The following is an 86,788-nucleotide window of genomic DNA, read 5'->3' on the forward strand; positions in this document are numbered from 1 at the left end:
TCGCAATCGCGGCCATATTAGAAACCGTTCCGCCTATCCGATGCTGGTGACCTTTGGCGATCTGTCTGATCCCACCAGCGTGGCGCAAGTGGACCCGGATGATCTGGCGGCCAGCTTTGGGACAGGCACCACCCTTAAACGCATCACCGTGCAGATGACCGATGATCCGGTCACGAGTGGTATTGAACAGAGATTGGGGTGGTTGGATCGACATAGGGGTTCGCTGGTAAAGCGCAAACCCGACCAAACTTTAGGCGAGATGCCTGCCGCTCACCGTATTGGTAGTACTGATTTTAGACGGAAGGTTGAGTTATGAACCGTGAAGTGTTTCTTTCGTTGCTCGCGTTGGACTCCTATAGTCGAGGATATGGCCAGAATGTCGGCGGCCTCTCAAATGTCGGAAAAATTGGGACAGCGGAAATTGTTACAGATGCTTTAGCCGAGTTAGATAAAGACGACGTACTTGCCGCCGGTTTTTACGCCATCGCCTATGAGTGGCAGGGCGAGACGATCATTTCCTATCGCGGGACGGATGTTCCGGCACAGCACCGGCTAGCAGCCTAAATCTCCCCTTCTCAAGGGGAGGGGAGATTTGATTGCCTACAGTATAGTGAAGCGAAAAAACTCAAGTCCTACTGCTCGCTGGCCATCACTTTGTCTTGATTGGCGCGGAAGATTACCCATTCGCGGATCGCGTCGATCTGATCGGGCGTGAGCGAGCCGGAGAAGCTGGCCATTCCGCGATCTTTCAGCAATCCATCATGCACCACGCTTTGCCAAGCGGCTTTGTTGTCTAGGGTTCCGCTGCGGCGCAGATCGGGTAAGACAGTCGAACCCACAGCGCCCGGTGCATGGCATACCGCGCAATAGCGGGCATAGCTTTTCCCGCCAGCCGCAATCACGTCTGCCGCGGCACGGCTTGGTGGTGGATCGAGCGGAATTTGGGCTACTTCGACTTCAGCAGGTAATTCTGCCGTTCCGCCGATTTTGAACACCAGCATCCGGCTGACATTGCGCACGGGTGCTTTGCGTTTCATCAGATCGCCATCAACAGACAAGGCATAGGCGCCGCCCCAACCGGCCAGAACCGCAATATATTGCTCGCCACCGACGGTGTACGTGATGGGCGGGGCAACAACGCCTGTTTGCGCGGCGAAGCTCCATAATTTGTCGCCTGTGGCGGCATTATAGGCGTTGAATTCGCTGCCTGCAGTGCCTTGGAATACAAGACCCCCGCCAGTGGCCAGCAGGCCGCCATTCCACGGGCCTTCATGCTCGACAGTCCAGCGCGGTTTTTGTGCAACCGGATCCCAGGCTATCAGCCGGCCAGTCAGCGTTCCGGCCACTTCACGGCGGAAGCCCTCATCAGGTGGTAAATCGCCTGCGGCCAGATCAAACCCGACATTGAAGCCGCGATTGGTATCAGGCTTCCAGTCGGCTTCCGGGGCATAGACCATCGCCGCTTCCATCGCTGGAATATAGACCAAGCCTTCATCGGGGTGGAATGCCATCGGGTGCCAGTTGTGACCACCCAATGCGCCCGGCGCGACCAGTGCAGGCTTGCCGGTTTTATCAATCCGTGTTTCGGGATTTTCAATCGGCCGGCCATTTTCATCAATGCCGGTTGCCCAGTTCACCGGCACATAGGGATCACCGCTGATGAACTCGCCTGTTTCGCGGTCGAGTACGTAGAAGAAGCCGTTTTTGGGCGCTTGCATCAGCACTTTACGCTGCGTGCCTTCAATTTCCAGATCGGCGAGCATGATGTGCTGTGTCGCCGTGAAGTCCCATGTTTCGCCCGGTGTAGTCTGGTAATGCCAGACATATTCACCGGTTTCAGGGCGGACTGCAACAATGCTGGACAGGTACAGATTATCCCCTTCGCCTGTGCCATCTTCGCCGGGGCTCCGATATGAACGGTTCCACGGGCTGCCATTGCCTACACCGATATAGAGCAGATCCAGTTCGGGGTCATAGGCCATCGCGTCCCACACGGTGCCGCCGCCGCCAATGCCGCTTTCACTGCCCAACACATCGCCGGACCATGTCTCTGCCGCTTTCTGAAGATATTCGGGAGAGCTTTCATCCTCGTCACCCGCTGGTACAGTGTAGAACCGCCATAATTCGTCACCGCTGCCGGCATCATAGGCGGCGAAATAACCGCGCACGCCAAATTCCGCGCCGCCATTGCCGATCAGCACTTTGCCGTCGATTACACGCGGCGCGCCGGTTACGGTGTAGCTCTTATCCTGATCAACAGTGACTTTTTCCCATACGACCGTGCCAGTGTCCCGCTCCAGCTTGACGAGGCGCCCATCAAGCGTTCCGAGGAACAAATGATCGCCCCATGTGGCAAGCCCGCGATTGACGACATCGCAGCACGCCTTAACCGCTGTTTCACCGGGAACTTCCGGATCATAGGTCCATAATTCTTCACCAGTCACGGCGTTATAGGCCTTCACTTTGCTCCATGCGGTGGTGAAATACATGATCCCGTCAATGACTAGCGGGGTCGCTTCCTGACCGCGCGCCGTATCCATATCAGCGGACCATGCCAGACCCAGTTCGCCGACATTGTCGGTATTGATATCGGACAACGGGCTGAAGCGTTGTTCTTCGTAATTGCGCCCGTATGTCAGCCAATTGGCATTATCGGTTTGCGCGCCAAGCAGACGTTCAGCATTGATGCCGCTTTCGCTCATGGCTTCTTTGCAGGATGTCAGTGTAGCGGTGGCAGTTAGCAGCGCCACTGCGGCCAGTGCGACTCTTTTCATCAGGTACCCTCTCCCAAGTACTTTACCGTCTCAGGCGCTGTATTCAGTCGCCCTTTGAAACCTGTGTGCCGAAGTTTTGTAGCCGAGTCTATGGGGTCATTTCGCCGTCACTTAAACACCGCCGGGCGTTTCTGCATTTTGGCTGCGACGCTTTCGGCAAAATCAGGCGACAGCAATTGCTCGCGGAAATATTGGCTTTCGGTGTGCATATGCGCGGTCACTGCTGCGCGGTTGTGACGGATCAGTTCTTTGGACCGTTTCATCGCAGACGGCGCTGAATTGGCGACGGCCAACGCCAACTCCTGGGTTTTTGTTTTGAATTCAGCTGCGGAAAATACCCGCGCCACCAAACCGAATTGCAACGCTTCCTCTGCGGTGAGAGCACGCCCAGTCAGGAACACATCATTGGCTACCGCCATGCCAACGGCAGCCGGAAGTAGCATTGATGATGCCGCCTCCGGAACCAAGCTTAGGCTAACGAATGGTGCCGCAAATGTGGCTGGCTGTGCGGCATAGACGAGATCGCAATGAAGCAACATGGTCAGCCCGACCCCGATGGCAGGGCCGTTGACCGCGCCTATTACCGGTTTTTCGCATGTTTGGATCGTATCCAGGAAGCGCGCAACGGGAGGCAATTCGTCGCTTTGACTGCCGGTCGAAAAATCCGCCAGATCATTTCCAGAAGTGAAGTAGTCGCCTGCACCCGTGATCACCAATGCGCGGATGCTATCATCGGTGCCGTATTCGATCAGTGCGTCGGCCATCGCGGCATACATGGCCTGGTTGATAGCGTTCTTTTTGTCGGGCCGATTGATCGTGACGGTGGTGACGCGGTTTGCGGTCTCTACGCGAATTTGATCAGTCATGGGCGAGCTTTCGATATAATTGGCAGGAATGTAGGTTTGGCGCTGCGTAACCAAGCAGAAGCCCGCGCGCAATCTTACGCTTAGCGCTTGCAGTCTGGATGCGGGGGCAGCATGATCACCAAATAGAGCATTGGAGAAAACAGATGTGTGATGAAGCTGCAATTACCCGCTGGGCCAAAGAGGGGTTGAACCGCCGGCAATTTGGCGTGTTGGGCGGGATGGCCGCGGTGGCAGCCTGTTCGCCCGTCGCGGAAGGGGCGGATGACGATACCACTTTACCCGCGATGAGTGAGAGCAGCGTTAGTTTTGAAACCGCTGACGGCACAATGGATGCTTTTTTCGTTGCTCCGGACAGTGGCCCTTATCCGGCAGTGATTTTGTGGCCTGACATTGCAGGTTTGCGCGAGGCGAAACGGAACATGGCGCGGCGTCTTGCCGGGCGGGGCTATGCCGTGTTGGTGCTCAATCCCTATTACCGTGATCAAGCGGGGCAAATCTGGGAAGATTTTGCCGATTTTGCGGGCAATGAAGGCTGGCCCAAAGCGCGCGAGATGCGCAAAAAACATACGCCTGAGGCGATCATGAATGATGCGCGGGCGGCCGTGAAATGGCTTGATGAACAGAGCGGAGTGGATAGCAGCAAAGGGATCGGCACCCAAGGTTACTGCATGGGCGGTCCGTTGGCGATGTGGACTGCCGCTGCCGTTCCAGGCCGGGTGAAAGCTGCCGCCAGTTTCCATGGCGGCGGGTTGGTTATCGCTGATGATCCCATGAGCCCGCACACATTGATTGACGGGACAGAAGGTCATTATCTCATTGCCATTGCCCAAAATGATGACGCAAAGGCACCAGAAGAAAAAGACATTCTGAGTGATGTAATCAGTCGGACCGGATCTGGCAGTAAAGTAGAAGTCTATGCTGGCGACCACGGTTGGACCGTGCCGGATTCTCCTGTCTATGCAGAAGCACCCGCCGAACAGGCATGGGCTGATCTGCTGGCTGTGTATCAAGGCGCGCTTTGAATTTTTAAAACGGGTGGCCCAGACCGGACCCGGCTGGATTGATTGGAAAATAGAATGACAATGAAAACTCTTTTTGATGTTGCTGGCAAAGTCGCAGTAGTAACCGGCGGTTCCAGCGGCATCGGCGCGATGATGGCGCGCGGTCTGCTGGAAAATGGTGCGAAAGTCTACATCACCGCCCGAAAAGCCGAACGCCTTCACGCGATGGCGGAAGAGCTGTCTGAATTTGGCGAATGTATAGGGATCCAAGGCGACATGGCTTCTGTCGAGGGGATTGAGGCCTTTGTCGCAGAGGTTAGCAAGCACGAAGACAAGATTGATATTCTTATCAACAATGCCGGCGCGAATTGGAGCGCGCCGATTGAAGACTTTCCTGAAGGCGGCTGGGATAAGGTGATGGATATCAACATCAAATCCATCTTCTTCGCTACCCAGAAATTTCTGCCTTTGCTGAAAGCTGCTGGCAGCAAAGACAATCCCGCGCGCGTGATTAACATTGCCTCCATCAATGGCATCCGCAATTCGGGAATGCCAACCTATGCCTATTCCGCGAGTAAATCTGCGGTCATCCATTTGACCGAGCATCTGGGCGCTGATCTCGCTAGCAGCGGGATCAATGTAAACGCCATCGCGCCGGGCCTGTTTCCCAGCAATATGACCAAGCAGATTGTCGAAAATGACGCGATGACGGAATTCACGCTGACCAAGATACCGCGCGGCCGGATGGGCAAACCGGAAGATATCGCCGGCACCGCAATTTTCCTATCCAGCGATGCATCATCATGGATGACCGGCCAAACGATTGTGCTCGATGGCGGGATGATCTCCACTGCCTAGATTGACCGCTTTGCAGTTTCGCCGCGCCGAGGTAGTACTGTCTACAGGGCTTAACGCCGAACCACCGCCGCGCCTATGTGCGGGGCGAAACACACGCTGAGGATACTATAATGGACGTCGTCATTCTGATTTTGTTGCTGGTTTTGCTGGTCGCGTTCCTGCTGATGGCGGTGCGTGTGGTAAAACAGGGCTTTGTGTATACCGTTGAACGGTTCGGCAAATACACCATGTCGGCAGAGCCTGGTTTGCATATCATTGTGCCTTTTATCGACCGGATTGGTCATAAGATTAACATGATGGAGCAAGTGCTCGACATTCCCGGTCAGGAAATCATCACGAAAGATAACGCCATGGTTGGCGTTGATGCTGTGGTGTTCTTCCAGGTGTTGGATGCTGGCAAGGCGGCGTATGAAGTCAGCAATCTCTATGGCGCTATCATGGCGCTCACGACAACCAACCTGCGGACCGTCATGGGCAGCATGGACCTTGATGAGACACTTTCCAAACGGGATGAAATTAACGCCCGTTTGCTGTCCGTAGTCGATCAGGCGACATCGCCTTGGGGAATCAAAATTACGCGGGTGGAGATCAAAGATATCCGCCCACCCATCGATATTTCCGAAGCAATGGCACGGCAAATGAAGGCCGAGCGCTTGAAACGTGCGGAGATTCTGGAAGCCGAAGGCGATCGGGCATCGAACATTCTTCGGGCAGAGGGCGACAAGCAATCTGCCATTTTGACGGCGGAAGGCGAGCGTGAGGCTGCTTTCCGGGATGCTGAAGCGCGTGAGCGGGCGGCCGAGGCAGAAGCGAAGGCGACCCAGATGGTTTCTGATGCTATCGCCAGTTCCGGCAGCCAAGCGATCAATTACTTTATCGCTCAGGAATACACCAAGGCAGTCGGAAAATTTGCTGAAAGCCCGAACGCTAAAACAATCCTATTCCCGGTTGAGGCGACACAGTTGATCGGATCGTTGGGCGGTATTGGCGAATTGGTGAAAGATGCGGTTGGCGATCAAGCGCGTGGTTCCGGCACCCCCATACCGCGCAGCAAACCGCGGGCGAGCGTCCCTCGTTCTTCGGATAAGAGCTAAAAGGGACAAAGCCGATGGATATTTTTGAAGGCCTGGATGCGGCATGGGTTTGGCTTGCAATAGGCCTTGCTTTGGCGGCGCTGGAGCTGGTTGTACCGGGCGTGTATCTTATTTGGCTGGCTGTGGCCGCTATTGCCACGGGTGCACTTACCTTTGTTTTTGACTGGGGTGTGCCGTTTCAAGTGGTCAATTTTGTCTCGCTTGCTCTGATCGCCGCATATTCTGCCAAACGGTTCTTGCGCGATAAGCCGATCGTCAGCGATGACCCCTTGCTCAACAACCGCGGTGGCCGAATGATTGGCGAGAGCGCAGTTGTCACCCAGGCAATTGATGGCGGGGAAGGCCGGGTTAAAGTTGGCGACAGCGAGTGGATTGGCCGCGGGCCCGACAGCCCTGTTGGAACGCGTATGTTGATCACTGCAACGAAGGGCCCGATCCTGACGGTTGAGCCTATCGTCGTCGATGTCACTCCAGCGTTGGGCGCTGAGGCAGACGGTAAAACAGCCTGAGCCTGTGTCTAGGCAGCTACTGTAAACCGGCCATATTTGCGGTAACGTTTCATCCATCGTTCCAAAAACAGGTCCAGCGGTTTGGGCTCTAGCCCCAGCTGTTTCATGCCTGGATACTCACCCGACGGTACATTTCCGGCTTTGAGCAAAATCCATTGATCGCGGCCCATCGGCGTTAATGGCATGGCTGCAAAAATCCCGGAAATCGGGTCAGGAACTTTAATAAAAGTACGGTCGCGCCCTTGCGCATCGGCGATTTTCTGGTGCAATTCCAGCATCGTGATCGGCTCAGGGCCGGCAATCTCGAAGATTTTTCCGCCATGTTTGGCCGGGTTTGCGAGCGCCGCAACCACCGCATCCGCCGCGTCATCCACCCACATCATCTGCAATGGTGCATCGGGTCCGAAAACCGGCAGTGCTGGTAACATCCGGACCATCCCGGCAAACATGTTAATGAATTCGTCTTCCTCACCGAACAGAATTGAAGGGCGCAAAATGACGGGCTTGGGGAAGGCATCATGAACCAGCTTCTCGCCCAGAGCCTTGGCCCGCGCATAGTCGGCCTCGGATTCTGCGTCAGCCCCAATAGCACTGACATGGACCATGGCCTTGGCACCCGCGGCCTTGGCCGCTTCCGCGACATTGCCCGCGCCTTTGCCGATCAGTTCCATCAGATCGCCGTCAAACGCACCGACCAAATTCACGACCAGGTCAGCCCCTTGCATAATGGCGGCCACACTTTCGGGCTTCGTGACATCGCAGCGCGCAAATTGCAGTTGGCCTAAATCGGCCAATGGCTTGATATTGAACCCTTTTTCCGGATTGCGGCTGGCTATGCGCAACCGCGCTCCGCGTGCCAATAAGTCCTGAGCGATATGACTGCCGAAATAGCCACTGCCTCCGACCATAACGACCAGTTTGCCGTCTAAATTGTTCATACTTGCCATGTCCGAAATCCGCTTCTCGATACACGCCATAGCCGGCGCAGAATTATTGGTAGCCCCATGCCGCAATGTGCGGCGGCTCGCAACAGTTCCCGAAAGCCCGAATGCGGTGAAACGCAGAATCGTAAATACATTGACAGGCCGCCTGCCTGCCCGCTATCGGCGCGCTCCTATCACAAGGACAGCTACATGGCTGCCTTGCTCCGGTGCCCAGATGGCGGAATTGGTAGACGCGCATGCTTCAGGTGCATGTATTCGCAAGGATGTGGAGGTTCGAGTCCTCTTCTGGGCACCATTGACTTAAGCTACTGAAATATAATGAGAAAATGACAATTTTTGAGGACTCACATTGGTTCTCCAAACTATTGTCTCGGCTCGTCTTTTCCGTTCTCTTTCAATGTCTATCGGTCTCCATCGTTCGAATCTCTGTTAGTCCCGGACCATCCCGGCCTTCAATTTTTGCGGGCCTTTCTGTGGGCTTCTGAGAAAGCCACATTCCGAGGCCCGCAAATGCTTTCTTCGGCGACCCATTTTTGAGTGTCGACCGGGTCCGATTCCAGCTGAAAGAATTCTGTCGTGCGTCGCGCGACGCTTGACAAAACAAAGCTTAATGGTTAGCACGACCCCATGGAAATCAAATCCATTAGGCACAAAGGCCTGCGCCGCTTCTTCGAAACTGGCAATGCTAAGGGCTTAGTGGGTGATGTCGCCAGGCTGCGCAAGATGCTTGCCTTTATCGATGCCGCTGAAAGTATGGATGAGCTGTTCGTACCACCAAACTTCGGCCTCCACGAACTTACTGCAGACCGGAAAGGCACTTGGTCTATGACTGTAATACGCAACTGGCGCTTGACCTTCAAAGTGAATGAAGAAGGCGCGCTGGTCGATATGGATCTGGAGGATTATCATGGCGCTTAAAACGCACTCGTCGCTTGCCATCCATGTCGGTGACTGGCTCAAGAGCGAAATTGTCGAGCCTGTCGGCGTCAGCGTGACTGATCTTGCGACACACTTCGGTGTCTCGCGGCAGGCGCTGAGCACGCTGCTTAATGGCAATGCCAGCCTCTCTGCTGATATGGCGATCCGCTTTGAGAAGGCCTTCGGGATCAAGGCCGATACTCTGCTGCGGATGCAGACAGCCTATGAGCTCGCACAAGCGCGGGCGCATGAGGACGATATCAAGGTCGGGAAGTTTGCAGAGGCAGCTTGACGGCTGCCGACCTGCGTCTGGAAACTGCCGACCGGAAAGCCACCGAACTTTAGAACCAGGTAGATACCCGCCCGTAAATTGCGCGGCAGAAACTGGGCCGGAAGCTGACAGTCCGGTATTGGCTCCAGCAGCATTGAAAGCCGCCCTTCGGCAACAGATGATTGACGATGTGGGCGCCGGCCCTTCATCTATAAAGAATCTGAAATTCCACTGCGCCAAGAGAGCCAAATATGCGATCACAATTGATTGCTTGTGATTGTTTATGCCCTATTGTAGCGCGATAGACATCATCGAGCATGTTCACGGGGGAGAAGGTCAGTGAACTTTGACATCGCAAATTGGAGCTTCGGTCTCAAAGCAGGATTTATCCAGCTCGCACTGGCGATTGCCGGCGCTACAGCCACTACAAACGCATTTGCGAACCCGTCGATCCAAGAGCTAAAAGCGGAGTTCCAGTCCCCTCCGCCCGATGCCCGTCCGTGGACATGGTTTCACGTGATGAGCGGCAATATGAGCCGCGAGGGCATTACCAAAGATCTAGAGGCAATGGCCGATGCAGGGGTCGGCGGCATCGTGCTGTTTCACGTTACTCAGGGCATTCCGCATGGGACGGTGCGTTTCAACTCGCCCGAGCATCTGGACCTGATCGCGCATGTCGCGGCAGAGTGTGAACGGCTGGGCCTGCTGTTTAATTTTCACAACGCGGACGGCTGGTCATCCAGCGGCGGGCCGTGGATTACACCCGAGCAATCTATGAAGCGGATTGTCTGGAGCGAAACGATCGTCGAGGGCGGTCCCGTGAATGTGCAGCTGCAGCAGCCAGTATCACGTGCAGGATTGTACGAAGATGTGGCGGTAATTGCCTATCCGGCCCTCGCAACTGAGAAGCTTGATGCAAAATTGAGCCCTACCATCTCTGCGTCTGATCCAGCATTTTCAGTCGATCTGGTCACTGACGGTAATCGCGAAACCCAAGCCATTCTGCCTGCCAGCGAAGAACAGCCGGGCTGGGTGAAATTCGCCTACGACAAAGCCGTCACAGTCCGAAGCCTGCTGCTGGAAAACTCCCCGAGCAGAGGGCTCGCGGCGAGCCTCGAAAAATCGGATGACGGAGTGACGTGGGAGAATGTGAAGGCTTTCAAAACGCGCCGTATCGGCAAGTTTGAATGGATGGTCGATGATGCATTTGCCCCTGCCACAGCGCGCTATTTCCGAGTCACCACCCCGGCGGAGATCGAGTTTGGCGAGCTTACATTGTCGGCGGTTCCGCGTATTCCCGATGTGACCTTGCACACCAGCATGGCGCAGGGTTCCGGCACGCAATTGCCCGACAAGCTGGATAGCGCGTCCGAAGCGCTTATCGATCCGGCGCAGATCATCGACCTTTCGGCTTCTCTGGATGATACGGGCAAGCTGAATGCCACTCTCCCCTCTGGCGATTGGACGGTCTTGCGCTTCGGTTACACCTCAACCGGCGCGACCAATGTCATTGCGTCCCCCGAAGGGACTGGTTTCGAAGTCGACAAATTCGCGCCTGCCGCTTTCAAAGCGCATTATGACGGCTTTATCGGGCCAGTGCTCGACCGCGCGAGAGCTGTCGCGCCCAACGCGACAAACGGTGTGATGATCGACAGCTACGAGGTCGGCGGCCAGAATTGGACTGCTGGGTACGAAGAGCTTTTTGCAGAAAAGTTCGGTCAATCAATTGTTCCATGGTTACCCATCTATACCGGGCGGCTTGTCTCCAGCGCGAAGGACACCCGGGACATGTTGGCTGAAATACGCTCCTTCAATGCTGATCTGATCCGCAACAATTATTACGGCGTGTTTGCCGACATGATGGAAAGCCAAGGCTTGGAAAGCTACGTCCAGCCCTATGGCATGGGGCCGTATGACGACGTTGATATCGGTTCCACCGCATCGGTCCCCACCGGCGAATTCTGGATGGGTCGCGAGGTCGCGCAGCTTAACGATGCAGTCTCTGCTGGCCGGCTTTACGGAAAGAAAATGATCGCCGCCGAAGCCTTCACGGCGTTCGAATCCATCAATTGGCATTTCTCGCCTGCGCTTGCGAAGAAATGGGGGGATAGGGCGTGGGTCAACGGGATCAACCAGTTCATGTTTCACCGCTTCGCGCATCAGGCCAACACCCATGTCATGCCGGGCATGACCATGAACCGCTATGGCTCGCATTTTGACCGCACCCAACCGTGGTGGGATCAGGGCGGCAAGGCGTGGTTCGAATATATGGCGCGGGGGCACTACTTGCTGCGTCAAGGCGTGCCGGTGGTCGATATTGCCCTTTATGTAGGCGCAGACAGCCCTGTTGGATGCCCTGAGAAGAACAGCATGACAGATCGTCTTCCCAAAGGCGTAGAATTCGATTGCCTCAACGAAGAGACGCTGCTGAAGCGCTCGCAATTTGTTGATGGCAAACTCGTTGTACCAACCGGACAAAGCTACGGGATGATCTGGTGGCCGCAAAATCGTTTCCCCAGCGACGCAGCGCTTGCCCGGATGGAGGAAGCCCGCGCAGCGGGGGTCGCAGTTGCGCTAGCCCATCAAGGTGATGACGCCAAACATGTCTTTGCTCAGCAAGGGCTGTCTCCTAGGATCACTTCCGATTATGCACTTCCCTTGTTCACTCAGCGGCGCGTGGGTGGAACGGATTTCTTCTTCCTTCTTAATTTGGGCGAGGAGGACCAGTATTACGACTTAGCCTTTGCTGCGCGCGGACATGCTCCCGAATTGTGGGACCCCGTGACGGGCACCACCCGTCCAATGGCCTCACAGTTGCAAACGAACGGCACGACTGCGGTGACCATCAGGCTTATGGCTGGCGAATCCGCCTTCCTCGCATTCGACCCCAAATACACCTTCAAGCAACCGGTGCCGGTAACGCGGTTCCGTGCGCAAGACCTTACCGGGCCATGGGCGATTGCATTCGATCCGCTCTACAGCGGAAAGGCCACGATCAAGACCGACACATTGTTCGATCTTCGCACGTCCGAGGATCCCGAGATCAAGCACTTTTCGGGCAAGGCGACATATCGCCACACATTCAACTGGTCAGGCAAAATGACCGAGGGCGAGCGCATCCTGCTCGATCTCGGACAGGTCGAGGTAACTGCCAGTGTTAAATTGAACGGCCGCGATATCGGCACCGTGTGGACGTCACCCAACCAGCTGGACATTACAGCGGCCGTCATGCGCGGCGAAAACACGCTTGAAATTGAGGTTGCCAATCTCTGGGTGAACCGCCTGATTGGGGATGAAATGCTCGAAGATACGAGTGGTTTTGTGAAGGCTGAACGCTGGCCTAAGAACACCATGGTCAAATGGTATAGCGACAATCAACCTCTGCCCCCCGGCTCGCGGAGAACCTTTACCACTCAGGACTTTTTTGCCGCAGATGATCCACTCGTGCCCTCGGGCTTGATCGGCCCGGTGCAATTGATCCGTGAAAGATCGCACGGGCAGTCAAATGCGAACGCCGCCGACGAGGCATTGGAAGCCCCTGTTCGTATTGCAGATTAGCCAATCCGGCGCGACCGCTTTCGGGCACTAAGAACTTGGGTGGGAAAGCGAGTTCCGGCTCGCAAAAGCGAGTAGTCGACGACGTGGTCTGAGCCCCTAGATTTCCTCCAATGATAAGTAGAGTCCGGCCCTGACAAGGAGACGGACGAATGAAGCGGAGCAGGTTCAGCGAAGAGCAGATCATCGCTGTGTTGAAGGAGCGAAGCATCGAGTGGCACTACCTCGCGCCGGGCATCAAAACGGCCCAAGGCGATACTCGTAGATGGTAGAAACTTCGGGCTTAGACGATTCCGTCAGGCCTGATAGGGCCGGTTCGGATCATCACCGAAGTTTCGCCCCGCGAGGGCAATACAGCCGGAGCCGAATAGTATTACTATCCCTGCATGATCAGATGGTTGCGGAGCGCTTCACGGGATCGCTGGTCTTTCAATTATGACGGGGCCTAGCAATCCGCCTGGGAGCAACGCAGAATTGGCGTCATAATGATCGAGCACGGTTACAGTTTGGCGCGGCTGCGAGGTATCGCGAAGGTCACCAATGATGCGGTTGGCCCATGTATTGATGACATCGATCTCCAGTTCATTGCGGCCAGACTTGATCGCAAAAGACAAGTCCACTTCCCAGGGATGAGACCACACAGTTGCCCCTGCTTCACCGTTCAGGCGAACAATGGCGAGGTCGCGCACCTTACCCAGTTTCAAGTAAACCTCGTCCCCATCCTTTCCGTCGTATTCGAACGAAATTTTGTAGGTCGCTTTCCCGCTATGGTAACGCACTGCGTCCTCAGAATGCGCTGCCCAATCGACAAGAGTTTCAAAGGTTTTCAACATCGGACCCGTTCGTTCGTTGTGGAATTCAACTGACCATGGCCCGTCAAGCGTGAGCAGCGTGGACCTCATCTGGGCCGCAACATAGTCTCGAAGGTCACTATTTCTGACATCGGTGAAAGCCACAAATACGGATTGGTGTTCGGCAAGGCTAATTTCACCGACAGAGCCATCCGTGCCCGGATCGGGCAAAGCAAAACGGCGTCCGGTGACTGGATCCCACAGTTCGGCATATTTGCGGATCGATCGAAATCGCGGGCTGATCGTAGCCGGCTCGTCAAGCTGGTTCGAAACGAAATATATATCCTCGCTAAGTGTGCGGCGATGGTTCCACATTATGTTTTTGCTATCGATGCCGGATATATCGGGTGTCCGCCCCAGGCTTCTCAAAGCGGCTTCGAGATCGTCTCCGCAAAAGATTTTGCCCCGGCCATACGAAACCATCCGAGACGCGCTGCCCTGACATTCACCCCACATGCTTTGAGCGAGTGATTGCACTTCTGCATCGGCAAGTCCGAAATCCTTCATGCTTGGCGATCGGACCGGGCGCTGGCCAAAGACAGCCGCTCCCGCTTTCACCATTTCCGAAAGACGACGGAGCAATTCGGGCCGCATCGTATTCTGCGGCGGAAGCACCAGCAAAGCGTATCGCCCGCCGTCGGCGCGAACCAAATCGCCACCACCAACGTCCAGCAAACTCTGGATCGCCTCACCGTTCACAAAATCATAGTCATAGCCGGGGGGCAGCGCCGGCTCGACGATACCGATCATCTTGGGCACATCTTCGCCAATGAAATAGGCAATATCAGCAACATTGTGGCCCTGCTGCAGAACACCGTGCTGGCGCTTCAAATAGTCAAACCACGATGCCGATTCCCCAAACCAGGTGTTGTTGCGATTGAATTCGGTCCCGAACCAGGCATTGACACCTGGCAACTCATCGCGCGGCTGATGGATATACACATGCATCACGAAGTGGTTGATGCCCTCCGCCGCGGCCCGGTCTCCCACTTTTCTGAGTGACCACGGCGCAAGCGACCAGGCAGCAGTGCGATTATTCGTGAATGCTTCGGCTGAAATCCGCTGCTTTCCGTAAACGTGTCCGGTAGAGGCTGCGGCCCGGATTTCTATATCGCCGCGTCCTTCGGGATTGACCCAGAATTCGGCCGCGACCTCATCGGATTGCCCGCCATATTGCATGAACTCGCCGGGAAAGCCCCAATGACCGTAATTTTCGATCCATAGTTTCAGACCATTTTCCCGCGCCTTTTTCTGTAGCCCGCCGACATATTCATAGGCAATCATGTCCGCGACCAAGCGGCGCATATCCCAGAGAAAGCGTTCCGATTTGTCGCGCGTTTCCACCACCCGCCCTGTCAGCACTGGAAGCCATGGCACCGGGTCATAGCCATACGCGTCGAGGAACCGTTTGCGATAGCCATCGGTCCAGTTCTGTGCGCCTTGCTCGTAGCTGTCAGCTACTACTGTCCTGAAGGATTTTCTGCGTTCCGGCGGCAAGCGCCGCAGTACTTCTCCGACATAGGCGTCAAAATGGCTTTCGACATGGTTCCTGTTCATCTTGTCGATTTCGAGGCCGGTCGCAGCCGGGGAGGACGGCCCGTTCTTGACGTTAGTGGGAGCCAGACCAAACTGGGCAATCACCCAGTTCCCTCTTGGCGCATCCCACGAAAGTGTCCCATCGCCTGCGACAAAAGCGCTTATGTCGCGGACTTCTCCAACCGAAACCGCAAGCGATGGATCGTCAAGTGGCACCGGATCGTCCCACATATATGCATCCCAAAGCGGCTTCGGAGTCTGCCACAGCTTGCCCAGCTGTTTTTCGTTCTGCCGTTCGACACGTCCGGCTCCGGTGAGCCGGATTTCTGCCAGAGGAACCGACGGTCGGCCCTGCAGAGACGTGATGGTCAATCGGAATTCCCGGGCAGTCGCCGGGGGAAATGTAATGGTGACCGGTCCGTCATTTCTGGGCCCAAGTTGCGGGCGGATCACCCTCCGATCAACCTCGAAGTCGGCAACTTTGCGGAATGTGCCCTCTTCGCCGGCCTCCAGCGATATTTGCGCGAACATGGTTTGTGCAGCTGGAAATATTTCGATCGCCCGGATCGTCTCCGGCTCATTGGTGCGCAAGACGATCTCTGCAGGGTCGCCGCCGGTTCCGTTCTCTGCGGGAATCGAAGTGACGCTATCAAGGTTGCCATCGAACAGAGATGACAGATCGCCACTTGAAAGATTCGAACGGATGGCATCCCAATCCAGGGCGATCGCGTGCCCGTCAAACGCCGGCGCAGGAAAAGCGAGTGTCGCAATGGGCTGAAATGATGTGGTCGGTTGCTCGAGAGTAGTCGTTATCCGCCTTCCGCCTTCAACATTCATCGACCGCGAAGTGACAAAGCGCATCGACTGCTCGGGCTTGACCCATGGCCCGCCAGACTGGCTCCAGCCGGGCGAATTGAACAAACCTACATCCACACCGATGCGTTGCCCCTCCTCAATGGCGAAAGTAACCATCTCCCACCAATCCGGGGAGAGGGACGCTATCGGCCCGCGGTTGCTCTTGTTTACGTCAACATTGCCGATCAACGCTTCTCCGATACCCACCCGCTTCATCGCTTCGAGATCTTTGGTGATCCCGTCGCGGGAGATGTCATCGCTTACCCAGTACCAATAGGTGGAGGGTTTGGCGGTGCCTGGCGGGTCTACAAAGGCCAAGGACGCAGGTCCCGCAGGCGCCTCGGCCAGCGGCGTTTCATAGGAGGGATTTAGTGATGCTGTACAACCACCAGCGATCGCAGCCGCAACGGTACAAAACGTCAATCCAAGTGTTCTACGATACGAAAAAAGTCTCATCATTATCCGAATGCCGCAATCGTTGATATATGCTTACATTCAGACAGTCTGGCAGACCAGCCTTAAACCTTGCCAGCCAGATTGGTTTCTTTTCTGACCCATTTTATCTTGGAGGTCTCAAGGCCGTCGCATTCCCGACCCCGACACCACAAATCTCAGTGACCTCCGCTCTAGTATCCGTTTCCACCCATCTCAGAGACGGGGTCGTCCCCTAAATACGGTCATTAGAGGCTCGAAGCTCCCTCAGTTCGCGCGCGGCAAAAATACTATTTTATATCAGATGGTTAAGAATTTGAGCCAAGGGCGAGCGGGCCTAATTGCGGGCCTTTTTACAAAGGCGCTCAGATTTACACTGTAGGAACAGGGGGTTACTTCACCAGTGCGATGCTTCTTCTGGGCACCATTTGTTTTCAAGATCTTTCTCCTTCAATATCTGGCTATGGTTGGTTCCTGAGAACACCGTACTGCGCGAGAGTTTTTGCAGGGTGCGTGGCACAGCGGTTTGGTGGTAGGGCGCAAGGCATGAAGATTGTTATCGCAGGTGCCGGAATTGGCGGATTGACTGCTGCACTGGCCTTTAGCCAGTTGGGGCACGCGGTGACCTTGCTTGAAAGCGCAGCAGAGATTGATGATGTCGGCGCGGGTATTCAGATCAGTCCCAATGCTTTGAAAGTGCTTGATGCGCTGGGCGTCGGCGAGGGCGTCAGGCGTGCCGCATTCCGGCCGCACGCTTTGGAAATGCGTATGGGACGTTCTGGCCGCGAGGTCTTCACTGTGTCCATCACTGATGCGGCAACAACTGATTGGGGTGCGGCATATTTGCATCTGCATCGGCCGGATTTGATTGCGGCCTTGCTGGAAAAGGCGCGGTCTGCCGCTGCAATCAGGATTGTTTTAGGCCAACGGGTGACTGGCTTTTCACAATCGCCCGAGTCTATCGCTGTTCGCTGCGCGGATGGCACAGTGATTGATGCAGATTTATTGGTTGGTGCGGACGGTATCCGGTCGGCCGTGCGCGAACAGATGTTGGGCAAACAGCAACCAAACTTTACCGGCAATGCAGCCTGGCGGCTTGTCGTACCCACCGAAAGCTTGGGTGATTATGCTCCGCCACCGACAGCCTGCGTGTGGGTAGGCGCTGGCCGTCATGCGGTGACATATCGCCTTCGCGGCGGGGCCCTATCTAACTTTGTGGGTGTAGTTGAACAATCCGATTGGACCCATGAGAGTTGGACGGATCGAGGCACGAAAGCGCAAGCGCTTGCCGATTTCGCTGGATGGCATCCCACAATTGAGACGATGATCACCAAGGCTCGGGAGCATTATCGCTGGGCATTGTTCGATAGAGAGCCGCTGCCGTACTGGAGTGAGGGACGGGCGGTCTTGCTGGGCGATGCGTGCCATCCGACCTTGCCATTTCTGGCGCAGGGGGCGGCGATGGCGATCGAGGATGGCTTTATATTGGCGCAGGAAGTTTCCGCCCGTGATGAAGCCGGGCTACCTGACGCGTTGAGTGCCTATTTCGATCGCCGCATTGCGCGGGTCAGCGCTGTCCAACGCGGGTCGCGGGCCAATATGGGCCGGTTTCACAGGAAGAACCGTTTGTCGCAATTGGCCACATATGGTCCAATGCACATTGCCGGACGGCTGATGCCCGGCGCCATTTTACACCAGATGAATTGGCTCTATCGGTACGATGCGACTGGCGCGACTGGCGCGACCGGCACCCCTGATGCTACTGGGCGATAATCTGGCAGAACGCAGGGTTTAAAGATGTACGAACCATTTGGCCGGCCGGGATAGCGGGTTCGACGGGCGCGCGGACATTCCAGCGCAGCGATGTCGGTGCTTCAATCGTCAGCGCTTGATTGGCCCCGAGAGTATGGGTTTCCTTGACAGTATTTTCTGCTGATGGATCTGCGGTGATGACAACGCCTTCTGGCCGCACAAGCAATTGCGCCGGTCCATCGGCCAGTTCCGCCGCATCGATCTGACCAAAAGGAGTGACGAAGGTGCCATCTTTCACAAAACCATCATATGCGTTCACATCGCCAAGCAAACCGGCGGCTGCGGCAGAAACAGGCCGAAGATAGAGTTCTGCTGGCGTCCCGCTTTGGACGATCCTGCCATCAATCATCAAGGCTAAAGTATCGGCCATATACATGGCCTCCTCCGCATCGTGGGTCACCATCAAGGCGGCTGCGCCCTGGGCGGCAATGGCCTGTAGAGCGATGTCGCGCAACTTCGCCCTAAGGCTTTTATCAAGGCCAGAGAACGCTTCGTCCAGCAGTACGGTTGACGGGGCCGGGGCAAGCGCGCGGGCCAAGGCAACGCGCTGTTGTTCCCCGCCCGACAGCATATGAGGGTAATCGTTTGCCCGGCTATCCAACTGGACCTGCGCCAGCATTTCTATGGCCCGATCTTTGCGTGATGCTGCCGAACCCGTCCGAAGGCCGAACATGACATTCTCGATAATGCTGAGATGCGGGAAGAGCGAAAAGTCCTGGAATACCATCCCGATATTGCGGTGCTCCGGCCGGACAAGCGCCCGACCGTTAGTCAATGCCTCGCCCGACACAGATATGGTCCCGGCGTCGCAATCTTCCAATCCTGCAATGGCCCGCAACAGGGTCGATTTGCCCGCTCCGGAAGGGCCAAGGATCGCAGTGACGCGCCCGGGCTGGAGTTCGAGATTGACGGCGTCCAGAACCCGCCGTGTGCCGCGTGTTTTGGTCAATCCTGATATCTGCATAACGGCGTGTGTCATGCTGTATTCCTTACTGAAAGCCAGCTGATTAGCATCATCACCGGCACGCCCAACCCGACCAATATAAGAGAGGGCAGGGCGGCCTGCGCCAAACGTTCGTCAGACGCGAAATGATGCGCACTTATTGCCAGCGTGTCAAAATCGAGTGGCCGCAAAATCATGGTTGCGGGCAATTCCTTCATCACCTCGATAAAGACCAGCGCGGCGGCTGTCATCAGCCCGCTTGAGGCCAGCGGCAAGTGTATCTTGCGGAGAATTTCAAATCGGCTGGCGCCAAGCGATTGGGCGGCTTGGTCCATGGTCGGGGTGATCCGCACCAATGCACTATCGCACGGGCCGATGGCTGCCGCAGCAAACCGGGCCTGATAGGCAAATAGCAGCGCGAATATGCCGCCGCCCGCGATTGCAACGCCGGTCAAACCGCCGACTGAACTGAGTGCGCTTTGCAAGCCGCCCAATATGGCAATCACGCCTAGCGCGGCAACGGCGCCGGGCACGGCATAACCGGCATGAGCAATGCGAACGGAGAGTTTTGCCAATGCCCCGCCACTGCGCGATGCATATGCCGCGCCAAGGCCGAACAGCGTGGCCAGCAATGCAGAGCTTGCAGCAAGCAGCACGGTTCCTTGCAATGCACCCCAAACCGGCGCGAGGCGCGGTGCCTCTAACGCCAGCACAGCCAGATGTGCGGCAGGCACGAACAGGCCGATCGTTGTGGGCAGCAGGCATATCGCCAAAGCCAACAAGCCTGCCGGCCTGCTGAGAGCGACCCGCGGATACGGTTTGTGACGGCCGCCAGCTTGGGCGACACTGCGTTTGCGGCGCATCCAGCGTTCAAAACCGAAAAACACCAGTGTCAGGATCACAAGCATCAACGCCATCCGCGCGGCTGCTTCGGGGTCACCGAATGAAATCCACGCGCGGATAATGCCGACCGTAAATGTGGGAGAGCCCAAGAAATCGACCGTGCCGTAATCGGCCAGCGTTTCCATCGCGACCAAAGCGACACCAGCCATAATGGCTGGCCGGGCAATTGGCAGAGCGACTGTCCAGAACGCCTGAAGCGGGCTGGCGCCCAGAATACGGGCCGCTTCGAAACTCTGGCTTCCTTCGCTGGCGAAGGCTTGCCGCGCGAGCAAGAAAACATAGGGGTAGAAGCAAATGGAAAAGACAAAGGCAGCCCCAGCCACGCCGCTTACGACCGGTATGTAATCACTCAAAACGCCGCCGCTCGTGGTCATTGAGAGCCAGGCATAGGCGGCGACGTAGCTCGGCATCGCCAGTGGCAGCGGCAACAATACCATCGCCGCTGTTCGGCCCGCAAATTCATAGCGGGCGATCAACCACGCGGTTGGAATGGCCAATAGGGTGGTTCCCATCATGGCGGACCCGACGAGAATGAGAGAATTGACGGAATAGGTGAACAAGACCGTGTCGATCAAATGATCGAAATGCCCACCTCCGTCAGACACAGCCATAGGTATCAGGGCCATGATCGGCAGCGTGCAGATCATGGCCCCAATGATACCGGCTATTTTCGGGTCAAAGCTCCAGCGCGGTGCGCCTGATTGTCCCGAATTTCGTGTGAGAGTGTTGCTCAGGGCCATCCTGCTTTATCGAAAATCTGCTGCGCTTTGGCCTGATTTTCACCAAGCTTGCCCAGCGCAATAGGGTCGATTGTCCGATTGTCCAAGCTCGGAAGCGCAGGATTGTCGTAAGCCACACCGGTCACTGGATATTCGCCGGTCAGTTCGGCAAAGAACCGTTGGGCTTTTTCCTGCATTGCAAATTCAATAAATTGCAGCGCAAGTTCCGGATGCGGCGCGTTTTTGGCAACGCCGATACCCGATACGTTCAAGTGCACTCCGGGTGCTTCTTCGGGCCAGAATATTTCAAGACCTTTCAGAGTTTCGGGCTCTTCCCGCATCAGTCGCGCGAAGTAATAGTGATTGACCAAGGCGACGTCACATTCGCCAGCGATCACCGCTTTGATCTGGTCAGTATCGCCGCCCAAGGGTGCGCGGGCGAAGTTGGATGCAACACCAGTGGCCCATGCTTCGGCTTTGTCTTCACCCCAACGATCTATCAAAGCGCCGAGCAGAGAGATGTTGTAAATGTTGCCTGAAGACCGCACGCACACACGGCCTTTGAACTTGGGGTCAGCCAAAGATTCGTACCCGGTCAGCTCGCCATCAGAAACGCGATCTGTCGCTTGGACGATAACACGCGCTCTGCTGGCCAAGCCATACCACAGGCCATCAGGGTGGCGCAGACCGGATGGGACCGCTTCTTCCAGCGCTGGCGACGTAACCGGCGCAAACAACCCTTCCTGTTCAGCTCTCCATAGACGGCCTGCATCAACCGTAATGATTACATCTGCAGGACTGTTCTCGCCGTCGGTTTTTACCCGTTCTACCAGTAAGTCCCCATCTGCTTCGATGGTTCGTACATCAACGCCTGTTTCTTTCTCAAAAGCTTCATAAAGCGCGTAATCGGAATCGTAATGGCGGGAAGAAAAGACGACGAGCGTATCGCCGTCACCGCCCGTATCACTGCCCATTTCACCGCACGCCGCCAAAGAGACGACAAGCGGAGCCAGTCCTAATAATTTCAAAAGCCGCATATTCTGTTTTCCGTATTGCTTAGTAATCGGTTTTCTCTGCTTTAGCTCGTAAACGAGCTGCAAGCGGTGGCAAGTCTGTCGTGGTTTCGCGTGCCATAACAGCCTTCGCTTTTTCCAAGGCCGCGTCAGCTGGTGTTTCCCCTTTGGCGACTGCGTCAGCCAGATTCATCAGCGGCATATAAAGCCGGTCGGGTTCACCTTTTTGGACCAGGCCGAAGGGGTTTCCGGACGCCTCCATCCCGCTCCAAAGGGCGCGGATACCAGCCCAGTACGATGATGTTTTGGCCCAATATTCGTCACCCACTTCGGTTGGAAAATCCTCGCTGTGTACATAGGTGTTGACGCCAACCTCGCGCACCAGAATGCGCGGCTCGCCATCCAGAGCAAGTTTGCCGTTGTCTTGTTCATGCACCCAGCCAGCTGGAGTAATCGCATGACGGTTCATGGCGATAACCGCGTGATAATCATCGCGCTTGGTCATGTCCCTGCGGGGGAGTGGGCGCCATTCTGCTGGCGGCACCCATTCAGATACGCCATTATCATGGCTCCATTTGCCAACCGCGCCGTAGCGGGGGGAATCGTCCACCTGGTACACGGTTTGAGACCAGGCTCCGTCACTGTCGGTGGTGTCGACATCCTTCATTTGCCAAGCATTGCCGCCGATAAAATTAAGCACTTCTGCGGGTTCATACCGCCAGTCTTGCCGCCAATGCTTTATTGGAAATTTCTGCTCACCGCCAACGACAAGGATATGTTGGAGGCTGATGAAGTCACCTGTATCTTCAATCACGCGGACAATCTCAAAACCGCCGGAAAGATAGGGATCTTTGGGCGTATATCCTTCGGTTAAAGCGACAGTTTCAGTGAATTTGAACTGCACCTGATAGTCGCCAGCCATTGCCAGAATGGCTTGGCGGTCTTCGGCAAACTTCTTTTGCTCATCCGCAGGCATGGCCGCCGCGGCGTTTGCGGAAGGTTGCGCGATGGCCGGCGAGGAGGAGATCGCACTCGCGAGCAATGCCGCGGCCAGCGCATTTTTCAAAAATGTCATGACTTTATCCCTTGGTTATTAGAATTGGAAACTGAGCGAAACGCTGGCGTTGCGGCCCGGCTGGGTGAACGCACCTGTAATGGTGGATGTGGCCGCCAATCCCCGGACATCGCTCCAGTAAGAATATTTCTTGTCAGCGATGTTGAAGATACCGGCCCGCAGGGTCAGCTGCTGCGCCACACGGACAAAGGCTGTGGCGTCGAAAATGAAGAATTCGTCTGGACGGAAACAGTCGCTTGTATTGCAAACGCCAACGGTTTCGCTGGCAGGCTTTTGCGCATTGTAAGTTGTGATAAATTCCGCACCGAAGCGGTCGCCGGGATCACGATACCCTATCCCCAAAACTGCATTCAGCGGGTCAATTGTCGATAGAGACGCATCGGCAGATCCGGGCGAGATGACATCGCCATCTGCAAGAGCCATTGCAAAGCGGGCGCGGAAGCCATTGTCCGCCTGATAAGAAGCCTTCGCCTCAATCCCGTTTACAGTCACGCTGTCCAGATTGATAAACTGGAACACAGAAGGATCTGCGGGTGTGCCGGTGCCGCTGATCACCTCTTGGCTAATGAAATTGTCATAGTCCGCGACAAAGCCGGTCAGCGTTAGGGTGATGTCATCTGAAGCATAACGAATGCCAAGCTCGAAGGATTCGCTTGTTTCCGGCGCCAGATCAGGATTGGGTGCGGAGGTGTAGCCGAAGGCGAGGTTCTCGAAGAAGTTGTTTACTTGTGTCGGTGTCGGGGCTCTGAAACCTTGTGCATAATTCCCGAAGATACGCACCTCACCGCCGAGCTTGAGTACGGCACCAACCTTGGGCGAAAGGCGCGATCCGTCTTGGCCGGTGGCTGTGAATGTTGGCAGCAATGGATCATCGGTCGGGTTCAGATCATAGAAATCAAACCGCAGCGCGGGGTAGAGCGTAAATGTCCCATCCCCCACTTCAATAGCATCACCGACAAAAAACCCGCCAAGTGTGAAATCGGTGACAGGGAACGCACGGGCGGGGAAGGTTTCGCCAAAGGGCGGTTCAACACCGTCGCGCAGACCTTCTTGTTTGGTCCAGCTGACATCACCGCCAAAGGTGAGCGTGTGCTGGATGCTGCCTGTATTGAAGCTGGATCGGAAATCTGCTGCCGCGCCATATACGCGGTTGTCAAACGTGTTCAGACGTTCACGATCCGGGCGGGGTCGGGCGCCTGTTGGGGAACGGTCTTCGTCGGCAAACTGGGTATCATTGCCATCCTGATAATATGCCGCGACATGAGCGTAATCGATCAGGCCGTCGCCTTCTGTGTCTGCTTGCCATGTCCAATCGGCTGAAGCTCTGGTGCGTTCCGTTGTGTCCGTCGCGGTAAGGCTATCGACAATCCAGCTAGGCGTGGGGCCGAACAGGAAGACGGGGCCGCGGCCTGAGAGAATGTCCGAAAACACCTCTCGCTCCAGATATTCGCCGGTTAGCCGAACGCGGTGATTGCCATTATTCCACACCAGCTTGCCAAGGAAAGCGTTGGACTCGCCATCTTGCGGATTGGGGGTTGTACGGGTGGGGCCTTCGGCATCAATTGATCCTGTATTGTCCAGTTCACTGAAATCGCGCCGCGAATATGCCAGCATTGCAGAGAAATTACCTGCCGCACCGGCGATAGCGATCGTTTCAGCAAACTCATCATCGGCGGAGCTGTATTGTGCGCGCGCCAGGCCGCCGTAATTTTCACCCGGCTGGATTAAATCGTCAGGGTCCGAAGTGGTGAAACTGATTGCCCCTGCCAGCCCGTCACTGCCGTAAAAGGCGGAAGCAGGTCCGCGCAGAATCTCGACCGATTTGATCAGGCTGACATCCGCCGCATTGCCGCGGCCGACATCTTGTGCCCCGAAGCTGAAACCTTGCGGAGCTCTGATACCATCGACTTGGATGAGGACCCGGTTTCCGCCAATCCCGCGAATGTTAAAGTCTTCATTTCCTGCCCGGCCAGTGGTGCCAAGTGCTGCGCCAAAGCGGGCGGGCGCGCGGCGAACGGTGACGCCGGGCTCAAAACGCACCAGATCGCGAATATCCGTGACCAGCCCATCAGCAATCGCTTCTGCATCAATCACAGTTACTGTCGCAGGAGCGTCTTCTATTTCAAGGGGAGCGCGGGTTGCGGTCACAGTAATGGAGGCCTCTCCCTCCTTGGCGGCTTGGGCGGTGTCATCGGCCGATGCGGCGCCAGACCAACAGATGGCAGCTAGGCTGGCAGCTGCGATCGCCAGATGAGAGATTTCTACTTTTTGCACGGAAGTACCCCTTCTTCGACTCGATACTAATGCGAGTCATTTGCATTAGCATTAGTGAAGTAGGGCGAGCTTTGTCAAAGGGGATGTGAAGAAATGCCCAAGCCAGCGTGATGCGCGCTGCCATCTGAGTGCTTGACTCCTCTCCGGTTGATCGGCTTCCTGTCGTATCAGGGCATTGGGGGGTGTTTTTGTCTGACGGGGTGAATAATAATTCTGAACCAAAGGGCCGTTTCCGCGCTTTCGTCAGCTATAGTCATGCCGATAAGGCAGCTGCCCAGCGGTTTCATCGTAAGCTTGAGACATACCGGCTGCCTGCACATTTGCGCGAGACAGCCGCAGCGATAGAGCCCGATGGCCGAGTGGGTGCAATCTTCCGTGACCGAGAGGATCTACCCGCCGCGCAAGACCTGACCGAAAGCGTGAAAGAGGCGCTGTCCCAATCAGCCGCATTGGTGGTCCTATGCTCCCCCGATGCGCAGCAATCCCCTTGGGTAGCGCGAGAAATCGAGCTGTTCCGGGAATTACATCCGGACAGGCCGATCTTGGCGGCTTTACTGCGCGGCGAACCGGAACAGGCATTTCCAGAGCCGCTCCGCCAAGGGCGCGAACCGCTTGCCGCCGATTTGCGCAAGCAGGGGGACGGCGCCCGACTGGGCTTTCTAAAGGTGGTGGCGGGCATCGCGGGGGTGCCGCTTGACGCACTGATCAATCGGGATGCGCAGCGCCGCGTCCGCCGTGTGACCGCGATCACAGTAACTGCTGTCGCGGCGATGGTAGTGATGGCCTTGATGACAACATTCGCCCTCCAATCCCGCAATGAAGCGCAGGTCCAAAGGCAGGAAGCTGAGGGCGTGATTGAATTCATGATGACGGACTTGCGGACCGATTTGCGGGCGGTTGGCCGGCTGGATGTGATGAAGGCCGTGAACGCGCGTGCCGCGCAGTTTTACAATAGCCAAGGCGATCTCGGTGATCTGCCAACCGACAGCGCTCTGCGCTGGGCCCGTATTCTGCATGCAGAAGGGGAGGATCAACTGAGCGTCGATGACCGACAAGGCGCTCTGGATTCTTTTGGGAACGCACACACGGTTACACAGGAAGCGTTGGACGCAAAACCCGCCAATCCAGAGGCTCTCTACACCCATGCCCAAAGCGAATATTGGCTGGGCGCAGTCTATTTTGAAATGGGGCAAGTTCCCAAAGCGATGCCGCATTTTCACGCGTATCGGGACGTGGCATATCGGCTTCTAAAGGTCGCACCAGAAGCCGATCGGAGCAAGCGTGAGGTGGGCTTTGCCGAGGGCAATGTGTGCGCAATGGCCTTGCAAGAGCCCGTCCGTCCGCAAGTCGCGCTGACCGCTTGCCGTAAGGCCACGCGCCAGATCGAAAGTCTGCACTCAGCGAATACGCCCAGCACTCAGCTCAAAAGCGAGCTGGCAAATAGATATGCGTGGGATGCAGATTCGTCTTATGCCGCGGGAGACAGCGAAAACGCCGTTTTGCTTCGGCAACGGCAGCTTGGTCTCATCCAAGAGGCTATCGCAATTGAACCGGATTCCGCAGAATTGAAGCAGAACCTGATGTTGGCCGAACTGAGCCTTGGTGAATTGTACCATAAATTGGAAGACCCCGGTGCCGCCAAGCAATTGGCTCTCCGCGCGCAAACAAGGGCAGCAAAGTTAAAAATCCTCGACCCTGACAACGCGAAATGGCGTGTCTGGAGTGACCGAATTCAGAGACTCATCGAAACCCTAGAAGGAGAATAGAATGCCCCGTGGAGGATATGAACAGCACCGGATTAATCACGATCGACCGACCCGTGAAACTCCGGAACACAGTGCGACTATCAAGTTAGATTTCGAAGCCGAAGCGTCACCGGGTAGAATTATTTTTACATCAGGTCTTACCACTGGACCCGAAAAACCCGTCACTTTGCTCGCTAAGAATAATGGCAAAGTTGCGAGTATCAACGTCCGCAAAAACTGTGTCATCAATCTGGTTTTGGACCATATCGACTGTGATGGTAACGAGAAATGGTGGCGGTTTTCGAACCAGTATGATGCCATTACCACGAAAGAAGAATTACGAGATTTCTATGGCAAATTAAAATATCTGCCTGACGAAGCTATTACTCACCCAGATAACGATGACATCATCCTTGGCTATCGAAAAGTGTCCTTCGTCATAAAGCACAATAGAGACGGTCGAATGGGATCATCACACGGATTCAGCATCAATATCGACCTCTTGCAGTCGGACCCTGATAGCAATCCAGATGATTGGGAGTGGCTACCCATAACAATTGATCCAGAGATTAAAAACCCACCTGGCGGCGGCAATGACACGCTGTTTGATGGGGGCGCACCAGACAAACAGGTACCCTTTATTTGATTCGCACAATGAACAACCCATACCCCCACATCATTCGCCTTGCGCGTTCGGGTTCGCCCGGACGTGCTTGGTCTATGATGGCGGAACACGGGCTGCTTGATTCCGACACAGACCAGCGCGCGCTGACATTGCAGGCGCGGCTGGTGAAGGATCAGGCGAAACGGGCTAACGGTGCTGAGCGGGTCCGGCTATTCAGCGAGTCTGCGGCGCTCTATGCCAAAGCCGGGGCGCTGGATGATGGCAGCTATCCCCTGATTAATGCGGCCTCGCTCTCCTTGCTGGCGGGCAAGCCTGCACAATCCCAAAAACTCGCCCGCGATGTGCTCGCGGCGCTGGATGCTAACCCTGATGAAGCGGAAACACCCTATTGGCTTGGCGCCACCCGTGCGGAGGCGCTGTTGCTGCTCGGCGATGAACTGGGCGCGCGGCGGGCGTTGCGGCAAGCTGTCGACAGGCAACCGGCAGCGTATCAGGATCATGCGGCCACGCTGGGCCAGTTTGAGCTGCTCTGTCAGGAGCTGAATATTGACAGCGCATGGCTTGATCAAATTCGTCCGCCTAAGGTCATTCAATTTTGCGGCCTCATGCACACAGATGCGCATGATGCCGCGGCACAGGATGAAATCGCGTCTTTTCTTGAGCGTGAGAATATCGGTTTCGGTTACGGAGCGTTGGCTGCGGGCGCGGATATCTGGATTGCCGAAGCCTTGCTGGAACGCGGCGGGGAACTCCACGCCGTCTTACCGTGCGAACCCGCAGCTTTTCGCGAGCATTCGGTCACGGCAGTCGATTTTTCATGGGGCGACAGGTTTGACCGACTGATGGATCAGGCAGATGGCTTCACCGCATTGAGCGACGCGGTCGTTCCAGGGGCTGCAGCTGTGCGGCGGGGAGATGAAACAGCCGTTGGTATGGCACTGCATCATGCCGCGTCCTTGCGGACGGAATTCAAGCGCTTGCGGGTTATGGGCAGCAGTGATGCGCAACCATTGTTAAGCGACGCCACCACTGTGTTGAAAGCGCGCCGGATAGGTGATGGGCATGGGCCAACCCGATTGCCTGACCATCCCGCCGTGCCCGTTATGGCTACGGGGCAGGGTATCGCCCAGTTTGGCACAATGGCGGAAGCTTATCGCGCATCGCAAGATAGCCGCGAACCAGCAGTACTCGGTTACGCGATCATTCAAGACGCGGGACTGTCGTCGTTTGAGAAACAGCGCCTGACTGCCATGCTCGACTGCGCAGAAAAGGGACAAAGCCTTGCTACACAGGCCGCTGCGTTCGCTTTGAAAAGCGAAGATACTTCCGTGAATGTGGAAGTGGCGGGTGACATGCGGTGGAGCGGCGGCATCATGCCGTTATTCGCGATTAGCTGAGGGTTAGACCACCATATCTTCCAGCATGCGCCGGGATGTTATGGTCCAGTGTTTTTTCGATTTCGTCAGGCCGCCGACCTTGCACAGATCGCTGATCGCGCGTGATGCCGTTTCGCGGGCAGTCTGTGTTCTGACACCTAGCGCCGTCACGACCGGCGCCGGGGTGATCATCCCCGTGCTATCCGCCATATCCAGTAACGCCTGATAGACCCTGCCATATGCAGTTAGCGTGACGTGGGCCGCCATCTGGCCCAGAACATTGCTTAACTGCTGCGCAAACAGGCTGGCTAAGCCCAGCCCGACACCGGAATGGTCTTGAGCGAGCGTGCGCAACTGGGCGGTACCAATCACGATCATTTCCACTGCGTCTTGCGTTACCAACTCAACACTATGTTCGCAGATGTTGGGGAAGGCACCAACTACCTCGCCTGTCTCGACCGTCGCGATTTGGGTATATTGCCCATCTTCGCTGAGCGCGCGCATACCAATGGCGCCCGAAATCACGAAGCGGCAGTCGGCGGAGGGATCGCCCTGAAAGGCCAGCGTGGTTGCTGCCGGAGCGGTCACCATTGTCAGGGTTTCCCGCACGATGGACGCGGTTGATGTGTCGCATCCAAACAGCTCTTGTAGAACCGATATTTGTTCCGCCTGATCCACCAAAGCCCCTGCTCTATCAGAGTATTTCATGAGCCGATTGTCGCCGCACCGTCAACCGTGCAATTCCGCTGGCACCGTCACACTATTGACGCGGGATGCTGGTTAGGCGCAAGCGTTTGGCATGAGCAACGCGGTCAGCACTTCCAGCACGAGCCTTAGCCATCCTGCGACTTTCCTTCCGTCGGGCAGCCGTGATTTGGGCGCGTTCTTGTCCGCCAATCACGAATTAATTGCAGAAGCGCTGAACGCCAAAGGCGCGGTGCTGTTTCGCGATTTTAATGTGCCCGATCCTGCATATTTTGACGCCGCAGTTGAATTGTATGGGGGAGAGAATTTCGCCTATGCGAAGTCTCTCTCAAACGCCGTGCGGGTGAATGTCACGCCGCGGGTGTTCACCGCGAATGAGGCGCCGCCAACGACCGAGATCTTTTTGCATCACGAAATGGCGCAAACACCGATCTATCCCTCGAAGCTGTTCTTCTTTTGCGAGATTGCTGCGGAGGAGGGCGGTGCGACACCTCTCTGCCGTTCGGACTTGTTGGTCGAACGTCTGGAAGCAGACACGCCAGACCTGATCGCGGCATTTCGTGAAAAGGGTGTTCGATATACCAATGTAATGCCCGCTGCTGACGATGCCGGATCGGGGCAAGGGCGCAGCTGGAAATCAACGCTCAGCGTCGGCAGCAAGGCTGATGCTGAAGCGCGGCTGGAAGATCTGGAGTATAGCTGGGATTGGCAGGCAGATGGTTCGCTGCGGGTGACGACACCCCGCCTTGATGCTGTGCGAGATGTTGGCGGAGGCCGGAGTGCATTTTTCAACCAACTGATCGCGGCCTATCGCGGTTGGTCAGATAGCCGAAACGAGGCCTCCCGTTCCATCACTTATGGCGATGGCAGCGCGATTGATCATGATAGCATGATGCAAGTGATCGCCGTCGCAGATGAGCTAACCTATGATCACGCATGGCAAGCCGGTGATGTGGTGCTGGTCGACAATTATCTCGTCATGCATGGCCGCCGCCCTTTCGCTGGTAAGCGGCGCGTTCTGGCTTCCTTGCTAAGCTAGCGCTTAGGGCAGGTTTTCGCCCATCGCGGCTTGCAGTACATCGTACCAAGCCTTGCGGGTCCAAGTGACTTTGTAAATATCAGCGGCCTCTGCAATTCGGGCCGGCGTTTGGCTGCCGATAATGGGGATAGGCCGCGCTGGATGGGCTGCAATCCAGGAAAACGTCGCTGTTGCTCTGGAGACGCCGAAGCCTTCCGCCACGCGATCCAGCACGCTGGCGACAGCTTTTTCGCGATCGGTTTCAGGGGCGGCGATCCGTCCACCGCCGAGCGGAGACCACGCCATAACGGCCAGGGAATGCTGCATCGCTTGATCAAATTCACCGTTTTGCAATGGATTAAGATGAAGCGGTGAGAATTCCGGCTGTGTGCTGACCAGCGGAATGTTCATCGCATCACGCAAGGCATCAATCTGAGCAGACGTGAAATTGGACACGCCAACGGCGCCCACTTTGCCAGAACTAACGGCCGTTTGTAGCGCCTCTGCCAGCTCTGTTGGATGGGTTAGTATGTCGGGCCGGTGTACTTGCCACAGATCAATATGATCCACGCCGAGCCTAGCCAGCGATGCATCAATGGCTGCCGCAATATACTCGCGTGACGAGTTGTAGGGCGTCCCCAGGACAATCCCACCTTTAGATGCCAGCACCATCCGGCCGCGTAGTTCCGGCGCGTCCGCAAATACTTTACCCAGCAAAGCCTCTGAATGGCCAAATCCAGCAGGCATATCGCAGCCATAAATATCTGCTGTATCGAAGAAGGTGATACCGGCATCAAATGCAGCATCAATGCGCGCCCGGGCGGTTTGCAGATCAACATCACCGAACCGCCACATGCCCCATGCGACCGATGATACTTCGGGACCGCCTGCGTACAAAATCCGCGTTTTCGGCAGGGCGGGCAACAATTGATCAGTCATGCGAAGTTTCCGGTATTTGAAAGGGATTTGAACAGCGCAGCAAAGGTGCTGCCCGCACGGTAGAAAACGGGCGGCGCACCAAGCGGCGCATCGATGGTGAGCCAGTTCCCCCCTGCATAAGGCTGGCCTGACCATAGATGCAACCAGTCATCACCCTCAGGCAAATAAACGGGCCATTCCCGCGCATGTTCTTCGATTACGGGAACGACCAGTACATCCCGGCCAAACAAATAGTGAAATTGCAGGTCAAAGCAGTTTGGATCATGCTGATAATGCAGAAACACCGGCCTTTGCACAGGCAGGCCGCTCTGAGCGGCTTCTTCGAACAGGCTACGAATATAGGGGCTAAGCGCCGCGTGAACTTTGCTCATATAGGCAAAGTGGGAGAGAATTTCTTCGGCGCTATCGATCTGTAGATTGTCGTCCGGCCGGTTACCCTCATGCGTGCGCATTACTGGCGTGAACGCGGCGAGTTCGGCCCATCGCATGATCAACTCGGCAGAGCGGGTCCGGCCATCAAGGCTGGTGTACCCGCCCACGTCACTGTGGTGGTATGCATTGCCGACCAGCCCGGCAGATAGCGCCGCTGTGATGGCTGTGCCGATCCCGTCATGCCGCGAAAAATCCACCGATTGATCGCCGGCCCATAGCAGCGGGCAATGCTGGCCAACACCGCTATGTCCGGCGCGCATGAAGAATGTCGCATCGCCGGTTTTGCCAGCTCGATGCACCGCCTCCGCATTGATCTTTGCCCACAATACGGGCCATCTATTATGCGCCAGAAGCGGATCGGATCCATCCCATAATCGCGCATCCGCTGGCAGATACTCACCGAAATCTGCCATCCATCCGCTCATCCCGATATCCAGCATCTCTTGGGTCAACACGCGGTTGATAAACCAGTCGCAGGCTGCGGGATTGGTGAGGTCGATCATTCCGCAAGTGAACTCTCCGAAGTCCACCAAATATGGCTGATCATGATCGGGCCTGAGCACAAGGTACCCGGCATCCGCCGCGACCGAAAATAGCGGACCGTCAATCGCCAGATAGGGGTTCACATAACCTAAAAAGCGGATGTCCCGGCGGGTCAATTGAGCGATTGTACCAGAGAGGTTGGGATAGCGTTTTTCATCCGCTTGCCAGTCCCAAAATAAACGGCGTCCAAAGCTGGTTTCACGCACACCGACCCAGTCTTCGCACCACAGGCCGGATACGTGGACACCCGCTGCCATGATAGCATCCAGCCGCTCCAGGCTATTCATGCCGTCTTTCAGGCCAATGATCGCCCCGGATATCGCCCAATCAGGCAGCTGTGGCTGCTTGCCAAACCGGTGTGCCAATTGGCCGACAAGTTCGGGAAGATCAGGCGCGTTGAATAGCTCAATCTTGGCGGGCACCTCCCAGACCTCTACGATATGCCGATCTTGGGCCGTAAAATCGAATGCAGCATAGGCACTGCTGTCCAGATGAAGCGCGTAGTTTCTGGAAGAGAGAAACGTCGGTTGCGGATAATAGGTTGTCCAATAATCCCCCACATGGGCAGGTGTGGAGGCTGAGTTTTGCGGAGCAGCGAGCGGGTCGCGGCCAACGCCGGGTTCTCCGGTCCAAAACGGGAATGTGCGGCCGCGCAGATTGAGATAGGACATCTGTTCCCCGCCGCCCCAGATATATTCATCGCGCTCTGCTTCGCAGCGCGTCCACACCCGGTTGATGGTTTCGCCGGCGCTGGTGAATTCGATATGGTTGCCATTGATACGCAGCGTTAGCATGGCATCTGATTGAGCATTCGGGGCAAGATGGATCAGATCGTCGCGTATGTCTGCGTGGTTTAAATCGGTGCGCCAGGTGGCCGTGTCAGACAGATCAAAGTGGCCTCTATCAGACCCGATGTCGGGCGTGCCGTGCCCCACCGTGAATGCCGGGCGATCCAGCCGGTGGGCGATAATCAGCGTATCACCGATCAGAAGGTCAAAACCGTCTGCGCGGCTCACACATCTGATCAAGCTGCAGGCCGCCATTGTTCACGTTTGACCATGATGGTCGTGAAAAGATCTGACGCGATTTGACGATCGAGCCATTCCCTCAATTTGGGCAGTGGCTGCGTATCAAGCCATTCTCTGTCTGTCGCGGCGAATTGCCGGATAAAAGGCATAATCGCGACGTCAGTCAGGGTTTGTGTATCGCCGCACAGATATAAGCTGCGTTCCAAACGTGCTTCCAGCTGTAACAGGATGGTTAGGCACGCAGCACGATGCTCCGCTGCATCTGTGCCGTGCCGGGTTGAATATTTGTACCGGTCCAGATGATGTTTGAAGGGGCCATCATTGGCAGCAATAAGCGCCGCGTCATCACCGCTGAGCCAATTTTCGGGGTCCCCTTTGGAGAGGGCCCAGCGCATCACATCGATACTTTCATCAATGACGGAACCGTCCGATATAACCAGAACCGGAACCGTCCCTTTGGGCGATGCGGCCAGCATCTCTGCCGGTTTTTCGCGTAATTTCACTTCACGCATTTCGCAGGGTATTCCGCTTACGGCGAGCGCCATCCGCGCGCGCATGGCATAGGGGCAGCGGCGGAATGTGTAGAGGACCGGATCAGCCACCGTTCTGCTGGACTTTCTTTGGTTTCTTGACAGGCTTGACCCCGATATGTCCCTCTCCGCGGGCTTTCGCCAACGCCGCTTGTCGTTGCCGTTCTGCGTAACGCGCGCGCTGTTTATCCGTTCGTTCGCCGTAACAGGATGGGCAGGTAATGCCGTGTTCGTACAGTTCCGATTTTAAGTCTTCTGCGGTCAAAGGAATACGGCATGCCCGGCACAAGGTGTAATCCCCGGGCTCCAGGCCATGCCGTACGCTTACGCGTTCATCGAAAACAAAACACTCGCCTTCCCAGCGGCTTTCCTCTTCCGGAATATGTTCCAGGTAGGACAGTATCCCGCCCTTTAGGTGATAGACTTCGTCCAAGCCTTCGCTCTTGAGAAAGGCAGTGGATTTTTCACAGCGTATTCCGCCGGTGCAGAACATTGCGATTTTCGGGCTTTTGCCGTCTTTTTCAAACTCTGCCCGCTTGGCGCGAAACCATTCCGGAAAATCACCGAAGCTGGCTGTCTTGGGATCGATTGCCCCTGTGAAGGTGCCGATATCGACCTCGTAATCATTGCGGGTATCGATCACGATTGTGTCCGGATCGTCGATCAGAGCATTCCAGTCTTGCGGGGCGACATACGTACCCACATCGCCCACCGGATCGAGATGAGGCTGACCCATCGTAACGATCTCTTTCTTGATGCGCACTTTCATCCGGTAAAATGGCATGGAGGGCGCGCGCGATTCTTTGACTTCGATATTGGCGCAGCCCGGCAGTGCGCGAATGTGGCCGAGCACTGTCTCAATACCGGCATCTGTTCCGGCAATTGTGCCGTTGATCCCTTCTGATGCGAGCAAAATAGTGCCTTGAACGCCTTCTTCTTCGCATAACGCAGCCAAGGGCTTTTGCAGGGCGAGCAGATCATCAAACGGCGTGAATTGGTACAGCGCAGCAACGCGAAAAGATGGGGTGTCAGGCGTGTCAGTCATAGTCTTGGTGCTTGGTAATTAACGCCCTTCAATGGCGATCAGCTCGATTGTAAACAGCAATGTGGCGCCGCCCGGGATCGGCCCTTTACCACGAGGTCCATATCCCAATGAAGATGGCACGGCGATTTCAATCGTGTCGCCCACGCCCATTTGGGGAACTGCCATTTGCCAAGCTGGGATCAACCGGCCGAGCGGGAAAGTCGCCGGTGCGCCGCGCGTGTAAGAACTGTCAAATTCTGTCCCATCGACCAGAGAACCGGCGTAGTGCAGCGTCACAGTGTCTTGCACTGTCGGTCTTTCCCCTGAACCGTCACCTTTGACCCGGCGCCACATGAGGCCGCCTTCCATCCAGCCCCAACCGTCTTTCGCTTCGCGGGAGGCCAAAGCTGCTTGCTGGGCATTGTGCCAAGCGGCGCTTTGTTGCTGTGTTTCAGGTGCAGTCGCAGCCAGTGCAGCCACGGAAATGCCCGCTAGCCCCAGAATGGCAAGAGTGGTTTTGATGTGTTTTTGCACGCGTATTGACCCTTTTGAATATGGTGGGCTGTCTTTGAGCAGCGCAGCGTCGGAATGCAAGCGTCAGATGTATACTTCCTAAAGCTGGATTGGCCCCAGCGTTATCAAATCTTCCAGCGGATATGGATTGGTCACTTGTCTTGTCGGAAGAATGCAGGGCATACTAACTGCAAAAGGGCAGAATGCTGCCGATTAAAGGATTTGAGAATGTCGACAATGGTCCCGCGCCCAAACAGTGATCATCCAACGCATTGCACGAGCGAGCAATATTCTGATTTGTATCGTCAATCGGTAGACAATCCGGATGCGTTTTGGCTGGGTCAAGCTGAGCGATTGGACTGGTACAAGAAGCCAACCAAGGGCGGGGAGTGGAGCTTCGATCCGGCCCAGATTGCATGGTTTTCAGATGGCTCGCTCAATCTGTGCCACAACGCAGTCGATCGGCACCTTGCAGAGCGGTCAGATGATGTCGCACTGATTTTTGAACCCGATGATCCGGACAGCCCGACGCGAACGCTTACTTACGGTGATCTGCATCAAGAAGTCACCGGGATGGCCAATGCGCTGAAGGCGATGGGCGTGACCAAAGGGGAACGTGTCACGCTGTACATGCCGATGATTGTCGAAGGTGTGCTAGCCATGCTGGCGTGCGCCCGTATTGGCGCGATCCACTCAGTTGTCTTCGGTGGTTTTTCGCCGGAAGCGCTGGCGGGACGGTTGAAAGACTGCGGCAGCCGGTTTGTGATTACCGCAGATGGCGGATTGCGCGGTGGCAAGGCTGTGCCGCTTAAAGCCAATGTCGATGCCGCGCTGACACATGATGGTGTTGATGTGTCAGCGGTGTTGGTGGTCAAACATACTGCGATGGATGTGACCATGTCGGAGGGCCGCGATCATTGGTACCACGATCTTGCCAGCGATGCCGATTGCCCGTGCGAGCCGATGAATGCGGAGGATCCGTTGTTCATCCTATACACGTCTGGTTCGACTGGGACACCCAAGGGCGTACTGCACACCACCGGCGGCTACGGTGTTTGGACAGCCACCACGTTCCACTACACGTTCGATTATCAGCCGGGCGAGATATACTGGTGCACTGCGGATATCGGCTGGGTCACCGGGCATAGCTATATTGTCTATGGGCCGCTGATGAATGGCGCGACCAGCGTCATCTTTGAAGGCGTTCCCAACTATCCTGATCATGGCCGTTTCTGGGATGTGATCGACAAACATCAGGTCAACATTTTATACACCGCGCCAACCGCGATCCGTGCCTTGATGCGCGAAGGCGATGAATTTGTGACCAGCCGGGACAGATCATCGCTGCGCTTGCTGGGCAGCGTGGGCGAGCCGATCAATCCGGAGGCATGGCGTTGGTATTTTGACGTGGTCGGCGAACAGCGCTGCCCGATAATTGATACGTGGTGGCAAACGGAAACCGGCGGTGTGATGATCACAACGCTGCCCGGCGCGCATGATATGCAGCCCGGTTCTGCCGGTTTGCCATTTTTCGGGATCACGCCGCAATTGGTGGATGGCGAAGGCGCGGTGCTGGATGGCGCGGTCGAGGGCAATCTGTGCCTAACCGGCAGTTGGCCGGGTCAAGCGCGCAGCGTCTATGGCGATCATGACCGTTTCATCCAAACCTATTTCAGCACCTATAAGGGCAAATATTTCACCGGTGATGGCTGCAAGCGGGACGAGGATGGATATTACCGAATTACCGGCCGCGTCGATGATGTGATCAACGTGTCCGGCCACCGTATGGGCACGGCAGAGGTTGAAAGCGCTTTGGTTCTGCACAGCCTTGTGGCCGAAGCGGCAGTGGTCGGTTATCCGCACGATATTAAGGGGCAGGGCATTTATTGTTATGTCACGCTCAATGCAGGCGAAGAAGGTTCTGACGAGCTCTATGCCGAGTTACGGCAGCATATCCGCAAGGAAATCGGGCCAATCGCTACGCCTGACCATCTGCAATTTACCGATGGATTACCCAAAACCCGGTCCGGCAAAATCATGCGGCGTATCTTGCGCAAGATTGCGGAGAATGATTTCGGGTCGCTGGGTGACACATCGACACTGGCAGACCCTTCTTTGGTCGATCGCCTGATCGAACATCGACAAAACAAGTAAGCGGCAGGGCAAGGGATTTCACAGCCGGTGACGATCCCTTGCCTTTTAGTGCGTTTGGGCATCCCCGGCACCGCGCGGTACGCGAATGGAATCGACCAGTTTCCGGATTTCAGCCGGCGGGCTGGCGGTCACTTTGGACACCGCAATTGCGATGGCAAAGTTGATCAGCATACCGATTACCCCAATCCCTTCCGGTGATACGCCAAACAGCCAGTTATCGGCAGTATTGGCGGCTGGATTGAGCAGCTTGAAGTAGACAATATAGCTGAACGTAAATACCAGCCCAGAGACCATACCGGCAATCGCACCTTCTTTGTTCATCGATTTGGAAAAGATGCCCATGAAGATCGCCGGAAACAGGCTGGAGGCAGCCAGGCCGAATGCAAAGGCGACCACCTGCGCCACCCAGCCGGGCGGATAGATACCCAAATACCCTGCCACACAAATCGCGGCGGTTGCAGCCAACCTTGCGGCGAGCAGTTCCTGTTTTGATGAAATGTTCGGCTTGAAGGTCGATTTGAGCAGATCGTGACTGACCGAGCTGGATATCACGAGCAGCAAGCCAGCCGCAGTGGACAGGGCCGCCGCCAATCCGCCAGCCGCCATTAAAGCAATCACCCAACCCGGCAGGTTGCCGATTTCGGGATTGGCCAATGTCAGGATATCGCGGTCCACGTAAATTTCATTCTCGCTATCGGAAACCGGCGTATTGGTGACGAGCCGTTCGCCCGACGGGCCGGTTCCCTCTGAAAATTCCGGGCTTCCTTCAAAAGCATTGCCGGAACGATATTGCATCACGCCGTCGCCGTTCTTGTCTTGGAACGCGATCAGATCATTGCCTTCCCAGTTTTTGAACCAAGCCGGCGCTTCGGAATAGCTGGTTTCATTCACGGTATCGATGAAGTTGAGCCGTGCGAAGGCGCCAACGGCCGGGGCGGTGGTGTATAACAAGGCGATAAACACCAGTGCCCAACCGGCCGATTTACGCGCGTCTGATGCCTTGGGCACGGTGAAGAAACGCACAATCACGTGCGGCAATCCGGCAGTTCCAACCATCAACGCCAAGGTGATACAAAACACATCGATCATACTTTTGGAGCCATCGGTATAGGCCCCGAACCCCAGATCTCCCAATACGAGATTGAGCTTCTCCAGCACGTATAATCCCGATCCATCATTAACGGTTGAGCCCAAACCGATTTGCGGGATTGGGGTGCCCGTGATCATGAAGCTGAGGAAAAACGCTGGCACCATATAGGCGAAAATCAACACGCAATATTGCGCGACTTGGGTGTAGGTGATCCCCTTCATTCCGCCGAGCACTGCGTAGATGAAGACAATGCCCATGCCCAGGATCACTCCCCAGAAAATCGACACATCAAGAAAGCGGGAGAATACAATCCCGACACCGCGCATTTGCCCGGCAATATAGGTAAAGCTGATAAAGATCAGGCAGATCACGGCGACCACACGGGCAGCTTTGGAATAATACCGGGTGCCGATAAAATCAGGCACGGTAAACTGGCCAAATTTGCGCAGATAGGGGGCGAGCAACAATGCCAGCATCACATATCCGCCGGTCCATCCCATCAAATAAACCGATGCGTCGTAGCCTAGGAAAGCAATGAGACCAGCCATTGAAATGAAGCTCGCCGCGCTCATCCAGTCAGCGGCTGTCGCCATTCCGTTCACGACCGGATGGACACCGCCGCCAGCGACGTAGAATTCTTTGGTGGATCCCGCACGGGACCAAATGGCGATTCCGATATACAGTGCGAAGCTGAGGCCGACGAACAGATAAATCAGTGATTGCGTTCCCATCACCAGCCCCTCAATCGTCGAGATCGTATTTGCGTTCGATCTTTTTCATTTTGACGACGTAATAGAAAATCAAAGCGATGAAGATGTAGATCGAACCTTGCTGGGCAAACCAGAAGCCAAGCGGATATCCGCCAAGCGAGAATTGATCGAGGAAATCACGGAACAGGATGCCCGCGCCGAATGAGCAGGCGAACCAGATTGTCATCAAGACAGCCAGCAGGCGGATGTTCTCCCGCCAATAGGCCCCTTCTGCCGGATCGGTCGCTTCGGTGTTTTCTACCTCAGGCTCTTGATCTTCCATATTGTCCCTCCGCCAATTTGGCACTCCTTTGTCAGGAGCGTTATGGCGCAGGGTAACAATGCGTCGCCCCCGGGGCGAGAGTACGCCCGGTGTTATACCAAAGATTGCTCAATCCAGGCGATTGGGGCAGCGATCAACTGCCGTCAGGGTGCCAAGCGGTTCAAGACCGCGGAGGGCGCGGGATAAGCACCGGCGTTTCCTTGGTATATTTCTGATAGGCGGGATCATCGCCCCACTTTTCCTCCGCCGCTTTGTCGAGCATCGGAATGCCGCTGACTTTGGTCAAAAGCAGGGTCACAAAAACAGGTGACAAGATGACCAGGTATCCGGCCCCGGACAGGAGCGGCAGGGCCATGATTAGCATTCCCGTCCATAGCATGATCTCACCAAAATAATTGGGGTGCTGCGACCATGCCCAAAGGCCTGATTGGATGAACTTGCCCTTGTTACTCGGATCTTTGCGGAACGCGCCTTTTTGCCGGTCAGCGATGACTTCGATGGCAAAGCCGCCGATCCATACAAGCGCACCGAGATAGAAGAACAGACCCAGTGGCGCCCGCTCAGTAGCGGTAATAATCGCCAAAGCTGCTGCTGCCGTGAAGATCGCCCATAGGGCTTGCAATGTCCAAGCGACCAAGAACCGTGCGGGGTTCACTTTGATTTGATCGAAGCGTGAATCGTGGCCGCTGTCTTGGATGCGTGAAAACAGGAAAGTGCCCAGCCTGACGCACCATATGGTGACCATTGCTGCGGCCACGATGGCGCGCGTATCAAGCGGCCCGGCCAACAGACAGGCTGCAATAATGATTGATAGATAGGTGAGCGACCCGACAAAGTCGTAATACTTCTCTGTCTGGGCGATTGCGGACGGGATATAGGCCAGCCAGTTCACCGCGAAGGCGACCAGCGCGCATAGGAAGAACACCGAATATTCGCCTTTGGTGGCGCCGTTTGCGCCGGTAAACCAGGCAAAGGCCAGACCGATCAATGTAACAACCACCACGATGGTCAGGCTGATTAAAGACCGTTTCGTGCCGCTCATGATGTCTTTCCCCGTTTCCATAAATTCTGCCACCTGCGATTGTATCCGCAGTATGCTCTTGCCCTATCAGACTATTGGCCCCCGGATTGGTTCCGTTCTACGCCGATATTGGACAGGCGCAGTTCCTCTTTGCAATTGCCGCATCCGGCATAAATATTGAGCTGAGAATTGCAGCGCGTATGATGCAATATAACCGGCGGCCCTTTTTCTGATCCGTAATATTGATCACCCCAGTGCTGCAGTATCAATAGGATCGGTAGATAATCGAGCGATTTGGGTGTCGTATGATATTCAAACCGATCGGGGCTGTTTTGATACAGGGTCGCTTTCAAAAACCCGTGCTCAACCAGCCAGGCAAGACGGTCTGCCAGAATGTTGGACGCCATCCCGCTATCTTCCAGAATAGCATCGAATTTGTGGAGGCCGGTATAGGCCGCGCGCATGACCAACCCGGCCCAGCGATCCCCGAGCAATTCAGCAGAATCCGTAAAGAGCGAGATATTTTCGGCAATCGCCTGACGGTTCCGGTGCTGGCGGCGGCGCGTATATTCCGGTTCCATCATGGATAGGCCGGGGCCTTCGCGCCATTCGATATCCTGCGGGCGAACGATGCCTTGGCAATGGCTGCACAGCGGCTCTGGCTCGATAGGAGCGCCGCAATCATTGTGGATCAAGCGCATACCCAGCGTATCACCGCTGGATGACCAGGTTTTCTCCCAGCGCAGCAACATCATTGTTACGGGAAACAGCGCACGGCCTTTTGGGGTCAGTTTTTGTTCGTAGCGGGGCGGTTTGGCGCAATAGAGGCGGCGCTCCAAAATCCCGTCCGCGTTGAGTTTTTTCAGACGTTCTGTGACCAAGGGTTTGGATAAGCGCGTTCGCGAATGAATCCGGTCAAAGCGGTTTTCGCCAAGCCAGATCGCTTCCAGAATAAGCAGAGTGGGAACATCACCCAAAACTTCCAATGCACGCCAAATGGAGCACGTTCTGACCAGTTTAGGATTGCTTCTGGGATTGGTCTGCTGCGCTGTCATGCTTTAAGTACGCTTTAGAGTGCTTTCTGGATGCGCTGTGTCAGCGAAAAACTGCGGATTGCATCGGCTTTTAGGTTCCGATCACGAAACTGCAATTGGTTGTGCCTGATCCGCCAACATTGAATGTCCCGACATTACGCGCGCCGCGGACTTGATAATCGCCAGCATTGCCGGTCACTTGTTTGGCCGCATCTAACGCCATTCGCACACCCGTTGCCCCAACCGGATGGCCGATCCCCATCAATCCGCCCGATGGGTTGACCGGAATAGACCCGGTGCTCGCGATCCGCCCATCCTCAACCGCTTTCCACGCTTCGCCGGGCGGCGTGATGCCGAAATGTTCGATCGCGATATATTCGTTGATGGTGAAGCAGTCATGCGTTTCTATCGCGTCAAGCTGATCAGGCCCATTAATGCCTGCACGGGCATAGGCATCGGTAATCGCTTTGCGCGTCCACGGTAAAAGGTAAGGGGATTGTTGGCTGGATTTCAGCTTGGTATCCATCAACATCGGTGCGGTGGTGTGGCCCCAGCCTTTGACTTTAGCCAGACTTTCCAATGGGATGCTATGCTTGCTGGCGTAGCTTTTAGCCTTCGCCTCCGAGCCCAAAAACAGGACGGCGGCACCATCTGTAATCTGGCTGCAATCCTGCCTGCGCATCCATCCTTCAACAACCGGATTGAGCTCGTCATCATTGGCAAAATGCTGGTCAGTCAGTGTCCATTTGCGGGTTTGTGCATAGGGATTTTTCTGCGCATTGCCGAAATTGATCTTGGCGATTTCTTTCAAATGATCATGGTTCAGGCCGTGCCGTGCATGATATTCTTCTGCCAAGTCGGAAAACATAGCGGGCCAGACAAAAGTGGCTTCGGTTGCCTCTTCTCCAACCCAAACCGCAGCGCCTAAATGATCGCCCGCGATTTTGCCCGGGACATTGCGCATATACTCCATGCCAATCACGCAGGCGCAATCATACCGGCCCGCTTCTATGTCTGCCATCGCGGCGAGCATGGCGAGCGAGCCCGACGCGCAGGCGCCTTCGTGCCGTGATGCCGGGATACCGGCGAGGGCGGGGTGCACGTGGCCCAAAAATCCGCCCAGCATTCCTTGACCAGTAAACAGTTCACCCACGAAATTGCCAACATGAGCAACTTCAACATCTGTTGGATCAAGTGAGGCTGCATCCAAGGCACCGTTGACGCCATCTTCCAGCAAATTGAAGATAGAGCGGCCTTCGCGTGAATAATTCTGCGCGAAATCGGTCTGGTGACCGCCAAGAATATATACGCTCATACCGTGTCCAATCTCGTTTTTCTTCAGGTGGCCAGCTCTTCTGCGCCCGCCCATGTCGCATGGGTTCCACTGCTAATGCGGTGTGGCAGGATGATCTGGCAAACCGGGCCTTGTTCCAAATTCTGCGCATCAAAGATGACACATTCCGAACGGTCTTGCACCATGTCCGTCACAAAGCTGACAATGTATCCGTCATCCTCTGCCGTGGCGCCTTTGCGCGGAATGAAGGGCGCTTCTGATCCAAACCGGCCTTCGCCAAACAGTACTTTGGTGGCAGTGCCGGTTTTCAAGTCATGCTTCACCAGACCGTTGAACAAGAACCAGCCTTTTTCGCCATGGGCGCTGTACACATAACGATGTTCGCGGCCGTAATATTCGGGATTGATGTTGCCAAATTCGACATGTTCTTCATCACACACGCGCTGTTCGGTGGTTGCACCGGTTTTCAGATTGAAGCGCCAGCGGTGCAAGTGTGGGCGCAGCGAGTGCAAGTCGATATTGGCATAGAGCAAGCTGTGCGGCGGTTCCATATTGGCGAGCGGTGCAGGCATCGGGCTTTTTTGATGATAGCCTTCCAACACCAGTTCATCGCCTTCTTCCCAGCAATTAGTCCAATGCAGGACATAAGTCGGGTCAGCTTCAAACCACATCACATCTTCAGACGCGCCATAGCGGGGTATAACAGCGAAGCGCGCTTTCTTGGTGGAATCGAATTGCGGGATAAAATATCCGTTTTCGAGTGCTTCCGGGATGGGAAACATGGGAAAGTCGTTCAGGATCGAATAGTTGGGCGAAATGGCCATATCATGTGGCAAGCGCGTACCGGGTAGTTCGATGGGCACATAGTGCTTCAGTTGGTTGTCAGGCCCAACGACACCGTAATGCATGTGCGGCGCTTTATCGCCATAATTGAAGAACATCAGCTCGCCGGTATTTCCATCCAGCTTAGGGTGTGCGGACAGGCCTTCTACCGGAGTCCATTCCTCAATTCCCAACGTGTCGAGGCTTTCGGCATCGAGCAGATATCCATCGCCGCACTGCCAGAAGGTGGAAAGAATCTTGCCGTTCCTGACGAGGACGTCGGTCGATGAACTGTCGCGCATATGCGATCCGATGCCGCAACCGGGTTGCTTTGATTTCTTGGGGTGCACAGTGAAGCCAGCCCATAGCGCCTCGCCAGCTTCGGCTTCGGCTTCAAATCCCTTGGTGCGGATGAAGCGGTTTTTATATTCTGCTTTGCCGGAGGAAAAACGCATCATGTGGAGCATGCCGTCCCCGTCAAAAGGGTGATACCGGCCAATCGGTTCGTGGACGGGGTTTTCTGTATTGCGGACGTAAATCCCGTCTATGTCAGCAGGGATTGTCCCTATCACCTCCATATTATCCGCATCATATTCATCGAAATTTGGGGTCCACGCACCGGTCAAATACGGATTGTCGGTTGGCTGGAGAGTGGCTTCGATACGGTTGACGAGATGCGACATGAATAAGGACTTTCGAGTCAGTAAAGTTATGCAAGTCATATAATCAAGCTGGGGTATGTCAAGCTGTTCGAGCGTACAGCACCGAGCCTTCAGCAGCGTTCCGGCTACTCGCTACTGACAAAACTCTGTTCAATTCCGGGAAAAGAACATAATAAGAACAAATGCGTGATTCGATTCAAAGCCTTTCCGCAATTCGCGAACGGATTGCCGGGGATTGGCAATCGGGGAAGGCTGCTGCGTGGGATATGGCTTTGTCCGGCCATGCGGCTCTTGATAGCTATCTGGATGGAGGTTTGCGGCGTGGACAATTGCATGAAATCTTTGCCAGTAGCGCTGATGATAATGGCAGTGCAGCGGGGTTTGCCGCCATGCTGGCTCTATGCGCCACGCAGCCGCGCAAACGCACTTTATGGCTGCGGACACTTGATGCTCCGCGCCAGGGCGGGCGATTCAATTCTGCCGGTCTGGCAGAATTGGGCGGCGATCCTGCGGCTTTCCTCATGGCTGTTGCGCCTGATGACACAGTGCTGCTGCGCAGTGCGGCAGATGCGCTGCGCTGTACAGGTTTCGGGTCGGTAATTATCGAATGTTGGGGATCGCCTGCCATATTGGATTTAACCGCCAGTCGCCGGTTAACATTGGCCGCAGGGCAGGCTGGCGTAACAGCCTTTATGCTGCGCCTTGGCGCACGGGAACAACCCAGCACAGCCGATACACGGTGGTCTGTGCAATCGGCCCCTTCCACACCGTTAGAAGCCAATGCACCGGGGCATCCGGTACTCGATGTGACGTTGTTGCGGCAACGATCCGGCCCTGCGGGAAAAAGCTGGCGGATGGAATGGAACCGTGACCAGCGCCGTTTCCAAGACCCCGCACGCAATGCCGCCAACGGGAACGATCACAGTGCCGCGCCGCTTTCTGGCGCTGTGGTTTCCATTCCTGCCGGCAAACCGGTTACGCATAGCTGGGGGTTTAAACGCCGGGCCTGACGCTCCGTTCGCTTTTGTGGAAAAGCAGAAGGGCGCGGTGCGTTTGGCAGCGATCAACCCATTGGCCGGTGATGAAGGCTTGGCGGCTGGTATGACGCTGGCAGATGCACGTGCGATGGTGCCAGAATTGCAGATCTATAATTCTGATCCCGCTGCGGATGAAGATTTTTTGGATCGGCTTGCAGATGGATGCACGCGCTATACGCCCAATGTTGCGGTCTATCCGCCTGATATCATTATTATGGACATTGGCGGCAGTGCCCATTTATCCGGAGGAGAAAGAAAGCTCTCTCGCTCGGTCAAAGAATACCTTGGCCGGAGGCAGATCACGGTCCGCATCGGGCTCGCCTCTACAACCGATGCGGCGCGCGCGCTCGCAGAGTTTTCCAGCGGTCATCATAATAGCGAGATGTGCGCCATTGAGGCTTTACCAGTGGCTGCCTTGCGACTGGATGCAGAGGGTGATCTTGGGCTGAGGCGGGCTGGATTACAAACCATAGGAGAGGTTGCAAGCCGCCCCCGTTCCGCAATTGCAGCCCGCTTTGGAACCCGGGCAGTCTTTGCGTTGGAAAAATTAATCGGCGCCGCAGAAAGCCCGCTCAACCCGCGCAGGCATGAAATCCCCTGGGTGTTTGAAAGGCGCTTTCCTGAGCCGATAGCCAGCAAGGTTTACGCTCTAAAGGTGCTGCATGGATTACTGGAAGAGGCCAAAATCCGGTTGATCGAGGAAGATCGCGGCGGACGTCATTTTGAAGCATCCTTCCACCGTGTCGATGGGCGCGTTCAGTATGTCCAAGTAGAAACTGGCCTGCCAAGTCGTGATACCAAGGCGATCACGCGGTTATTTGATGAACGGCTGGATACGCTGGCGGATCCGCTCGATCCCGGTTTTGGATTTGATAGTGTTGGCCTGCGGATATTGCGCACCGACCCACTTAAGCCGCATCAGTCACAGTTGGAAAAAGAAGCCAGGGAAGAAGATAATTCCGCTGAATTTCTAGATCGGTTGGCGGTTCGCCTTGGCCGTAATCGGTTGCTGACATTTCGGTCCAGAGACACGCATATTCCCGAAAAAAGTCAGGTCGCCAGTGCTGCTATTCATGATACTACGCAACATAATTGGACAGCTGCTACGCAAGCAGAACCACCTGTACGGCCTTTGCAATTATTTGACCCGCCGCACCCCATTACAGTTATCGCGGAAATACCTGATGGTCCGCCCAAGCGGTTTCGGTGGCACGGAAAATCGCGTGACGTCACTCGGTTTGAAGGGCCGGAGCGGATTGCATCTGAGTGGTGGTTGGGCGGTGATGACCCGCTTGGCGCAGGGCAATGGACGCGCGATTACTTTCGGATCGAAGATACATCAGGCCGCCGGTATTGGGTCTTCCGCTATGGTCTATATGGCCGTGAGACAAGTGACCCGCAGTGGTATTTGCATGGGCTCTTTGCCTGATGCCAGGGTTCGCAGAGCTGGTCTGTGCGACCAATTATTCCTTCTTGCGCGGTGCATCGCACCCATCGGATATAGTGGCTGAGGCCATCGCATTGGGCCTCAGCGGAATCGGGATTGCAGATCGTAACACTGTCGCCGGGGTGGTGCGGGCCCATGTCGCTTTGCGGGATGCATTGGATGGCTTACCCGAAGAAGATCGCGCGGGTTCCGCCTTTCGCCTGGTGGTTGGTGCGCGGCTGTGTTTTGTCGATGGTACGCCTGATATCGTCGCCTACCCGGCAACCCGCTATGGATGGGGCAGGTTAACCCGGCTTTTGACAGTAGGAAATTTGCGCGCAGCAAAGGGTGATTGCTTGCTGCAATTGAAGGATTTGATCGCGCATTCAGAAGATTTGCTGCTGATTGCTATGGCCCGCCCGGCGAATAGTGAGCGGGATGAACCCGCTTTGCAGACATTGCGCGAGGCAGCGCCAGACAGGCTGTGGCTGGGTGCGTGTATGCCCTATAATGGCCATGACAAACGCATGATGGCGCGGCAGGCGGCACTGGCGGAGCGTCTGGGAATTCCGATGCTGGCGACCAATGATGTGCTTTATGCGCAGCCGCAAGATCGGCCCTTGCATGATGTTGTGACCTGTATCCGCCACGGCACCACCATTGCAGAAGCGGGTAAATTGCTGGCCGCCAATGCGGAGCGGCACTTAAAGCCGCCAAAGGAAATGACACGGCTGTTCACAGCATACCCAAAGGCAGTGAGCGCCGGCGAGGACATCCTGTCTCGCATCAGATTCACGCTGGATGATCTTCGCTATGAATATCCGCACGAACCGGTTCCCGATGGATGGGAACCGCAGGATTGGCTTGAACATATTGTGACAGAAGCAGCGCAGGAACGCTGGCCTGATGGTATTCCTGCCAAAGCCCGGGCATTGATGGCCGAAGAGTTCTCTCTGATCCGTGATCAGGACTATGCATATTACTTTCTGACCGTTCACGATATCGTGAAATTCGCGCGTAGCCAGAACCCGCCGATCCTGTGCCAGGGGCGTGGGTCGGCTGCTAATTCCATTGTCTGCTATTTGCTAAAAATCACGTCGGTCGATCCGGTCGAGCATAATCTTCTCTTCTCCCGCTTTGTATCCAGAGAACGCAAGGAACCGCCGGATATTGATGTCGATTTTGAACATGAGCGGCGCGAGGAGGTGATGCAGTACATCTATCGCCGTTATGGCCGGGACCGTGCGGGGATCGCTGCAACCGTCATCCATTACCGGCCGCGCAGTGCGGTGCGTGAAGTGGGCAAGGCCTTGGGCCTATCGGAAGATATGACCAACCGCATGGTCAGTACGGTATGGGGCAGTTACGCGAAAGATATGGAGGATAGCCGGGTCGAAGAAAGCGGTTTCAGCCTGGAAAATCCCGACATCAAACGGATGAAATTGCTGGTCGACCAGATCTTGGAATTTCCGCGCCACTTGTCGCAGCACGTTGGCGGTTATGTTCTGACGCAAGGGCGATTGGATGAGATTGTCCCGGTTCATAATGGCGCGATGAAAGACCGGACATTCATCGAATGGGACAAGGACGACATTGACGCGCTTGGTTTGATGAAGGTCGACATTCTGGCGCTGGGCATGCTGACCTGTATTCAAAAGAGCTTTGATCTGATGCGGCATCATAATCTGGGCGATTATGAGCTCGATACGATCCAGCATGAAGACACCCCGACTTATGATATGCTGTGCAAAGGGGATAGTATCGGGGTCTTTCAGGTCGAGAGCCGCGCCCAGATCAATATGTTGCCGCGTCTGAAGCCGCGCGAGCTTTATGATCTGGTCATTCAGGTTGCGATTGTCCGGCCCGGCCCGATCGAAGGGGATATGGTACACCCCTATCTGCGCCGCCGTTCCGGTGTGGAGAAAGTCCATTTCCCATCACCCAAGCCGCCACACAATCCGGATGAACTGCGCGGTGTTCTGGGTAAGACATTGGGCGTTCCCTTGTTCCAGGAACAGGCGATGAAGCTGGCTATTGTGGCAGCGGATTTCTCGCCCGAAGATGCCAACCGTTTGCGGCGCGCGATGGCGACATTTCGCAATGTTGGCACGATCGACCAATTTGAACAGAAGATGGTGCAGGGGATGGCTGCGCGCGGCTATGAACCTGCTTTTGCCCAGCGCTGCTATCAGCAGATACAGGGTTTTGGCAGTTATGGCTTCCCCGAAAGCCACGCATTATCCTTCGCCCGGTTGGTCTATGTTTCCAGCTGGATCAAATGCCATCATCCCGCTGTTTTTACCTGCGCATTGCTAAACTCGCAGCCGATGGGATTTTACGCCCCAGCCCAGCTGGTTCGCGATTTGCGTGAGCACGGCGGAGAGGTGCGCGCTGTCGATATTAACGCCAGTACATGGGACAACAGTTTGGAAGCCGCCGATAATGGCACGCTGGCGCTAAGGATAGGGCTACGCCAAGTTGATAGTTTCCGCGCCGAATGGGCAGAGCGTTTGGTGGCTGCACGCAGTGAAGCGCCATTTAGGTCCATCGAAGACCTTGCCCGCCGGGCGGATTTACCGCGCCGGGCATTGCGGCTGTTGGCCGATGCAGATGCGTGCCGATCCATCGGTCAAGACCGGCGGCAGGCGCTGTGGGATGTGCGCCGGATGCCTCGCGGGGAACTGCCCTTATTCGCAGCAGCGCGGGAACGGGAATTACGCGAAGAAGGCGACGTGCCGTTACCTGTCATGCCGTTATCGGATCATGTTGTGGCAGATTATCAGACTACGCGCTTATCGCTTAAAGGCCATCCAATGGCATTTCTGCGGGCACGTTACAGCGCGGAAAATATCCTCAGCTGTGCAGACACAGATGCAGCCAAGAACGGCGCGAAAGTTCGCACTGCCGGGGTTGTGTTGACCCGCCAAAGGCCAGGTAAAGGGAATGCTATTTTCATCACGATTGAGGATGAGACGGGGGTAGTAAACGCATTGTTATGGGCACGCCATATGAAGCGATTACGGCGGGCAGTTATGGCATCTCGCCTGATGCTGATCGAAGGCGAAGTGCAGCGCAGCCGGGAAGGCGTTGTGCATTTGATGGCAACCAATGTGATAGACCGGACCGACGATCTGGATCATCTGTCCAATACGCATACGGCAAAGCCTGATACTTTACGATCTGACAAAGCACCCGAGCCCAAGCCTTCCAAATACAAGCCTTCCAAACACCGGGCACCCCATAGCCACCGTCATCCACGCGAAGTGCGCATTTTACCCAAATCGAGAGATTTTCATTAGCCCGTCCAGATGTCGAGGGCTTAGAACGTGGAGTGGAACGCCTGTTTGGTTGGGCTTTGGCGGTGCTATCTTATTGGGCAAATACTATGTCTTGGGTTCCAGATGAAGGCTGGGCGTCTTCTATTTAATTTGGAGATCACCTGGACATGCCTCGACATCGTCACAGCGTTGTGGTGTCTTGGAGGTTATGAACGATATGACACTAAGCCAGTCCATTGATCGCCTTTCTGCAGACCTGTTGGCCAGATCAGAGGAAATAGAAGAAGCGCGGCGTTTGCCCGCTGATGTGGCCGAAAGTTTGGCCCAGGCCGGTCTGTTCAATATGCTGAAACCCGCAGCTCTTGGCGGTCACGAAATGCCGCCGCGGCACGTGTCATCATTATTGGCGCAATTGGCTGAAGCGAATGCCAGCGCGGCATGGTGCGTAATGATCGGCACGACTTCCACGCTTGCCAGTGCATATATGGATGATCAGGTGGCAGCAGATGTTTATGGCGATCCGGCCGATATCCATGGCGGCGTTTTCGCGCCAATGGGCAAGGCGCAAGACAATGGCGATCACTATATTGTGAATGGTCAATGGCAATGGGGCTCTGGCTCTGCAAACTGTGCGTGGCTGAGTGGTGGCGCTATGATTTTCAAAGATGGCGAATTACAGCGAACGGAGCAGGGTGCGCCGATCCACCGGATGCTTTTCTTCCCGGCGAGCGAGGTGGAGTTTATTGATACGTGGCACGTGTCTGGTCTTAAGGGGACGGGTTCTGGCGACTTCAAGGTGACCAATTTACGGGTCCCTAAAGAGCGCAGCGTTTCCTTCGTTTTGGATAGTCCGCGCAATCGCGCGCCGCTGTATAAGTTCCCGCTATTCGGCTTGCTGTCATTAGGGGTTGCCTCGGTCGCTCTCGGCAATGCCAAGGGCGCACTGACTGACATTGTGGACCTCCTCAAAGCCAAACGCACTACGGGCGGCGGGCGCAGTCAATCGCAGAGGGCCACTGTCCAGACTGATATCGCCAAGGCCAAGGCTATGCTGTCTGCGGCAGAGGCATTGATGGAAAAAGCTGTCGAGAGCGCATGGCAAGAAGCACGAAGCGATGACGCGATATCCATTCGCGCGCGCGGCGAATTGCGACTGGCCTGTGCGCATATGGCCGAAACGGCTGCGGAGGTTTGCAAAGTTGCGTATACTTTGGCCGGGGGCAGCTCGGTCTATTTAAATAACACACTGCAACGCCGTTTCCGCGATGCCCATGTCGTGACCCAGCATATCGTTGTTTCCCCTGCTACGTTCGAGCTGGCAGGGCGGGTGTTGCTTGATGAACCTATCGATACCGCCATGCTTTAAAGCGGCGGGCAATCTATTTGTAGATTTCCCGGCGGTCGCCAAATTGCCGGACGCGTTTGCGCCAATTGCGATAGCTCGACGGTTTCAGATTGTCGCGCATCAGCTCCTTAACCTGACTATCTGACAGGCCGTATTCGCGTTCAATGGATGCAAAACTGATATGGTCGCTCAGCGCCATTTCGATGACAGCGCTCACCTCTGCAGCGTTCAGTGTTGGGGCGGGCATAATCATTCAGTCCAATAAGGCGGTGTGGTCGGTGTCTTACTTCTTAACCGGGGGTTGTTTACGGCTGAATACCATCTCGCTGTCGGTCGACGCCTTCGCATCAAAAGCATAGCCTTCAGCGTTAAAATCTTTCAAATCTTGTGCCCGCTCTACCGCATTATCCATGATCCAGCGCGCCATAAGCCCGCGTGCAAACTTCACGTGATACATTAAACGGCGTGCCTCGCCGTCTTTGACGTTTAGAAAGGATGCTGTGACCACCGGTGCTGATAGAGCTTTGGTGTCGACCGCCTTGAAATATTCATTGGAAGCGAGATTGACGATCGTCTGGTCTGCATGGCCTGACAAATCCTCCTCCAATGTCCGGGCAATTTTGCTGCCCCAGAAATCATATAAGGACTTTCCGCGCGGGTTTGCCAGTTTGGTACCCATTTCCAACCGATAGGGCTGGATTGCATCCATTGGCCTCAGCAAGCCGTACAATCCGGATAAAATACGCAAATGATCTTGGGCATAGGCAAGCGTATCGGCTGACATGCTCTTGGCCTCAAGCCCCCAATAAACGTCTCCGTCAAAAGTTAGCCCGGCCGGTTTCGCTGAATTGCTGCGGCCATCAAGATCAAAGGTCTTGAACCGTTCAGCATTCAGTTCAGCCAATTTGTCTGAAATATGCATGAGCTTTTTAAGGTCAGCAGCGGATTGTTCTTTGGCAACGCTCGCAATTGCGCGAGTGTCTTCTGTCAGGCGGGGATGAGTAATGTCCAGTGCCGTTTCCAGCGGAGCGAAATCAAGTTTCTTCGCTGGTGAGAGTAAGGTGATCATTAGCCGTATTGTACCCTGAGAAATAGATGGATGTATATATGCGTCCGGGATTGCCTAAACTACAAACGGAACACATGACGAGTGGTTCCGGATGCAGTGTAGCGGGGAACGGATACACCGTCAGCCCCGGCCCACCTCGAACAGAGCATATTCCGCACGCCAGTTAGCGCCCATCTCGCCAATTTCCTGCTCCTGCGTGAAGAACCAGCGGTTGGCGATTGCGACACCCAAATCATTGGCGAGCAATTCAAAGTCTTTCACCGTGACGTGGTGGATGTTTTCCGTCTCATACCATGTGACCGGCAAGTGCCGTGTCACCGGCATTTGCCCTTTGCTCATCAGTGCCCAACGCATCCGCCAATATGCAAAGTTCGGAAAACTGACAAAGGCGCGGCGGCCGACCCGCAGCAGTTCCTGCATTATCCGATCAGGCCGCGCGGCGGTTTGTAATGTTTGGCTCAAAATGGCGTAATCAAAGGCGCCGTCAGGATAGAACGTTAGGTCATGGTCGGCATCGCCTTGCACCACTGACAGTCCTTGCGCGACACAGCGTTCCACGCTGGCACCGTTTATTTCAATCCCGCGTGCATCCACTTGCTTCTGGTCGCGCAAAGCCGCCATCAATATGCCGTCTCCGCATCCAACATCCAGCGCCCGGCTGCCCGGTTCGATATGATCAAAGATCACTGCCAGATCGGGGCGCAGAGCGTTATTGGGCGCCGCAGTCATTCGATGAACCCCTTAACCACCCGGTCGAGTTCGGGCGATTCCAACAAGAAGCTGTCATGTCCGTATGGGGCGCTCAGCTCCACAAAGCTAACCGGTGCGCCTGCGGCATTGAGAGCATGGACAACATGGCGGCTTTCCGACGTTGGATAGAGCCAATCGCTGTCAAAACTGACCAGACAGAAGCGTGCCGGTGTCCCTGCAAAAGCATCTGCCAGCAGGCCGCTTCCTTTACCGTCTGAACATTCTTCAGCCAGATCAAAATAATCCATCGCCCGCGTTATATAGAGGTAAGAATTGGCATCGAAGCGCCGCGTAAACCCGCTGCCCTGATAGCGTAGATAGCTTTCCACCTGAAAATCCGCATCGAAACCAAAGCTTTTGGATTGCCGATCTTGCAAACGCCGCCCGAATTTATCGGTCAGTCCGGCTTCTGACAAATAGGTGATGTGGGCTGCCATCCGTGCAACAGCCAAGCCGGAATCAGGGGTGCTGCCGCTGGCGTAGTAATCACCATCTGCCCAATTGGGGTCCGCCATGATCGCTTGGCGTCCAACCTCGTGGAAGGCGATATTCTGCGCAGAATGCCGCGCAGTTGTGGCAATGGCGAGTACCCTGGCCGCTCTGTCAGGGAAGTTGGCGGCCAGGCTCAATGCTTGCATTCCGCCCATTGACCCGCCGACAACCGCGTGCAGCTGTGCAATGCCGAGATGATCGAGAAGGCCAACCAGTCCGCGGACCATATCGCGAATGGTGATGACCGGAAAGCGCATGGCATAGGGTTTGCCATCGGAGGCATGAGCGGCGGGCCCGCTCGATCCCATACAGCTGCCGATCACATTGGCGCAAATGACATGGTATCTGTTTGTATCAATGGGTAGGCCGGGGCCGACCATACGTTCCCACCAACCCGGCTTCCCCGTGACAGGATGCTCGCTCGCCACGAATTGATCGCCCGTCAATGCATGGCAAAGGAGAATGGCATTGCCTTTATCGTCAGCCAATTCCCCATAGGTTTCATAGGCGATAGAGACATTCTCCAGAACCTCACCACTATCAAGCGGCAAGGCATCGGGCAGCGTCACGGCGCGAAAGGCTGGGTTGGAAACCATTGCTGCGCCGATTGCGATACCCTAGCGGGTGTGTCAACGGACCTCGGTACCCTAGCTTGCCAATAGCCCATTCTTTCTACTCTGTCCTAATACCCAGAAAACCGGTAGACGCCCGCCCATTATGGAAGAGCAAAACTCATCAGCGCCGACGCCAAAACCGTGGATCAATGCGATCCACGCCTATGTACCGGGCAAAGCGCATAGCGATGACGGCGGAAAGCTGGTTAAATTATCGGCGAATGAGAATCCGCTGGGTACTTCTGCCGATGCACTGGCAGCGCTTAATGCGGCACCGGCGCCTGCATATTATCCGGATCCGGATTCTCATGAGCTTCGCGCGGCGCTGGGCGATTTGCACCGGATTGATCCAGCGCGGATAGTATGCGCTGCCGGATCTGGTGATCTGTTGGGCCTTGCCGCTCAGGCCTATGCTGGTCCCGGTGATGAAATCCTGTTCAGCCGTTTCAGTTTCTCGCTCTATGAAATTGTCGCCAAGAAATGCGGCGCGACGCCAATCACCGCGCCTGACGATGATTTTGGGACGGATGTCGATGCACTGCTAGCCGCCATCACATCAAAGACCCGTGTGGTGTTTGTCGCAAACCCGAATAACCCCACCGGCAGCTTCTTGCAGGCAGAAGAGTTAGCCCGGCTCCACACGGCACTGCCGGCTCACATATTGTTGGTGATTGATCACGCTTATGCTGAATATTTGAGCGAGGATGAAAATGATGGGGGGCTGGATCTGGCGGCACAGCACACCAATGTCCTGATCACGCGAACCTTTTCCAAAATTTATGGATTGGCAGGTGAACGTATCGGCTGGGCTACGGGTCATGCTGATATCATCGGATCACTCAACCGTATTCGCGGACCATTCAATGTCACCAATCACGGGCAGGCGGCTGCTCTTGCTGCGGTTGGCGATCAAGATTTTGTCATCCGGTCGCGCGATCACAATGCTGCTGAATTGGAGCGTTTCACCACCTTCATCGAAGGGTTGGGCAATCATGGGCTTCGCGCGGTATCTAGCAAAGCCAACTTTCTGCTTGTGCTGTTCGAGGGGGCAGTATCGGCTGAGGAGGCGTATCAGGCCCTAGCAAGAGGCGGCTATGCTACACGCTGGTTACCGGGGCAGGGCTTGCCGCACGGTCTCCGCATTACCATCGGCACGACGCAGCAGATGGACGATGTCATGGATATATTACGCAATCTGCTGGAGCAGGCATAATGGCCATACAATCTGTTGGTATTATCGGCCTTGGTTTGTTGGGCGGCTCGATCGGCTTGGCGATTGCCAAACACTGCCCCGATATCCGCACGATGGGGTATGATGCGGATCCTGAGGCGCGAAATGCCGCGCGCGACCGCGGATTGGTACAGACAGTGTGCGATACAGCGGCAGCCGCGGCAGAGAAGGCTGACTTAGTCATTCTGTGCGTACCGGTTGGTGCAATGGGCTTTGCCGCCGATGCGGTTCGCAGCGCTTTGCCAGATGGCGTGATTGTCAGCGATGTCGGTTCATCCAAGCAGTCTGTGGCTGATACGCTGCGGGCGGCCCTACCTGATATTACGGTAATTCCGGCACACCCTGTGGCGGGTACCGAACAAAGCGGGCCAGAGGCGGGGTTTGCTGAGCTGTTTGAAGGCCGTTGGTGTATTCTGACTCCGCCGGATGACGTATCGGAAACCGATATCGGGGCGCTATCTGAATTCTGGCGTTCGCTTGGGTCCAAAATCGAGATCATGGATGCCCAGCATCACGATCTGGTGCTGGCCGTTACCAGCCATATCCCGCATCTGATTGCCTACACAATTGTTGGCACAGCTTCTGACTTGGAAGAAGTGACCCGCAGCGAAGTGATCAAATATTCCGCAGGTGGCTTTCGTGATTTCACGCGGATTGCGGCTTCCGATCCGACAATGTGGCGCGATGTATTTTTGAACAATAAGGACGCTGTTCTGGAAATGCTTGGCCGGTTCACAGAGGATCTTACCGCGCTGCAACGCGCCATCCGCCGCGGAGACGGTGATGCTTTGCATGAACTGTTTACCCGCACCCGCGCCATTCGCCGGTCAATTATTGAGCAAGGGCAGGACGTTTAAGCTGCTGGCTTGTCATTCAAAGAATTGATTGCGTCCAGAACCTGACTTTCCACCTCTGCTCTTGGTAAACCCGGCGGGATGATTTCCCCGAACCGGTAGGTGATAATTCCGGGCCGCTTTAATCGGCGATGGTACAAAGGGCCGCTATTCACGGCCACGGGCACAACCGGCAGACCGATCAGCTTATAGAGCCCGGCGAAACCGGCGCGCAGTTCACCCCGTTCACCATGCTTCATCCGCGTTCCTTCGGGAAAGATCACTAAAGATCGCCCTTGCGCGGATATTGCCCGTGCCGCACTGACCATAGCGCGCAAGGCCTTGGCACCTTGGCCGCGATCTACGGGCACGCAGCCATAGACTTTGGCTGCCCAACCCCATCCGGGAATGTAGAACAATTCGCGCTTTGCAAAGGGTGAAGGCCAATCAAACAAAGCGGGCGCGTCGATCGCTTCAAAAAAGCTCTCATGCTTGATTGCGTAAAACACCGGTTCATCGGCTGGTGTCCCTTCTGTGCGTATTTCTATCCCGATAAATACGCGCAAGCACCAGCGGTGGAAATTGCACCACCCCCGGACGAATCTGCGCAAAGTGGGCACGCTGAAATACATCACCAAGACCGAGCCGATAATGTAAATCGGGCTGACCAAATAGAACACCGAATAGAAAAGTAGATTGCGCACAATCAGCATGACCAAGCTAACCCCGCCACATGGTGGCGACACGGCTCGCCATGTATTTGTGATATTCTAGAAAAAGGATCCGCAATGAGGGCTCAGACTGAACTGCATCGCCAATAATCTCTACATTGTCCGGAATCTGTTTTTCCAGCTCATTGCGTGCCCTGCGCATATGCCAATCTGTGGTTACGAGCCGCAATTTTGTGACGCCCCGTTTCTTGATCCATTCGGCGGTTTCTGTTGCGTTGCCTCTGGTATCAACCGCGTCAAAGCCAAGGGTAACGCAGCATTCCATTGTTTCCATCGGGACGTTGAACTGCGCGGCAAATTCACCGGGCTTCACTTCACGGTCAACGCCCGTCACCAGCATTTCTTTGGCTTCATCTTTCGCCAGCACTTCCAGCCCATGTTCAATGCGCCCGGCGGCTCCGGTTGGTACGATCACTGCCTCACTTACGCCGCCCTCATACGGGCCGGGTAGGGTAGTGGTGAACCACGCGAAGCCGATAAACCAAATTATCGCAAGGGTTGCCAGAACACGCCGCATCATAGCATCCGCCGAAGGGCGCCCATCACGGTCAGGCGGGCCGTTAAAACCGCCACCGCCACACCGGCCAGCGGTATCAGCGCGATGAGCAGCCAGTCCACCCATCCAAGCCCGCCGCCCGCAATCATGCCGGAGCCGAGCTGTTCAAATTGACCGCCCAAGACCAAGATCGCCACCAATCCCAAGGCCAGTCCAACCGCCCCGCCAAGGATGGCATCGAAACCGACAGAGCGTTCAAAAATACGGGCGATCTGCGGGTCTGTACCGCCGAGCAAATGCACGACTTCGATCGTATCATGATTAGTACCAAGGGCCGTGCGGGCAGCCAACCACACAGCCGCTGCACTGGTTAGGCCCAGCAAGATGACCAGCGCAGCGGCCAGCCATTGCAGCGATGACAGGGCAGAAAAAATCGGGCCAAGCCAGCTTGATTGTGCATCGATCCGCGCGGCCGGAGCTGCACTGGCCAATAATCCGCGCAGCGTGTTCAAATTCCCTTCGGTAATGTCTTCTCGTAGCCTGACATCAATCAGAGCCGGTACGGGCACTGCTTCATTATTATTGGCCCCGACACCCAACCATGGCTCCAGCAATGTATTGAGCTCTTCGTCAGACACACGCTGGACAGACGCAACCGTCGGGTGTTCGGCCAGCAATTGTTCCGCAATGGCTGCTTGCCGATTGCGCTCGCTAGCTGATGCCTCGATAATTTGTACAGTAGCGCCGCCTGCCAATTCTGCCCGGGCGTTTGAGGCGACATTGCTCATGGCCAATCCGCCAGCGGCGGCAATGACCGTCAACGCAACCATAATCGCAATGACCCACGGCACTGGCCCAGCTAGCCGTGTATGGGGCACCAATTGGGCGGCCTGTTCACCGCCGAACGGATTAAGCCCGCGAACCGTCTTGCTGCCGAGAGTTGGCGGCTTCTTCATGTGTCAGGCTCCAAAGAACCATTGCCGGGCTGCATAGCTGAGCGGCGCGGCGGATAGCGGAGGGCGCCTGTCGGGTCAGACAGCCGGCCCTTATCTAGCCGCATAATCAGCGACGCCGGGACTTTCTTGAGCAAATGTACATCGTGTGTCGCGACCACCACCGTTGTGCCCAAACGATTGAGAGCCTCAAACAAGCGAAGCAATTTCAACGCCATGTCGGGATCAACGTTGCCGGTTGGTTCATCTGCCACCAGCATATCGGGTCGGCCAATCACCGCGCGGGCAATGGCAACCCGCTGTTGCTCCCCACCAGACAGTGTCGCAGGATGGGCCTCTGCCCGGTGGGAGAGCCCAACCCATTCCAGCATATCTGTTACCGGTTTGTGCAAATCTGCCTCGCGCACGCCGGATACGCGGAGCGGCAATGCGATATTGTCAAATGCAGACAGGTGCGGGACCAAGCGAAAGTCCTGAAATACCACGCCCAGTCTGCGCCGGTAGGCTGGCAAACGATCGCGGGGCAAGGTGATAACATCGGTGCCAAACATCCTGATCGCACCGCGAGAGGGGCGCTGAGCTAGATAAAGCAATTTGAGCAGGGAGGTTTTTCCGGCACCGCTGGCACCAGTCAGAAAGTAAAAGCTTCCTGGAAAAAGTGTAAAGGACACATCGCTCAGCACCTCGCGGTCCGTACCATACCGCAAGCCGACATTATCGAACGTAACGCCCTCATTTTGGTCAGTCGTCATAAAGAACACCTGTCTTGGTCTGATAAAGTGATCGAGATGAGCATGATATGCGGCCTATAGCCGTCCTTCGATGTGGAAAAAAGGTGTGCTGTGACCTTCATACAGTCGGACAAGCCTTGTTGCGATTTGCACACAGTCCTAAGAGCATTGCTGCAATGATCATTTCATGTCCCGCCTGTTCGACCCGTTATGTGGTGCCTGATAACGCCATTAGCGCTGAAGGTCGAACTGTGCGTTGTGCAAAATGCCGTCATAGCTGGCATCAAGACGGCCCGGCTCGAAACTTGAAGGACTTTACGCCAACGTCTGTCGAGCCTGCGCCAGAGGAACCAGACGCCGCGCCGTCAAAACCTGAACCTGCTCCTAAGCCCGGTTTCAGTAACACGCATGTTCCTCCGCAGTCTGATGATTTCACATCTGCAAGGACGATGCCCAAGCCTGAACAGGCGAAGGATGCAGAATCTGTTGCCCCGGCAGCCCCGCCAACTGCGCCGCCTGCCCCACCTGCCGCTCCTACAGTCGTTGCGGTGGAGGATGAAGGTGAGCCCAACATTCCGTTTGACGATGATGCGTCGCAATTTGATTACGAGCCGCCCTTCCGGCCGCGCCGCAATCCGCTCAAAATATGGACAGCAGCGGGTGTGGTGTTTGCTTTAATTGCGATGATCACGGTTGGTGCAGTGAGCTATTACGGTTTGCCTGAATGGGTTCCAGTCAGCCGCCCGACTTTCGCGGTTGCGCAACCGGATTTGGTGCTAGACTTTCCAGCAGACCAGCAAGACCGTCGGACATTGCCCGACGGATCGGAATTTTTTAGTGCAAGCGGCACCATTACCAATGTCGGTCGGGCCGAGCTGAGCGTGCCTTCCATACTGATTTTGATGCGCGATCAACGCGATAGGGTGGTGTATAGCTGGGTAGTTGTGCCGCCAAAGGCCAGCCTCGCCCCCGGCGAAAGCACGACCATCAACGAGGTGGCAACCGATGTGCCCAAATCAGCGAAATTTGCCGAGATCGGCTGGAAACCAAGCTGAGTACCGGCTTCCTGATTGGATGGTTGCACAATCAATTCAAAGTCAGTGAAACTTCCTGCAGACGGCGCTTGCGAAGGGGCAAACCCTTTGCTAGTGGCGCGCTCCTACCAAGCGGGGCGGTTTTCTTCCCTAGCTGACTGAGTGCGGTCGTGGCGGAACTGGTAGACGCGCAACGTTGAGGTCGTTGTGGCCGAAAGGCCGTGGAAGTTCGAGTCTTCTCGACCGCACCAAACATGAAGCCCTGTTTTATGCTCATTCTAGGGCGCAGCGGCTAGTATCAGCCGCATTCATCAAATATCACTTGGCGAATGGCGCAGTGTGAGCCTGCGAAGATGCCGTGTACATCGAAGATGAATATGCGGTTCGATCTCATTCGAGTTTTGCACCCGGCTGGGACCGAACCGCTATAGGTAACCTGCTGCGGTTATTCGACTCGCATCATCGTGCAGACTTTGTTGCCCGCTGGATCGCGCAGATAGGCAAGATGCATTTGCATGCCGCCGCCTTCACGAATGCCCGGTGGGTCTTCGATTGCGGTACCGCCATTGGCGACGCCCGCAGCGTGCCATGCCTCGGCCATTTCAGGACTGTCGACTGCAAAGCCGATTGTCCCGCCATTGGCGTGAGTCGCTGGCTGGCCGTCAATTGGTTTGGTGATGATGAAAATGCTGCCATCTTTGATGTACATCACCCGGCCTTTAGGATCGACCATGCCTTCGCGCCCGCCAAGAGCGACAAAACATGCATCATAAAATTTCTTTGCAGCATCGATATCATCGGCACCGACCATTACATGGCTGAACATACAATTCTCTCCTTAGAATTTCGGCTTAGGCCGGACGGTGAATGCCGCACAGTTTGTGACCATCGGGATCGGTGAAATAGCACAGATACATCGGCCCCATGCTGCCTTCGCGAAGGCCAGGAGGGTCTTCAATGCTGGTCCCGCCATTGGCGACCGCGACATCGTGCAATTCCTGAATTTGATCCGGTGAATTGCATGCAAAACCAATAGTGCTGCCGTTGGAAGGGGTCACTGGCTTGCCATTGATAGGCTCGCTGACAGAGAAGGTTGATCCGTCATGTTGGTAAAACAGACGGGTTTGGCCTGTGTCATTGACATGAGCCATGGGCTCGCCTGCGCCCAATACGCCTAGAACGGCGTTGTAAAAGCTCTTCGATTTTTCAATGTCGCTTGAGCCGATCATTATGTGGTTCAGCATTCTTCTCTCCTTACTATTATAGATCAATCGCCTTGGTGGCGGTTGCGGGGTCGCCGGTATTGGCAGTATCTTTCGGGTCGATGATCACCATCTGCACTTCTCCGTTCAGCGCACGGGGGCGGTGTTCGGTTCCGCGTGGGACGACAATCATCTGGCCTTGCTCCAGCACCTCGGTGTGGCCACGAAATTCCATTGTCAGTGTGCCGGAAACAACCAGAAACAGTTCATCACTGTCAGTGTGGCTGTGCCATTGAAAGTCACCCTCAGCCTTGGCGAGGCGCACTTCATTGTCGTTATAGCGCGCCACGATGCGCGGTGCCCAATGGTCGCAAAACTGGCCAAACTTTTCTGCCAGATCAACTTTAGAAGGGGTCGTTTGAACCATCAATATACCACCACGCTACGGATACTTTCACCGGCGTGCATCAGGTCGAAGCCCTTATTGATCTCTTCCAAGGTTAGAGTGTGCGTGATCATCGGGTCGATCTGGATTTTGCCGTTCATGTACCAATCGACAATCTTGGGCACATCGGTGCGACCTTTTGCGCCGCCAAAGGCCGTACCGCGCCAATTACGGCCGGTGACAAGCTGGAAAGGGCGGGTTTCGATGGTTTTGCCGGCCTCTGCCACGCCAATGATGATGCTGGTGCCCCAGCCTTTGTGGCAGCTTTCCAATGCTTGCCGCATAACTTCGGTATTACCGGTACAATCGAACGTATAATCCGCCCCGCCATCGAGCATATTCACCAGCGTTTCGACCACATCGCCGACATTGCGCGGGTTCACAAAATCGGTCATCCCGAATTTGCGGCCCCATTCCTCTCGGTCGGGATTGATATCGACACCCACGATCCGGTTGGCTCCGGCCATTTTTGCCCCCTGCAGAACATTGAGGCCAATCCCGCCCAATCCGAAGACTACGATATTATCGCCCGGCTTTACGTCAGCCGTATTGATCACTGCGCCCACGCCGGTGGTGACCCCGCAACCGACATAACAACTGGTCTTAAACGGGGCATCTTCACGGATTTTCGCCACTGCTATCTCAGGCAGAACGGTAAAGTTGGAGAAGGTCGAGCAACCCATATAATGGTAGATCGTTTCCCCCTTATAGGAAAAGCGGCTGGTGCCGTCCGGCATCAATCCTTTGCCCTGCGTTTCGCGAATGGCGGAGCACAGGTTGGTCTTCCCGCTCAGGCACATCTTACACTGGCGGCATTCCGGTGTGTAAAGAGGGATCACGTGATCGTCCTGCGTCACAGAGGTGACGCCCGGACCAACCGCCCGGACAATCCCAGCGCCCTCATGACCCAGTACGGACGGGAACAATCCTTCCGAATCCAAGCCATCCAGTGTGTAGGCATCGGTATGGCAAATCCCCGTTGCCATAATCTCGACCAGCACTTCGCCGTCTTTTGGACCTTCCAGATCAAGCTCGACAATCTCAAGCGGTTTCTTGGCTTCAAAAGCGACGGCAGCTCTAGTTTTCATACGAGGCCTTTATTTACGGGGTTCGGTGACAAGCGTTCAGTTGCTTTTCGAGACTGCAGATGATTCCGTCAACCGACGTGAACCGATTTTGCGACCATGCAAGCCATCACGCCCTCATGGCCATCTTCATGCCCATGGCCTGACCATTTTACCCCGCCAAAGGGCATATCGACCGCGCTGACACCGCCCGCATTGATCGCAATCATGCCGGCTTCAATCTGCTGGGTCAGCCGTTCTTGCCGGACGGGGTCGTTCGACCAGGCATAGGCTGCCAGACCGTATGGCAAGCGGTTCGCTTCTGCGAGCATTTCTTCCTCACCGGCATAGCGGTTGATAATAGCGACAGGACCGAAGGGTTCTTCATTCATGATTTCCGCATTGTCGGGAACCTGCGACAAGACAGTCGGAGCATAGAAATACCCTTGATTGCCAATCCGTTCCCCGCCCGTATCGAGATGCGCGCCATGCTCTACCGCATCGCTAACCATGCGTTCGATCTGATCCGGTCCGCGGCTATTGGCCATCGGCCCCATTTGTACACCGTCTTCCAGGCCATTGCCCACTTTCAACGCTTTCACGCGTTCGATGAAACCGTCGCGGAATTTGTCGAAGACAGGTTCCTCAACAATAAAGCGTGTCGGGCTGACGCACACTTGACCGGCATTGCGAAAGGCATTGGGTGCCATCGTATCAAGCGCGCGATCGATATCTGCGTCGCCAAAGATCAATACCGGCCCGTGGCCGCCCAGTTCCATAGTGGTGCGTTTCAGATCTTCTGCCGCCAAGGCCGCTAGATGCTTGCCCACGGCGGTCGAGCCGGTGAAGCTGATTTTGCGTATGATGGGGGAGGCCATCAAATGACGGCTGACTTCATCGGGAACGCCAAATACCACTTGGCAGACTTCCGGAGGGAGGCCAGCATCGAGCAAGCACTGAACAGTCGCCAGCGCGGATGCCGGTGTTTCTTCCGACGGCTTGACGATGACAGAGCAGCCTGCGGCAATCGGTCCGCCGACTTTGCGTGCGATGTTAATGACCGGGAAATTCCACGGAGCGAAAGCGGCGATTGGCCCGACAGGCTCATACCGCACTTCGGCGCGCTTACCGGCCGGGCGGGGCATAGTTCGGCCATAGATGCGCTTGCACTCTCCGGCATAGAATTCCAGCAACATCGCGCCGTAAATCGTTTCGCCTTTGGCTTCTGCCAGCGGCTTGCCTTGTTCACGGGTCATAATTTCGGCGATCGTCCCGGCGCGTTCACGCAATAATTGTGCTGCCCCGGTTAGTACTGAAGCCCGTTTTTCAGGCGCTGCGGCACGCCAGGCTGCAAACCCCATGGCCGCATTATCCAGCGCTGTGTCCAAATCAGCAGGGGTCGCCAGCGGTAATGTCCCGATGGCTTCGCCCGTCGCAGGGTTAAGCACGTCTTGCGTATTACGCCCAGCGCCCGCTAATTTCTCGCCGCCGATCAGAAGATGAAGTGAGGGGTAATCGGTCATTATGGGCCTGCCTTTACAAAATTGTCTCTCCTTACAATGGGTGTGAGCTTAGGGTTTTGCGAGCATTTCCAGCAGACTTTTTTGGGGCGTGGGGGTGATCGCCGGGTGAATATTCATCTTGCTGGTTCTATGATCCGGAAATGCGAAAGATGATTCTCATAGCTGCGACAGCTGTTCTCGGGTCTATCGGCCTGACGATAATGCCTGCCGGTACAACGGCGCAGGAGGCAGATCAGCCCGCTTTGTCGCTGGAACAAAAGACCACGCTGCGCTGTGCTGCGGCCTTTGCGATGGTCGCGGACGGGCAAAAGCGTGGCAATCCCGAAGCGCTGGCATATCCGGCGCTTGATGAACGCGGTAAGGAATTCTTCGTTCGCAGCTCTGCCCGGTTGATGGATCAAACCGGGCTGGACCGCGCGGCAATCGCTTCCATCATGCAACGCGAAGCGCAGGATTTGTGGGATAATGACCAAGTGGATCAAATTATGCCATCCTGCCTGCTGCTGTTGAGTGCATCGGGAATATAATCCGGCAATGAACACGATGTCCTATGTGGACGCGGCACCCAGCTTGAGGCAATAGGATCACCATGTGGCGCCTCTATCAATTCCCTCTTTGTCCGTTCAGCCGGAAAGTTCGTCTTCTTCTGAGCGAGAAGGGCGTTGGCTATGAATTGTGGCGTGAGAATCCGTGGGAAGATACGGATGAATTTGCCAGCTTAAATCCAGCGGGCAGAACCCCGGTTCTTCACGATCCCGAAAAGAAGATCACTTTGTGCGATAGCCGCGCCATTTGTGAGTATTTTGAAGAGACGGTCGAGCAGGCACCGATGATCAACGGTACGGTCAAGGGGCGGGCGGAAATCCGCCGATTGGTCGCATTGTTCGACGAAAATTTCTTTAGCGATGTCACCGGGCCATTGCTGCAAGAGCGGATGATGAAACGGCTCATTACCCGCCAACCACCGGACTCGCGGCGTTTGCGAGACGCGATGAAGATGGCGCATGGGCATCTCGATTACATTGACTATCTGATTGATAATAGGCCGTGGCTGGCCGGCTCGCGGATGAGCCTCGCCGATTTGGCCGCTGCGGCTCAGATTAGCGTGGCGGACTATCTGGGCGGCATTGATTGGACCGGTCACGAACAGACGCGGGGATGGTATTCCATCTTCAAAAGCCGCCCCAGCTTCCGCCCTTTGTTGAGCGAACGTATGGAAGTAATCCAACCGCCAAGCCACTACGCAGATGTAGACGGGTAGGCCGCTGCTTGAGGCAAGCGAGATACTCCCCATATTGCGTGTAAAGGAGTTCGAATATGTCTGATCCGAAAAGCCGCACTGACAGCGAATGGCGCGAAGCATTGTCGCCCGAGCGTTTCCATATTCTGCGCGAGAAGGGCACCGAGCGGGCCTTCACTGGCGAGTATGACACGCATTTCGAGGATGGTGAATATTTTTGCGGTGCGTGCGGTGCAAAACTGTTCGAAAGTGATGCGAAGTATAATAGCGGATGCGGCTGGCCCGCATTCACTGCCCCGTCCGACGGGGATGCGGTGAGCGAGCATCGGGACGAGAGTTTCGGTATGGTTCGCACGGAAGTGACATGTTCAAACTGCGATAGCCATTTGGGCCATGTGTTCCCCGATGGTCCGCCGGATGCCGGTGGTTTGCGCTATTGTATCAACAGCGCGTCTCTGGACTTTTCCAAAAATTCTTAACTACCGTGAACTTCATCTAGCGATCGGGCTGGTTTCCTGTTCACGCCGCGTTACAAGTGCTGCATGCATAAAACATCGATTGATGTGTGAATGGTGGGGTTTCTAATTCAATGGCGAAGCGCGGCAGCAGAAGGAGGGCTCAGGCCAACCGCAAACCGGCAAAACAGCCGCTCAGCGGTTGGCGGTTGTGGTTTCGCCGCCTGATCATTGGCGGTGTTCTTGCCGGTGTCCTGGCTGTTGTGTTTGTCGGATTGGCGGTTGTGTTCGCGGCGAGCTCTTTACCGACGTATCAAGAGCTGAAAGCGACACAAACAGCACAGACGATTATTGTACGCGCCAGAGACGGTAGTGAAATAGTTGAGCTGGGCCCCAGTTTTGGCGAATGGCTCGATAGCGGCGAAATCCCGGATGTTATGAAAGAGGCGATGATCGCGGTCGAAGACCGGCGGTATAAGAGCCACTTCGGGGTCGATCCGATCGGCTTGGCACGGGCAGTCTATGTTGCAGCCACTGGCAATGGCCGGATTGCCGGTACATCAACAATTACTCAGCAGCTTGCCCGCAATGTCTTTCTAAATTCCAATCGTACGCTCGACCGGAAATTGCGCGAGGCAGTTCTTGCTATGGCTTTGGAGTCTAAATTTTCCAAAGAGCAAATTCTCGAGCTCTATTTGAACAAAGTGTATTTCGGCGGCGGGGCTTATGGCATCGACAGCGCAAGCCGGAAGTTCTTCAGCCATCCCGCCACTGAACTCAGCACCGCAGAGGCGGCGATTATTGCGGGCTTGGTAAAGGCACCGTCGCGCTATTCACCCACGGCCGATGTGCAAGCGGCGGTTGACCGGGCGCAAGTCGTCTTACGGTTGATGAAAGAGCAGGAACGGATATCTCCGGATGTTACGGTCGATTTATCGGCGGTAAAACTGAAGGAAGAACGCGGCCAGAACTCCGTTCGGTACTTCACCGACTGGGCATTGCCGCAGCTGGATTTACTGCTGCCCGAGACATTTGAACCGATTGAAGTGTGGACCACGCTGGATGTCGGTATGCAGCGGGCCGCCTCCGCTTCGATCAAATCCAATACCCCTGATGGCGCGCAAGGCGCACTGGTCAGCCTTGACCGTGATGGCGCGATTCTGGCGATGGTGGGTGGTACGGATTATGTCGAGACGAATTACAATCGCGCGTCCGATGCCATGCGGCAGCCTGGCTCTGCTTGGAAATTGTTCGTGTATCTTGCTGCACTGGAAGCTGGATATACACCGGAAGATCGCGTGGTCGACGCACCGGTGACGATTGATGGTTGGAGCCCGAAGAATTCAAACGGTAAATTTTCAGGCGAGATCAATGTCCGCACTGCGTTTGCCTATTCCAAAAACACCGTCGCGGCGCAGCTTGGTAATGAAGTGGGCTTTGGAACAGTCGCCAGCATGGCCCGGCGGTTCGGCATCTCTACACCTATTTCAACATTTCCTGCGATGGTTCTGGGCAGTTCCGAAACGCGGGTGATTGATATGACACGGGCGTTCGCCGGGGTTTCCGCCGGGGGGCGCTCGGTTGAACCTTATGGCATTGTCAAAGTCACGACAGCCAGCGGAGAGACGCTGTATCAGCATAAATCTGCGCGCGGGTCGCGTTTGGTGCCGGAATATGTTGCCGCTGGTATGACTGATCTGATGCAAACGGCAGTTAATACCGGCACCGGCAAGGCAGCCCAGATCGGTAGGCCTGTGGCGGGGAAAACAGGTACCACTTCATCGAACAAAGACGGTTGGTTCATCGGCTTTTCAAGCGGTATAACTACGGGCGTTTGGATGGGCCGGGATGACGCAAAGCGAGTTGCCGGATTACAAGGCGGCCGGGCACCGGCGCGCGCCTTTGCGGCCTATATGCGTTATGCGGTGAAGGATCGCCCGATCGAAAAATTCAACACAGAACTGAAACTGCCCGAATGGCAGTTGGAGCCTGATGAGGAATTTTATTTCGGTGATCCGGAAGACTATTATTACATCGACGAACAAGGCAATTTGATTGAGCCGGGCGGGCCGGACGGACCGCGCGATCCAGCTTTCCCCATTGATGGTGAGCAAGGTAGGCCTGGCGCAGCGCCTGCTCGGCAGACGCCGGGTGGGGATGGACCGCCGGCCGCGAGCGACGATTTTCTTGAACGCGCGACGGGAGAGCGCAATAGGTCTGCTCCGCCGCCCACGCCGCCAAATCCGGCTGCAGAAGCATCGCCTGACAGTGAAGATCCAGGATAAGAATTGGTGATTGTGACCCAAATCACAGCGACACCGCTGCAATGAAGTACCGATTGGATATTGATTTCATTCTTATGATGAGGGGAATTTATGTCTATTCGCTTTACTGCTTTGGCGGCGCTGTTGATCGCGTCATCGTCTGCTTCCGCAAGTTATCGTACATCGGTTGATGATGACGGGTGCTGGGATGCCAAAACATCCAACCGAACCAAGTGTCTGCAGCAAACAGATCATAATTGGGAAAACGGCAAAATCACGGTCACGTACAGTAATGTGTGCGATCAGCGGATATATGCCAAAGTTTGTCACGATCAGGACGACGGTACGCCCGATTGCGGGGCATTTGGAATTCGCGGTAACAGCAATTACAAATACTACACGTACCGGGCGACGGGTGACGTTGAGTATAATGCCGTAGGTTCCACCAATTCTTCATTCGACTGGGTCTGCAAGAAGCGTTGGAATATGAAGGTCAACGGTTCATAAAATGCGCTGATCTAGTCTCTCGAACACAAAAAGGCCCCCTGTCGTTATCCGGCAGGGGGCCTTTTGATATAGCGGGTGTGCCTGGCGCTTACCGCAACCGGATCGCGATGTAGCGGGCCGGTTGGCCGCGGCGCTGCACCCGCAGCAGAACAGCATCACGATTTGCGGTTTTGGCTTCGTCTACGATGGCTTCCAGACTGGCGATGCTATCAACCGACTTATAGTTCGCGCTGAGGATAACATCCCGGCGGCGCAAACCTTTGCGGGCGGCGTCGGAATTCGGATCGACCCGGGCGATGGCAAGACCGCTAGTGTCTGCCGGAGAGCCCAACTGGCGGTTAATCGCCGGTGTCAGCGGAACCACTTGCAAACCAAGTGTTTCTTCCAGCTGGCCACTATCGGCCGAATCTGGAACTGTCTCTTCGTCTTCCGGATCAGCAAACATTTGCTGCTGGCGCATTTCTTCTTCGCTCGGACGTTTGCCGATTGTGGCGGTAACCGTGCGGCGCTTACCTTCACGGTAAAGCGCAATCGGGATTTCCGTACCAGGCGCAATATTGGCCACTAGGAACGACAATGTTTGTTCAGACGTGACCTTCTTGTTGTTCACTTCCACCACAATATCGCCAGCGCGTATGCCGGCTTTGTCGGCTGCAGCGTCTGGAGATACGGCTTGAACAAATTCGCCAACATTCTTTTCAAGGCCAAGCGAATCCGCCAGATCTTCGTCTACAGGCTGGATGCTGACGCCCAAGAAGCCGCGTTCGATATCCTGGCCTTCGCGCAATTGAGCGACGATAGGTTTGGCAACTTCTGCTGGAATGGCAAAGCCGATGCCCACGCTGCCGCCTGATGGCGAGAAGATGGCGTTGTTAATGCCGATCACATTGCCCTGCATATCAAACATAGGCCCGCCCGAGTTACCCCGGTTAATACTGGCATCTGTTTGAATATAGCGATCATAAGCCCCGGAACCTGTATTCCGCGATACCGCCGAAACGATGCCGGACGTTACTGTTCCGCCAAGGCCAAACGGGTTGCCGATGGCAATGACCCAGTCACCGACACGGGCTTGATCGGAATCGCCGAATTTCACGAACGGGAAGGCTTCGCTGCGATTGATTTTCAGAACCGCAAGATCGGATGCTGCATCAGCGCCAACCAGTTCCGCATCATATTCCTTGCCATCAGGCATAGTAACGGTGATTTCTTCGACCGTGCCGCGGCCATTTGGGCTGACGACGTGATTGTTGGTCACAACAAAACCATCAGCCGAAATGATAAACCCGGAACCCAGCGATTGGGCTTCCCGTGTTTGCGGAGTGTTTTGGCCTTGGCCCGGACGGCGCAGACCAAACAGATCGGCAATCGAATTACCGCGCGACACTTCGATCCGTTGGCGGGTAGAAATGTTGACCACAGCGGGTTGCAGCTGAGCTGTCAGATCAGCAAAACTCTCCGGCGCACCGGCGCGCGGCACGGCGCGCTGCATCTCGATGCCTTCGTTAACAGCAGTTTGCGCGCCAGCGGGGAAACCGCCAACCATTGTTACAGCTGCGCCGCCAATCAGCAGCGCGGAAGTTAATCCATAAGCATATCGCACAGGCTTCACGTCCTTTTATTCCTCTTCATCTCTAGGCGCTCAATCGGCGCTGTATCCCACCACACCTACCAACGGTAAATTGGCTGAACGCTGTTTGAACGGCGTTGCTGGCCAATTGTTGCAATCGACAAACGACTAACGCTGTCCTCTGAACTGCCTGAGATATTCATTCTCGGTAGACAGCACGAGCCCGTTTTCAGGGCCACCTTCGCGCTTGGCAAATGTGGTGTCATAGCTCTGCATGGCACGGTAGAAATCATAAAAGCCGGGATCCTTGCCAAATGCATCGGCATAGGTTTTTGCGGCTTCGGCATCGGCTTCAGCGCGAATGATCACGGCGTCACGCTGCCCTTGCGCACGGATAGTACGCGCTTCCCGCGCACGGTCGGTTTCCATTCGGGCAAATGCGGATGTCAGCGGCGCACCATCGGGCAAGTCGGTGCGTTTAATCTGCACATCGATGACTTCTGCGCCATATTGGGCGGCCTGACGGTCCAGATTGGCCCGGACATTGGCCAAGGCCGATCCGCGTTCTGCGGTCAACATCGCTTGGAATGTCCGGCGGCCAAGTTCCTGCCGCAGCACGGAGTTCAAGATTGGCTCAAGCGCGACCCGCACGCCGCCAGTATCACCGGCACGTTCGACCATCCGCACGGGATTGACGATCCGGAAGCGGGCATAGGCATTTACCAGCAATCGTTGCTGGTCGTTGGACAAGACTTCCTCGTCAGTCATTTCCAAGTCGAGCACCCGCTTTTCAACGCGGCGGGCTGTTTCGATGAAGGGCACCTTGAAGTACAGGCCTGCAGCACTCTCGCCGCCTGGCGTGTTGACTGTTCGCACGGGTTCACCCGTCCGGATGACCACCACTTGCTCTTCTTCCGGCACGATATAAGCGCTGGAGAATAAGGCCACCAAAACTATGCCAAATGCGATGAACGGGCCGCGATAGTTATTCCAAAGGTTTTCCATCTTACTGTCCCTCCGCATTTGGTTCTGCTGGAGCCGGTGCAGGTGCGGGGGGTGTTGCGGCACGCTTCCTCAGTTCCGGCAGTGGCAGGTACGGTGTTACGTTGCCGCCCTCGACGATTGTTTTGTCAGTCTGGCTCAAAACACGCTCCATTGTCTCGTAATAGAGCCGCTGGCGGGTGACTTCTGGCGCCAGCCGGTACTGTTCATAGACCTTGTTAAACGCTTCGGCCTCACCCTCTGCTGTCGCGAGAACCTGCTGTGCGTAACCGCGTGCGGTGTTCCTTGCGCCGTCAGCGTTTTGTTCTGCAACAGACACGTCACGGAAGGCGTCGACAACTTCTGATGGCGGGTCGGCCTTATCAATTTCAACACCGATTACCGCGATGCCGGCTTGATATGTATCGAGTGTCGCTTGCATCCTTTCGCGGACATCCTGCTCGATTTCTGCACGGCCTTGACCGGAGAAAGTATCATCGAGAGTTTTTTCAGCGACCGAAGCACGCATGGCGGCCTCTGCAACCTCGTTCACAGTCTCGATCGGTTCGACAAGACGAAACTTGAAAGCTTCCAAATCCTTGATGTTCCAACGGACAATGTAGCTGAGATCGACCAAGTTTTGATCGCCGGTCAGGATCAGCTTTGCATTTTCGCCAGAGGTTGGAATACGAACAGCGCGAACACCCTGTACGTCTTCAATATCGACCGTCTCGATCGGATAGGGGAATGAGAATTTCAAACCCGGTTCCAGCGTCCGGCTGTAACTGCCCAGGGTTTTCACCACGGCCCGCTCTTTCGGACCAACCAAATGGAAACTGCTGAGCAGCACGGCCACTACGACAATGATGATCGCGATCAGCGGGAACCAGCTTTTGCCGCCCGGGCGCTGCGGTATCTGGAAGTTTGGACCACCGGGGCCGCCTCCACCCTTTCGGGGGCCTTCCGGGCCGCGTTTTTTGAAGATGTCTTCAATGTTGGCACTGCGGCGCGGTTCATCTCCGCCGCCGGAACCACCGGGAAGCCACGGGTTGCGCGGGCCGCCGGATTTACCGCCGCCTTCTCCGCTGCCGGCTCCATCCGAGCTTCCGTCACCATTTCCGCCCCAAGGGCTTTTGCCAGCCATAGCCAGCCCGACATTCTTTGCGAAATCACCAAAATTGCTCATACCTACGTTATAGGTGCGCGGCGCGGGAAAAACAGAGGGGTTTGTACGATTTTCTGTGCTGTTGGTCTGACAGGGGGCCGACATTGGGTATTCTGCGGCCCGCGCCCGTTGCGGTTTGGCGCGGCAGCTCTTAGGAAACCGCGCGATGGACGAACAATCACTCAAAGCCCGCTTGCCCGATTCTATTGCAGAACGTGTGCGCAATATCGTGGTCAAAGAAGGCCGTGTGACGCTGGTCCTCGATGCCTCTGGATTTGAACCAGATCGCCGCAGCGGGATTGAATCCGCGGTGAAAGAAATTATCGGTGAGGCAGATGGCGTTACCGAAGTGCGCGTTGCCATGATGGCCGATAAGCCCGCCGCGCCAACAATCATTGCGGTCGGGTCTGGTAAAGGCGGCGTGGGCAAATCAACGCTTACAGCCAATCTGGCGGTCGCATTGAAGCGGATGGGTAAGAAAGTCGGCGTCGTTGATGCCGATGTTTACGGACCATCCCAGCCGACAATTTTCGATAACAAAGGCGCAAAGCCTGAAGCACGTGACGAGAAGCTGGTCCCTGTTCCCAGCCGTCACGGTATTTCTGTTCTGTCGATGGGCCACTTGGTTGAACCGGGCCAAGCGTTGGCATGGCGCGGGCCGATGGCCGGTAATGCGATGGCGCAATTGGTAGATGCGCATTGGGGTGACGTAGAGTTACTGTTGATTGATTTGCCGCCGGGCACGGGCGATGTCCAGCTTACCATGTTGTCAAAATTCAAACCTGCCGGAGCGGTGATTGTATCAACGCCTCAGGACTTGGCTTTGATTGATGCACAGCGGGCGGCCAACCTGTTCGATTCGGGTAAAGTGCCGATCATTGGCTTAGTTGAGAATATGTCGGGCTACGCCTGCCCGAGTTGCGGTGAGGTGAGCAACCCATTTGGTACCGGCGGCGTGGAGGCAGCATCTGACGCCACAGATATTCCATTCCTTGGCCGCATCCCGCTGGCAATCGATATCCGAACATCGAGCGATGCCGGTGAACCGCTGGCTGGCAGCGATAGCCCGGATGCCGAAGCATTCCATGCGATCGCGGGCAAGTTGGCTGCGTGGCTGGATAATCCAGTACCGGCAGGGGCAAACTGAGGATGCATATCAGCCGCCGCGGAGTGCTAGTGGGCGCAGCCGTTGGCGGTGGCTTGCTGGTGGCGTGGACCTTGCGGCCGCGCAGTTTTCCCACTCCGCTGGAGGCAGGAAACGGCGAATATGCGTTTGATGCATGGCTGAAAATTGCCACAGACGGGGTGGTAACAGTCGCAGTACCGCAGCTGGAAATGGGGCAGGGCGTTAGCACTCTTCTACCGCAGATCGTGGCGGTAGAGCTGGGCGCAGATTGGCGGCAAGTCGCGGTTGAGCCGGCCCCGCCAAGCGGCGCCTATGCCAATGTTCCACTGGCCGCAAAATGGTCGGCGCTATGGGCACCAGCATTGTCTGGTTCGATTGATGACAGCACCGATATTCTGGCAACCCGCTATGCCCAGCTGTCACGATTTTCCGCAACAGCAGATGGCACAGCCTTGGCCGCTTATGAGCGCCCGTGCCGGTTGGCCGCAGCCTCGGCGCGTGCCGTGCTGACGGCAGAGGCGGCAGAACGATGGGGCGTTCCGATAGAAGAATGCCAAGCACGATCGGGCTTTATCACGCATGACGGTAAAGAAGCCCGTTTCGCAGAATTGGTAGAAGGTGCCGCAGCGCGGGAAGCGCCCAGTCCGCCGCCACTGAAACCAGAATACGCTTATGAAACACCGATACCCGGACAGGCTGACGCGCCGACTGATTATCCGCGCTTGGATTTGCCATCGAAAGTAGATGGCACGCATCTGTTTGCAGGCGATGTCCGGTTGCCTGACATGGTCTATGCCGCAATCAAACATGGACCGCTTGAAAAGGCGGAATTGGTCGAATTCGATAGCAGCGCCGTTGCTGGCAATGACCGGGTTGTTGGCGTTGTTGAAGGCAAGCGCTGGCTGGCTGCTGTCGCAACCGACTGGTGGAGCGCGGACCAAGCGGTCGAAGCGATGAAGCCTCGTTTTGACGTACAGGGTCTGGCCAATAGCGATTCCGTACCGGAGCTGTTGCAAGAGGCGGCGCGCAGCGGAAAGGCATATCGCATCGCGCGGCGGGGCGATAATGACGATGCCTTGGGTGAGCCGGATATTGCGCGGCGATACTCGATCGCACCGGCGGTTCATGCACCGCTGGAAACTGCGACAGCGACTGCCCGATATGCTGATGGCCGGTTGGAACTGTGGATCGCGAGCCAAGCGCCGGAGCGGGCGCGTGAAGCTGCCGCTAAGGCGATTGGACTGTCGATAGAAGACGTCATTCTGTATCCAATGCCAGCCGGTGGCAGTTTTGACCGGCGGCTGGAGCATGATCATGCAATTGAAGTGGCTTTGATTGCGAAGGAAATCTCCAAAGACCAACCCCGTCCTGTCCAACTGGTATGGTCACGCTGGCAAGAGCAATTGGCTGGTATCCCGCGTACCCCTGCAGCTGCATTGGTCTGGGCAAAACTTCGCGATGGCGGCAATGGCTTTATCGAAGGATTGAGTTTTCGCATTGCGACGCCGCCGACAGCCTTGGAAAGCGGCCAGCGCTTGTTTGAAAACAAAACCCGGTGGGCGGCCAGAAACGCTGTGTCGGGCAAGGCCGATGCAATGGCCGTAGAAGGAGCGATGCCGCCATACGGTATTGCGGATGTTGCGGTGGACCACGTGCCGACGCAAATCAGCCATTCGACTGCCAGAATGCGGGGCAATGCGCATGGCTACACCGCATTTTTTGTAGAGAGCTTCATCGATGAAACCGCAGCTATGTTTGGCCGCGAACCCTTGTCCTATCGGATCGAGATGCTGGGGCAGGATGTGCGTCTGGTATCCTGCTTGCAGCGCGCGGCCCGGCTGGCGGAATGGGATGGTGGGCGCGACCAGAGCGGGCAGGGGCTTGCTTGCCACAAGATGACCTTCGGTGACGCCGAAGGCCGGATCGCGTGTATCGCCACTGCAAAGCGGGATGAAGGCGGCGTTCGAGTGTCTAAAATCAGCGCTGCAGTGGACATTGGCCGGATCGTGAATTTGGACATTGCCCGCCAACAGATAGAAGGCGGGCTGATCTTCGGCCTATCGCTCGCACTGGGGTCTGCGACGTCTTACAATGGCGGTTTGCCGACCAATCAGCGATTGGCTCAATTGGACTTACCCATATTGGCAAACTCGCCAGAAATCGCAGTGGATTTTATCGATAGTGAGCAAGATCCTTTCGATCCCGGGGAACTAGGAGCCGCAGTATGCGCTCCTGCTATAGCAAATGCGTTATTTTCTGCGACCGGGCTGCGTTTTCGCCGCCTGCCGCTGTTCTCTGAAGGGTTTTAACCGAACATGACATGGCAGCCACAAGCCTTGCCGAGCGATCACCCCGCTGTTCACAGCGGCAATGTGGGGGTGCTGGTTGTCAATCTGGGCACGCCAGAGGCACCCACGCCCAAAGCCGTGAAGACATATTTGAAAGAGTTTTTGTCTGACCGGCGGGTGGTAGAGATCCCTCCCATCGCCTGGCAGCCGATTTTGCGCGGAATTATCCTGAACACACGGCCCAAAAAATCGGCCCATGCCTATCAGCAAGTCTGGACGGAGGATGGATCGCCTTTGGCTTTCATCACCAAAGCACAGGCGGAAGGTTTGCAGGAACGGCTGGGTGCCGGTGTTCATGTGGAATGGGCGATGCGTTACGGCAAGCCGACCATTGGTGATCAGCTGCAGAAGCTGATGGATGCGGGGTGCGACCGTATTCTTCTCGCACCGCTCTATCCGCAATATTCGGGAGCCACGACAGCAACCGTGGTCGATAAAGCGGCAGACAAGCTGAAGGCGATGCGGTGGCAGACAGCCTTGCGCACATTGCCGCCTTATCATGACGATCCTGCCTATATTGGCGCGCTGGTCAGTGATCTAACCACCCAATTGGAAGGGTTGGACTTTACGCCAGAAGTGCTGCTGCTCAGTTTTCACGGGATGCCGCAGCGCACGCATGATCTGGGCGATCCCTATCATTGCCATTGCCGCAAGACCGCCCGGCTGGTCAGCGAAGCAATGGCGGACCATCCCCTCGTCACAGGCGGGATGCGGATTGAAACGAGCTTTCAGTCCCGCTTCGGCCCGGCCAAATGGCTGGAGCCTGCAACCGATGATACGCTGGAAGCAGAGGCTGCGGCGGGTACAAAACGGCTGGCGATTGCCGCGCCGGGTTTTTCCGCTGATTGTCTGGAAACTCTGGAAGAGCTGGTGATCCAAGGCAAAGAACAATTTCAAGATGCCGGCGGAGAGGATTTCGCAGTGCTGTCTTGCCTCAACACCAGCGCCCCCGGAATGGATATGCTGGAGCATATTATCAGGCGGGAATTGTCAGGCTGGACAGGTTAGAGCGAATTACTTACACTCCTGTCAGTAAGAGAGGAAACCATGGCTACACTTGCACAGACGCCCGATTCCCAACCGGGCTCCGCACCTGATACCGATCAGTTTGCCCCCAAGCATTGGGCTGAACGCCTTCCCGCTGACGCGCTTGATCATATTCCGGGCGATGACGGCCTGCCGATCGTCGGTAACACGTTCAAGATGCTCGCTGATCCCGCCAAATTTGGATATGCGATGATTGCAAAATACGGCAATGTCTATCGCAACCGCGCCTTTGGTACGCGCCAAGTGGCTTTGTTTGGCGCCGACGCCAACGAGTTGATGCTGTTTGACCGCAATAAGATATTTTCATCGGAGCAAGGCTGGGGGGCGGTGCTCGACAAGCTGTTCCCGCGCGGGTTGATGCTGATGGATTTTGCCCATCACCGGGCGGACCGAAAAGCCTTGTCGATAGCGTTCAAACCCGGCCCGATGCGGCATTATTCGGATGCGCTTAATCGCGGTATTTCACAGCAGGTTGCCACGTGGGCGGATACGCCGATGAAATTCTATCCGGCGATCAAAAAGCTCACTCTCGACTTGGCTGCGGACAGTTTTATCGGCCTGCCATGGGGCCCGGAATCGGATAAAATCAACGAAGCGTTTGTCTATATGGTGCAGGCATCGGTTGCCCCCATCCGGAAGCCATTGCCGTTTACGTTGATGCGCAAGGGCGTGAAGGGCCGCGAATTCCTGGTGGATTATTTCACCAAAGAAACACTGCGCCGGCGCAAAGAAGGCGGCGGGCAGGATATGTTTAGCCAATTCGCAACCGCAACCCGCGAAGATGGCGAGCTGCTTCCGGTTGACGAGGTTGTCGATCACATGAACTTCCTGATGATGGCCGCGCATGACACGATCACATCATCGGCAACGTCACTGATCTGGTTGCTAGCGAAAAATCCCGAATGGCAGGACAAGCTGCGGCAAGAAATTCTGGCAGTAACCGGCGGCCATGATGCAGATGGTAACCCGCGCGATCTGTCTTATGATGATCTGGGTAAGCTGGATCTCACCGAAATGGCATTTAAGGAAGCGTTGCGATTGATACCGCCGGTCCCATCCATGCCGCGCCGGGCGCTGAAAGAGTTTGAATTTGGAGGGCACCGTATCCCTGCGGGCACTCCGGTTGGTATCAGTATTGCCGGTGTCCATATGATGGAAGAACATTGGCCGGAACCGACCAAGTTTGATCCGATGCGGTTTACCCCGGACAAGGTGAAGGCCCGCCATAAATATGCGTGGGTCCCGTTTGGCGGTGGCGCGCATATGTGCCTTGGCCTGCACTTCGCCTATATGCAGATCAAAATTCTGATGGCGCAGGTTCTCACCCGCTACCAGATCGAGATTGCGGAAGGGTATGATCCGGAATGGAAGCCGTGGCCAATCCCGCAGCCCAAAGATGGCCTGAACGTCACCTTCAAATCACTCTGATCTAAAAATCGATGGCAATCCCGTCTTTCTCCCAGTCGCCATAGCGGGTGGGGGATAGATCGCGGGGTTCGTCTTTAAGAGGGTCCACGGCTTTGGGCTGGGGCGCTGGATCATTGGTCCAGTGAGCCGGTTTCTTGAAGCCATCGGGTCGTTTGGTCGCGCGCTGTGTCATGGTTTCTCAATGCGCCGGGTGGCGATTGGTTTCAAGGCGCTGTATGGGCGCGGTGATATGACAGATATTTCTCCTCATGAGTGACGTTCCCGGACTGCCGTCCCGCCGCGCTGCGCTCAAAATGATCGATGCGGTGCTCCACCGCGGTGAAACGCTTGAGCAGGTGGAGCGTAATGCCAACCGCCATATTCGCGGGGCAGCCGATCAGGCACTATCGCGAGCGATAGCGGGGGAGGCCTTGCGCTGGCTGACCGATATCGACACGATGATCGACAGCGCTATGCAAAAGCCCTTGCCGCATGATGCCAAAACCCGGTCTGTTTTGCGGTTGATGCTGGCGCAGTGGTTGCGCTTGGACACACCGCCCCATGCGGTCATTGCAACCGCCTTGCCTCTGCTAACCGGCGGACCACGGCGTTTGGCGCATGGTGTATTTTCGACCCTGACCAAGCGGGAGGGTTTGGCCTTGCCCGATGCACCAACGCTGCCAGAGGACGTGGCGGATCGTTGGGGCGATCGCGCTGATGCTATCGCGGCTGGCCTCGTGACACCGCCGCCACTCGATCTGGCACTGAAGGATTGGTCGCAAACGGAGGCAATGGCCGAAATGATGGGCGGGGTCAGCCTTGCACCCGGACATATCCGTTTGCCGCGCGGTACACCGGTGGATCAATTGCCCGGTTTCAAAGATGGTGATTGGTGGGTGCAGGATTTGGCTGCATCTTTGCCCGCTCGGCTGTTGGGTGCAGGGGCCTCCGATTCCGGGCCAAAACGTGTGTTGGACCTATGCGCCGCGCCGGGCGGTAAGACGCTGCAACTGGCTGCTGCCGGGTGGCAAGTCACGGCTTTGGATATAAGTGAGCGCAGGTTGGGCAAGGTGCGCCAGAACTTGGACCGTACAGGCCTTCAGGCGGAAATTATCAAGGCCAATGCGCTGTCATGGCAGCCTGCCAAACAATTCGACGCGATCCTGCTGGACGCGCCTTGCACAGCGACGGGCACAGCACGCCGCCACCCCGACGTTGTTCACCGCATAGGGGATCGGCAGATCGAGGAGCAGGCTGAACTGCAAAACGCTCTGCTAGAACGTGCTAGCGGATGGCTGCCCGATGGTGCCACGTTGATTTATGCTGTCTGCTCACTCGAAAATGCCGAAGGGATCGCACAGGCAGACAGTGTCGGTCTGAAGCAAGCACCCATCACCAGCAACGAACTGCCTGACGGGCTGGAGCCGACCGATGATGGCTGGCTGCGCACTGATCCGGGTATGTTGGGCGATGCTGGCGGGCTGGACGGGTTCTTTGTCGGGCGCTGGGTGAAATAATCCGCTAAGACTGGCGAGGTTGGAGAGAGTTATGAAACGCGTATTGTTGTTAACCGCCACACATATTGCCGCGCTCGGCATCGGGTTTGGTCTTGGGATATATCTTCTGCCTATCCTGATTGCGGAGCCTGCCCCGGAGGCAGCCGTTCTGGAACAAGAGGCTGCCGCTGCTGAATTTAGCGCAGAACTGACCCGTGACTTGCGAGGCAGCGACGGCTTGCACTGGGGTGAGGGGACCATCAGTATTTCTGCAAACCGCATTGTCCATCAAGGCGCGCTTGCGCCGGGCCCTGACTACATGGTCTACCTGACCAAACAATTTGTCGAGCATGAGGACGAGTTTGGGCCGATTAAATCGCAAGCCGTGCGGATTGGTTCTGTGAAAAGTTTCGATGGTTTTCTGCTCGATATCCCGGCGGATGTGAATATCGAAGAGTACTCGACCGTGGTTATCTGGTGCGAGACGTTCGGTGAGTTCATCACCGCTGCGCAATACCGCTAATTGCTGGCGAATGTCAGCCTGATGTGAGTGCAATCGCGCCCTCCTTGGCGCACTATGGCTGTCACAGAGCCGCCGCCGGTATCGACCTGTTCCACTTGGAACGGCTGGCCCAATTCGACATAGCTGGTGAAGCGCATTTCCCCGCCGGTTATCCGCAGCGGTCTTTCGGGCTGGGTCAAATGGAGAAACTGATGGGCGGCTTCGGCAAGATGCGTGGCATTCACATGATCGCCTGATCCGCTCATGTAAGGGTGCGCAGGCGGGAAGGCATTGTCCATCGTCATCAGGCCTGTTGTCGCGGGCGTTTTACCGCTGTGTAAGGGCGCAATCAGGGCAGGGCCAATGCCGGCTGAACCAACCGCCTCAGGCGCGGCGAAGGCGAACTTTGAGATATCCAGCGCATCGGCGCCGTTTTGTTTGGCTTTTGCCCGCCATGCTTCAAAATCACGCGTCCGGAATTCCACACCCTTGCTTAGCATGGAACAAATTTCACGGTCATGGGCGTCAAACAGAGTGAGGCGGCTCATAAGCTTGCCGTCTTCAGTGACAGCATCCGATACACCACGGGCGAACCCGCCGACATCGGCCATGCCGCAGCTCCAACGTGTCCATGTCAGCGCTGTCCATTTGGTACCGTCAAAGGCGCCGCTTTCCATCCCGCATTCCACACTTGCCCAGAATTGCAGATTTTGGACTGCAATGGGATGGTGGGGATGCAGCGCCAGCCACGGCCATGCATCCTGATCCGTAGAGCAACGAAAACTGATCGACCCATCGCCATGCATGACACGATCATACGTGAATTGTTTATCAGGGTGGATGTTACTCATGCGCTGGCGGTATCTAGCTTTTCACCTTGTCCTGAAAGCTCTTGCGCAGCTTCATGATTTTGGGCGGGATCACGGCGAGGCAATAGGGATTGCTCTTGCCTTCACCTTCCCAATATTCCTGATGATACCCTTCTGCCGGATACCAGGTATCGGCGGTTTCCACAGTTGTCACAGCTGTTCCTGAATTTCCATCGTTCCAACGGCCAATCGCGGCGTCTGCCTCTGCGCGCTGGGCATCGTTTAGGGGAAAAATCGCACTACGGTACTGCGTGCCTATGTCGCCGCCCTGACGGTTCAATTGGGTTGGATCATGCGTGCCCAGAAATACGTCATAGATTTCTGCAAGCGAAATCACATCGGTATCGAAGGTTACCCGTATTCCCTCGGCATGGCCGGTGGTCCCCGTGCACACCTCTTTGTAAGTCGGGTTTTGCGTTGTGCCGCCAATATAGCCGCTTTCCACTTCGCTGACGCCAATCACGTCGCGGAACACGGCCTCTGTGCACCAAAAGCATCCACCTGCAATAATTGCTTGTTCGCTATTTGCCATAGGTCGGTACTCGCTTTTCTTGTCGTTTGTCTTGGAACACAGATAGGAACCGCGAGTTCCCTTGTCATCGCCTCATTCACGCTTAGAGTGCGGCCCACGTTTAACAAATATCCCCGGAGAGTGATTATGCGTTCTATTTTTGCAGCCACGGCAGTGCTTGCCGCTGCGGCTTTGGCTGCCCCCGCAATGGCTGATGGCCACAGCGAAAATGCGGAACTGGCAGCAGTGCTGGCGTCCGATATGCGCGGCGATGATGGGGCCCGTGACCAATATCGCAATCCTGCTGAAACTCTGGCGTTTTTTCAAATTGAACCAAATATGACAGTGGCGGAATACGGCCCTGGCGGCGGCTGGTACACTCGTGTGCTGGCGCCGTATTTGATGCCGTCAGGCAAATATATCGCGTTCAATCAGGACAGCGATGGCCGCGCCTATCGTACACGGGCTCAGGAAGCGCGCTCGAAGGGCTGGACAGAGAGTTTCAAGTCCAGCTTGGCAGAGATGATGGATGTGGAAGCTGACGCCGTTACAGCGTTTGAGACTGATGAAATGCCTGACGATGTGGCCGGCACAGTCGACCGCGTGGTTATTTTCCGTTCCATGCACGGCCTGAATATCGGCAACCGCGCCGATACTGTGCTGAAAGCGGCGCGGATGATGCTGAAAGATGACGGCATGGTCGGTGTGGTCCAGCACCGCGCCCCAGAGGGGGCCAGCTATGATGATTACGGTGCGCGTCAACGCGGCTATATGCGTAAGCAAGACGTTGTTGCGATCTTTGCAGCGAACGGGTTTGAACTTGCCGCGGAGAGCGAGATCAACGCCAACGCGAAAGATCCCGCAAATTGGGAGCGCGGCGTGTGGACGTTGCCCCCTGTGCTGGCAACCGGCAAAGATGATGCCAAACGGTCAGAATATATCGCCATCGGCGAAAGCGACCGGATGACACTGCTGTTCAAAAAGGCAGACTAATATTAAGGGCGGCGACATGACCGAAATTACTGTCGCCGCCCTTCAATTGCCGCTCGCCTCTGATGATGAGGCCGAGAATATCGATGCTGTGGCCCAGCTGGTAGAGCACGCCGCGCAGCGGGGGGCGCAGATCATCCAGCCGCCTGAGCTGTTTTCAGGCCCGTATTTTTGCCGTGAAGAAGACGAAGCGCTGTTCGCGCTCGCCCGTCCGACATTGGAACACCCCTCCGTCATCGCGATGCGCAAGCTGGCAAAAGCGCTCCGCGTGGCCATTCCTGTCAGTTTTTTTGAACGTGACGGGCATCACTTTTACAATACCATTGCGATGGTCGGCTGTGACGGGGATGTTCTCGGCACTTACCGGAAAAGCCACATCCCTGACGGCCCCGGTTATGAGGAGAAGTTCTATTTCCGGCCCGGCAATGGCGGCTTCAAGGTGTGGGAAGTGTTTGGCGCGACAATCGGCGTGGGTATTTGCTGGGATCAGTGGTATCCGGAATGCGCCCGCGCGATGGCGCTGATGGGCGCGGAGCTGCTGTTCTATCCTACCGCTATCGGATCGGAGCCCTATGATACGGAACTCGATACGAGCCGGATGTGGCGGCGTGCAATGCAAGGGCATGCTGTGTCGAACTGTATGCCGGTGATTGCAGCGAACCGGATCGGTGTGGAAGGTGACCAGACGTTTTACGGGCACAGCTTCATCGCGAATGAGTGGGGCGATTTGGTGTGTGAATTTGGCGCCGAAGAAGATGGCGTGCTTGTCTCCACCTTCGATCTGGCGAAAGCTGCGAAGCATAGGGCGGGTATGGGGTTCTTCCGTGATCGCCGGCCGCAGCTTTATGGGCGTCTATGCGAAGATATCTGATCACCTCAGCTATGTCGGCCGATGCATAAATACCTGATCGCTCTAGGCTCCAACATACGGCACCAGAACTTCGGCGCTCCCACGCAGGTGGTCCGGACAGCCGCGCATGATTTGGAGGCCTTGGGGAGCGTTCTAGCGGCTTCTAAAGCTATAGATAGCGCCCCTATTGGTCCATCAATCCGCACCTATGCGAACAGCGTGTTGGTATTGGAAACATTGCTGGAGCCAAAGCCATTGCTGGCGGCACTGAAGCGAATCGAGGCGCGATTCGGGGTGAGGCGCGGTCAGCGCTGGTCCTCGCGTGTGCTGGACCTCGATATTGTGCTGTGGAGCGGCGATATTTTTGCCGATTCGGAATTGCAGATTCCGCACCCTGAATTCCGCAATCGCCCCTTTGTTCTGGGGCCTGCAAGCAAGATTGCAGCCGATTGGCGCGACCCAATTACAGGATTAGCGATAAAACACTTGAATGCCCGCTTGACCAAGCCGCACACCATCCCTAGGTGACGCCTCCGGTGGATGGGCCCTTAGCTCAGTTGGTAGAGCAACTGACTTTTAATCAGTAGGTCGCTGGTTCGAACCCAGCAGGGCTCACCACCTTTTTGCAGACACCTGAAATCGTTGGAAAACCGTCGCCGAAACGGTCTCAAACCAGCGTTGTCTACACAGTCGGTCTACACAATCGAGATGACGATGCAGGCGAAAACGCTGAGGAATCATCATCTTTTACTCGACGTGATGTCTACACAAGGCGTCTACACAAACGCCTGCCAGCCATCGTGCGAAAGCGTCGAATCTATCATGTCAGAAAGCGTGTTCCGCACGGTCTAATCAAGACGATTGGCAAGCGGGAGATTTGGAAATCGCTGAGAACAGATTCCGAAAGTGAAGCTCGTCGAAGGTCGCACGCGGTTATTGCGGAGATCGAACAGAAACTTGAGCAGGCTCGATTGAGTATCGGACTGACTGTTGATCCGACGCTGCTTCAACCGTTGTCTCAACGGTCCGACCAATCGCTTCACACCGTTGAAAACAGCACGCTCGCCCGACGTGGTGAAGTCGCCGAGGAAAAGACGATTTCGGTAGGAGCGGTGCTAGAGCGTTTCTTGGCTGACCCAACTCAAGACTGGTCGCCCAGAACGAGGCTGGCGTATGAAACGACCAGTCGCTTCATGATCTCGATGATTGGTGCATCAACTCCAATCGGTCACATGACGAGGGCAGCCTGCCGCGAGTTTCTCGAAACCCTGCGCTTCCTTCCCAAGAATGCGTCACGGTCATTTCCTGACCTGACGCCAAAGCAGGCGTCGGACTACGCGAGATCGACAGGCTACGAGAATGTGATCAGTCCCTCGAATGCCAACATCTACATCAACAAAGTCTGCGTTGTTCTGAACTGGGCTGTTCGAGAGGGTTACCTCGAACGCAACCATCTGAAGGGTCTGCGACTTGCCGATCCAATCGCACGCGTAGATAAGCGTCTGCCATTCTCCCACCTTCAGCTTGAAGCGATGTTCAACGCCCCGCTGTTCACTGGGTGTCAGGATGACGAGCTTGGATATGCAAAGGCAGGCGGCAAGAGACCGAGAGGCACTCGTTTCTGGGTCATCCTGATCGCCCTCTATACTGGCATGCGCCTGAATGAGATTTGCCAATTGGACACAGCAGATGTCCGTGCATTTGAGGGCATTGCTTGCTTCTCAGTGTCCGAGAGGTCGCTGGTCGGCACAGATGACAAGCACTTGAAGACTCGCTCTAGCGAACGGGTCGTTCCGATCCATCCTGATTTGCTTAGCCTCGGTATCCTTGATTTCGTTGAGCAACGAAATGATGCTGGGCACGACAAGCTGTTTTTCGACATATGTGCGGGGCAGGATGGATTCCGCTCGACAGCATTCAGTAAGTGGTTTGTCCTGTTCTTGATCCACGCAAAGGCGCGCGAGCCCAAGACCAGCTTTCATTCCTTTCGGCACCTCTTTCGTGACGCGCTCCGTCAAGCAAAGGTGAGTCGTGAGATCGCGATGATTCTCGGAGGATGGGGAACAGGCACCAAGTCAGGGCTCGATGTAGCTGACTATTACGGGAAAGGGTTCGAGATATCTGTCTTAGCCGAAGCCATAGAGAAGCTTTCATTCGACCATATCAATGCGCTACGCGCCTTGATCACGTCGAGTAAAAGATGATGATTCCTCAGCGTTTTCGCCTGCATCGTCATCTCGATTGTGTAGACCGACTGTTTAGACAACGCTGGTTTGAGACCGTTTCGGCGACGGTTTTCCAACGATTTCAGGTGTCTGCAAAAAGGTGGTGAGCCCTGCTGGGTTTTCGATGATGTGACCGTGGGACAGAGCTTTGAGGCACGCTTGCTTCGCTTGTGGGGAGCGTTGATTGAAGC

76 protein-coding genes, 3 tRNA genes and 2 pseudogenes are annotated in these 86,788 nt (G+C 55.9%); 41 read left to right on the plus strand and 40 right to left on the minus strand.

Annotation, left to right across the window (positions count from 1 at the left end):
• Positions 1-316 (plus strand): annotated as a pseudogene (locus tag HKD42_RS12810) (hypothetical protein); the annotation flags it as partial.
• Positions 313-564 (plus strand): hypothetical protein, encoded by a 252-nt coding sequence (locus tag HKD42_RS12815; RefSeq protein ID WP_170014140.1) that lies wholly within the window; start codon positions 313-315, stop codon positions 562-564. The pseudogene HKD42_RS12810 and the gene HKD42_RS12815, both read left to right, overlap by 4 nt.
• Positions 565-632: 68 nt before the next feature.
• Here the strand turns inward: HKD42_RS12815 and HKD42_RS12820 are convergent, their stop codons facing one another.
• Positions 633-2,774: a PQQ-dependent dehydrogenase, methanol/ethanol family gene (locus HKD42_RS12820; protein ID WP_170014142.1), complete on the minus strand. Its 2,142-nt coding sequence runs from the start codon at positions 2,772-2,774 to the stop codon at positions 633-635.
• Between the two features lie 107 nt (positions 2,775-2,881).
• Positions 2,882-3,640 (minus strand): enoyl-CoA hydratase, encoded by a 759-nt coding sequence (locus HKD42_RS12825; RefSeq protein ID WP_170014144.1) that lies wholly within the window; start codon positions 3,638-3,640, stop codon positions 2,882-2,884.
• Between the two features lie 143 nt (positions 3,641-3,783).
• Between HKD42_RS12825 and HKD42_RS12830 the strand changes: the two genes are divergently transcribed.
• The 4 genes from HKD42_RS12830 (at position 3,784) to HKD42_RS12845 (ending at position 7,102) form a co-directional block, all read left to right on the plus strand.
• The gene (locus tag HKD42_RS12830; RefSeq protein WP_170014146.1) at positions 3,784-4,662 is read left to right on the plus strand and encodes a dienelactone hydrolase family protein; all 879 of its coding nucleotides are present in this window, start codon (positions 3,784-3,786) and stop codon (positions 4,660-4,662) included.
• A gap of 60 nt (positions 4,663-4,722) precedes the next feature.
• Entirely contained in the window at positions 4,723-5,499 is a 777-nt protein-coding gene (locus tag HKD42_RS12835) for a glucose 1-dehydrogenase (RefSeq protein WP_170014148.1), read from the plus strand.
• Positions 5,500-5,609: 110 nt separating this feature from the next.
• Positions 5,610-6,593 (plus strand): SPFH domain-containing protein, encoded by a 984-nt coding sequence (locus HKD42_RS12840; protein ID WP_170014150.1) that lies wholly within the window; start codon positions 5,610-5,612, stop codon positions 6,591-6,593.
• 14 nt (positions 6,594-6,607) lie between these two features.
• Positions 6,608-7,102, plus strand: coding sequence for an NfeD family protein (locus tag HKD42_RS12845; RefSeq protein ID WP_211483630.1), 495 nt, complete (start codon positions 6,608-6,610; stop codon positions 7,100-7,102).
• Positions 7,103-7,110: 8 nt separating this feature from the next.
• Here HKD42_RS12845 and HKD42_RS12850 read toward each other — a convergent pair whose 3' ends face one another.
• Positions 7,111-8,049, minus strand: a complete 939-nt coding sequence (locus tag HKD42_RS12850; protein WP_170014271.1) for an NAD-dependent epimerase/dehydratase family protein — start codon at positions 8,047-8,049, stop codon at positions 7,111-7,113.
• A 205-nt stretch (positions 8,050-8,254) separates the two neighbouring features.
• Here HKD42_RS12850 and HKD42_RS12855 point away from each other — a divergent pair.
• From HKD42_RS12855 to HKD42_RS12870, 4 genes are all read left to right on the plus strand, one after another.
• Positions 8,255-8,341, plus strand: a tRNA-Leu gene (locus tag HKD42_RS12855).
• A gap of 332 nt (positions 8,342-8,673) precedes the next feature.
• Positions 8,674-8,964, plus strand: coding sequence for a type II toxin-antitoxin system RelE/ParE family toxin (locus tag HKD42_RS12860; protein ID WP_170014152.1), 291 nt, complete (start codon positions 8,674-8,676; stop codon positions 8,962-8,964).
• On the plus strand, positions 8,954-9,256 hold the full coding sequence (locus HKD42_RS12865; protein WP_170014154.1) for a HigA family addiction module antitoxin: 303 nt from the start codon (positions 8,954-8,956) through the stop codon (positions 9,254-9,256). Before HKD42_RS12860 ends, HKD42_RS12865 begins: the two co-directional genes overlap by 11 nt.
• Positions 9,257-9,574: 318 nt before the next feature.
• Positions 9,575-12,793, plus strand: coding sequence for a glycosyl hydrolase (locus HKD42_RS12870; RefSeq protein WP_170014156.1), 3,219 nt, complete (start codon positions 9,575-9,577; stop codon positions 12,791-12,793).
• A gap of 407 nt (positions 12,794-13,200) precedes the next feature.
• On the opposite strand, the gene HKD42_RS12875 is transcribed toward HKD42_RS12870, so the two are convergent.
• Entirely contained in the window at positions 13,201-16,491 is a 3,291-nt protein-coding gene (locus tag HKD42_RS12875) for a glycosyl hydrolase (RefSeq protein WP_170014158.1), read from the minus strand.
• 519 nt (positions 16,492-17,010) lie between these two features.
• Between HKD42_RS12875 and HKD42_RS12880 the strand changes: the two genes are divergently transcribed.
• Positions 17,011-18,237, plus strand: a complete 1,227-nt coding sequence (locus tag HKD42_RS12880) for an FAD-dependent monooxygenase (protein WP_170014160.1) — start codon at positions 17,011-17,013, stop codon at positions 18,235-18,237.
• Here HKD42_RS12880 and HKD42_RS12885 read toward each other — a convergent pair.
• The 5 genes from HKD42_RS12885 to HKD42_RS12905 are packed head-to-tail and all read right to left on the minus strand — an operon-like array spanning position 18,224 to position 25,203.
• The gene (locus HKD42_RS12885; protein WP_170014162.1) at positions 18,224-19,255 is read right to left on the minus strand and encodes an ABC transporter ATP-binding protein; all 1,032 of its coding nucleotides are present in this window, start codon (positions 19,253-19,255) and stop codon (positions 18,224-18,226) included. The two genes, HKD42_RS12880 and HKD42_RS12885, sit on opposite strands and share 14 nt — an antisense overlap.
• Positions 19,252-20,862, minus strand: a complete 1,611-nt coding sequence (locus tag HKD42_RS12890) for an ABC transporter permease (RefSeq protein WP_170014164.1) — start codon at positions 20,860-20,862, stop codon at positions 19,252-19,254. Before HKD42_RS12890 ends, HKD42_RS12885 begins: the two co-directional genes overlap by 4 nt.
• Positions 20,853-21,878 carry an extracellular solute-binding protein gene (locus HKD42_RS12895; RefSeq protein ID WP_170014166.1) on the minus strand — a complete coding sequence of 342 codons (1,026 nt, stop codon included), beginning with the start codon at positions 21,876-21,878 and terminating at the stop codon, positions 20,853-20,855. Before HKD42_RS12895 ends, HKD42_RS12890 begins: the two co-directional genes overlap by 10 nt.
• 19 nt (positions 21,879-21,897) lie before the next feature.
• Entirely contained in the window at positions 21,898-22,929 is a 1,032-nt protein-coding gene (locus tag HKD42_RS12900; protein ID WP_170014168.1) for a DUF6607 family protein, read from the minus strand.
• A gap of 18 nt (positions 22,930-22,947) precedes the next feature.
• Complete coding sequence (locus HKD42_RS12905; RefSeq protein WP_343042402.1) at positions 22,948-25,203, minus strand: TonB-dependent hemoglobin/transferrin/lactoferrin family receptor; 2,256 nt, start codon at positions 25,201-25,203, stop codon at positions 22,948-22,950.
• Between the two features lie 128 nt (positions 25,204-25,331).
• Here HKD42_RS12905 and HKD42_RS12910 point away from each other — a divergent pair, with 128 nt between their 5' ends.
• The 3 genes from HKD42_RS12910 to HKD42_RS12920 all read left to right on the plus strand — a co-directional run bounded on the left by HKD42_RS12910 (position 25,332) and on the right by HKD42_RS12920 (position 28,970).
• Positions 25,332-26,969 carry a TIR domain-containing protein gene (locus HKD42_RS12910; protein ID WP_170014170.1) on the plus strand — a complete coding sequence of 546 codons (1,638 nt, stop codon included), beginning with the start codon at positions 25,332-25,334 and terminating at the stop codon, positions 26,967-26,969.
• Position 26,970: 1 nt separating this feature from the next.
• On the plus strand, positions 26,971-27,594 hold the full coding sequence (locus HKD42_RS12915) for a nucleotide synthetase (protein WP_170014172.1): 624 nt from the start codon (positions 26,971-26,973) through the stop codon (positions 27,592-27,594).
• 74 nt (positions 27,595-27,668) lie between these two features.
• Complete coding sequence (locus tag HKD42_RS12920; protein ID WP_170014174.1) at positions 27,669-28,970, plus strand: tetratricopeptide repeat protein; 1,302 nt, start codon at positions 27,669-27,671, stop codon at positions 28,968-28,970.
• A gap of 3 nt (positions 28,971-28,973) precedes the next feature.
• Here the strand turns inward: HKD42_RS12920 and HKD42_RS12925 are convergent, their stop codons facing one another.
• The gene (locus tag HKD42_RS12925; protein ID WP_170014176.1) at positions 28,974-29,657 is read right to left on the minus strand and encodes a Crp/Fnr family transcriptional regulator; all 684 of its coding nucleotides are present in this window, start codon (positions 29,655-29,657) and stop codon (positions 28,974-28,976) included.
• 91 nt (positions 29,658-29,748) lie between these two features.
• Between HKD42_RS12925 and HKD42_RS12930 the strand changes: the two genes are divergently transcribed.
• A complete protein-coding gene (locus HKD42_RS12930) occupies positions 29,749-30,693 on the plus strand; it encodes a TauD/TfdA family dioxygenase (RefSeq protein ID WP_170014178.1) in 945 nt (314 codons plus the stop codon).
• A 3-nt stretch (positions 30,694-30,696) separates the two neighbouring features.
• On the opposite strand, the gene HKD42_RS12935 is transcribed toward HKD42_RS12930, so the two are convergent.
• The 5 genes from HKD42_RS12935 to HKD42_RS12955 are packed head-to-tail and all read right to left on the minus strand — an operon-like array spanning position 30,697 to position 35,702.
• Positions 30,697-31,611 carry an aldo/keto reductase gene (locus tag HKD42_RS12935; protein ID WP_246237126.1) on the minus strand — a complete coding sequence of 305 codons (915 nt, stop codon included), beginning with the start codon at positions 31,609-31,611 and terminating at the stop codon, positions 30,697-30,699.
• Positions 31,608-33,602, minus strand: a complete 1,995-nt coding sequence (locus tag HKD42_RS12940) for an alpha-glucosidase (RefSeq protein WP_343042404.1) — start codon at positions 33,600-33,602, stop codon at positions 31,608-31,610. Before HKD42_RS12940 ends, HKD42_RS12935 begins: the two co-directional genes overlap by 4 nt.
• 8 nt (positions 33,603-33,610) lie before the next feature.
• Positions 33,611-34,216 (minus strand): glutathione S-transferase N-terminal domain-containing protein, encoded by a 606-nt coding sequence (locus HKD42_RS12945; RefSeq protein WP_170014182.1) that lies wholly within the window; start codon positions 34,214-34,216, stop codon positions 33,611-33,613.
• Positions 34,209-35,189 carry an oxygen-dependent tRNA uridine(34) hydroxylase TrhO gene (gene trhO / locus HKD42_RS12950; protein ID WP_170014184.1) on the minus strand — a complete coding sequence of 327 codons (981 nt, stop codon included), beginning with the start codon at positions 35,187-35,189 and terminating at the stop codon, positions 34,209-34,211. The genes HKD42_RS12945 and trhO overlap by 8 nt, the downstream gene beginning before the upstream one ends.
• Positions 35,190-35,207: 18 nt before the next feature.
• The gene (locus tag HKD42_RS12955; protein ID WP_343042406.1) at positions 35,208-35,702 is read right to left on the minus strand and encodes an FKBP-type peptidyl-prolyl cis-trans isomerase; all 495 of its coding nucleotides are present in this window, start codon (positions 35,700-35,702) and stop codon (positions 35,208-35,210) included.
• Positions 35,703-35,909: 207 nt separating this feature from the next.
• Here HKD42_RS12955 and acs point away from each other — a divergent pair, with 207 nt between their 5' ends.
• Positions 35,910-37,835 carry an acetate--CoA ligase gene (gene acs, locus HKD42_RS12960; RefSeq protein ID WP_170014186.1) on the plus strand — a complete coding sequence of 642 codons (1,926 nt, stop codon included), beginning with the start codon at positions 35,910-35,912 and terminating at the stop codon, positions 37,833-37,835.
• A gap of 45 nt (positions 37,836-37,880) precedes the next feature.
• On the opposite strand, the gene HKD42_RS12965 is transcribed toward acs, so the two are convergent.
• From HKD42_RS12965 to HKD42_RS12990, 6 genes are all read right to left on the minus strand, one after another.
• Positions 37,881-39,656 (minus strand): sodium:solute symporter family protein, encoded by a 1,776-nt coding sequence (locus HKD42_RS12965; protein ID WP_170014188.1) that lies wholly within the window; start codon positions 39,654-39,656, stop codon positions 37,881-37,883.
• A 10-nt stretch (positions 39,657-39,666) separates the two neighbouring features.
• Positions 39,667-39,957, minus strand: coding sequence for a DUF4212 domain-containing protein (locus HKD42_RS12970; RefSeq protein WP_170014190.1), 291 nt, complete (start codon positions 39,955-39,957; stop codon positions 39,667-39,669).
• A 160-nt stretch (positions 39,958-40,117) separates the two neighbouring features.
• Positions 40,118-40,999, minus strand: a complete 882-nt coding sequence (locus tag HKD42_RS12975) for a DUF1295 domain-containing protein (protein WP_170014192.1) — start codon at positions 40,997-40,999, stop codon at positions 40,118-40,120.
• A 71-nt stretch (positions 41,000-41,070) separates the two neighbouring features.
• The gene (locus HKD42_RS12980; protein WP_170014194.1) at positions 41,071-42,033 is read right to left on the minus strand and encodes a winged helix-turn-helix transcriptional regulator; all 963 of its coding nucleotides are present in this window, start codon (positions 42,031-42,033) and stop codon (positions 41,071-41,073) included.
• Positions 42,034-42,103: 70 nt separating this feature from the next.
• Complete coding sequence (locus tag HKD42_RS12985) at positions 42,104-43,327, minus strand: acetyl-CoA acetyltransferase (RefSeq protein ID WP_170014195.1); 1,224 nt, start codon at positions 43,325-43,327, stop codon at positions 42,104-42,106.
• 23 nt (positions 43,328-43,350) lie between these two features.
• Positions 43,351-44,811 carry a carotenoid oxygenase family protein gene (locus tag HKD42_RS12990; protein ID WP_170014197.1) on the minus strand — a complete coding sequence of 487 codons (1,461 nt, stop codon included), beginning with the start codon at positions 44,809-44,811 and terminating at the stop codon, positions 43,351-43,353.
• A 161-nt stretch (positions 44,812-44,972) separates the two neighbouring features.
• Between HKD42_RS12990 and HKD42_RS12995 the strand changes: the two genes are divergently transcribed.
• The 4 genes from HKD42_RS12995 to HKD42_RS13010 all read left to right on the plus strand — a co-directional run bounded on the left by HKD42_RS12995 (position 44,973) and on the right by HKD42_RS13010 (position 51,897).
• Entirely contained in the window at positions 44,973-45,800 is an 828-nt protein-coding gene (locus HKD42_RS12995) for an ImuA family protein (protein ID WP_170014199.1), read from the plus strand.
• 16 nt (positions 45,801-45,816) lie between these two features.
• On the plus strand, positions 45,817-47,256 hold the full coding sequence (locus tag HKD42_RS13000; RefSeq protein ID WP_343042408.1) for a Y-family DNA polymerase: 1,440 nt from the start codon (positions 45,817-45,819) through the stop codon (positions 47,254-47,256).
• On the plus strand, positions 47,256-50,552 hold the full coding sequence (locus tag HKD42_RS13005) for an error-prone DNA polymerase (protein ID WP_170014201.1): 3,297 nt from the start codon (positions 47,256-47,258) through the stop codon (positions 50,550-50,552). Before HKD42_RS13000 ends, HKD42_RS13005 begins: the two co-directional genes overlap by 1 nt.
• 187 nt (positions 50,553-50,739) lie before the next feature.
• Positions 50,740-51,897, plus strand: coding sequence for an acyl-CoA dehydrogenase family protein (locus tag HKD42_RS13010; RefSeq protein ID WP_211483631.1), 1,158 nt, complete (start codon positions 50,740-50,742; stop codon positions 51,895-51,897).
• Positions 51,898-51,910: 13 nt separating this feature from the next.
• On the opposite strand, the gene HKD42_RS13015 is transcribed toward HKD42_RS13010, so the two are convergent.
• The 4 genes from HKD42_RS13015 to metX all read right to left on the minus strand — a co-directional run bounded on the left by HKD42_RS13015 (position 51,911) and on the right by metX (position 54,783).
• Entirely contained in the window at positions 51,911-52,123 is a 213-nt protein-coding gene (locus HKD42_RS13015) for a TIGR03643 family protein (protein ID WP_170014203.1), read from the minus strand.
• Between the two features lie 36 nt (positions 52,124-52,159).
• Entirely contained in the window at positions 52,160-52,945 is a 786-nt protein-coding gene (yaaA, locus tag HKD42_RS13020; RefSeq protein ID WP_170014205.1) for a peroxide stress protein YaaA, read from the minus strand.
• 120 nt (positions 52,946-53,065) lie between these two features.
• Positions 53,066-53,674, minus strand: a complete 609-nt coding sequence (metW, locus tag HKD42_RS13025; RefSeq protein WP_170014207.1) for a methionine biosynthesis protein MetW — start codon at positions 53,672-53,674, stop codon at positions 53,066-53,068.
• The gene (metX, locus tag HKD42_RS13030) at positions 53,671-54,783 is read right to left on the minus strand and encodes a homoserine O-acetyltransferase MetX (protein WP_170014209.1); all 1,113 of its coding nucleotides are present in this window, start codon (positions 54,781-54,783) and stop codon (positions 53,671-53,673) included. Before metX ends, metW begins: the two co-directional genes overlap by 4 nt.
• Before the next feature lie 121 nt (positions 54,784-54,904).
• On the opposite strand from metX, the gene HKD42_RS13035 reads away from it, so the two are divergent.
• Together HKD42_RS13035 and HKD42_RS13040 are read left to right on the plus strand one after the other, a co-directional pair.
• Entirely contained in the window at positions 54,905-56,014 is a 1,110-nt protein-coding gene (locus HKD42_RS13035) for a pyridoxal phosphate-dependent aminotransferase (protein WP_170014211.1), read from the plus strand.
• Positions 56,014-56,889: a prephenate/arogenate dehydrogenase family protein gene (locus tag HKD42_RS13040; RefSeq protein WP_170014213.1), complete on the plus strand. Its 876-nt coding sequence runs from the start codon at positions 56,014-56,016 to the stop codon at positions 56,887-56,889. The genes HKD42_RS13035 and HKD42_RS13040 overlap by 1 nt, the downstream gene beginning before the upstream one ends.
• Here the strand turns inward: HKD42_RS13040 and HKD42_RS13045 are convergent.
• Genes HKD42_RS13045 through ftsE form a run of 4 tightly spaced genes read right to left on the minus strand, consistent with a single transcriptional unit; the run spans position 56,886 to position 59,797 of the window.
• Positions 56,886-57,578, minus strand: a complete 693-nt coding sequence (locus HKD42_RS13045) for a lysophospholipid acyltransferase family protein (RefSeq protein WP_170014283.1) — start codon at positions 57,576-57,578, stop codon at positions 56,886-56,888. The genes HKD42_RS13040 and HKD42_RS13045 overlap by 4 nt on opposite strands.
• A 7-nt stretch (positions 57,579-57,585) precedes the next feature.
• The gene (locus tag HKD42_RS13050) at positions 57,586-58,116 is read right to left on the minus strand and encodes a YdcF family protein (RefSeq protein WP_170014215.1); all 531 of its coding nucleotides are present in this window, start codon (positions 58,114-58,116) and stop codon (positions 57,586-57,588) included.
• Positions 58,113-59,048, minus strand: coding sequence for a cell division protein FtsX (locus HKD42_RS13055; RefSeq protein WP_170014217.1), 936 nt, complete (start codon positions 59,046-59,048; stop codon positions 58,113-58,115). The genes HKD42_RS13050 and HKD42_RS13055 overlap by 4 nt, the downstream gene beginning before the upstream one ends.
• Positions 59,045-59,797 carry a cell division ATP-binding protein FtsE gene (gene ftsE, locus HKD42_RS13060; protein ID WP_170014219.1) on the minus strand — a complete coding sequence of 251 codons (753 nt, stop codon included), beginning with the start codon at positions 59,795-59,797 and terminating at the stop codon, positions 59,045-59,047. Before ftsE ends, HKD42_RS13055 begins: the two co-directional genes overlap by 4 nt.
• A 155-nt stretch (positions 59,798-59,952) precedes the next feature.
• Between ftsE and HKD42_RS13065 the strand changes: the two genes are divergently transcribed.
• Both HKD42_RS13065 and HKD42_RS13070 read left to right on the plus strand, forming a co-directional pair.
• A complete protein-coding gene (locus HKD42_RS13065) occupies positions 59,953-60,831 on the plus strand; it encodes a zinc-ribbon domain-containing protein (protein WP_170014221.1) in 879 nt (292 codons plus the stop codon).
• Between the two features lie 143 nt (positions 60,832-60,974).
• Positions 60,975-61,061 (plus strand) — tRNA-Leu (locus tag HKD42_RS13070).
• A 194-nt stretch (positions 61,062-61,255) separates the two neighbouring features.
• Here HKD42_RS13070 and HKD42_RS13075 read toward each other — a convergent pair.
• The 5 genes from HKD42_RS13075 to HKD42_RS13095 form a co-directional block, all read right to left on the minus strand.
• Complete coding sequence (locus HKD42_RS13075; RefSeq protein WP_170014223.1) at positions 61,256-61,636, minus strand: VOC family protein; 381 nt, start codon at positions 61,634-61,636, stop codon at positions 61,256-61,258.
• A gap of 25 nt (positions 61,637-61,661) precedes the next feature.
• Positions 61,662-62,054 (minus strand): VOC family protein, encoded by a 393-nt coding sequence (locus tag HKD42_RS13080; protein WP_170014225.1) that lies wholly within the window; start codon positions 62,052-62,054, stop codon positions 61,662-61,664.
• Between the two features lie 16 nt (positions 62,055-62,070).
• Entirely contained in the window at positions 62,071-62,439 is a 369-nt protein-coding gene (locus HKD42_RS13085; RefSeq protein ID WP_170014227.1) for a cupin domain-containing protein, read from the minus strand.
• The gene (locus HKD42_RS13090) at positions 62,439-63,545 is read right to left on the minus strand and encodes an S-(hydroxymethyl)glutathione dehydrogenase/class III alcohol dehydrogenase (RefSeq protein ID WP_170014229.1); all 1,107 of its coding nucleotides are present in this window, start codon (positions 63,543-63,545) and stop codon (positions 62,439-62,441) included. The genes HKD42_RS13085 and HKD42_RS13090 overlap by 1 nt, the downstream gene beginning before the upstream one ends.
• A 68-nt stretch (positions 63,546-63,613) precedes the next feature.
• The gene (locus HKD42_RS13095) at positions 63,614-65,044 is read right to left on the minus strand and encodes an NAD-dependent succinate-semialdehyde dehydrogenase (RefSeq protein WP_170014231.1); all 1,431 of its coding nucleotides are present in this window, start codon (positions 65,042-65,044) and stop codon (positions 63,614-63,616) included.
• A gap of 140 nt (positions 65,045-65,184) precedes the next feature.
• On the opposite strand from HKD42_RS13095, the gene HKD42_RS13100 reads away from it, so the two are divergent.
• The 5 genes from HKD42_RS13100 to HKD42_RS13120 all read left to right on the plus strand — a co-directional run bounded on the left by HKD42_RS13100 (position 65,185) and on the right by HKD42_RS13120 (position 69,510).
• Positions 65,185-65,571, plus strand: coding sequence for a hypothetical protein (locus HKD42_RS13100; protein ID WP_246237128.1), 387 nt, complete (start codon positions 65,185-65,187; stop codon positions 65,569-65,571).
• A gap of 62 nt (positions 65,572-65,633) precedes the next feature.
• Positions 65,634-66,305 carry a glutathione S-transferase family protein gene (locus HKD42_RS13105; RefSeq protein WP_170014233.1) on the plus strand — a complete coding sequence of 224 codons (672 nt, stop codon included), beginning with the start codon at positions 65,634-65,636 and terminating at the stop codon, positions 66,303-66,305.
• A gap of 56 nt (positions 66,306-66,361) precedes the next feature.
• Positions 66,362-66,763, plus strand: a complete 402-nt coding sequence (msrB, locus tag HKD42_RS13110; protein ID WP_170014235.1) for a peptide-methionine (R)-S-oxide reductase MsrB — start codon at positions 66,362-66,364, stop codon at positions 66,761-66,763.
• 110 nt (positions 66,764-66,873) lie between these two features.
• Positions 66,874-69,024 (plus strand): transglycosylase domain-containing protein, encoded by a 2,151-nt coding sequence (locus HKD42_RS13115; RefSeq protein WP_170014237.1) that lies wholly within the window; start codon positions 66,874-66,876, stop codon positions 69,022-69,024.
• 90 nt (positions 69,025-69,114) lie between these two features.
• A complete protein-coding gene (locus HKD42_RS13120) occupies positions 69,115-69,510 on the plus strand; it encodes a hypothetical protein (protein WP_170014239.1) in 396 nt (131 codons plus the stop codon).
• Between the two features lie 88 nt (positions 69,511-69,598).
• On the opposite strand, the gene HKD42_RS13125 is transcribed toward HKD42_RS13120, so the two are convergent.
• From HKD42_RS13125 to hflK, 3 genes are all read right to left on the minus strand, one after another.
• Complete coding sequence (locus HKD42_RS13125; protein WP_343042412.1) at positions 69,599-71,113, minus strand: Do family serine endopeptidase; 1,515 nt, start codon at positions 71,111-71,113, stop codon at positions 69,599-69,601.
• 135 nt (positions 71,114-71,248) lie between these two features.
• Positions 71,249-72,085: a protease modulator HflC gene (gene hflC, locus HKD42_RS13130; RefSeq protein ID WP_170014241.1), complete on the minus strand. Its 837-nt coding sequence runs from the start codon at positions 72,083-72,085 to the stop codon at positions 71,249-71,251.
• 1 nt (position 72,086) lies between these two features.
• Positions 72,087-73,247 (minus strand): protease modulator HflK, encoded by a 1,161-nt coding sequence (hflK, locus tag HKD42_RS13135; RefSeq protein WP_246237130.1) that lies wholly within the window; start codon positions 73,245-73,247, stop codon positions 72,087-72,089.
• Positions 73,248-73,392: 145 nt separating this feature from the next.
• On the opposite strand from hflK, the gene HKD42_RS13140 reads away from it, so the two are divergent.
• The 4 genes from HKD42_RS13140 to HKD42_RS13155 are packed head-to-tail and all read left to right on the plus strand — an operon-like array spanning position 73,393 to position 79,175.
• Positions 73,393-74,373, plus strand: a complete 981-nt coding sequence (locus HKD42_RS13140) for an Mrp/NBP35 family ATP-binding protein (protein WP_170014243.1) — start codon at positions 73,393-73,395, stop codon at positions 74,371-74,373.
• A 2-nt stretch (positions 74,374-74,375) separates the two neighbouring features.
• Positions 74,376-76,661 (plus strand): molybdopterin cofactor-binding domain-containing protein, encoded by a 2,286-nt coding sequence (locus HKD42_RS13145; protein WP_170014245.1) that lies wholly within the window; start codon positions 74,376-74,378, stop codon positions 76,659-76,661.
• Between the two features lie 6 nt (positions 76,662-76,667).
• A complete protein-coding gene (gene hemH, locus HKD42_RS13150) occupies positions 76,668-77,708 on the plus strand; it encodes a ferrochelatase (protein ID WP_170014247.1) in 1,041 nt (346 codons plus the stop codon).
• Positions 77,709-77,747: 39 nt separating this feature from the next.
• Complete coding sequence (locus HKD42_RS13155) at positions 77,748-79,175, plus strand: cytochrome P450 (RefSeq protein ID WP_170014249.1); 1,428 nt, start codon at positions 77,748-77,750, stop codon at positions 79,173-79,175.
• Position 79,176: 1 nt separating this feature from the next.
• Here HKD42_RS13155 and HKD42_RS13160 read toward each other — a convergent pair whose 3' ends face one another.
• A complete protein-coding gene (locus tag HKD42_RS13160) occupies positions 79,177-79,347 on the minus strand; it encodes a DUF1674 domain-containing protein (protein ID WP_170014251.1) in 171 nt (56 codons plus the stop codon).
• 76 nt (positions 79,348-79,423) lie between these two features.
• On the opposite strand from HKD42_RS13160, the gene HKD42_RS13165 reads away from it, so the two are divergent.
• Together HKD42_RS13165 and HKD42_RS13170 are read left to right on the plus strand one after the other, a co-directional pair.
• Positions 79,424-80,671: an RsmB/NOP family class I SAM-dependent RNA methyltransferase gene (locus HKD42_RS13165; RefSeq protein WP_170014253.1), complete on the plus strand. Its 1,248-nt coding sequence runs from the start codon at positions 79,424-79,426 to the stop codon at positions 80,669-80,671.
• A 31-nt stretch (positions 80,672-80,702) separates the two neighbouring features.
• Positions 80,703-81,173, plus strand: a complete 471-nt coding sequence (locus HKD42_RS13170) for a DM13 domain-containing protein (protein WP_170014255.1) — start codon at positions 80,703-80,705, stop codon at positions 81,171-81,173.
• On the opposite strand, the gene HKD42_RS13175 is transcribed toward HKD42_RS13170, so the two are convergent.
• Positions 81,170-82,003 carry a hypothetical protein gene (locus HKD42_RS13175; RefSeq protein ID WP_170014257.1) on the minus strand — a complete coding sequence of 278 codons (834 nt, stop codon included), beginning with the start codon at positions 82,001-82,003 and terminating at the stop codon, positions 81,170-81,172. The genes HKD42_RS13170 and HKD42_RS13175 overlap by 4 nt on opposite strands.
• 13 nt (positions 82,004-82,016) lie before the next feature.
• Complete coding sequence (msrA, locus tag HKD42_RS13180) at positions 82,017-82,553, minus strand: peptide-methionine (S)-S-oxide reductase MsrA (protein ID WP_170014259.1); 537 nt, start codon at positions 82,551-82,553, stop codon at positions 82,017-82,019.
• 126 nt (positions 82,554-82,679) lie between these two features.
• On the opposite strand from msrA, the gene HKD42_RS13185 reads away from it, so the two are divergent.
• The 6 genes and pseudogenes from HKD42_RS13185 to HKD42_RS13205 all read left to right on the plus strand — a co-directional run bounded on the left by HKD42_RS13185 (position 82,680) and on the right by HKD42_RS13205 (position 86,576).
• Complete coding sequence (locus HKD42_RS13185) at positions 82,680-83,525, plus strand: class I SAM-dependent methyltransferase (protein ID WP_170014261.1); 846 nt, start codon at positions 82,680-82,682, stop codon at positions 83,523-83,525.
• Between the two features lie 16 nt (positions 83,526-83,541).
• Positions 83,542-84,393, plus strand: a complete 852-nt coding sequence (aguB, locus tag HKD42_RS13190; RefSeq protein ID WP_170014263.1) for an N-carbamoylputrescine amidase — start codon at positions 83,542-83,544, stop codon at positions 84,391-84,393.
• 21 nt (positions 84,394-84,414) lie between these two features.
• Positions 84,415-84,900 carry a 2-amino-4-hydroxy-6-hydroxymethyldihydropteridine diphosphokinase gene (gene folK / locus HKD42_RS13195; RefSeq protein WP_170014265.1) on the plus strand — a complete coding sequence of 162 codons (486 nt, stop codon included), beginning with the start codon at positions 84,415-84,417 and terminating at the stop codon, positions 84,898-84,900.
• Between the two features lie 14 nt (positions 84,901-84,914).
• Positions 84,915-84,990 (plus strand) — tRNA-Lys (locus tag HKD42_RS13200).
• A 182-nt stretch (positions 84,991-85,172) separates the two neighbouring features.
• Positions 85,173-85,331 (plus strand): annotated as a pseudogene (locus HKD42_RS13490) (DUF6538 domain-containing protein); the annotation flags it as partial.
• A 12-nt stretch (positions 85,332-85,343) separates the two neighbouring features.
• Positions 85,344-86,576 (plus strand): site-specific integrase, encoded by a 1,233-nt coding sequence (locus HKD42_RS13205; RefSeq protein ID WP_170014267.1) that lies wholly within the window; start codon positions 85,344-85,346, stop codon positions 86,574-86,576.
• Positions 86,577-86,788: the final 212 nt, after the last annotated feature.

Origin of the sequence: Pontixanthobacter rizhaonensis, from assembly GCF_012972675.1 — a bacterium.
Taxonomy (GTDB): Bacteria; Pseudomonadota; Alphaproteobacteria; order Sphingomonadales; family Sphingomonadaceae; genus Pontixanthobacter; species Pontixanthobacter rizhaonensis.

What these genes read in the sequence shown, in the direction of transcription:
- HKD42_RS12915 (WP_170014172.1), top strand. Translation starts at nt 26,971, where the DNA reads ATGCCCCGTGGAGGATATGAACAGCACCGGATTAATCACGATCGACCG.
- HKD42_RS12830 (WP_170014146.1), top strand. Translation starts at nt 3,784, where the DNA reads ATGTGTGATGAAGCTGCAATTACCCGCTGGGCCAAAGAGGGGTTGAAC.
- msrB (WP_170014235.1), top strand. Translation starts at nt 66,362, where the DNA reads ATGTCTGATCCGAAAAGCCGCACTGACAGCGAATGGCGCGAAGCATTG.
- HKD42_RS13095 (WP_170014231.1), bottom strand. Translation starts at nt 65,044, where the DNA reads ATGACCGATTACCCCTCACTTCATCTTCTGATCGGCGGCGAGAAATTA.
- HKD42_RS12860 (WP_170014152.1), top strand. Translation starts at nt 8,674, where the DNA reads ATGGAAATCAAATCCATTAGGCACAAAGGCCTGCGCCGCTTCTTCGAA.
- metW (WP_170014207.1), bottom strand. Translation starts at nt 53,674, where the DNA reads ATGACTGCGGCGCCCAATAACGCTCTGCGCCCCGATCTGGCAGTGATC.
- HKD42_RS12850 (WP_170014271.1), bottom strand. Translation starts at nt 8,049, where the DNA reads ATGGCAAGTATGAACAATTTAGACGGCAAACTGGTCGTTATGGTCGGA.
- HKD42_RS12970 (WP_170014190.1), bottom strand. Translation starts at nt 39,957, where the DNA reads ATGGAAGATCAAGAGCCTGAGGTAGAAAACACCGAAGCGACCGATCCG.
- folK (WP_170014265.1), top strand. Translation starts at nt 84,415, where the DNA reads ATGCATAAATACCTGATCGCTCTAGGCTCCAACATACGGCACCAGAAC.
- HKD42_RS13160 (WP_170014251.1), bottom strand. Translation starts at nt 79,347, where the DNA reads ATGACACAGCGCGCGACCAAACGACCCGATGGCTTCAAGAAACCGGCT.
- metX (WP_170014209.1), bottom strand. Translation starts at nt 54,783, where the DNA reads ATGGTTTCCAACCCAGCCTTTCGCGCCGTGACGCTGCCCGATGCCTTG.
- HKD42_RS13075 (WP_170014223.1), bottom strand. Translation starts at nt 61,636, where the DNA reads ATGTTCAGCCATGTAATGGTCGGTGCCGATGATATCGATGCTGCAAAG.
- hemH (WP_170014247.1), top strand. Translation starts at nt 76,668, where the DNA reads ATGACATGGCAGCCACAAGCCTTGCCGAGCGATCACCCCGCTGTTCAC.
- HKD42_RS13065 (WP_170014221.1), top strand. Translation starts at nt 59,953, where the DNA reads ATGATCATTTCATGTCCCGCCTGTTCGACCCGTTATGTGGTGCCTGAT.
- HKD42_RS12975 (WP_170014192.1), bottom strand. Translation starts at nt 40,999, where the DNA reads ATGAGCGGCACGAAACGGTCTTTAATCAGCCTGACCATCGTGGTGGTT.
- HKD42_RS12820 (WP_170014142.1), bottom strand. Translation starts at nt 2,774, where the DNA reads ATGAAAAGAGTCGCACTGGCCGCAGTGGCGCTGCTAACTGCCACCGCT.
- HKD42_RS13055 (WP_170014217.1), bottom strand. Translation starts at nt 59,048, where the DNA reads ATGAAGAAGCCGCCAACTCTCGGCAGCAAGACGGTTCGCGGGCTTAAT.
- HKD42_RS13170 (WP_170014255.1), top strand. Translation starts at nt 80,703, where the DNA reads ATGAAACGCGTATTGTTGTTAACCGCCACACATATTGCCGCGCTCGGC.
- HKD42_RS12815 (WP_170014140.1), top strand. Translation starts at nt 313, where the DNA reads ATGAACCGTGAAGTGTTTCTTTCGTTGCTCGCGTTGGACTCCTATAGT.
- HKD42_RS12865 (WP_170014154.1), top strand. Translation starts at nt 8,954, where the DNA reads ATGGCGCTTAAAACGCACTCGTCGCTTGCCATCCATGTCGGTGACTGG.
- HKD42_RS12985 (WP_170014195.1), bottom strand. Translation starts at nt 43,327, where the DNA reads ATGAGCGTATATATTCTTGGCGGTCACCAGACCGATTTCGCGCAGAAT.
- aguB (WP_170014263.1), top strand. Translation starts at nt 83,542, where the DNA reads ATGACCGAAATTACTGTCGCCGCCCTTCAATTGCCGCTCGCCTCTGAT.
- HKD42_RS12890 (WP_170014164.1), bottom strand. Translation starts at nt 20,862, where the DNA reads ATGGCCCTGAGCAACACTCTCACACGAAATTCGGGACAATCAGGCGCA.
- HKD42_RS12965 (WP_170014188.1), bottom strand. Translation starts at nt 39,656, where the DNA reads ATGGGAACGCAATCACTGATTTATCTGTTCGTCGGCCTCAGCTTCGCA.
- msrA (WP_170014259.1), bottom strand. Translation starts at nt 82,553, where the DNA reads ATGGCAAATAGCGAACAAGCAATTATTGCAGGTGGATGCTTTTGGTGC.
- HKD42_RS13050 (WP_170014215.1), bottom strand. Translation starts at nt 58,116, where the DNA reads ATGATGCGGCGTGTTCTGGCAACCCTTGCGATAATTTGGTTTATCGGC.
- yaaA (WP_170014205.1), bottom strand. Translation starts at nt 52,945, where the DNA reads ATGATCACCTTACTCTCACCAGCGAAGAAACTTGATTTCGCTCCGCTG.
- HKD42_RS13155 (WP_170014249.1), top strand. Translation starts at nt 77,748, where the DNA reads ATGGCTACACTTGCACAGACGCCCGATTCCCAACCGGGCTCCGCACCT.
- hflC (WP_170014241.1), bottom strand. Translation starts at nt 72,085, where the DNA reads ATGGAAAACCTTTGGAATAACTATCGCGGCCCGTTCATCGCATTTGGC.
- HKD42_RS13085 (WP_170014227.1), bottom strand. Translation starts at nt 62,439, where the DNA reads ATGGTTCAAACGACCCCTTCTAAAGTTGATCTGGCAGAAAAGTTTGGC.
- HKD42_RS12920 (WP_170014174.1), top strand. Translation starts at nt 27,669, where the DNA reads ATGATGGCGGAACACGGGCTGCTTGATTCCGACACAGACCAGCGCGCG.
- HKD42_RS12825 (WP_170014144.1), bottom strand. Translation starts at nt 3,640, where the DNA reads ATGACTGATCAAATTCGCGTAGAGACCGCAAACCGCGTCACCACCGTC.
- ftsE (WP_170014219.1), bottom strand. Translation starts at nt 59,797, where the DNA reads ATGACGACTGACCAAAATGAGGGCGTTACGTTCGATAATGTCGGCTTG.
- HKD42_RS12885 (WP_170014162.1), bottom strand. Translation starts at nt 19,255, where the DNA reads ATGACACACGCCGTTATGCAGATATCAGGATTGACCAAAACACGCGGC.
- HKD42_RS13010 (WP_211483631.1), top strand. Translation starts at nt 50,740, where the DNA reads ATGAACGATATGACACTAAGCCAGTCCATTGATCGCCTTTCTGCAGAC.
- HKD42_RS13145 (WP_170014245.1), top strand. Translation starts at nt 74,376, where the DNA reads ATGCATATCAGCCGCCGCGGAGTGCTAGTGGGCGCAGCCGTTGGCGGT.
- HKD42_RS13120 (WP_170014239.1), top strand. Translation starts at nt 69,115, where the DNA reads ATGTCTATTCGCTTTACTGCTTTGGCGGCGCTGTTGATCGCGTCATCG.
- HKD42_RS13090 (WP_170014229.1), bottom strand. Translation starts at nt 63,545, where the DNA reads ATGAAAACTAGAGCTGCCGTCGCTTTTGAAGCCAAGAAACCGCTTGAG.
- HKD42_RS13185 (WP_170014261.1), top strand. Translation starts at nt 82,680, where the DNA reads ATGCGTTCTATTTTTGCAGCCACGGCAGTGCTTGCCGCTGCGGCTTTG.
- HKD42_RS12845 (WP_211483630.1), top strand. Translation starts at nt 6,608, where the DNA reads ATGGATATTTTTGAAGGCCTGGATGCGGCATGGGTTTGGCTTGCAATA.
- HKD42_RS12900 (WP_170014168.1), bottom strand. Translation starts at nt 22,929, where the DNA reads ATGACATTTTTGAAAAATGCGCTGGCCGCGGCATTGCTCGCGAGTGCG.
- HKD42_RS13045 (WP_170014283.1), bottom strand. Translation starts at nt 57,578, where the DNA reads ATGCTGATTGTGCGCAATCTACTTTTCTATTCGGTGTTCTATTTGGTC.
- HKD42_RS12990 (WP_170014197.1), bottom strand. Translation starts at nt 44,811, where the DNA reads ATGTCGCATCTCGTCAACCGTATCGAAGCCACTCTCCAGCCAACCGAC.
- HKD42_RS12930 (WP_170014178.1), top strand. Translation starts at nt 29,749, where the DNA reads ATGAGCAACGCGGTCAGCACTTCCAGCACGAGCCTTAGCCATCCTGCG.
- HKD42_RS12880 (WP_170014160.1), top strand. Translation starts at nt 17,011, where the DNA reads ATGAAGATTGTTATCGCAGGTGCCGGAATTGGCGGATTGACTGCTGCA.
- HKD42_RS13165 (WP_170014253.1), top strand. Translation starts at nt 79,424, where the DNA reads ATGAGTGACGTTCCCGGACTGCCGTCCCGCCGCGCTGCGCTCAAAATG.
- HKD42_RS13140 (WP_170014243.1), top strand. Translation starts at nt 73,393, where the DNA reads ATGGACGAACAATCACTCAAAGCCCGCTTGCCCGATTCTATTGCAGAA.
- HKD42_RS13035 (WP_170014211.1), top strand. Translation starts at nt 54,905, where the DNA reads ATGGAAGAGCAAAACTCATCAGCGCCGACGCCAAAACCGTGGATCAAT.
- HKD42_RS12840 (WP_170014150.1), top strand. Translation starts at nt 5,610, where the DNA reads ATGGACGTCGTCATTCTGATTTTGTTGCTGGTTTTGCTGGTCGCGTTC.
- HKD42_RS12875 (WP_170014158.1), bottom strand. Translation starts at nt 16,491, where the DNA reads ATGATGAGACTTTTTTCGTATCGTAGAACACTTGGATTGACGTTTTGT.
- HKD42_RS13040 (WP_170014213.1), top strand. Translation starts at nt 56,014, where the DNA reads ATGGCCATACAATCTGTTGGTATTATCGGCCTTGGTTTGTTGGGCGGC.
- HKD42_RS13015 (WP_170014203.1), bottom strand. Translation starts at nt 52,123, where the DNA reads ATGCCCGCCCCAACACTGAACGCTGCAGAGGTGAGCGCTGTCATCGAA.
- HKD42_RS13175 (WP_170014257.1), bottom strand. Translation starts at nt 82,003, where the DNA reads ATGAGTAACATCCACCCTGATAAACAATTCACGTATGATCGTGTCATG.
- HKD42_RS12925 (WP_170014176.1), bottom strand. Translation starts at nt 29,657, where the DNA reads ATGAAATACTCTGATAGAGCAGGGGCTTTGGTGGATCAGGCGGAACAA.
- HKD42_RS12835 (WP_170014148.1), top strand. Translation starts at nt 4,723, where the DNA reads ATGAAAACTCTTTTTGATGTTGCTGGCAAAGTCGCAGTAGTAACCGGC.
- HKD42_RS12895 (WP_170014166.1), bottom strand. Translation starts at nt 21,878, where the DNA reads ATGCGGCTTTTGAAATTATTAGGACTGGCTCCGCTTGTCGTCTCTTTG.
- HKD42_RS13100 (WP_246237128.1), top strand. Translation starts at nt 65,185, where the DNA reads ATGCGAAAGATGATTCTCATAGCTGCGACAGCTGTTCTCGGGTCTATC.
- HKD42_RS12980 (WP_170014194.1), bottom strand. Translation starts at nt 42,033, where the DNA reads ATGACAGCGCAGCAGACCAATCCCAGAAGCAATCCTAAACTGGTCAGA.
- HKD42_RS13115 (WP_170014237.1), top strand. Translation starts at nt 66,874, where the DNA reads ATGGCGAAGCGCGGCAGCAGAAGGAGGGCTCAGGCCAACCGCAAACCG.
- HKD42_RS13005 (WP_170014201.1), top strand. Translation starts at nt 47,256, where the DNA reads ATGCCAGGGTTCGCAGAGCTGGTCTGTGCGACCAATTATTCCTTCTTG.
- HKD42_RS13080 (WP_170014225.1), bottom strand. Translation starts at nt 62,054, where the DNA reads ATGCTGAACCACATAATGATCGGCTCAAGCGACATTGAAAAATCGAAG.
- acs (WP_170014186.1), top strand. Translation starts at nt 35,910, where the DNA reads ATGTCGACAATGGTCCCGCGCCCAAACAGTGATCATCCAACGCATTGC.
- HKD42_RS12995 (WP_170014199.1), top strand. Translation starts at nt 44,973, where the DNA reads ATGCGTGATTCGATTCAAAGCCTTTCCGCAATTCGCGAACGGATTGCC.
- hflK (WP_246237130.1), bottom strand. Translation starts at nt 73,247, where the DNA reads ATGAGCAATTTTGGTGATTTCGCAAAGAATGTCGGGCTGGCTATGGCT.
- HKD42_RS12935 (WP_246237126.1), bottom strand. Translation starts at nt 31,611, where the DNA reads ATGACTGATCAATTGTTGCCCGCCCTGCCGAAAACGCGGATTTTGTAC.
- trhO (WP_170014184.1), bottom strand. Translation starts at nt 35,189, where the DNA reads ATGACTGACACGCCTGACACCCCATCTTTTCGCGTTGCTGCGCTGTAC.
- HKD42_RS13105 (WP_170014233.1), top strand. Translation starts at nt 65,634, where the DNA reads ATGTGGCGCCTCTATCAATTCCCTCTTTGTCCGTTCAGCCGGAAAGTT.